113 protein-coding genes (1 of these 113 cut by a window edge) are annotated in these 113,326 nt (G+C 67.3%); 59 read left to right on the forward strand and 54 right to left on the reverse strand.

From position 1 onward, the window contains the following. Nucleotides 1-77 precede the first annotated feature (77 nt). Together ACPXB3_RS09800 and ACPXB3_RS09805 are read right to left on the reverse strand one after the other, a co-directional pair. Complete coding sequence (locus tag ACPXB3_RS09800) at nt 78-1,097, reverse strand: pirin family protein (RefSeq protein WP_425727498.1); 1,020 nt, start codon at nt 1,095-1,097, stop codon at nt 78-80. A gap of 99 nt (nt 1,098-1,196) precedes the next feature. Beyond that, complete coding sequence (locus ACPXB3_RS09805) at nt 1,197-1,967, reverse strand: acetoacetate decarboxylase family protein (RefSeq protein ID WP_425704473.1); 771 nt, start codon at nt 1,965-1,967, stop codon at nt 1,197-1,199. A 296-nt stretch (nt 1,968-2,263) separates the two neighbouring features. Between ACPXB3_RS09805 and ACPXB3_RS09810 the strand changes: the two genes are divergently transcribed. The 5 genes from ACPXB3_RS09810 (at nt 2,264) to ACPXB3_RS09830 (ending at nt 4,426) form a co-directional block, all read left to right on the forward strand. Beyond that, complete coding sequence (locus ACPXB3_RS09810; RefSeq protein ID WP_425727564.1) at nt 2,264-2,659, forward strand: response regulator transcription factor; 396 nt, start codon at nt 2,264-2,266, stop codon at nt 2,657-2,659. A gap of 312 nt (nt 2,660-2,971) precedes the next feature. Beyond that, entirely contained in the window at nt 2,972-3,340 is a 369-nt protein-coding gene (gene rplN, locus ACPXB3_RS09815; protein WP_425704474.1) for a 50S ribosomal protein L14, read from the forward strand. A 1-nt stretch (nt 3,341) separates the two neighbouring features. Continuing rightward, complete coding sequence (gene rplX / locus ACPXB3_RS09820) at nt 3,342-3,659, forward strand: 50S ribosomal protein L24 (protein ID WP_425704475.1); 318 nt, start codon at nt 3,342-3,344, stop codon at nt 3,657-3,659. Nucleotide 3,660: 1 nt separating this feature from the next. Continuing rightward, complete coding sequence (rplE, locus tag ACPXB3_RS09825; RefSeq protein ID WP_425704476.1) at nt 3,661-4,239, forward strand: 50S ribosomal protein L5; 579 nt, start codon at nt 3,661-3,663, stop codon at nt 4,237-4,239. Between the two features lies 1 nt (nt 4,240). Further along, nucleotides 4,241-4,426, forward strand: coding sequence for a type Z 30S ribosomal protein S14 (locus tag ACPXB3_RS09830; protein WP_425704477.1), 186 nt, complete (start codon nt 4,241-4,243; stop codon nt 4,424-4,426). Nucleotides 4,427-4,581: 155 nt separating this feature from the next. Here ACPXB3_RS09830 and ACPXB3_RS09835 read toward each other — a convergent pair whose 3' ends face one another. From ACPXB3_RS09835 to ACPXB3_RS09895, 13 genes are all read right to left on the reverse strand, one after another. After that, nucleotides 4,582-5,589 (reverse strand): esterase/lipase family protein, encoded by a 1,008-nt coding sequence (locus ACPXB3_RS09835; protein WP_425727499.1) that lies wholly within the window; start codon nt 5,587-5,589, stop codon nt 4,582-4,584. Between the two features lie 277 nt (nt 5,590-5,866). After that, nucleotides 5,867-6,958: an esterase/lipase family protein gene (locus ACPXB3_RS09840; protein ID WP_425727565.1), complete on the reverse strand. Its 1,092-nt coding sequence runs from the start codon at nt 6,956-6,958 to the stop codon at nt 5,867-5,869. A 224-nt stretch (nt 6,959-7,182) separates the two neighbouring features. Then, complete coding sequence (locus ACPXB3_RS09845) at nt 7,183-8,556, reverse strand: AIM24 family protein (RefSeq protein ID WP_425727500.1); 1,374 nt, start codon at nt 8,554-8,556, stop codon at nt 7,183-7,185. Between the two features lie 114 nt (nt 8,557-8,670). Beyond that, nucleotides 8,671-9,279, reverse strand: a complete 609-nt coding sequence (locus tag ACPXB3_RS09850) for a DUF4262 domain-containing protein (RefSeq protein WP_425727501.1) — start codon at nt 9,277-9,279, stop codon at nt 8,671-8,673. A 108-nt stretch (nt 9,280-9,387) separates the two neighbouring features. After that, the gene (locus ACPXB3_RS09855) at nt 9,388-12,636 is read right to left on the reverse strand and encodes a helicase HerA domain-containing protein (RefSeq protein ID WP_425727502.1); all 3,249 of its coding nucleotides are present in this window, start codon (nt 12,634-12,636) and stop codon (nt 9,388-9,390) included. Then, nucleotides 12,636-13,307 (reverse strand): MarR family transcriptional regulator, encoded by a 672-nt coding sequence (locus ACPXB3_RS09860; protein ID WP_425704483.1) that lies wholly within the window; start codon nt 13,305-13,307, stop codon nt 12,636-12,638. The genes ACPXB3_RS09855 and ACPXB3_RS09860 overlap by 1 nt, the downstream gene beginning before the upstream one ends. Then, nucleotides 13,289-14,416, reverse strand: a complete 1,128-nt coding sequence (locus ACPXB3_RS09865; RefSeq protein ID WP_425727503.1) for a DUF559 domain-containing protein — start codon at nt 14,414-14,416, stop codon at nt 13,289-13,291. The genes ACPXB3_RS09860 and ACPXB3_RS09865 overlap by 19 nt, the downstream gene beginning before the upstream one ends. A gap of 68 nt (nt 14,417-14,484) precedes the next feature. Then, complete coding sequence (locus tag ACPXB3_RS09870) at nt 14,485-15,729, reverse strand: MFS transporter (RefSeq protein WP_425704485.1); 1,245 nt, start codon at nt 15,727-15,729, stop codon at nt 14,485-14,487. After that, nucleotides 15,726-16,475, reverse strand: a complete 750-nt coding sequence (narI, locus tag ACPXB3_RS09875; RefSeq protein WP_425704486.1) for a respiratory nitrate reductase subunit gamma — start codon at nt 16,473-16,475, stop codon at nt 15,726-15,728. Before narI ends, ACPXB3_RS09870 begins: the two co-directional genes overlap by 4 nt. Then, nucleotides 16,472-17,137, reverse strand: a complete 666-nt coding sequence (gene narJ / locus ACPXB3_RS09880) for a nitrate reductase molybdenum cofactor assembly chaperone (protein WP_425727504.1) — start codon at nt 17,135-17,137, stop codon at nt 16,472-16,474. The genes narI and narJ overlap by 4 nt, the downstream gene beginning before the upstream one ends. Then, nucleotides 17,134-18,798 carry a nitrate reductase subunit beta gene (gene narH / locus ACPXB3_RS09885; protein ID WP_425727505.1) on the reverse strand — a complete coding sequence of 555 codons (1,665 nt, stop codon included), beginning with the start codon at nt 18,796-18,798 and terminating at the stop codon, nt 17,134-17,136. Before narH ends, narJ begins: the two co-directional genes overlap by 4 nt. Continuing rightward, complete coding sequence (locus tag ACPXB3_RS09890) at nt 18,798-22,571, reverse strand: nitrate reductase subunit alpha (RefSeq protein ID WP_425727506.1); 3,774 nt, start codon at nt 22,569-22,571, stop codon at nt 18,798-18,800. The genes narH and ACPXB3_RS09890 overlap by 1 nt, the downstream gene beginning before the upstream one ends. A gap of 115 nt (nt 22,572-22,686) precedes the next feature. Continuing rightward, nucleotides 22,687-23,049, reverse strand: coding sequence for a LuxR family transcriptional regulator (locus ACPXB3_RS09895; protein ID WP_425704490.1), 363 nt, complete (start codon nt 23,047-23,049; stop codon nt 22,687-22,689). Nucleotides 23,050-23,351: 302 nt separating this feature from the next. On the opposite strand from ACPXB3_RS09895, the gene ACPXB3_RS09900 reads away from it, so the two are divergent. Continuing rightward, nucleotides 23,352-24,413, forward strand: coding sequence for a tellurite resistance/C4-dicarboxylate transporter family protein (locus ACPXB3_RS09900; RefSeq protein ID WP_425727507.1), 1,062 nt, complete (start codon nt 23,352-23,354; stop codon nt 24,411-24,413). 64 nt (nt 24,414-24,477) lie between these two features. Here the strand turns inward: ACPXB3_RS09900 and ACPXB3_RS09905 are convergent, their stop codons facing one another. Both ACPXB3_RS09905 and ACPXB3_RS09910 read right to left on the reverse strand, forming a co-directional pair. Beyond that, nucleotides 24,478-25,224, reverse strand: a complete 747-nt coding sequence (locus ACPXB3_RS09905; RefSeq protein WP_425727566.1) for a DUF2127 domain-containing protein — start codon at nt 25,222-25,224, stop codon at nt 24,478-24,480. A 101-nt stretch (nt 25,225-25,325) separates the two neighbouring features. Then, on the reverse strand, nt 25,326-26,174 hold the full coding sequence (locus ACPXB3_RS09910) for a class I SAM-dependent methyltransferase (protein ID WP_425727508.1): 849 nt from the start codon (nt 26,172-26,174) through the stop codon (nt 25,326-25,328). A gap of 81 nt (nt 26,175-26,255) precedes the next feature. On the opposite strand from ACPXB3_RS09910, the gene ACPXB3_RS09915 reads away from it, so the two are divergent. The 10 genes from ACPXB3_RS09915 to map all read left to right on the forward strand — a co-directional run bounded on the left by ACPXB3_RS09915 (nt 26,256) and on the right by map (nt 32,833). Beyond that, nucleotides 26,256-26,912, forward strand: coding sequence for a TetR family transcriptional regulator (locus tag ACPXB3_RS09915; RefSeq protein ID WP_425727509.1), 657 nt, complete (start codon nt 26,256-26,258; stop codon nt 26,910-26,912). 266 nt (nt 26,913-27,178) lie between these two features. After that, a complete protein-coding gene (rpsH, locus tag ACPXB3_RS09920; RefSeq protein WP_425704495.1) occupies nt 27,179-27,577 on the forward strand; it encodes a 30S ribosomal protein S8 in 399 nt (132 codons plus the stop codon). Nucleotides 27,578-27,592: 15 nt separating this feature from the next. Further along, on the forward strand, nt 27,593-28,129 hold the full coding sequence (gene rplF, locus ACPXB3_RS09925) for a 50S ribosomal protein L6 (protein ID WP_425704496.1): 537 nt from the start codon (nt 27,593-27,595) through the stop codon (nt 28,127-28,129). A 3-nt stretch (nt 28,130-28,132) separates the two neighbouring features. Then, a complete protein-coding gene (gene rplR / locus ACPXB3_RS09930; protein ID WP_425704497.1) occupies nt 28,133-28,543 on the forward strand; it encodes a 50S ribosomal protein L18 in 411 nt (136 codons plus the stop codon). 43 nt (nt 28,544-28,586) lie between these two features. After that, nucleotides 28,587-29,243 (forward strand): 30S ribosomal protein S5, encoded by a 657-nt coding sequence (gene rpsE, locus ACPXB3_RS09935; protein ID WP_425704498.1) that lies wholly within the window; start codon nt 28,587-28,589, stop codon nt 29,241-29,243. A 5-nt stretch (nt 29,244-29,248) separates the two neighbouring features. Then, the gene (rpmD, locus tag ACPXB3_RS09940) at nt 29,249-29,428 is read left to right on the forward strand and encodes a 50S ribosomal protein L30 (protein ID WP_425704499.1); all 180 of its coding nucleotides are present in this window, start codon (nt 29,249-29,251) and stop codon (nt 29,426-29,428) included. Nucleotides 29,429-29,431: 3 nt separating this feature from the next. Then, a complete protein-coding gene (rplO, locus tag ACPXB3_RS09945) occupies nt 29,432-29,872 on the forward strand; it encodes a 50S ribosomal protein L15 (protein ID WP_425704500.1) in 441 nt (146 codons plus the stop codon). Between the two features lie 256 nt (nt 29,873-30,128). Further along, entirely contained in the window at nt 30,129-31,451 is a 1,323-nt protein-coding gene (secY, locus tag ACPXB3_RS09950) for a preprotein translocase subunit SecY (RefSeq protein ID WP_425704501.1), read from the forward strand. Continuing rightward, nucleotides 31,448-32,002, forward strand: coding sequence for an adenylate kinase (locus ACPXB3_RS09955; protein ID WP_425704502.1), 555 nt, complete (start codon nt 31,448-31,450; stop codon nt 32,000-32,002). The genes secY and ACPXB3_RS09955 overlap by 4 nt, the downstream gene beginning before the upstream one ends. Before the next feature lie 36 nt (nt 32,003-32,038). Next, nucleotides 32,039-32,833, forward strand: coding sequence for a type I methionyl aminopeptidase (map, locus tag ACPXB3_RS09960; protein ID WP_425704503.1), 795 nt, complete (start codon nt 32,039-32,041; stop codon nt 32,831-32,833). Between the two features lie 26 nt (nt 32,834-32,859). Here the strand turns inward: map and ACPXB3_RS09965 are convergent, their stop codons facing one another. The 7 genes from ACPXB3_RS09965 to ACPXB3_RS09995 all read right to left on the reverse strand — a co-directional run bounded on the left by ACPXB3_RS09965 (nt 32,860) and on the right by ACPXB3_RS09995 (nt 38,402). Beyond that, nucleotides 32,860-33,522, reverse strand: coding sequence for a TetR/AcrR family transcriptional regulator (locus ACPXB3_RS09965; RefSeq protein WP_425727510.1), 663 nt, complete (start codon nt 33,520-33,522; stop codon nt 32,860-32,862). 258 nt (nt 33,523-33,780) lie between these two features. Further along, nucleotides 33,781-33,996 (reverse strand): ferredoxin, encoded by a 216-nt coding sequence (locus ACPXB3_RS09970; RefSeq protein WP_425704505.1) that lies wholly within the window; start codon nt 33,994-33,996, stop codon nt 33,781-33,783. Beyond that, nucleotides 33,956-35,119: an NADH-ubiquinone oxidoreductase-F iron-sulfur binding region domain-containing protein gene (locus ACPXB3_RS09975; protein ID WP_425727511.1), complete on the reverse strand. Its 1,164-nt coding sequence runs from the start codon at nt 35,117-35,119 to the stop codon at nt 33,956-33,958. Before ACPXB3_RS09975 ends, ACPXB3_RS09970 begins: the two co-directional genes overlap by 41 nt. Then, complete coding sequence (locus ACPXB3_RS09980; RefSeq protein WP_425704507.1) at nt 35,116-35,682, reverse strand: ferric reductase-like transmembrane domain-containing protein; 567 nt, start codon at nt 35,680-35,682, stop codon at nt 35,116-35,118. The genes ACPXB3_RS09975 and ACPXB3_RS09980 overlap by 4 nt, the downstream gene beginning before the upstream one ends. Next, nucleotides 35,679-36,680, reverse strand: a complete 1,002-nt coding sequence (locus ACPXB3_RS09985) for an FAD:protein FMN transferase (protein WP_425727512.1) — start codon at nt 36,678-36,680, stop codon at nt 35,679-35,681. The genes ACPXB3_RS09980 and ACPXB3_RS09985 overlap by 4 nt, the downstream gene beginning before the upstream one ends. Next, nucleotides 36,677-37,159 (reverse strand): hypothetical protein, encoded by a 483-nt coding sequence (locus ACPXB3_RS09990; protein WP_425704509.1) that lies wholly within the window; start codon nt 37,157-37,159, stop codon nt 36,677-36,679. Before ACPXB3_RS09990 ends, ACPXB3_RS09985 begins: the two co-directional genes overlap by 4 nt. A 19-nt stretch (nt 37,160-37,178) precedes the next feature. Next, nucleotides 37,179-38,402: an oxygenase MpaB family protein gene (locus tag ACPXB3_RS09995; protein ID WP_425704510.1), complete on the reverse strand. Its 1,224-nt coding sequence runs from the start codon at nt 38,400-38,402 to the stop codon at nt 37,179-37,181. Between the two features lie 223 nt (nt 38,403-38,625). Here ACPXB3_RS09995 and ACPXB3_RS10000 point away from each other — a divergent pair, with 223 nt between their 5' ends. The 4 genes from ACPXB3_RS10000 (at nt 38,626) to ACPXB3_RS10015 (ending at nt 42,926) form a co-directional block, all read left to right on the forward strand. Beyond that, nucleotides 38,626-39,543: a carbohydrate ABC transporter permease gene (locus ACPXB3_RS10000; protein ID WP_425704511.1), complete on the forward strand. Its 918-nt coding sequence runs from the start codon at nt 38,626-38,628 to the stop codon at nt 39,541-39,543. A 146-nt stretch (nt 39,544-39,689) separates the two neighbouring features. Beyond that, nucleotides 39,690-40,475 carry a carbohydrate ABC transporter permease gene (locus ACPXB3_RS10005; protein ID WP_425727567.1) on the forward strand — a complete coding sequence of 262 codons (786 nt, stop codon included), beginning with the start codon at nt 39,690-39,692 and terminating at the stop codon, nt 40,473-40,475. 73 nt (nt 40,476-40,548) lie between these two features. Beyond that, the gene (locus ACPXB3_RS10010; RefSeq protein ID WP_425727513.1) at nt 40,549-41,859 is read left to right on the forward strand and encodes an ABC transporter substrate-binding protein; all 1,311 of its coding nucleotides are present in this window, start codon (nt 40,549-40,551) and stop codon (nt 41,857-41,859) included. After that, a complete protein-coding gene (locus ACPXB3_RS10015) occupies nt 41,859-42,926 on the forward strand; it encodes an ABC transporter ATP-binding protein (protein ID WP_425704514.1) in 1,068 nt (355 codons plus the stop codon). Before ACPXB3_RS10010 ends, ACPXB3_RS10015 begins: the two co-directional genes overlap by 1 nt. Before the next feature lie 20 nt (nt 42,927-42,946). Here the strand turns inward: ACPXB3_RS10015 and fdhD are convergent, their stop codons facing one another. After that, nucleotides 42,947-43,819 (reverse strand): formate dehydrogenase accessory sulfurtransferase FdhD, encoded by an 873-nt coding sequence (gene fdhD, locus ACPXB3_RS10020; protein ID WP_425704650.1) that lies wholly within the window; start codon nt 43,817-43,819, stop codon nt 42,947-42,949. Nucleotides 43,820-43,976: 157 nt separating this feature from the next. On the opposite strand from fdhD, the gene ACPXB3_RS10025 reads away from it, so the two are divergent. Further along, nucleotides 43,977-44,672, forward strand: coding sequence for a hypothetical protein (locus ACPXB3_RS10025; protein WP_425727514.1), 696 nt, complete (start codon nt 43,977-43,979; stop codon nt 44,670-44,672). Nucleotides 44,673-44,689: 17 nt separating this feature from the next. Here ACPXB3_RS10025 and dtd read toward each other — a convergent pair whose 3' ends face one another. Then, a complete protein-coding gene (gene dtd, locus ACPXB3_RS10030; RefSeq protein WP_425727515.1) occupies nt 44,690-45,142 on the reverse strand; it encodes a D-aminoacyl-tRNA deacylase in 453 nt (150 codons plus the stop codon). Nucleotides 45,143-45,242: 100 nt separating this feature from the next. On the opposite strand from dtd, the gene ACPXB3_RS10035 reads away from it, so the two are divergent. Beyond that, on the forward strand, nt 45,243-46,091 hold the full coding sequence (locus tag ACPXB3_RS10035; protein ID WP_425727516.1) for an LLM class F420-dependent oxidoreductase: 849 nt from the start codon (nt 45,243-45,245) through the stop codon (nt 46,089-46,091). A 2-nt stretch (nt 46,092-46,093) separates the two neighbouring features. Here the strand turns inward: ACPXB3_RS10035 and ACPXB3_RS10040 are convergent, their stop codons facing one another. Beyond that, nucleotides 46,094-46,489, reverse strand: a complete 396-nt coding sequence (locus ACPXB3_RS10040; protein ID WP_425704518.1) for a phage holin family protein — start codon at nt 46,487-46,489, stop codon at nt 46,094-46,096. Between the two features lie 253 nt (nt 46,490-46,742). Between ACPXB3_RS10040 and infA the strand changes: the two genes are divergently transcribed. From infA to truA, 8 genes are all read left to right on the forward strand, one after another. After that, a complete protein-coding gene (gene infA, locus ACPXB3_RS10045; protein ID WP_005187701.1) occupies nt 46,743-46,964 on the forward strand; it encodes a translation initiation factor IF-1 in 222 nt (73 codons plus the stop codon). A gap of 367 nt (nt 46,965-47,331) precedes the next feature. After that, nucleotides 47,332-47,445 (forward strand): 50S ribosomal protein L36, encoded by a 114-nt coding sequence (rpmJ, locus tag ACPXB3_RS10050; protein ID WP_005207978.1) that lies wholly within the window; start codon nt 47,332-47,334, stop codon nt 47,443-47,445. Between the two features lie 224 nt (nt 47,446-47,669). Continuing rightward, on the forward strand, nt 47,670-48,038 hold the full coding sequence (rpsM, locus tag ACPXB3_RS10055; RefSeq protein WP_425704519.1) for a 30S ribosomal protein S13: 369 nt from the start codon (nt 47,670-47,672) through the stop codon (nt 48,036-48,038). Then, on the forward strand, nt 48,038-48,445 hold the full coding sequence (rpsK, locus tag ACPXB3_RS10060; protein ID WP_425727517.1) for a 30S ribosomal protein S11: 408 nt from the start codon (nt 48,038-48,040) through the stop codon (nt 48,443-48,445). The genes rpsM and rpsK overlap by 1 nt, the downstream gene beginning before the upstream one ends. A 23-nt stretch (nt 48,446-48,468) precedes the next feature. After that, the gene (gene rpsD, locus ACPXB3_RS10065) at nt 48,469-49,074 is read left to right on the forward strand and encodes a 30S ribosomal protein S4 (protein ID WP_425704521.1); all 606 of its coding nucleotides are present in this window, start codon (nt 48,469-48,471) and stop codon (nt 49,072-49,074) included. Nucleotides 49,075-49,237: 163 nt separating this feature from the next. Further along, nucleotides 49,238-50,290: a DNA-directed RNA polymerase subunit alpha gene (locus ACPXB3_RS10070; protein WP_425704522.1), complete on the forward strand. Its 1,053-nt coding sequence runs from the start codon at nt 49,238-49,240 to the stop codon at nt 50,288-50,290. Between the two features lie 63 nt (nt 50,291-50,353). Beyond that, complete coding sequence (gene rplQ / locus ACPXB3_RS10075) at nt 50,354-50,983, forward strand: 50S ribosomal protein L17 (protein ID WP_425727518.1); 630 nt, start codon at nt 50,354-50,356, stop codon at nt 50,981-50,983. Beyond that, complete coding sequence (gene truA, locus ACPXB3_RS10080) at nt 50,980-51,891, forward strand: tRNA pseudouridine(38-40) synthase TruA (RefSeq protein WP_425727568.1); 912 nt, start codon at nt 50,980-50,982, stop codon at nt 51,889-51,891. Before rplQ ends, truA begins: the two co-directional genes overlap by 4 nt. 54 nt (nt 51,892-51,945) lie before the next feature. Here truA and ACPXB3_RS10085 read toward each other — a convergent pair whose 3' ends face one another. Together ACPXB3_RS10085 and ACPXB3_RS10090 are read right to left on the reverse strand one after the other, a co-directional pair. Further along, nucleotides 51,946-52,473, reverse strand: a complete 528-nt coding sequence (locus tag ACPXB3_RS10085) for a TM2 domain-containing protein (RefSeq protein WP_425704524.1) — start codon at nt 52,471-52,473, stop codon at nt 51,946-51,948. Nucleotides 52,474-52,658: 185 nt separating this feature from the next. Next, complete coding sequence (locus ACPXB3_RS10090) at nt 52,659-53,750, reverse strand: alpha/beta fold hydrolase (RefSeq protein WP_425727519.1); 1,092 nt, start codon at nt 53,748-53,750, stop codon at nt 52,659-52,661. 217 nt (nt 53,751-53,967) lie between these two features. Here ACPXB3_RS10090 and ACPXB3_RS10095 point away from each other — a divergent pair, with 217 nt between their 5' ends. Then, nucleotides 53,968-54,621 carry a DedA family protein gene (locus ACPXB3_RS10095; RefSeq protein ID WP_425727520.1) on the forward strand — a complete coding sequence of 218 codons (654 nt, stop codon included), beginning with the start codon at nt 53,968-53,970 and terminating at the stop codon, nt 54,619-54,621. 17 nt (nt 54,622-54,638) lie between these two features. Here the strand turns inward: ACPXB3_RS10095 and ACPXB3_RS10100 are convergent, their stop codons facing one another. Continuing rightward, complete coding sequence (locus ACPXB3_RS10100) at nt 54,639-56,087, reverse strand: AAA family ATPase (RefSeq protein WP_425727521.1); 1,449 nt, start codon at nt 56,085-56,087, stop codon at nt 54,639-54,641. A gap of 536 nt (nt 56,088-56,623) precedes the next feature. Here ACPXB3_RS10100 and ACPXB3_RS10105 point away from each other — a divergent pair. From ACPXB3_RS10105 to ahcY, 12 genes are all read left to right on the forward strand, one after another. Beyond that, nucleotides 56,624-56,971 carry a hypothetical protein gene (locus ACPXB3_RS10105; protein ID WP_425704528.1) on the forward strand — a complete coding sequence of 116 codons (348 nt, stop codon included), beginning with the start codon at nt 56,624-56,626 and terminating at the stop codon, nt 56,969-56,971. Nucleotides 56,972-56,978: 7 nt separating this feature from the next. Continuing rightward, complete coding sequence (locus tag ACPXB3_RS10110) at nt 56,979-57,332, forward strand: YbaB/EbfC family DNA-binding protein (protein ID WP_425704529.1); 354 nt, start codon at nt 56,979-56,981, stop codon at nt 57,330-57,332. A gap of 162 nt (nt 57,333-57,494) precedes the next feature. Further along, the gene (locus tag ACPXB3_RS10115) at nt 57,495-57,803 is read left to right on the forward strand and encodes a type VII secretion target (protein ID WP_425704530.1); all 309 of its coding nucleotides are present in this window, start codon (nt 57,495-57,497) and stop codon (nt 57,801-57,803) included. A gap of 47 nt (nt 57,804-57,850) precedes the next feature. Beyond that, entirely contained in the window at nt 57,851-59,140 is a 1,290-nt protein-coding gene (locus tag ACPXB3_RS10120; protein WP_425727569.1) for a hypothetical protein, read from the forward strand. A gap of 64 nt (nt 59,141-59,204) precedes the next feature. After that, on the forward strand, nt 59,205-59,525 hold the full coding sequence (locus ACPXB3_RS10125) for a PE family protein (RefSeq protein WP_425704531.1): 321 nt from the start codon (nt 59,205-59,207) through the stop codon (nt 59,523-59,525). Nucleotides 59,526-59,652: 127 nt separating this feature from the next. Further along, nucleotides 59,653-60,639, forward strand: a complete 987-nt coding sequence (locus ACPXB3_RS10130; protein WP_425704532.1) for a PPE domain-containing protein — start codon at nt 59,653-59,655, stop codon at nt 60,637-60,639. Further along, nucleotides 60,636-61,502 (forward strand): ESX secretion-associated protein EspG, encoded by an 867-nt coding sequence (locus ACPXB3_RS10135; RefSeq protein ID WP_425704533.1) that lies wholly within the window; start codon nt 60,636-60,638, stop codon nt 61,500-61,502. Before ACPXB3_RS10130 ends, ACPXB3_RS10135 begins: the two co-directional genes overlap by 4 nt. A gap of 50 nt (nt 61,503-61,552) precedes the next feature. After that, nucleotides 61,553-61,870 carry a WXG100 family type VII secretion target gene (locus ACPXB3_RS10140; protein WP_425704534.1) on the forward strand — a complete coding sequence of 106 codons (318 nt, stop codon included), beginning with the start codon at nt 61,553-61,555 and terminating at the stop codon, nt 61,868-61,870. Nucleotides 61,871-62,024: 154 nt separating this feature from the next. Further along, on the forward strand, nt 62,025-62,327 hold the full coding sequence (locus tag ACPXB3_RS10145) for a WXG100 family type VII secretion target (protein ID WP_425704535.1): 303 nt from the start codon (nt 62,025-62,027) through the stop codon (nt 62,325-62,327). Between the two features lie 134 nt (nt 62,328-62,461). Next, the gene (locus ACPXB3_RS10150) at nt 62,462-63,409 is read left to right on the forward strand and encodes a cation diffusion facilitator family transporter (RefSeq protein WP_425727522.1); all 948 of its coding nucleotides are present in this window, start codon (nt 62,462-62,464) and stop codon (nt 63,407-63,409) included. A gap of 119 nt (nt 63,410-63,528) precedes the next feature. Then, nucleotides 63,529-65,082 carry an amino acid permease gene (locus ACPXB3_RS10155; protein ID WP_425704537.1) on the forward strand — a complete coding sequence of 518 codons (1,554 nt, stop codon included), beginning with the start codon at nt 63,529-63,531 and terminating at the stop codon, nt 65,080-65,082. A 240-nt stretch (nt 65,083-65,322) separates the two neighbouring features. Beyond that, nucleotides 65,323-66,831: an adenosylhomocysteinase gene (ahcY, locus tag ACPXB3_RS10160; protein WP_425704538.1), complete on the forward strand. Its 1,509-nt coding sequence runs from the start codon at nt 65,323-65,325 to the stop codon at nt 66,829-66,831. A gap of 84 nt (nt 66,832-66,915) precedes the next feature. On the opposite strand, the gene ACPXB3_RS10165 is transcribed toward ahcY, so the two are convergent. After that, on the reverse strand, nt 66,916-67,488 hold the full coding sequence (locus ACPXB3_RS10165; RefSeq protein ID WP_425704539.1) for a hypothetical protein: 573 nt from the start codon (nt 67,486-67,488) through the stop codon (nt 66,916-66,918). 587 nt (nt 67,489-68,075) lie between these two features. Further along, on the reverse strand, nt 68,076-68,714 hold the full coding sequence (locus ACPXB3_RS10170) for a dTMP kinase (protein ID WP_425704540.1): 639 nt from the start codon (nt 68,712-68,714) through the stop codon (nt 68,076-68,078). A 97-nt stretch (nt 68,715-68,811) separates the two neighbouring features. On the opposite strand from ACPXB3_RS10170, the gene mtrA reads away from it, so the two are divergent. The 3 genes from mtrA to lpqB are packed head-to-tail and all read left to right on the forward strand — an operon-like array spanning nt 68,812 to nt 72,909. Continuing rightward, nucleotides 68,812-69,498, forward strand: a complete 687-nt coding sequence (gene mtrA, locus ACPXB3_RS10175) for an MtrAB system response regulator MtrA (protein WP_425704653.1) — start codon at nt 68,812-68,814, stop codon at nt 69,496-69,498. After that, complete coding sequence (mtrB, locus tag ACPXB3_RS10180) at nt 69,495-71,162, forward strand: MtrAB system histidine kinase MtrB (protein WP_425704541.1); 1,668 nt, start codon at nt 69,495-69,497, stop codon at nt 71,160-71,162. Before mtrA ends, mtrB begins: the two co-directional genes overlap by 4 nt. Next, nucleotides 71,152-72,909, forward strand: coding sequence for an MtrAB system accessory lipoprotein LpqB (gene lpqB / locus ACPXB3_RS10185; protein WP_425704542.1), 1,758 nt, complete (start codon nt 71,152-71,154; stop codon nt 72,907-72,909). The genes mtrB and lpqB overlap by 11 nt, the downstream gene beginning before the upstream one ends. Nucleotides 72,910-72,919: 10 nt before the next feature. On the opposite strand, the gene ACPXB3_RS10190 is transcribed toward lpqB, so the two are convergent. After that, nucleotides 72,920-73,636 carry a ComF family protein gene (locus ACPXB3_RS10190; RefSeq protein WP_425704543.1) on the reverse strand — a complete coding sequence of 239 codons (717 nt, stop codon included), beginning with the start codon at nt 73,634-73,636 and terminating at the stop codon, nt 72,920-72,922. A 481-nt stretch (nt 73,637-74,117) separates the two neighbouring features. Here ACPXB3_RS10190 and hpf point away from each other — a divergent pair, with 481 nt between their 5' ends. From hpf to ACPXB3_RS10205, 3 genes are all read left to right on the forward strand, one after another. Then, entirely contained in the window at nt 74,118-74,876 is a 759-nt protein-coding gene (hpf, locus tag ACPXB3_RS10195; RefSeq protein WP_425704544.1) for a ribosome hibernation-promoting factor, HPF/YfiA family, read from the forward strand. Nucleotides 74,877-75,054: 178 nt separating this feature from the next. Continuing rightward, nucleotides 75,055-77,877 carry a preprotein translocase subunit SecA gene (secA, locus tag ACPXB3_RS10200; protein ID WP_425727523.1) on the forward strand — a complete coding sequence of 941 codons (2,823 nt, stop codon included), beginning with the start codon at nt 75,055-75,057 and terminating at the stop codon, nt 77,875-77,877. A gap of 64 nt (nt 77,878-77,941) precedes the next feature. Then, nucleotides 77,942-78,523: an Rv3235 family protein gene (locus ACPXB3_RS10205; protein ID WP_425704546.1), complete on the forward strand. Its 582-nt coding sequence runs from the start codon at nt 77,942-77,944 to the stop codon at nt 78,521-78,523. 15 nt (nt 78,524-78,538) lie between these two features. Here the strand turns inward: ACPXB3_RS10205 and ACPXB3_RS10210 are convergent, their stop codons facing one another. Continuing rightward, a complete protein-coding gene (locus ACPXB3_RS10210) occupies nt 78,539-79,618 on the reverse strand; it encodes a 2,3-butanediol dehydrogenase (protein WP_425727524.1) in 1,080 nt (359 codons plus the stop codon). Between the two features lie 220 nt (nt 79,619-79,838). Here ACPXB3_RS10210 and ACPXB3_RS10215 point away from each other — a divergent pair, with 220 nt between their 5' ends. From ACPXB3_RS10215 to ACPXB3_RS10240, 6 genes are all read left to right on the forward strand, one after another. Continuing rightward, nucleotides 79,839-81,284 (forward strand): wax ester/triacylglycerol synthase domain-containing protein, encoded by a 1,446-nt coding sequence (locus tag ACPXB3_RS10215; RefSeq protein WP_425727525.1) that lies wholly within the window; start codon nt 79,839-79,841, stop codon nt 81,282-81,284. Between the two features lie 77 nt (nt 81,285-81,361). After that, entirely contained in the window at nt 81,362-81,928 is a 567-nt protein-coding gene (locus ACPXB3_RS10220) for a DUF6912 family protein (RefSeq protein WP_425704654.1), read from the forward strand. Between the two features lie 101 nt (nt 81,929-82,029). Beyond that, the gene (locus tag ACPXB3_RS10225) at nt 82,030-83,157 is read left to right on the forward strand and encodes a ferredoxin reductase (protein ID WP_425704549.1); all 1,128 of its coding nucleotides are present in this window, start codon (nt 82,030-82,032) and stop codon (nt 83,155-83,157) included. Between the two features lie 113 nt (nt 83,158-83,270). Continuing rightward, a complete protein-coding gene (locus ACPXB3_RS10230; protein ID WP_425704550.1) occupies nt 83,271-84,374 on the forward strand; it encodes a GNAT family N-acetyltransferase in 1,104 nt (367 codons plus the stop codon). Between the two features lie 111 nt (nt 84,375-84,485). After that, on the forward strand, nt 84,486-85,808 hold the full coding sequence (locus tag ACPXB3_RS10235) for a fatty acid desaturase family protein (protein ID WP_425704551.1): 1,323 nt from the start codon (nt 84,486-84,488) through the stop codon (nt 85,806-85,808). A gap of 45 nt (nt 85,809-85,853) precedes the next feature. Beyond that, on the forward strand, nt 85,854-87,065 hold the full coding sequence (locus tag ACPXB3_RS10240; RefSeq protein ID WP_425704552.1) for a fatty acid desaturase family protein: 1,212 nt from the start codon (nt 85,854-85,856) through the stop codon (nt 87,063-87,065). A 17-nt stretch (nt 87,066-87,082) separates the two neighbouring features. Here the strand turns inward: ACPXB3_RS10240 and ACPXB3_RS10245 are convergent, their stop codons facing one another. From ACPXB3_RS10245 to ACPXB3_RS10300, 12 genes are all read right to left on the reverse strand, one after another. Then, the gene (locus ACPXB3_RS10245) at nt 87,083-88,348 is read right to left on the reverse strand and encodes an MFS transporter (protein WP_425704553.1); all 1,266 of its coding nucleotides are present in this window, start codon (nt 88,346-88,348) and stop codon (nt 87,083-87,085) included. Beyond that, nucleotides 88,345-90,123, reverse strand: a complete 1,779-nt coding sequence (locus ACPXB3_RS10250; RefSeq protein WP_425727526.1) for a dipeptide ABC transporter ATP-binding protein — start codon at nt 90,121-90,123, stop codon at nt 88,345-88,347. Before ACPXB3_RS10250 ends, ACPXB3_RS10245 begins: the two co-directional genes overlap by 4 nt. Next, nucleotides 90,120-91,004: an ABC transporter permease gene (locus ACPXB3_RS10255; RefSeq protein ID WP_425704555.1), complete on the reverse strand. Its 885-nt coding sequence runs from the start codon at nt 91,002-91,004 to the stop codon at nt 90,120-90,122. Before ACPXB3_RS10255 ends, ACPXB3_RS10250 begins: the two co-directional genes overlap by 4 nt. After that, a complete protein-coding gene (locus ACPXB3_RS10260) occupies nt 91,001-91,963 on the reverse strand; it encodes an ABC transporter permease (RefSeq protein WP_425704556.1) in 963 nt (320 codons plus the stop codon). The genes ACPXB3_RS10255 and ACPXB3_RS10260 overlap by 4 nt, the downstream gene beginning before the upstream one ends. 2 nt (nt 91,964-91,965) lie before the next feature. Then, a complete protein-coding gene (locus ACPXB3_RS10265) occupies nt 91,966-93,705 on the reverse strand; it encodes an ABC transporter substrate-binding protein (RefSeq protein ID WP_425727527.1) in 1,740 nt (579 codons plus the stop codon). 179 nt (nt 93,706-93,884) lie between these two features. Beyond that, nucleotides 93,885-95,207, reverse strand: a complete 1,323-nt coding sequence (locus tag ACPXB3_RS10270) for an NtaA/DmoA family FMN-dependent monooxygenase (protein ID WP_425704558.1) — start codon at nt 95,205-95,207, stop codon at nt 93,885-93,887. 50 nt (nt 95,208-95,257) lie between these two features. Next, nucleotides 95,258-96,322, reverse strand: a complete 1,065-nt coding sequence (locus ACPXB3_RS10275) for an LLM class flavin-dependent oxidoreductase (RefSeq protein ID WP_425727528.1) — start codon at nt 96,320-96,322, stop codon at nt 95,258-95,260. Between the two features lie 52 nt (nt 96,323-96,374). Further along, on the reverse strand, nt 96,375-97,406 hold the full coding sequence (locus tag ACPXB3_RS10280) for an aldo/keto reductase (protein WP_425704560.1): 1,032 nt from the start codon (nt 97,404-97,406) through the stop codon (nt 96,375-96,377). 56 nt (nt 97,407-97,462) lie between these two features. Further along, a complete protein-coding gene (locus tag ACPXB3_RS10285; RefSeq protein WP_425704561.1) occupies nt 97,463-98,491 on the reverse strand; it encodes an aldo/keto reductase in 1,029 nt (342 codons plus the stop codon). Nucleotides 98,492-98,525: 34 nt separating this feature from the next. Further along, entirely contained in the window at nt 98,526-99,773 is a 1,248-nt protein-coding gene (locus ACPXB3_RS10290; protein WP_425704562.1) for an acyl-CoA dehydrogenase family protein, read from the reverse strand. After that, nucleotides 99,770-100,684, reverse strand: coding sequence for an LLM class flavin-dependent oxidoreductase (locus tag ACPXB3_RS10295; protein WP_425704563.1), 915 nt, complete (start codon nt 100,682-100,684; stop codon nt 99,770-99,772). Before ACPXB3_RS10295 ends, ACPXB3_RS10290 begins: the two co-directional genes overlap by 4 nt. Next, entirely contained in the window at nt 100,681-101,934 is a 1,254-nt protein-coding gene (locus ACPXB3_RS10300) for an LLM class flavin-dependent oxidoreductase (RefSeq protein ID WP_425704655.1), read from the reverse strand. The genes ACPXB3_RS10295 and ACPXB3_RS10300 overlap by 4 nt, the downstream gene beginning before the upstream one ends. Nucleotides 101,935-102,220: 286 nt before the next feature. Here ACPXB3_RS10300 and ACPXB3_RS10305 point away from each other — a divergent pair, with 286 nt between their 5' ends. Continuing rightward, on the forward strand, nt 102,221-103,312 hold the full coding sequence (locus ACPXB3_RS10305; protein ID WP_425704564.1) for an LLM class flavin-dependent oxidoreductase: 1,092 nt from the start codon (nt 102,221-102,223) through the stop codon (nt 103,310-103,312). 12 nt (nt 103,313-103,324) lie between these two features. Here ACPXB3_RS10305 and rsgA read toward each other — a convergent pair whose 3' ends face one another. The 4 genes from rsgA to ACPXB3_RS10325 form a co-directional block, all read right to left on the reverse strand. Next, nucleotides 103,325-104,371: a ribosome small subunit-dependent GTPase A gene (rsgA, locus tag ACPXB3_RS10310; RefSeq protein WP_425704565.1), complete on the reverse strand. Its 1,047-nt coding sequence runs from the start codon at nt 104,369-104,371 to the stop codon at nt 103,325-103,327. Next, nucleotides 104,368-105,633 (reverse strand): 3-phosphoshikimate 1-carboxyvinyltransferase, encoded by a 1,266-nt coding sequence (gene aroA, locus ACPXB3_RS10315; RefSeq protein WP_425704566.1) that lies wholly within the window; start codon nt 105,631-105,633, stop codon nt 104,368-104,370. The genes rsgA and aroA overlap by 4 nt, the downstream gene beginning before the upstream one ends. 60 nt (nt 105,634-105,693) lie before the next feature. Next, entirely contained in the window at nt 105,694-106,080 is a 387-nt protein-coding gene (locus tag ACPXB3_RS10320; RefSeq protein WP_425704567.1) for a VOC family protein, read from the reverse strand. A gap of 65 nt (nt 106,081-106,145) precedes the next feature. After that, the gene (locus ACPXB3_RS10325) at nt 106,146-106,403 is read right to left on the reverse strand and encodes a hypothetical protein (RefSeq protein WP_425727529.1); all 258 of its coding nucleotides are present in this window, start codon (nt 106,401-106,403) and stop codon (nt 106,146-106,148) included. Nucleotides 106,404-106,595: 192 nt separating this feature from the next. Here ACPXB3_RS10325 and ACPXB3_RS10330 point away from each other — a divergent pair, with 192 nt between their 5' ends. After that, nucleotides 106,596-107,093: an NUDIX domain-containing protein gene (locus tag ACPXB3_RS10330; RefSeq protein WP_425727530.1), complete on the forward strand. Its 498-nt coding sequence runs from the start codon at nt 106,596-106,598 to the stop codon at nt 107,091-107,093. On the opposite strand, the gene ACPXB3_RS10335 is transcribed toward ACPXB3_RS10330, so the two are convergent. The 3 genes from ACPXB3_RS10335 to ACPXB3_RS10345 form a co-directional block, all read right to left on the reverse strand. Continuing rightward, a complete protein-coding gene (locus tag ACPXB3_RS10335) occupies nt 107,094-107,852 on the reverse strand; it encodes an SGNH/GDSL hydrolase family protein (protein WP_425727531.1) in 759 nt (252 codons plus the stop codon). An 80-nt stretch (nt 107,853-107,932) separates the two neighbouring features. After that, on the reverse strand, nt 107,933-108,694 hold the full coding sequence (locus ACPXB3_RS10340; RefSeq protein ID WP_425704571.1) for an SDR family NAD(P)-dependent oxidoreductase: 762 nt from the start codon (nt 108,692-108,694) through the stop codon (nt 107,933-107,935). Between the two features lie 50 nt (nt 108,695-108,744). After that, on the reverse strand, nt 108,745-110,526 hold the full coding sequence (locus ACPXB3_RS10345) for an acyl-CoA dehydrogenase (RefSeq protein ID WP_425727532.1): 1,782 nt from the start codon (nt 110,524-110,526) through the stop codon (nt 108,745-108,747). Nucleotides 110,527-110,661: 135 nt separating this feature from the next. Between ACPXB3_RS10345 and ACPXB3_RS10350 the strand changes: the two genes are divergently transcribed. Next, on the forward strand, nt 110,662-111,252 hold the full coding sequence (locus ACPXB3_RS10350; RefSeq protein WP_425704573.1) for a TetR/AcrR family transcriptional regulator: 591 nt from the start codon (nt 110,662-110,664) through the stop codon (nt 111,250-111,252). Nucleotides 111,253-111,373: 121 nt separating this feature from the next. Then, nucleotides 111,374-112,291: a hypothetical protein gene (locus tag ACPXB3_RS10355; protein WP_425704656.1), complete on the forward strand. Its 918-nt coding sequence runs from the start codon at nt 111,374-111,376 to the stop codon at nt 112,289-112,291. A gap of 99 nt (nt 112,292-112,390) precedes the next feature. Here ACPXB3_RS10355 and ACPXB3_RS10360 read toward each other — a convergent pair whose 3' ends face one another. Next, nucleotides 112,391-113,326: the 3' portion of a serine hydrolase domain-containing protein gene (locus ACPXB3_RS10360; RefSeq protein WP_425727533.1), read on the reverse strand. The gene runs 240 nt beyond the window's last position; the window shows 936 of its 1,176 coding nt (coding positions 241-1,176); its start codon lies off the right edge, out of view — the gene reads right to left on this strand; its stop codon occupies nt 112,391-112,393.

Genomic DNA, 113,326 nt, shown 5'->3' on the forward strand with positions numbered 1-113,326 from the left:
TCGGGGATGATCAACGGTGCAGCTCGCATACACCATTGAATCAAACAACACCGTCCAGAAACTTCAGGCGCGCCGCACTAGGACTCGCGAGCGTGCCCGGGAATGTTCTCCCGGGCACGTAGCCGGGTTCCCGGGAGGGTGGGCGCGGGCAGGTGCTGGGTATCGCCGAGGTATCCATGCACCTGCCCGAATCGTTCGCCGTGGGCCATCCACTGTTCACGGAAGGCGACGATGTCCTCGTGGGTGCGGCCGATGAAGTTCCACCACATGACGATGTCCTCGTCCAGCGGTGCCCCGCCGAGCACGAGAATCCGTGCCCCCTCGTCGCCACGATTGCGCAACGTGATCGTCTGCGCGCCCAGTCCGACGTAGCCGAGTTCGGTGCGTTCGAGGATGCGTGCGGTGGAGTCGGCGATCTCGAGTCGGCCGGTATCGACGAGGAAGCCGTGCTCGAAGTCTGGACGCACGTCGAGGGTGACCTCGGCACCCGCCGGCAGATGCAGCTCCGCACCGAGCAGCGGGGTGAAGGTGTGCACCGGCGAGGTGGCGCCGAGCAGCCCGCCGAGGAATACCCGGACGCTCGCCTCGCCCGCGGAGACCACCGGTGGCACGTGGTGCGCGAAATCCCTTGGGGCGTCGACGGCGTCGGCGGGCAGCGCAATCCACAGTTGCACCCCGTGCAGCACCGTGGTGTCGGGGGTGGACACCTCGGTGTGCGCGATGCCGTGCCCGGCGGTCATCAGATTCAGCTCGCCCGGACGTACCAGTGCATGGGTGCCCATGGTGTCGCGATGCTCGATCTCGCCGGTGAACAGCCAACTGGCCGTTTGTAATCCGGTGTGCGGGTGTGGTGGCACGTCCATTCCGCCGGTGACCGAGACGTCGTCGGGCCCGTAATGGTCGACGAAGCACCACGCACCGATCAGTGATCGGTCGCGCTGGGGGAGGGTGCGGTGGACGGTCATCGCGCGGGGCCCGCCGAGCGGTACGTCGCGCGAGGTCAGTACCTGGACCGCCAATGCACCGTCAGGGGCGGCCGAGTCCTCGGCGACCGTCCGGCATTCGACCTCGGCGGGCCGGACTTCCAGATTGCTCATCGCGATACCGCCTGACGTGAGGATGGACGACGCTTCCGCGAAGTCTAGGCGAGTGCGCGCCGGTCGATCAGCGAAGCGGTCGATCAGACGTGGGGTCGATCAGACGGGCTCGGCGTCGTCGAAGGTCATCGCCAGGCTGCGGATCGAGGTGGTCATGAGGGCGTGGCGCGACAGTCGCAGCGACCGCAGTTCGTCGGCGATCTCGTGATCACCGAGTCGCAGGTGCGCGCCACCGATCCGGGTGCGGGTGCCGGTGATCGACCGCAGGCGCCACGGCGTCATCCGCAGCACGCCATCGAGCTGAGAGTAGGCCTGCATCGTGGTCTCCACCGAGGACGACGGCATCGGCAGGCCACGTTTGACGGTGAGGTCGGCGATCAACCTGCCGTCGGCACTCACGCTCCCGTGCCGCGTCGGGGAGTCGTGGTCGACATCGAAATCGGCGAGGATCTTGGGGAAACCCCAGATGCCGCGGCCGGCGGCGAGCGTGAACTCCCCGTCGACCGGGAGCCGATGGATCAGCGCGCGGGCGTCGCCGGCGAACAGTGAGCGCAGCGGGGAGCGGGCGCCCGCGGCTCGCTCGCCTGCGTCGCCACCGGAGTCCGGTGCGACGAGAAAACACACGCCGAACTCGTTGTATGGACCGAGGTCACCGTCGATGTAGTCGATGAACACCAGCATGCACATGCCGCGACCACGACGGATCCGCAATGGGGTGAGCCGCCGGCCGGCGGCACCCGCGGTGTCCATGGCGGTCTGCATGGCCGCCGCGTCGGCGGTGAACCCGGCCACGAAGCATCGGGCGCGACGGATCTCGACCGGCATGGTCACGCTGGTGCCGAGTACATCGTGTCGGGATGGGCTGGTCATCGGTGATCCTCCTGAGCCGCACACTACTAGAACACGTTCTACTTTGTCCTGTGAGCCTACGTCGCCGGAGGCGTTTGCGGATGCAAGTGGCGTCCCCTTTCCTGGGACTACTGCTTTGCTGAGTAAAGGCTTAACATTCACTGTGAAAGACCGATCAAGCAGTGCGAACGGCAAGCACGAATCGTGCGGGCGCCGTGGTACATGACAGTAGATGAGGACCAACGGTGACCACCGCGCGTTCCGATTTCCCGGACACCCCCCTGCCGACCACCGGCCTGCCGACTCCTGGCGCGCCGATGGCCGGTCCCCGCCTCGCACGTGCGTCGATCTCCCGCATCGATGACTATCGATCGACGTTGCCGCGCAACGGGTTCCATCCGATCGCCCCGGTCGCCCCGGTCGCTCCGGTCCGCCCCGCGATCGGGCCGGCTGGGCCGAGCGCCGCGGCCCTCGCCGAGCCGGTGCGCCGGCCGGTGCTCTCGCCGCGCGAGACCGAGGTACTGCTTGCCTGGCTGGCGGCGGACTCGAAGGAGGAGGCGGCCGAGCACCTCTTCATCGCGGCCTCGACGGTGAGCACGCACCTCGCCCGCATCCGGGCCAAATATGCCGCCATCGGACGCTCCGCCCCGACCAAGACCCATCTGCTCGCCCGCGCGCTCCAGGACGGCATCACCCGTCTCGAGGACTGGTGACTCGGCGCCCCTGACCGGCTCGGCGCCGGATCCGGGCCCCGCCCGACGCCCGGATGGGCGATCTGGCGGACAGATTTGGTGCCGACCTGCGGTTTCCCCTACACTTGACGGGTTGCCTGCGGTGCGTGAGCGCCGCGAATCGGCTCATGAACCCACTGGGACGAACCGTGTGATGCGGAAAAGCCCAGGCAGGCGTGTGTCCGGTGGCAACAGGCCGTGTGCGTCGGGTCGGAAATCCGCCGCACAGATACGTCCGATTCGCCGACAGCGGATCAGGGGTATCGACGACATCCAGGTCAAGGAGAGAATCGAATGATTCAGCAGGAGTCTCGCCTGCGGGTCGCCGACAACACCGGTGCCAAGGAAATCTTGTGCATCCGCGTGCTGGGCGGCTCGTCGCGGCGCTACGCCGGCATTGGTGACACCATCGTTGCCACTGTCAAAGACGCCATCCCCGGTGGCAACATCAAGAAGGGCGAGGTCGTCAAGGCGGTCATCGTGCGCACCGCCAAGGAGCGCCGCCGTCCGGACGGAAGCTACATCCGTTTCGACGAGAACGCCGCCGTCATTCTCCGTGGTGAGAACGATCCTCGCGGTACCCGCATCTTCGGCCCGGTCGGCCGCGAGCTGCGTGAGAAGAAGTTCATGAAAATCGTGTCGCTGGCACCGGAGGTGATCTGACATGAAGGTGCACAAGGGTGACACCGTGATCGTCATTTCGGGCAAGGACAAGGGCGCCAAGGGCAAGGTCATCGAGTCCTACCCGCAGCGTCAGCGAGTTCTCGTCGAGGGCGTCAACCGGATCAAGAAGCACACCGCCGCCTCGGCCAACGAGCGTGGCGCGGCGTCGGGCGGCATCGTGACCCAGGAAGCCCCCATTCACGTCTCGAACGTGATGGTCGTGGACTCCGAGGGCAACCCGTCCCGCGTCGGATACCGCGTCGACGAAGAGACCGGCAAAAAGGTCCGCATCTCGCGCAAGACCGGGAAGGACATCTGAGATGACCACAACTGAGAAGGTTCAGCCCCGGCTGAAGCAGCGCTACCGTGCCGAGATCAAGGACGCGCTCAACAAGGAATTCGACTACGCCAACGTCATGCTGATCCCCGGCGTGGTGAAGGTCGTGGTGAACATGGGTGTCGGTGACGCCGCCCGGGACGCCAAGCTCATCAACGGCGCGGTCACCGACCTCGAGCGGATCACCGGTCAGAAGCCGGAGGTTCGTCGCGCCCGTAAGTCCATCGCACAGTTCAAGCTCCGCGAAGGTATGCCGATCGGTGCGCGCGTGACCCTGCGCGGCGACCGGATGTGGGAGTTCCTCGACCGCCTCGTGTCGATCGCGCTGCCCCGTATCCGCGACTTCCGCGGCCTGAGCGACCGCCAGTTCGACGGCAACGGCAACTACACGTTCGGCCTGAACGAGCAGTCGATGTTCCATGAGATCAACATCGACAACATCGACCGGCCGCGCGGTATGGACATCACCGTCGTCACGTCGGCCACCACGGACGACGAAGGCCGCGCACTGCTCCGCGCGCTGGGCTTCCCGTTCAAGGACAACAACGCGAAGGACAACTGACATGGCAAAGAAGGCTCTGGTCAACAAGGCCAACAAGAAGCCCAAGTTCGCCGTGCGCGGGTACACCCGGTGCAACCGGTGCGGTCGCCCGCACTCGGTGTACCGCAAGTTCGGTCTGTGCCGTATCTGCCTGCGCGAGATGGCACACGCCGGCGAGCTGCCGGGCGTGCAGAAGTCGAGCTGGTGACTTCGCGCCGGTGATGTCACCGGCGCCTCGACAACCCAACGAAAAGTGGGGGAAGACTCGTTCTTCCCCCACTTTTCTGTTCTTTCCCCAGAAGCAACTGGGGGACGAAACCAGAAGTGGGGGAAGAGCTTTCGCGCCTGTGGTGTAACTGGCCGTCAGCCGAACAGCCATGCGTTCGGGGCGCACACGAGGTTCGTCCTGCCGTCGAATGCGCGAAGGACGATGGAGACCGCGCGCGGCGAGTAGCTGAACGCCAGGTGATCCGACTTGTCCTGCTCGCACCCGTCCTGCAACGTGATGTTCGTGGTATTCGGTGTGCCGGGCGGGAAGAACGTCGACTGGTACGGCGTGGTGACCTCGTCGTAGCGGGTACCGACGATGGTGTACTTGACGTCGCCGATGGCGTACTTGCCGCCCGCGTTCAGGTGGTTGATGAACACCGAGTCGTAGACCTGCTGGATGCCCGACGTGCCGACGCCCAGCGCGATCGGACCGAGCACGTCGATCCCGAGGTTGTTGATGGTGCGGCCCAGTGTGCCGATCCCGTTGAGCGAGGTGCCGTTGTTGGTGGCACCGAGCGTGACGAGGTGGTCGACCTTGGCGGCGCCACCGTCGTAGCGCAGGTACTGCCGGGCGGTGATGCCGCCCTGCGAGTGGCCGACCATGTTCACCTTGGTCGCTCCGGTGGAGTGCAGCACCTTGTCGACGAACACACCCAACTGTGTTCCGGACTTCGTGATGTCACCGGTGGCGTAGGCGCCGGGCAGGAGAGCGGCCACTCCGCCGCCCTGCGAGAGCGGCGCGATGCCGTAGTTCAGTGCGTAGACGCAGTAACCTGCTCGCTTCAGGGCCGGGGAGATCATCGCCCAGTTGTTGTAGGCGTTCTCCCAGGTGCCGTGGACGAGGACGACGGGCTTGTGACCTTTGGTTGGCCTGCAGTGCCAGTCGTTGGCGCCGGGAGGTGCGATGTCCGGACTGCTCAGCCCGTAGGTGAAGGCGGGTATGAAGGCCTGCTGCTCGGGGCCGTTGCCGACGGGTGTCCGCCACGTGCTGTCGCCCTTCAGAATGTTCTCGGCGACAACGGGTTTCTTGGCACCGGCGTTGATGTAGTCGGCGAGTTGCTGCTGTTGATCGGCCGCAGCGGCCGGGCCGGCCATCGTCATGGCCACACCGATGCCGGTGGCGGCAGCGGCCAGGGATGTTACGAATTTGCGGGTCCAACCCCGCCGCGCAGTTCCTCCATGCAACACACCAATACCTCTTTCCGGAAGTGACCAAACCCGATAGTTGGTGACCTGAGTGTCTTAAGTCACGAAAGTAGGTAAACGTCAACGTACCGCGCGTTGTGCTTCTCGTTCAAGGCGCGCCACCTTCGAGAAACGACGATGCCGCCTCCCGACGGGGAGGCGGCATCGCGTTGTTGCGGAGCTGGGCTGGTGGTCAGCCGAACAGCCACGCATTCGGTGCGCAGACGATCTTCGTCTTGTGATCGAACGCGTTGAGGACGATCGAGACCGCACGCGGCGAGTAGCTCAATGCCAGGTGGTCCGACGTGTCCTGTTCACACCCGTTCTGGAGCGTGATGTTCTTCGTGTGCGGTGTACCGGCCGGGAAGAACGTCGACTGGTACGGGGTGGTGACCTCGTCGTAGCGGCTTCCGACGATGGTGTAGTTCACGTCGCCGATGGCGTACTTGCCGCCCGCGTTGAGGTGCTTGATGTACACCGAGTCGTACACCTGCTGGATGCCCGACGTGCCGACGGCCAGGGCGATCGGTCCGAGTGTGTCGATCCCCAGGTTGTTGATGGTGCGGCCGAGTGTGCCGATCCCGTCGAGGGAGGTGCCGTTGTTGGTGGCCCCGAGGGTGACGAGGTTGTCGACCTTGGCCGCGCCGCCGTCGTAGCGCAGGTACTCGCGCGCGGTGATGCCGCCCTGCGAGTGGCCGACCATGTTCACCTTGGACGCGCCGGTCGACTTCAGCACCTTGTCGACGAACTGGCCGACCTGCTTGCCGGACTTCGCGATATCGCCCGTGCCGTTGGCGCCGGGCAGAAGGCCGCCAAGGCCACCACCCTGCAGCGGGTTCGAGATGCCGTAGTTGAGTGCGTAGACGCAGTAGCCTTCCTTCTTGAGCGCCGGTGAGATCATCGCCCAGTTGTTGTAGGCGTTCTCCCACGTGCCGTGCACGAGGACGACGGGCTCTTGGCCTTCGGCCGGCTTGCAGGACCAGTCATTGGCGCCGGGAGGCGCCGCATTCGAATTGGTCAGTCCATAAGCGAAGGCGGGCAGGAACGAATCCTGCTGCGGGCCATTGCCGGCAGGTGTCTGCCAAGTGCTGCCGCCCTTCAAAATGTTCTCGGCGACAACGGGTTTCTTGGCACCCGCGTTGATGTAGTCGGCCAGTTGTTGCTGCTGATCGGCAGCAGCTGCCGGACCGGCCAAGGTCGCGGCCACGCCGATGCCGGTCGCGGCAGCAGCGAGCGATGTTACGAGTTTGCGGGTCCATCCCCGCCGTGAAGTATCTCCACGCAGCACACCAATTCCCCTTCCCAAAAGTGACCGCCCCCCAAGGCGGCGACCTGAGTGCCGTAAGTCACGAATTCAGGCGGAAGTGAACTTACCATGCGGTAAGAGTACGTATGTACTCCGGGGCAAAAGTGCCGGTAATTTGCTAAGTCAAATACCGGCTGGAGTGGTACCCGGAAATGCCTGGACCTGCCGGAAATCGCCAGAAAGTGTTCGAGGTGGGTGGGAGGTCAACGCCCGAGGAATCCGCCGAGCATGCCGCCGACACCGGCCTGTCCGCCGTCACCGGTGCCGCCGACGAACCCGCCGGGCGGTAGCTCCGACGGCTGCACGACGACGAAGCCCTGACCGGAGAACGCGAGGGTGAGGCGCTCGCCGGTGCTTCGGCCCATCAGGGTGCCGAGGTTGAAGGAGTCGTTCGTCTTGATAGACGTGCGTAGGCTCGACGACCAGGCGACCGCGGCGTTGGGGTCGGCGTAGGTGGCGGCGTCGACGTCGAGGACCACGGGCGTGCCGTCGGTGGTGATGGCGATTCGGCCACGGCCGGTGAACACGCAGTTGTACATCCCGGCGTTGCCGAGGGCGCCCGCGCCGTGCACCCGGGCGACCTCGTAGGTGAGGCCGGCCTCGAAGGCCAGCACGTTCGCGCCGTTGATGGTCAGGCCGTCGGTGCCGTCGAGGTCGATGAGATGGACGTCGGCGGCGGCATTGGCCAGGAACAGGTCGCCGCGCCCGCTCACCTTCATCAATGGGACGCCCTCACCCGAAAGTGCTTGGCGCATCATGCGTCCGATGCCCCCGGCACCGAGCGCCTCGAACCTCAGATCACCCTGGTAGGCGACCATCGACCCGGCTCGCGCCATGACCTCGCCGGACAGCCCGATCCGGCACATCTTGGCGCCCTGCTTCTGGATGCCCTGCCCGGAGACCTCGGCGTGGTCGCGGTGGAACAGATCGCTGTGCATGGATGCTCCCTGGAGAGGCGGTCGGGCCGATGGCCGGTGGCCGGTGGCCGGTGGGTTCTGGGCTCCGGTGGTGGCTGTGGATGCCGGCGGCCACGGCTGTGGGTCGGCTACCCGCGGTGGCGTGGTCGGGGGTGTCGAATCGCTCTCGATGTCGATGCCGAACGCCGTCGCCAGCCCGGCCAATCCGGCGTCGTATCCCTGGCCGACGGCGCGGACCTTCCAGCCGTCGCCGCGGCGATAGATCTCCAGACAGATCACCGCGGCCTCGCTCGTGAGATCGGTGGGCACGAAGGAGATCGGTTCGCCACCGGCGGCGGGCGTCACGGTTGCCTCGAGTCGGCCGGCCGTGGCGAACGACGCCGGGCCGGCGCCGTCCAGGCTGGCCGCGATCGCAACGGTCACGATGTCCGGCGGCACACGTGTGGTGTCGACGGTGAGGACGTCGGCGGATCCGTCCGACCGGTAGGCGATGCCGGGACCGGTGGGCTGGTTGTAGAACACGAAGTCTGCATCCGAGCGCACCCGACCATCCGAGGTGAGCAACACCGCCGAGGTGTTCACCGGCGTCGCCGAGCGCACCGATACCGTCACCGTCGGTGAGGGCAGCGCGGTGTTCTCTCCCGGTGCGAGGTGCCGCATGAATCCAGTGTGCCCCAGTCGTTCGGCCCCGCCGGCACGCGGGCTCGGTTCGACCGGGCCCGGCGTGGGGCGCGCCATGGACTGCCCGCCCCACACCGGAGTCCGGTCAGGGCCTCACTCGCGGGGTCGGCGCCGCCGGGCCCGCCGAGGCACTGTGCGGTCGGGTCCGTCCGCGGCGCTCACCACGTGCGGACCTGCCAGATGACCCGCGCCGACGTCCGCGATGCCCTTGACCAGCTGGTGCACCGGCTGTAGGCAATAGCCCTCCTGCCACGGATACAGTCCGAGGTCGTCGGCCCAGACGACTTGCAGCGCAGGATGGTTCGGGAAAAGCTCGTTGGTGATGAGCAGATCGGCCTTGTCGACGATCTCGATCACCCGGACCGGCACATCGAGCGCATGCACCTCGACCTCGATCCGGCGATCGACCACCGAACGCCAGTCGGTGCGATGGAAAAGGTCGCCGAGTTCGTTGAGCAACTCGCAACTCGTGCGTGGGTCGAGGCCGTAGACGGCGAGATCGGGGATCGTGTGCAGGGCGAGACCCGTCGTATACGCGAAGGCGCACTCCGGCGGCAGGCATGCGGCGTCGCCGCATGCGCACTCGTCGCTCACCGCGGTGACCGCCCAGCCGAATCGGCGAATGGTCGCCAACGTCTCACGGATGATCGGATCGGGATGCCAGCGTGGGATGCCACGGATTGCAGCGGCGTGATCGGCCATGGGCGCTCCTTTGTTCGAGGTGCGTCCATGGCATCACGGGGGTACGACAGTTCGAGCGGTCGAGCCGCAGTTGTCCACAGGGCCCGGTCATAACCGGGGATTTCCTGGTCAGGGACGCGACAGCGCGATGACCTCGTCCTCGGTGGGCGGGCTCTGCGGGTGATAGCTCAGGCACAACGGGGTGTCCACCTTGATGAACCTGCCCCCGTCGACGGCGGTGTAGAACGTGCCGGTCGACAACCGGCCCACATCCGGAATCGGACTGCCCTTGCTGGCCGCGAGTTCCTTGGCGGCTTCGATCTGGTTGGGGTGGTTCAGCTTCCCGAAGAACTGCGTCGAGGCATTGCCACTGACCCGACCGTGGATACCTTTGGGCGCCTGGGTGGCGAAGATCAGTCCGAGACCGTACTTGCGGGCCTGCGAGGCCAGCGCCAGGGTGCTCTGCATGGCACTGGTGGTGCCCTGCGAGGGTGCGTAGTTCTGGGCCTCGTCCATGACCAGAATCCCGCCGAGCGGCCGGTCGGCGGCCGGATTCTTCTTGATCCAGGCGAACAGCGACATCTGTAGCTGTCCCACGAAGTTGGCGACGCGCTCTTCACCGCCGAGGCCGGCGAGGTTGATGACCGAGACCCGGGCCCGACGGCCGGGCGAGGGCGTCAGCAGGAACCCGGGGTCGGCCGGCGCCGCGTCGCCGTCGAGGAGTGGGTCGTTGGCCATCGACGCCTTGAGGTTCTCGCTGAGATCGATCGCCAGTCGTGGTGCGTCGGCGAGGGTGCTGACCCCGTCCGGGAGTTCGGAGAGCATGGTGACCAGCGATTGCAGACTTCCGCCGCCCGAATGTCCGAAGTGCACCATGGCCTGGCGCAGTACGGCCTCGTAGCGCCCGGCCTTGGCGCCGCGTTCGCTCGGACGCGCGCGGGGCAGAAGTGCGCCGACGGCGGAGTCCACGGCCGCGGTGAACTCGTCGGATTCCTGCTCGAGGGCGGCGAAGTCGGGCAGCGGACGAAAACTCAACGGGCGTCCGGCCTTCCGGCCTGGGGTGAACACGACGACCTCGGTGTCGGCGAAATAGCGGTCGGCCAGTTCGCCCTCGGCGTCGCTCCAGGTGCGGGTCGCCGGCGGCCACGGGGTGCCCAACCGGGACAGATCGTTGTTGATGTCGAGAACGATAGCGGAAACCCCTTGTAGCGCAGCTTCTTCCACGATTCGACGGATGAGGACGGTCTTGCCCGATCCGGTCCCGGCAAAGATCGCGATGTGCTTGCGCAGTGCCACCAACGGCACAGACACCGGCTCGCCTCCGTTGGTGCGGTGACCGAGGGGCAGTTCGTCGGCGGCGCCAGACTGCAGGATGTCGGCGGCGCCAGACTGCAGGGTGCCGACGGCCCCAGACCGATGATGGGCGGCATGCGGCGCTCGGGCGGCATGCGGCGGTTGGGCAGTCGCGGTGACCGGTGCGCTCGCGGCGCTCGCCGGCGACGTCGCCGATCGTGCCGTCCCGGTGCCGAGAATCTCGGTGAACAACTCGATCTCGGCCGCCGGATTGCGGGCGACGATCCAGTCATGTAGGTGTGGTGAATGCTCGTCACCCAACTGGGTGAGGGCCATCAATCGCCGGATGTCCGGCTCCGACCACGCAACGACTTTGCCGCCGCGCGAATGTAATTCGTCTACCATCTGCGCGGTCTTCGGTCCGTTGGGCCACGGCTCGCGCCGCAGTATCACCAGGGTTCTCTCGACCGTCCCCAGACTCAGGCCGGCTGCGGTGGTCGCATTCGCCAGGCGGGTCTGAACGGCTCGCGGATTGGTCGCCGAGATGGCGCGGAAGCTCCACGATTCGTCGAGCTCCCGGTGCGAATCGATGATGTGCCGGATCCGGCCATGAAGGACCGGCTTCGCGCCGGGCTTCGGATCCTGCCGCCATTCGCCGGGATCGGCCGGTACGGCTTCGATCCAGGCGCCGAGTCCGGCCCGCAGCAACCCCGGCACGATGCGATCTTCGCCGTCGGACACGAGCGCGGGGAGTGGATCGGCGCGCGCGATCAGGTCCTCATATCGCCGATCGAGTTCGGCGAGTTCGGGTTTCGGTCCGGTGGCGGTCTGCCCGGGTGTCGCGGCGGCGGTGGTCGCCGGCGCACTTTCCCCATCGACGGTGTCGGTGTGCGTGGCCGCCGGTTCACCGATCGGGGTGGCGTCGGTGTCGGCGAGATCGACGAGTTCGTGGAAGTCGCCGGATCGCAGCATCGCGGCGATCTGCCGGTCCACCGCGATCATGAGCTCGCGCGGGGTGTACTGCGTGGCGCTCGTCAGGGCGGTGAGCGCCACCGGCCACGTCGGATACGGGGGTGTAAAGTCGGCGCGCGCAAAGCCGGGGGCGAATCGCTTGGCGAGCAACTCCCGCCCGAAGTCGGCCGACGCGGGACGCTGCAGCATCGGTGGCTTGCGGAAGCGTTCGGATGCCGACCGCATGGCGCGGCCCTCGAGGTAGTCCCATGCGGCGGTGATGCAGGAGACCACGGTTGACGTGCGACTCATGTTCTCGCGCAGCGCCATCAAGCCGTGGGCCACCTGCTCGACGATCGATTCCTCGCCCGTGAGGGCCGATTTGCCCGCCTCGATCAACGTGTCGATCTGATCGATCGCCAGCACGGCCGCGTTGTCGAAGGCAACGATACGAGAGATGTTCTGGACGATTTCCTGGTAGCCGAGTTTGGCATTCCGGATGCCCCACTCCGCCAACTCGTCGGCGTCGTCGACATCGAGGTGCAGGAAGGCCTCGCCGAGATCCTTGGCATCGTCGTCTTGTGAGGCGGTCAGGACGAGGGCGCGCAGAATGTGTTGCGACCGACGCCGGTGGGCGTGGTGTCGATACACCCCGGCGACGAATTCTTCGAGCGCGGTGCCGGTCAGTGGCGCCGCACCGATGACGGCGAGCCGAGTCGTCTCCGGCACGCCGGACTCGCGCGCCAGATGGTCGAGAAGTTGCGCCAATTGCGTGGGGTGCTCGGCACCCGGGCGGTTGAGGCTTTCCAGGATGGCCACGGTCGTGGACTTCCAGAAGTCGCTGCCGTCAAGCAGTTTCAGCAGAAAGAAGTAGCCGCCGGTGCTCTGGACGCGCTGGCGCACCTGGCCCAGGAGGTGGGTCTTGCCCGAGCCGGCCACGCCGCGGATCACCACTCCGATGGGGCTTGCCGACTCCGAGCGCTGGGCGTCGTCGAAGCTTCGCATGGTCTCCACCACGATCTGGCTGTGCAGTCCGTCGACGTGGTAGGGGTTCGCGGCGCCCCAGACGTCGTCGGGGGTATCGGCCCAGTCGAGCCGAATCGATTCCAACGCTTGGCGCGTCTGGCGTTCCATCAGGCCTCCTCGATGGCGAACAGGTGGCATGGCTGGGTGCCGACCATCACTGCGGCCGCGTGATCGCCTGCGGTCAGTCGTGCGCGGTCGTCCTGCGGTATCAGGCTGACGCCGCGCTGTTGTTCCAGTTCGACGATCGCGGCGTCGAAGGCAGCACGAGAATGGCCGGTGATCGCGGTCCGCAGGCGCGCGACGTCGACGAGCGCACCACGGACCGGGGCAAGGCGGTAGTAGGTCTCGACGATGATGCCCCGGAGGTCGGTGGCCGGGCGATCATCGGTGGCCGGCGCCGGGGTTGCGTGGGTGGACGTGTCCTCGGGCCGCGGCCGGCCGAAGACTTCATGCAGGCGTAGATCCTCGGCGTCGAGGTAACGGCCGAGGCCGGCCAGCACGGCATACATCGCACGGATCGGTGGCTGTGAGCGCGCGGGCGGACCATCCGGCAATTCTGTTGCACACCAAGCCCATCCGCGATCGGTCAGCGAATGGAACAGTGCTCCCCGAGCGCCCTTGACGGATTCGATGAGGCCGTGTCGCGCCAGCAACTCGCGCCCGGGTTTGTCGAGGTTGGGGCCCAATGCCCGCAATTGCGGGGTCGAGAGCGCGCGGGACTCGGCCATCAGGACGAAGAGCACCGCGCTCTGGCTCGGTGTCAGCTTCGGGTGGTCCACGTCGGAGCCTCCTCGGATCGGATCGGTGTGGGTGCGCAGGCCCGGCGCTGCCGTGCGTCCAGGATTTCACGGAGTTCGTCGGCGACGAGATCGGCGTCGGCGAGTACCTGCTCGTTGGTGTAGCGCAGCACGAGGTAGCCGTGTTGTTGCAGCAGGTTGTCGCGGCTGCGGTCGTTTGCGTATTTGTCGGCGCGGCGGTGGTCCGGCCCGTCGATCTCGACGATGACCTGCTCGGTGGCCCACAGGAGGTCGACGACGACAACGGGCGCGAGGGGATGCAGGCCGCCGGGCCGACGATTCCACTGCCGGTCGGCCGCCCAGCCCCGGCGCGAGAGCACTGTTTCGAGTGTTTGCTCGGCCCGGCTGTTCGGGGAGGGGGCGCCGACCGGCCGGGATACCGCGAGTATCGGTGTATCCGCGCCGGGCACGGGGGAGCCCCGATGGTCCTCGGTGTCGTCGGGCCCCGATCCGGCGAGCCCCGATCCGGCGAGCCCCGATCCGGCGAGGCCCAGCCGGACCCGGGGGACGCGAATGATCTGCTCCAGCGCGTCGGCGCTCAACCAGACCGTGCATCGGGCATGCACCGCCAGCCATTCGTAGGCCGCGGCGGCAGTGCGCTGTCCGGCGGGGGAGAGGCCGGCACTCGCGCGTACCGCCAGGATGATCTGCGGTCTCCGGTAGGCGTGCCGGAGTAGGCCGGCCAGGCCGGCGGCGCGCGACTCGGGTGTCTGCCGTCGGCGCGGCACCGTGCGGGCCGCGGCCGAACGGGCAAGATCGATCACCACCGCCGGGCCGGCCAGTCCGGCGTCACGGCACAACGCCCGAGCCGCCGACTCCGCGTCGGCGACGTCGACCAGCTGACCCGGCCGGCCACCGGGCAGCCAGGCCGGAAAGAGGTCGACGAGAATCTTTTCCAGCGCGTCGAGGACCTCGGTGCTCACGTGTGCGGCCGTGCGGTCGTCGGGCCCGCGGTGATCGAGAAACACCGGCAGGTCGTCGGAGATCGTGTCGAGCAGTTCGTCGAGGGTGGCGCCGGTGACGTCATCTGTACGCAGGACATGGCCGGGCCGGACCGCGGCTTCGACCACAGTCGACACACCGATGTTCATCGATCACGAATATAGCCGCGCGCTGCGACGGTCACCGGGTTGTGTCGTGCGGTCCGTCCGCACCGGCCTCACGTGGAGGGTGCGCGTTCACCGGACTCGGTGCGGCTGCGCGCAACCGTGCGGCGAATACCGAACACCGTGAACAGTGCCGCCGCCGCGGCGAAGCCGATGAGCAGACCGAGACCGACGGTGTAGCTGTGCGTTGCTGCGTCGTAGGTGGCGCCCATGACCAACGGCGGGAAGAAGCCGCCGAGACCGCCGGCCGCCCCGACGATGCCGGTCACCGAGCCGACCCGTTCGGACGGCGCGGCCTGCGCGACCCACGTGAACACCGATCCCGAACCGAGTCCCATGCACACGGCCATGAGGACGAAGTCGAGACCCGCGGGCACTTCCAGCGGTGGTTTCGTGATCATCCACACCGCCAGCACCGCCGCACCCGCACATGAGATGAACGTGATCGTCCGCGGACCGAACTTGTCGGCCAGTACGCCACCGAGCGGCCGGGCGATGACGGCGGCGATCGCGAAGCCCGCGGTGCGGGTGCCTGCCGCCTTGATGTCGAGCGAGTACACGTCGTTGAGATAGGTGGGCAGATAGGTGCTGAAGGCGACGAATCCACCGAAGGCGGCAGCGTAGAGGAATCCCATCTGCCACGTGACCGGCAGGCGTACCGCGGCAACGAGTTTGGGGATCACGGGGTCGTGGTTCGGCGACCATCGCGGGGCATCGCGCATCCACGTCCAGCAGATGGCGGCGACGACGACCAGCGCCACCGCGATGATCAGGTGGGTGACGAAGTAACCGAACCAGGTGACAAAGCGAGGCGTGAAGTACGCCGACAGCGCCGTCCCGCCCATTCCGGCGCCGAAGACGCCGGTGGCGAAACCGCGCCGCGACGGGTCGTACCACGCGTTGACGAACGGGATGCCGACGGCGAAGGTGGTGCCGCCGATGCCGAGGAAGAAGCCGGCCACGATCAGCAGCCAATAGCTGTCGAAGTGGCCGCCGACGGCGACGAGCACCACGAAGGGCACGGTTGCGACCATCAGGACCGGGAACATGATCCGGCCACCGAAACGATCGGTCAGCGCGCCGGTGAGGATGCGGCCGAGCGATCCCACGAGGATGGGGATGGCGACGAGCACCGACTTCTGCGCGGCGGAGAGACTCAGATCCTTTGCGTACGTGACGCCCAGCGGGCCGATCAGATTCCATGCCCAGAAGCTGATGGTGAACGCCGCGGTCGCCAGGATCAGGTTGACCGACTGGGCTCGTCGGGTGGCGGCATCGGCGGTCTCGGTGGTGGTCATCGGTGTCGTTCCTTTACTCCCACGGGTGTCCAACCCGGTCGGCTCGCCCGATTTCCCGGTGCGCGCAGGTCATCTCGGCTCCGGTAGACGATGTAGGGACGGAAGAAGTAATGCAGTGGTGCGGTGAAGATGTGCACCAATCGCGTGAACGGGACAAGGCAGAACAGCAGCATGCCGATGAGCACATGCACGTGAAACCCCAACGGCGCAGCGGCCATCGCGTTGATGTCGGGATTGAAATAGAAGGTCGACCGGAACCAGGGCGAGACCGTCTCGCGGTAGTTGACGCCGGGGTCGTGCGGTGCCAGCGCGCCGACGAGTGTGACGTAGGTGCCCGCCACCAACGCCGCAACGAGCACCAGATACATCAGTTTGTCGTTGCGGGTGGTCGCCATGAACACCGGTCCGGTGGTGCGTCGGCGGTAGATGAGCATGGCGACGCCGACGAGGGCCGCCGCTGCGGCCACGAGACCGAGACCGCCTGCGCCCCAGTGATAGAGCGACTCCGACACCCCGATCGCCTCGGTCCACGACTCGGGGATCACCAACCCGATGATGTGCCCGACGATGATGCCCAGGACGGCGTAATGGAACAGCGGCGACGCGATGCGCAGCAATCGTGATTCGTAGAGTTCCGACGAGCGGGTCGTCCACCCGAATTTGTCGTAGCGGTACCGCCAGATCGTTCCGCCGATCACCAGTGCCAGCGTGAGGTAGGGCACCACACCCCAGAGGACGATGTTCATGGCAGCACCGAAGTCCGCGGAGGCCGAACGCGCTGGGTCGGCGACAGCGGGAGCAGTCGCGGATCGTAGGGCTCCAAACCGACCGACTCCACCGGGATGTCGGCCGGCCGCGCCGACGCGCGCGCGACGGGTACCGTCGCGCAGATCGCGGCGAGGATCGGTTCATACCGGCTGCCCCGCTCGGCGAGCGCGGTGCGAATCGATTCCAGGGCCGGCCGGTGCTCGGCGAGGAGTTCGCGTCCCCGCTCCGGATCGGCACGCGCACAGTACTCGAGCACGATCGGCAGGTGGTCGGGCAGTTCACCGTTCAGGTCGACCAGGAACCCGCTGTCGCGGTAGAGCTGCTTGATCGTCGTGAGCGCGGTGCCGCGCCGCCGCGTGTCACCGTCGGACCAATACGTCAGGTACAGCGTCTGTTTGCGCGACAGATCGAAGGTGTCGATGTAGTCGTGGCGTAACTCGTCGGGGTCCGCGGCGGCCAGATCGGCGATCACCGTGCGCACCGCGCGCACCGATTCGTGCTCGTCCTGTTCACCCAATGCCGCGGTCAACAACGGCAGGCATTCGAGGAGACCGTCGTCGGGGTAGCCCAGACACCACGACGCGACCTGGTGGACGACCCGATGGTCGCGTTGCGTACGACGTCGCAGCAGCGGCTTCATGCGCGGTCCCCCCGATCCGGGAACAACCCGGGCGGCGCGCCGTTGCCGTCCCAGTTCAACAGATTGGTGCGGCCGGAGAGCACTCCGGAACCGGCCGGCTCGTCGGTCGTCTGGCGTTGTCGCAGGGCATGGAAGGTCTCCACCGACACCGGTGCCGGCCGGCCGCTGGCCTCGCCGAACGCCGACGAATCGAACATGCCCGGACCGTCGTCGTAGTCGAGGGGGCAGGCCAATTCGTCGAGCTTTTCGGCCTGTTCGAGGTGGGCGGTCGGAATCACGTATCGCTCATCGTATTTCGCGATTGCGAGCAGCCGGTACATCTCATAGATCTGCTCCTCGGTCATCCCGACCGCCCCCGGAATGCCGGCATCGGGTTCGCGGCCCAGGTTCACATCACGCATGTAGGCGCGCATCGCGGCGAGCCGGTGCAGCACCTTGTCGATGACGGCGGTGTCGCCTGCGGTGAACAGTTCGGCGAGGTAGTCGACCGGAATACGCAGCGCGTCGATCGCGCCGAACAGGGTGCCGGGATCTTCGGCATCATGGCCCTGCTCGGACAGCAGGTCGACGATCGGCGACAACGGCGGGACGTACCAGACCATCGGCATCGTGCGATATTCCGGATGCAGCGGCAGCGCCACCCGGTACTTCTTGGCGAGCGCGTACACCGGCGAACGGCGGGCCGCGTCGAGCCAGTCGTCGGGGATGTTCTGTTCGCGCGCGGCGGCGATCACCTTGGGATCGTTCGGGTCGAGCATCAGATCCAGTTGCGCCTCGTAGAGATCTTTCGGATCCGGGGTGGACGCCGCGTCGGTGACGGCGTCGGCGTCGTAGAGGAACAGGCCGAGGTAACGCAGGCGGCCGACGCAGGTTTCCGAGCACACCGTCGGCTGTCCGACCTCGATCCGCGGGTAGCACAGCGTGCACTTCTCGGCCTTGCCGGACTTGTGGTTGAAATAGATCTTCTTGTACGGGCATCCGGTGATGCACTGCCGCCAGCCGCGGCACCGGTCCTGATCGACCAGGACGATCCCGTCCTCGGAGCGCTTGTAGATCGCCCCCGACGGGCAGGAAGCCATGCACGACGGATTGAGGCAGTGCTCGCAGATCCGCGGCAGATAGAACATGAACGTCTGCTCGAAGCTGAACTTGATCGCGTCCTCGGACTCCCGCCGGAGTTTGGCCACGACCGGGTCGAGTGCGCCCATTTCCGGTGCGCCACCGAGGTTGTCGTCCCAGTTCGCCGACCAGGTGATGTTGGTGTCTTTGCCGGTCAGCAGGGATTTGGGGCGGGCGACGGGAAAGTCGTCGCCCAGGGGCGCATCGACCAGGGTCTGATAGTCGTAGGTCCATGGCTCGTAGTAGTCGGCAATGGTGGGCTGGACGGGACTGGCGAAGATCGACAGCAGCTTCTGCAGGCGCCCGCCGGTACGCAGCCGCAACTTCCCGCGGCGATTGAGGTGCCAGCCGCCACGCCAGCGGTCCTGATCTTCGTACTGGCGCGGATAGCCTTGGCCCGGGCGGGTTTCGACGTTGTTGAACCACACGTACTCGGTGCCCGACCGGTTGGTCCAGGCCTGTTTGCAGGTGACCGAACACGTGTGGCAGCCAATGCATTTGTCGAGATTCATCACCATGCCGACCTGTGCCATGACCCGCATCAGAACGTCACCTCCTGGCTGCGCTTGCGAATGGTGCTCACGATGTCGCGCTGATTGCCCGCCGGTCCGAGATAGTTGAACGCATACGACAATTGGGCATAGCCGCCGATCAGATGCGACGGCTTGATCAGCAGTCGGGTGACCGAGTTGTGGATACCGCCGCGCCGGCCGGTGGCCTCGGACTTGGGTACGTCGATGGTGCGTTCCTGCACGTGGTGCACGTAGCACACCCCCGGCGGCATGCGATGGCTCACGATGGCCCGGCACACGAGAACACCGTTGGCGTTGGTGCATTCGATCCAGTCGTTGTCGTGCACATCGATCTGGTCGGCGTCATCGGGGCTCAGCCAGGCGGTCGGACCGCCGCGCGAGAGCGAGAGCATGAACAGATTGTCCTGATACTCCGAATGGATCGACCACTTCGAATGTGGGGTCAGATAACGGACGGTGATCTGCTTGGCGCCGTCCGGGCCGAGCTTGGGTTCACCGAAGAGCCGGTGCATGTCCAGCGGCGGACGATAGATGGGCAACGCCTCGCCGATGTCGATCATCCAGTCGTGATCGAGATAGAAGTGCATGCGGCCGGTGAGGGTGTGAAAGGGCTTGAGCCGCTCGATGTTCACCGTGAACGGAGCGTAGCGGCGGCCGCCGGTCTCCGATCCCGACCACTCCGGTGAGGTGATCACCGGCACCGGTCCCTGCTGGGTGTCGGTGAATCGGATGCGTTTCTCCGCCGAGCCGCTCGCAAGATCCTCGAGGCCGACTCCGACGCGCTGCTGCAGTTTCTGGAAACCGTTGACGGCGAGTTCGCCGTTGGTGGTGCCCGACAACGTCAGGATCGCCTCGGCGAGTTTGGAATCGGTGTCGATGGCCGGTCGCCCGGCGCCGACCCCGTGCGACATCACCCCGTTGGACTCGGCCAGCTTCGCCGTCTGTTCCTCGAGGTCGTACGTGACGTTCTTGACGGTGAAACCGAGGGAGTCGGCCAGTGGCCCGACGGTGGCGAGCTTGTCGGCGATGGCGGTGTAATCACGTTCCACGACCGTGAAGGTCGGCATGTTGGCGCCGGGCACGCCCCGCGCCGGTGCGGTGCGCGGCGAACCATCCCCGGACCCCGGCCACCAGTCGGTCGCACGGCCGTGCGGCGTGGCGGTCTCACCAGGGGTGTCGTGCTGCATCGGTGCGCTGACCAGGTCACGGCGCACCCCGAGATGGTCGCGGGACAACTCCGAAAGACGTTGCGCCAGCCGGTGGAACAAGTCGAAGTCGGTCTTGGCCTCCCACGGCGGGTCGATAGCGGGGGAGAAGGCGTGCACGAAGGGATGCATGTCGGTCGACGACAGATCGTGCTTCTCGTACCAGGTGGCCGCAGGCAGCACGATGTCGGAGAGCAGCGTCGTCGAGGTCATCCGGAAATCGGCCGACAACAACAGGTCGAGCTTGCCCTCCGGCGCCTGCTCGTGCCAGACGACGTCGCGTGGCCGTGGCGCATCGGGATTCTCGCTGCCGAGCACGTTGTGGTGGGTGCCGAGCAGGTGGCGCAAGAAGTACTCGTTGCCCTTGGCCGAGGAGCCCATCAGATTCGACCGCCACAGCACCAACGTGCGCGGCCAGTTCTCCGGGGCGTCGACGTCGGAGATCGCCGACGTCAACCGGCCGTCGACGAGGCGCTGGGCCACCTCGCCGGCGACGGTGGCCTCCGGGTTGTCGGCGACCGCGGCGCTGACCTCGTCGGCGACGTCGAGCGGATTGACCGAGAACTGCGGATAGAACGGCATCCAGCCCAGCCGCGCCGACTGGGCGATGGCGTCGGCGGTGTGCGCATGGTCCATCGTGCCGCGGGACAACGGGGAGGCCAGCGACGCCGCCGAATACCCGTCGTTGCGCCACTGATCGGTGTGCATGTACCAGTACGACGTACCTGCCATGGTGCGTGGCGGCCGCGACCAGTCCAGCGCGTTGGCCAGCGAGATCCAGCCGGTGATCGGCCGGCACTTCTCCTGCCCGACGTAATGCGCCCAGCCGCCGCCGTTGCGGCCCATGCACCCGGTGAGGATCAGCAGCGACAGGATCGCCCGGTAGGTGGCGTCACCGTGGAACCACTGGCAGATGCCCGCGCCCATGATGATCATCGACCGGCCGCCGGATTCTTCTGCGTTGCGGGCGAATTCGCGGGCGACCCGGATGGCGGCCACGGCCGGCACGCCGGTGATCTCGGCCTGCCAGGCCGGGGTGTAGGGTGTTTCGACGTCGTCGTAACCCGTCGGCCAGTCGCCGGGGAGCCCGTCCCGGGCGACTCCGTACTGCGCGAGCATCAGATCGAAGACCGTGGTGACGAGATGCCCGTTCACCCGCCGCGCCGGGACACCGCGCCGCAGGACCGACCCACTGCCGTCGGGTGCGTCGAAGGCGGGCAGCGAGATCTCGACCGGTTCGGCATCCGCGCCGAGCAGCGTGAGCATCGGGCGGACGCCGTCGAGATCCAGATTCCACTTGCCCACACCGGAATCGGCGTAGCGGAAACCCAGCGAGCCGTTGGGCACCACGGGGCGGCCCGTGGCCTCGTCGAGCACCACCGTCTTCCAGGCGTCCTCGTCGGCGGTGGCGTCTGTGCCCGATCCCGCTGTGCCCGATCCCGCTGTACCCAATTCCTCTGTACCCAATTCCTCTGCGGTGACGAACTTTCCGGGCACCAACGTCGACTCGTGCTCGTCGAGGTGGATGAGGAAGGGCAGGTCACTGTAGGTGCGCACGTACTCGTCGAAGAAGTCGGTGCGCCTGCGCACGAAGAACTCGGTGAGGATCACGTGGCCCATCGCCATCGCGAGAGCCGCGTCGGTGCCGGCCTGGGCGGGCAGCCACTCGTCGGCGAACTTGGTGTTGTCGGCGTAGTCGGGACTCACCGCGACCACCTTGGTTCCGCGATAGCGGACCTCGGTCATCCAGTGGGCGTCGGGTGTGCGGGTGACCGGAACATTGGAGCCCCACATCACCAGGTAGCTCGCATCCCACCAGTCACCCGATTCGGGGACGTCGGTCTGATCGCCGAACACCTGCGGGCTGGCGACCGGAAGATCGGCGTACCAGTCGTAGAAGGAGGTCATCACCCCGCCGATGAGCTGGATGAAGCGGTTGCCCGCAGCATGCGAGACCATCGACATCGCCGGGATGGGCGAGAAGCCGGCGCACCGGTCCGGGCCGTGGGTCTTGATGGTGTGAACGTGTGCGGCCGCAGCCATTTCGACGGCCTCGTCCCAGGAAACGCGGATGAGGCCGCCCTTGCCGCGGGCCTGCTGATACGCCCGGCGTCGCACCGGATCGCCGACGATGTCACCCCACGCGAGGACGGGGTCGCCGAGTTTCGCCTTCGCCGCGCGGTACATCTCGACGAGGACTCCGCGCGCATAGGGATGCCGGACCCGCGTCGGGGAGTAGGTGTACCAGGAGAATGCCGCGCCGCGCGGACATCCGCGGGGCTCGTATTCGGGTCGGTCGGCACCCACCGACGGATAGTCGGTCTCCTGGGTTTCCCAGGTGATCACGCCGTCTTTGACATAGACCTTCCACGAACACGATCCCGTGCAGTTGACGCCGTGGGTGGATCGCACGATCTTGTCGTGACTCCAACGGTCACGATAGAACACATCGCCGCGCCGGCCGCCCTCACGGAAAACCGCGCGGGCGTCCTGAGTCTCGTCCCATCGGGTGAAAAATCTGCCGATGTTCAACAGGGCGGTGGCTGCAGAGCCCTGCACATCCGGGGACCGGGCCATGCGGTCACCATACGGCCGGTCGACATCGGACGCAGTCCGAATCGAAGATTCGTGTTCAGCCGTCGGTGAGTTGCCCCGATTCCGGGAATATCAAGTACAGCAAGAAGTTAGGGTGTCATTGGTCGGCAGTGTCATCGTTGCCTCGGGTTCGCGCGATGTACACCGTGAGCAGCACCGCCGAATCCTGTTGGGCCGACAGGTTGTGGCGCGCGTCGGGAAGGGTCACCAGGTCTCCGTCGGTACCCTCCCAGCTGTCGGTGCCGACGGCCATGGTGACGTGGCCGCGCAACACCTGCACGGTGCCCTCGTCGGGGCTTTCGTGTTCGGCCAGTTCGCGTCCGGCGACCAGGGCGATCACGGTCTGGCGCAACCGATGTGACGAACTGCCGTGCAGCGTGTGTGATGCGCGGCCACTGCGGCTGCGATGGGCTGTGGCGATGAGCTCGTCGACGAGGGAGGTCAGATTGGTCGTGTCCATGCCTCTACTCTGGCACTTCGTGACCGCTTCGGGGCGTATGAGCCGCGTTCGCGCGGTCCGAGTTGGTTCGCGCGGCTGGTCGACAGCCCGCGCGAGCACCTCGGCCCACGGGAATCGGGGGAGTGGAGTTGTTGTGTCCCAACGAGGTTCGGTTACCAAACGGGTGTCGAGGAAGTGGACCTCGCGGGGGATCGGTGCTCACCGGCGCCGAGTGGACCCGCAGAGCCGGTGGTCTGTGCACAATTCAAAGCACGGATCTCCTGATCGAGAGCGCACGTCGACCGGCGGCGGAGAGGACCACTATGGCGGTGGAGGGCGGAATACGGCGCTGGTGGTCGGCGCTCGCGGCGGCCCGGCTGGATCAGTTCACGTATGTGATGGCCACCGGCATCGTTTCCACGGCGCTACGCAACACCGGCGCCGATCTGGCATCGCTGATCCTGTTCTGGCTCGCGGTCGTCGGCTATGTGGGACTGCTGGCCGGGGTGCTCGCCGGACTGGGGCGATCCGGACCGGGGCGAGCCAGGCGGCTTCTCGCGCAGATCCGGGATCGCAGGTTCGCGACACTGGCCTTCACCGCCGCCGCCGGAGTGCTGGCGACTCGGCTCGCCGCGATCGGCCAGAACACGTGGGCGCTGGTGCTGATCATCGTGGCGACGGTCTCCTGGGTGCTTCTCGAATACACGGTGATCTCGGGGATCCTGCTCAGCCTGAGCCGTGGCGGTGAGACCGGACTCGCCCGGGTCGACGGCACCTGGCTTCTGTGGGTGGTCGCCACCCAGTCGATCGGGGTGTCGGCGGCGGCCTACGCGCATGCGGTGGGAAGTCCCGGGATGGCGAATTTCGCGACCGTCTGCTGGGGAATCGGCATCCTGCAGCTGGTGATCGTCGCCGTGCTTGTCGGCGCCCGTCTGCTGTTGGTGCCGATGCGGGCCGACGACGAGGTGGCCCCGTACTGGGTGCTCATGGGGGCCGGCGCCATCTCGGTGCTCGCCGCCGCGGAGGTTCTGGGCACCGGTACCGAACAGGCGGTCATGTCCGAAGCCGTGGTCGGTGCGGTGGCGATGGCGATCTGGTCGTTCATCACCTGGCTGGTGCCGATGCTGATCGCGTTGACCCACTGGCAGACCTTCCGGCCCGGCGGCAACCGGCGCTTTCGGGCCGCCCTGTGGGCCATGGTGTTCCCCATCGGCATGTACGGCGAGGCCACCCGCCAGCTCGGCCATGTCCGCGATACCGGCTGGATGGTGACCGTCGGGCTCTGGGAGAGCTGGGTGGCGCTGGCGGTATGGGTGCTGGTGGCGCTGGGGATGCTCGGCGCGTTCGCCCGCTGGGTGTCGGCCGGGCCCGCGGGCGCGGACTGATCCGCGAGCAGCTCGGCGCCGCTATGCCCGCGGCCCGAACTGGTCGTGTCCGGCCGACGCCGGCTCATCGCCCTTCGGCGACCGCCGCGCGTTCGACCGTCAGCAGACTCTCGGCGCTGTGTTGGGCGTGGTAGGCCGCTCCGCCGCCGCGCAGGCCGAAGAGCCGTTTGCTCCAGATCAGCCAGACGACGGCGGCGACGTTGACGAGCAACAGCAGCACCTTGAACACCGTCACCCGTTCGACGAGTTCATAGACCTCGAGCGGGATGAAGATGCTGGTGACGATCACCGCGAAGTATTCGCCCCAGCGTTTGGCGAACCACAATCCGAACGCCTCGACGAACTGGCTGACGCCGTAGGCCAGCAACGCGCACCCGACGAGCACGATCGTCGTACTCGACAGTGTCGTCGCCTTCTCGATCCAGCTGACGACCTTGGAATCGTCGATGTTCCAGCCGATCTGGTCGGCGATCGGCCGCAGCAGCGGCAGTTCGGTGTCGAACTTCTCGTGCAGGGTCATCTGACTGTGGCGCAGTTCGATCACGAACGCACCGCCCAGCAGCAGGAACAGTCCGCGGATCAGACGTTCGACGGCCAGCACACGCATGATGATCAGGTCGCGCAGCAGTGCGCCGCGCGGCACCTCGGGTGCGTGATCGGCCGGGCCGCCCCGGCGGGGATCGCCGACGACGAAGTCGCCACAGCGCAGACACCGCCAGGCCGCTCCGGCGGCGCTGCGCACGTGCAGGCGGTCGGCGAGTTCGGCCTCGTCGGGTCGGTACGTCTCGTGGCCGCGGAGTCCGCACGACATCACTTCCCAGTTCACCCGGGCAGACTAACGCCGGACGGCGCCTGCGGTGGCGGACCGTCGGACAAGTGGCCGACGCCAGAGGTCCGCGTGCGCGGCCGGTCTCATCCCGGGGCGACCCCACTTGCCAGATGGGCGCACATCGGGATGTCGTAGGAGCCATCGGTGTTGCGGCACCCGGCGGTCAGGGCTATGACGGTGCCACGCAGTGCGGCGGACTGCTCGGCCGATATCGTCCGGGCCGCCGCGGCCAGTGGTGGCGCCAATGCCAACGCCATGTCCACGTGGGTATGCGCATCGGGGTAGTGGCGGGTCCCGCGGTGTGTGGTGACCGAGACGTCACCGAAGCCGGCCACGCCGAAGCGGCGACGCAGGTCGTCGGGGTCGGGCAGGGAGAACGGCTCGCCGGGAGCGACGGGCGGGCCGCCGGACACGAGTCCCTGACTCATCGCGGCCATCCCGACCGAGGTGAGCCACGGGTTCTCGATGGCCGGGCCCCAGACGGTGGTGACGAAGCGGCCGCCGGGCCGCAACACGCGCCGGATGCTCTGCAGGGCATCATCGGGCCGCGCTGTCATCATCAGACCCATGCGAAACACGACCGCGTCTGCGGTGCCGTCGTCGAAATGCAGGTCGGCGGCGTCGACTCCGCCGAGGACAGACACGTTGGATACGCCGGCGAGCAGCGCGGTCTGGATCTCGGTCATCCCTGGTGCGATGTCGGTGGCCAGCACCCGGCCATCGGGGCCGACGTCGACAGCCAGTTGGGCTGCCAATTCGCCACTGCCCGAACCGAGTTCGATGATCGTCCGCCCGTTCATCGGGCCGAGCCCGGCGCGGATGAGGGCTGTCAGGTCGGCTTCTCCCCGTTCCACGGCCGGGCCCCAGCGCGCCCAGCCGTCGGCGACGGAGTTCCAGCGGGCGGCCGCATCGGTGGTGGTATTCGTGTCCATGGCGATACCTCGATACACTCGGACTGTATTGAATACACTGCGAGTGTATTACTCATGAACGGCGATGTCGAGGGAGGTCGCGTGTACCGCTCGTCCCGACGTTCCGAGCAGGCGCGCGAGACCCGCATGCGGATTCTGAACTCAGCTCACGATCTGTTCGTCACGCAGGGCTATGGCCGGACCACGATCGTCGACATCGCCGCCGCGGCGGGGGTGTCCAAGGAGAGCGTCTACGCGATCTTCACGAACAAGGCGACGCTGCTGGCACGGGTATGGGACATCACGATCGGCGGGGACGACGACGACGTCGTGTTCCACGAGCGGCCGCTGATCGCGGCGATCCGGCGGGAACCGGATTTGGGTCGCCGACTCGACATGCAGGCCCGGATGGCCACCGCGGTGGCGCGGCGCATCACGCCGTTCGTCCTCGCGGTACGTGGTGCCGCGGCCACCGAGCCGGCTGCGGTCGAGATGCTCGCCACCATGGACCGGCAGCGATACGAGGGGCTCGGTCACATGTCGCGTGACGCCGCCGCCACCGGCCGACTCGCCATCAGTGAATCGGAATGCCACGATCTGATATGGGCGACCAGTGATGGAACGCTCTGGCAGCGGCTCGTCGTGGAGCGCGGCTGGTCCGATGAGCGGTACGCCCGGTACCTGGCCCGGATGTGGCGGGCGGCATTGCTCGATGATCCCGCCGACGGTGTGCCGGATGCGCAACCGCCCGGCCGGTGACGGGTCGTCCGGCGGCGATTTGGGTCTGGCCAGCGAATTCTCTACACTAGACCGGTTGCCTGTGCACCTCAGGTGCCAGGGACATGCGATGCACGTGCGTGCAGGACACAACTGAATAGTCTCCGGTGCTGGTGAAAAGCCAGGGGCATCGGCGACGAGAACAGATAACAACTATCCACTTCGTGGAAGGCCCACCGCAGGTCAGAGGAGAAATCCTCGGATCGGTGCTGCATGGGAACCGCTACGAGAAAGGTTGACGGTCAACCATGACCATGACTGACCCGATCGCAGACTTCTTGACACGTCTGCGTAACGCCAATTCGGCGTTCCATGACGAGGTGACGCTTCCCTCGTCGAAGATCAAGGTGAACATCGCCGAGATCCTCAAGCGCGAGGGCTACATCACCGACTACCGCACCGAAGACGCGGAGGTCGGGAAGAACCTCGTCGTCGCCCTCAAGTACGGCCCCTCGCGGGAGCGCAGCATCGCTGGTCTGCGGCGCGTGTCCAAGCCGGGTTTGCGGGTGTATGCCAAGTCCACCAACTTGCCCAAGGTTCTGGGCGGCCTCGGCGTGGCCATCATCTCCACGTCGTCGGGCCTGCTCACCGAACGCCAGGCAGCCAACCAGGGCGTGGGCGGCGAAGTCCTCGCCTACGTCTGGTAAGGGGAGGTATCAACTATGTCGCGTATCGGTAAGAACCCGATCGAGATCCCTGCGGGTGTCACCGTCGCCATCGACGGCCAGACTGTCACCGTGAAGGGCCCCAAGGGCGAACTCTCCCACACCGTCACCGCGCCGATCGTCGTCGCTCAGGAGGACGCCACCATCGTGGTGACCCGTCCCAACGACGAGCGCCGCAACCGTGCGCTGCACGGCCTGAACCGATCGCTGGTGGCCAACCTGGTCACCGGTGTCACGCAGGGCTACACCACCAAGATGGAGATCTTCGGGGTCGGCTACCGCGTGCAGGCCAAGGGCAGCGACCTCGAGTTCGCGCTCGGTTACAGCCACCCCGTGCCGATCGAGGCTCCCGATGGCATCACCTTTGCCATCGAGTCGCCCACCAAGTTCTCGGTCTCGGGTATCGACAAGCAGCAAGTCGGCCAGATCTCGGCGAACATCCGCCGCCTGCGTCGCCCGGACCCGTACAAGGGCAAGGGCATTCGCTACGAAGGTGAGCAGATCCGTCGCAAGGTCGGAAAGACGGGTAAGTAAGCCATGAGTAATACAGCAACGCAGCAGAAGACCGTCCGCAAGCCCATCGGCAAGGATGTCTCGACCCGTCGTCGTACCGCGACCGCGCGTCGTCACTTCCGCCTTCGCAAGAACGTGTCGGGTACCCCGGAGCGTCCGCGTCTGGCCGTCAAGCGCAGCAGCCGGCACATCCACGTGCAGTTGATCGACGACCTGGCAGGCAAGACGCTGGCCGCGGCGTCGACCATCGAGGCCGATGTGCGTGCCGACGGCGGCGACAAGTCCGCGCAGGCCCGCAAGGTCGGCGAGCTGATCGCCGCCCGCGCCAAGGCCGCCGGAGTCGAGACCGTCGTGTTCGATCGTGGTGGCAAGGACTACCACGGCCGGATCGCCGCGCTCGCCGACGCCGCCCGCGAGGGAGGCCTGAGCTTCTGATGATCAACCACAGCTACACCACCAAGACCGGAGGGAACCTCTGATGCCCGGACGTCAGCGTGACGGCGGAAACGGACCCGCCGGAAACACCAACAGCAACGCCACCGCCGGTGGCGATCAGCGCAACGACCGTCGTGGCGGCGGCCGTGATCGCCGTGGCGGCGATCGCGGAGGCCGCGACAACGACCGCAACCAGCTCGAGCGCGTTGTCGCGATCAACCGTGTCTCGAAGGTCGTCAAGGGCGGCCGCCGCTTCTCCTTCACCGCCCTCGTGGTGGTCGGCGACGGCCAGGGCCTGGTCGGCGTCGGCTACGGCAAGGCCAAGGAAGTCCCGGCGGCGATCCAGAAGGGTGTCGAAGAAGCTCGCAAGAACTTCTTCCGCGTCCCGCTGATCGGGAGCACGGTGACCCACCCGGTTCAGGGTGAGGCCGCTGCCGGCGTCGTGATGCTCCGCCCGGCCAGCCCCGGTACCGGTGTGATCGCCGGTGGCGCGGTGCGTGCCGTGCTCGAGTGCGCGGGCGTCCACGACGTGCTCGCCAAGAGCCTCGGCTCGGACAACGCCATCAACGTGGTCCACGCGACCGTCGCGGCTCTGAAGATGCTGCAGCGTCCCGAAGAGGTCGCGGCCCGCCGCGGTCTGCCGATCGAAGACGTGGCGCCGGCCGGCATGCTCCGTGCCCGCGCCGGCCAAGGAGTGTGACGAAGATGGCACAGCTGAAGATCACCCAGGTCAAGGGCACCATCGGTACCAAGAAGAATCAGCGTGACAGTCTGCGGACGCTCGGCCTCAAGGGCATCCGCAAGACGGTCACCCGCGAGGACACCCCGATCAACCGCGGTCTGATCAACGTGGTCCGGCACCTCGTGACAGTCGAAGAGGTTTAAGCAATGACCATCAAGCTCCATCACCTTCGCCCCGCACCGGGTTCGAAGACCGACAAGACCCGCGTGGGTCGCGGCGAGGGCTCCAAGGGCAAGACCGCCGGCCGTGGCACCAAGGGCACCAAGGCACGTAAGAACGTGCCCGCCGCCTTCGAAGGCGGCCAGATGCCGATCCACATGCGGCTGCCGAAGCTCAAGGGCTTCACCAACCGCAACCGGATCGAGTATCAGGTCGTCAACGTCGGCGACATCGCGCGGCTGTTCCCGCAGGGCGGCACGATCGGCGTCGACGAACTCGTCGCCGCCGGTGCCGTGCGCAAGAACAACCTCGTGAAGGTCCTCGGCGATGGCGAACTCGGCGTGACGGTCAACGTCACCGCCGACAAGTTCACCGCCTCGGCAAAAGAGAAGATCGCCGCTGCCGGAGGCAGCACGACCGAACTCTGAGCGCCGGTCAGCCGGGTCCGCAGCGGGCGCGACGTCTCGTCGCAACCGTTGCGGACCTCGGCGTCGGGCGCCCGCCCGGGCCGACCGTCTAGTGTGGTCGGCGTGCGGTGGCCGGGTCGTCGGACGGGCCACGCATGAGCTGCTGTTAGAGTTTCAACGTTGTTGCCCCGCAACCACAGATCAATGTCGATTGCCGAGCACGTGTGCCGGGGGATTCCCGGTCAGAGATGAAGCGTGGTCGTTCTAGGAGGAATTAGTGCTCTCCCCCCTCATCGCGGCCTTCAGGACGCCCGATCTGAGGAAGAAGATCCTCTTCGTCGTCGGCATCGTCGTCCTTTATCGCCTGGGGGCGACTGTTCCCTCGCCGGGCGTGAACTACGTCGAGGTGCACAAGTGCATCGACACCATCAACAGTGGTGGCGGCAACCAGGTCTACTCGCTGATCAACCTGTTCTCCGGCGGCGCATTGCTGCAGCTGTCGGTGTTCGCGATCGGCATCATGCCCTACATCACGGCCAGCATCATCGTGCAGCTGTTGACGGTGGTCATCCCGCGGTTCGAGCAACTCCGCAAGGAGGGTCAGTCCGGCCAGGCCAAGATGACGCAGTACACCCGCTACCTCACGGTGGCGCTGGCGTTGCTGCAGTCCACGGGCATCGTCGCCCTCGCGGTCCGCGGCAATCTGCTGCCGTCGAGCTGTGGCGACAACATCCTCAACAACAAGTCGATCCTCGGTCTGACGATCATCGTGCTGGTGATGACCGCGGGCGCCTGCCTGGTGATGTGGTTCGGTGAGCTGATCACCGAACGCGGAATCGGCAACGGTATGTCGCTGCTGATCTTCGCCGGCATCGCCGCCCGCCTGCCCTCCGAGGGCCGCACGATCCTCACCAGCCGCGGTGGCCTGGTCTTCGGGCTCGTCATCGTCGCGGTGCTCATCATCATCGCCGGCGTGGTCTTCATCGAACAGGGCCAGCGGCGCATCCCGGTGCAGTACGCCAAACGGATGGTGGGCCGAAAGATGTACGGCGGGTCGTCGACCTATCTGCCGCTCAAGGTCAACCAGGCCGGCGTCATCCCGGTCATCTTCGCGTCGTCGCTGCTGTATCTGCCGCAGCTGATCGTCCAGTTGACGCAGAGCTCGTCACAAGCCCCGTCGGGCTGGCAGCACTGGGTGAGCACATATCTGGCCGATCCGAGCAATTACGTCTACATCATCATCTACTTCCTGATGATCATGTTCTTCACGTACTTCTATGTCGCGGTGACGTTCAATCCGGAGGAACGTGCCGATGACATGAAGAAATACGGCGGATTCATCCCCGGTATCCGACCGGGTCAGCCGACGGCGGACTATCTCGGATATGTGCTGAGCCGCATCACTCTGCCGGGGTCGATCTACCTCGGTATCATCGCGGTGCTGCCGAACCTGTTCCTCGAGATCGGCAACAGCGGCGGCGTCCAGAACCTGCCATTCGGTGGTACGGCAGTGTTGATCATGGTCGGCGTCGGACTTGACACGATGAAGCAGATCAACAGTCAACTGATGCAACGCAAGTACGAAGGATTCCTGAAGTGAGACTTGTTATTCTCGGCCCGCCCGGAGCAGGCAAGGGCACCCAGGCGGAGCTGCTGAGCGAATCGCTGGGCATCCCGCACATCTCCACCGGTGACCTCTTCCGGGCCAACATCTCACAGGGAACCGCCGTCGGCATCGAGGCCAAGCGCTATCTCGACGCCGGAGATCTGGTTCCGTCCGAGATCACCGTCGACATGGTGCGCGCCCGCGTCGGTGAACCGGATGCCTCAAAGGGCTTCATCCTCGACGGATTCCCGCGTTCGACCGAGCAGGCCGACGCGCTCAAGGACATCCTGGCCGGGCTCAACACGTCGCTCGACGCGGTGCTGTCGTTTGTGGTGGACCCCGACGTCGTCGTCGCCCGCATGCTCGCCCGCGGCCGCGCCGACGACACCGAAGAGGTCATCCGCAACCGGATGGCGGTGTACGACACCGAGACCGCGCCACTACTCGACTACTACGGCGATCAGGTCAAGACGATCGACGCCGTCGGCGACATCCAGGACGTGCACCAGCGTGTGCTGAGCGCACTGGGCGCCGGCGTCTCCTGAGCGCCATCCTCACGAGCACCGATCACGGTCACCGGTATGGGAATTCGTAAACGCAAGCGCGTGCCGTTCCGTAGTTCGGGCGAGCTCGATGCGATGGCAGCAGCCGGCGCCGTGGTGGGTGCGGCGCTCGTCGCGGTACGGGATGCGGCCGCGCCCGGGGTGAGCACCCTGGAACTCGATGAGGTTGCCGAAACGGTCATCCGCACGGCCGGGGCCGTTCCGTCGTTCAAGGGCTACCACGGCTTTCCGGGCTCCATCTGCTCGTCGATCAATGATGTCGTCGTCCACGGAATCCCCTCGGACACAGTCATTCTCGCCGAAGGCGACCTGGTGTCGATTGATTGCGGTGCGATCCTCGACGGGTGGCACGGTGATTCGGCATGGTCATTCGGGGTCGGTGAACTCGCACCCGCCGACGCCGAGCTGTCGGAGGCGACCCGCCTGTCGATGGAGGCCGGTATCGCGGCCATGATCGACGGGGCCCGGCTCACCGACATCTCGCACGCCATCGAGACCGGGACGCGCGCGGCCGAGCGAAAGTTCTCGCGCCCCTTCGGAATCGTCGACGGCTACGGCGGTCATGGCATCGGCCGCGAGATGCATATGGAACCGTTCCTGGCCAACGAGGGTGCACCTGGACGTGGGCCGCTGCTGGTCGTCGGGTCGACGCTCGCCATCGAACCGATGCTCACCCTGGGCACCACCGAGACCACTGTTCTCGACGACGACTGGACCGTCATCACCGACGACGGAACGCGGGCCGCGCATTGGGAACACACGGTCGCGGTGACCGAGGACGGTCCCCGGATTCTGACAACCCGGCCGAGCTGAGCGCCAAGCTCCTGTCCGATGCCCGGTCAGGCCGGCCCGTCGAGCAAGGGCACCAGTAGCCAACGCGCCAGGTTCGCCATCTGCCCCTCGTCATCGACGTCGACGATCGAGCTCGGGATGGCCAGAAACGACGCCGACATGCGGACCATCACTTCGGCGACCAGGTCGACGTCCACGCCGGTTCCGACATGGCCTGCGGTCTGTTCCCGACGGAGCTGGTCGGCAACGAACTGCCGGACCACCGACACCATCTGGCCGCCGTCGCCGATCATCGAGCTGGCAAGGATGTGTGGATCGGCGAGAAGCAGGCCGCCGAGCACCGGATTGTTTCGCATGGCCCGCAACGAGCTGGTGAATCCGAGGACCACGCGATCAGAAACCGTCGGTGCGGCCTTGATGTCGACGAGGAATTGATCGAAGTACTTCCGGAATTCCAGCAGCGTGACCGCTTCGACGAGAGCGTCCTTGTTGGGGAATCGCCGGTAGATGGTCACGCGTGCGACGTTGGCCCGCCGTGCCACGTCTTCCATCGAGGACAGCCGGATCCCGAAGCTGCTGAACTGCTCTCGAGCGGCATCGAGTATCCGATTGCGGATATCGTCTTCGCTGTTGCCCTGATCCACGGGATCGGTGAGGACCCGCTTGAGCAGGGCGGCTGCGCGCGGATCGTGTTCATCGATGTACGTCACGTGAATCTGGTCCTTTCTCCGTCGGCAGTTCGCACTATATGCGCATATGGGGTATATCGGCGCTGGCCCGTCAGCGGTGTGTTGGCCGGCCGGCCGACGTCGCCGGCCGGCCGGTCTCGGCGTCAGAACAAGGAGATCAGATCGAGCTGGTTCAGGAAGTTCTGTATCAGAACCCAGATGTCCATTGCGTTCCTTTCTTCTGGTGGTGAATTCTACTGACGGTGAATCGCGCATGCGGACGCATGACTCGTGACCGGGTCATCGCAGCGCCCCGGTGGGACATAGCCGGATCGCGGCGCGGACCGCTCGGGCATCGGCGGGTGCGTTGCCGATGATCGGGTATCCCCAGTCGTCGAGCCGGATCGAATCCGGGAGGAGTTGTGCGCAAATTCCTTTTCCGGTGCATGCGATCCGATCGACGACAACCGCCTGATCAGACGCGTGCGTGTCGGCGTGCGGGGTCCTTCGCGACATGGGGTGTTCTCCGTTCTTCCGGTAGATTGCCGAATCCGGGCTCCGGCGAGGGGGTTTCGGGCAGTGGCCGATGATGGCGTCCCGCAGGTGGGGACGGTCGCCCGAATACCGTGAGGGCCGAGGCGAGAAGGTCGGCGACGCCGTCGGGAAAGCGGCACGCGCCGCGGCCCGGCAATTCGGCGACTCGGCGGGTCATCCGCGCCATGACGTCCGGACCGGCTCCGGCCCGCAGCCCGGCGACGTCGGCGGCGAGTGCGGGCACCCCGAACATGCATGGGCCGCACTGGCCCGCGGTCTCGCCGGCCGCATAGTCGAGGGCGATGCTCACGTCGTCCCAGGGGTCGGTCCGCGCGTCGATCAGCCGCACGGTTCCCGCTCCGGGGCGAATTCCGTGAACTGCCAGTCCATTACGCGACCACACCGTCTCCGGTGCGGTCCGGCCGGCCACGAACCCGCCGCTCAGCCCGCCGAACCAGAGTGCTTGTACCGCAATGGTGGAACCACCACCGAGTGCAAGAATCTCGGTCGTCGCCAGCCCCGCCTCCGCGGTGTGGACACCGGGGTGGGCCACCCCGTTGACCAGCGTGACCAACCGGGGCCCCGGCTCGGCATGCGTTCCATACGAGCGGAACCAGCGCACGCCGTGGTCTGCGATCTGGGCTATCCGCCACACGGTTTCGGCGTTGAGAACCAGTGTGGGACGCAGGCGGCGGCCGGTCTGGGTGCGGGCGCCCGCCGTGACGGGTACCGAGCGCATGAGCGGTCGGGCGCGGCCACCGTGCGCCAGCGCCACCAGTGCCGACTCCTCGGAGGCGACGTAGCGGTTCGGGACCTCCATGGAGTCGGCTCCCGCACGATCGAGAAGTCTCGACGTGGCCGAATCCCGGTGAGCTGCTATCCGAATCCGACGGCAGTCCAGCAGTTCGGCGCCGGCGAGAACATCGTCGAGGTGGTGGGCGATGACCCAACCGTCCTTGCGCGCATCCAGCTCGCCGTCGCATGCGTTGATGATGAGGTCCGCGCGATGATGTTCGGCGAGCTCGACCTTGCGTCCGGTGGGGAAGTCGGCGCCACCGCGGCCGGTGAGGCCGGCCGCGGTCAGAAGATCTGCCAGGGCGCTCACGTCCACTCCCCGGATGCGATCTCGGCGCGTCGCCGGCGGTCGGGATCGCGGACACACAATCGGCACCCGGCAGCGATGCCCATCACCGCAGCGCAGACCACGGTGACGATACGGAATGCGGGTTGGTCGTCGGCCGACATCATGAATCCGTGGACCGCCGCACAGGCCGCGAGCGCATAGGACAACCAGTGCACGGCGCGCCAGGTCCGATGCGACATGTGCAGGCGCAGAACCGATGTGACGAGGACGAGCACGAACAGGTCGAAGGTCACGGTGCCCACGCCCACCCAGATCCGGTGGTAGCCGGCGAGGAAGGGCACCAGCATCGTCAGCCGGCCGAGGTTCACATATGTGTCGAGGACGGCGAGAAGAATGTGGGTCAGGACGAACACGACGGTGCCGATCCCGACTATGCGATGCAGCCCCACCGTGACCGTGGGTACGGCCGTATCCGGCCGGACGCCGATGGCGGCGACGACTCCCAGTACGACGACCACGGTCAGCAGTACCAGCGCAACGACTCCGCACGCACGCGAGGCGAACCACATCCACGGGGAGCTCATGGCATCGCGCTCCCGGTGAGGTCCGGGGCCGACACGCGATCGGGCATGTCCGGCCACCCGGGGGTGGTGATGATGCGTCGGTCGGTGGATATCAGACAGGCCGGAATCTCGCGCTCGCACAACCACTGTGGCGCCCCGGCGTCGTGGATGATCGCGGCCGTCGACGCCGCGTTGGCCTGCACCGCGGTCGGCGCGGCGCACGTGATCTGGGCCCATCGCGTCGCCGCCGGCCCTCCGGTACGCGGATCGATGATGTGGTGTTGGCGGCTGCCGTGGTGGTGCCACGTGCGCAACAGGGTGGACGAGGTCGCGAACGCCTGCCCGGTACCGCGGACCGCCCCGACGTCGATGTCGTCCGGGCCGCGCACCCCGATCGCCCATCCGCCCATCGGCACATCGCCCGCGACCGCGATGTCGCCACCCAGATTCACCAGAAAGCCGCCCTTGCCGTGGCGGGCGAGTTCGGCGGCGATCGTGTCGGCCGCCCAGGCCTTGGCACTCGCACCGAGGTCCAGGGCGACACCTGCGGTGATGGTCAACCGGCGCCGTTGCTCGTCGAAGGTCAGGCGGTGGGGAACCGGCGGCCCGGCCGCGACGGGGCTCCGGTTCTCGGTGTCGGCGGCCGGGCGGGCGCGCACGACGGCGAGGTCGTCGTCGTAGCCGCAGGCGGCGAGGTCGGCACCCAGCGATGCGCAGACGAGGCCGTCGGTAAGTCGTTCGGTGTGCACCGCGGCCGAAAGGCACGCCGCCAGAACGCGTCCGACGGCAACGCTGAGGTGCGCGTGCGGGTCGGTGTGGGCGAGTGCGGCGCTGATGGAATTGATTTGTGCCAGTTCGGAATCGGCCCGAAACCGTGAGGCGGCACGGTCGAGTTCGGTGAGTCGGCGTCGGGTCAGCGCGGTCGCCTCGGCGAGTGCGTCGGCCACGGTGGCGACCACGGTGACCGAGGTGCCGATCGCCGGGAACGTCGTCGACGAGCCCACGTGGTGTCTGCTCATGATCCGGAGGTGTGCGCCTGCGGCGGCTCGACGGTTGCGGTCACCGTCGGTGTCGGCGCCCAACCGCCATTGTCGGCGGTGGCGGGCGCCTGTTGCGTGGGGTGGGGGACGGGGGCGGGCTGTGGTGCCACGTCGGTGTCGACCGGTGGTGGCGGTTCGGCCTCTGTCGGAATATCCGGTGGCACTGCAGAAGTCGTCGGATCCTGAGGGTTTGCCGCAGGGGTGGTCGGTGCGGTGCTCGTCGATGGGCGGCCCGCCGCTCGCCGGGGCGGGGTGGTCGCGGGAGCCGACGCGGACCGGCCGTCGGGGGCGGTGTGCGTCGGCGCCGGCGTCTCGATCTCCTGCGGTGCCGGCACCGGATCGGCCTGCGCGTATTGCGCGGCCAGTTCGGTCACCAACCCGCCGACGGCGATCGTCGCAGCGCCGAGAACGCCGACGGCCAGAAGTCTGGTCCGCGTGATCGGGTCGGTCTGCCTCATGTCGCTGCCTCGGTTGCGGTCAGAAGTGCCGGTTCGCGGTGGGGATCTCGATGCTGATCGGCATCCGCAGTTCGGAGATGTACCAGAGGACGAACTGGCGCAGGAACTCGTCGAAGAGCCAGTAGGCGTTCTCGGCCGGCGGTACGACACCCAGGACGCCGGAACGGATCTGGACGAACGGGGACCAGGCGGCCTCCAGCAGCGGACTCCACACCGGCTCGCGTGGCACCTGAATCCAGTCGGCGAGTTTGTCTCCCATGATGAATCGGGTGAACGCTCCGAGGATGGGCTTCGACAACAGGCTCAGGTCGAGGTCGTGGCCGAGTTCCAGCAATTGTTCGGCCAGCACGGTGCCCTCGGGTGTCGGCCCGAGGACCGGGGTGAGAGCCTGCGCGGCCTGCGAATCGGCCTGGTGCCAACTGGCCGGAAGGTACTCGTCACCGATCCCGAGGAAGTGTCCACACAACTGCCAGCTGTGCAGGTAGCCGTCGGACTCGTTCTTCGGGATCGGGATCTTCCACTCGACCATCTTCTGCATGATGGTGGTCGGCAGGCTGTGCCAGGTGACCATGAGGTCCTCCTGACTGATCGGCGTGACGTGCGCGGGCCAGTGGGGGGCCTGGGGCAGCAGATGCCGCACGGCGGAATGGATCATGCGCGTCTTGACGCAGGTCACGATCATCTCGCCGCCGGGATCGTAGGCATTGACCGTCCCGATGTCGTAGCCGAGTTTCGCGGTCTTGGCGATGCGATCCTTGAAGTACAGGGGGCTGCCGCCGCGCGAGTAGTACACCGCGCGCGCCTCGTTCGGGATGACGGTCGCCATCATCCCGCTCGCGAACGCGTAGAGCACCGAGATGAGGGTGTCCTGCTTCTTGACGAAGGTGAACGAGGCGGCGAGCTTGCGCTTGTCGGTCCAGGCAGGCAGCGTGCGCGCGTCTTCGAGGAAGTCCCGGAGATTCGACGGCAGCGATCTCGGAACCGGCTGATCGTTGAAGACCCAGCCCTTCAGCGCCTTGTTGATCGCGGGCACGTCGTGATGCTCGATCATATCGGCGATCACCGCATCCGCCTCCGGATCCCACAGGTTCCGGGGATCGGCACCGCTGCCGGAACCGACGACCGATCCCGCCGGGGACCACGACCACGGCTGAGCTCTGGCCGGCTTCGCGCCGAAGGCCGCCGCCCCCGCGACGCCCAATGCCCCCGTGGCGCCCACCCGCAGGGCGTTGCGTCTGCTCACTCCACCACTCACCCGAGACCCCTCTTCGACGATTCAGAGATGGAGATACAACTCACGTCTCTATGTATCTCCGATCGAAGCACAGGTGCCGCGTCGGCACACCGGGTTTTGAGACATTTTCGGGGAAATAACGCCGAAGCCCGCTCCTGCTGGACGCCTGGCGATCACCTGCGCACAACCCGGCCGTCCGGTTCCGGCCAGATTCCGGGTGAATGATCGCGGAGTGCAATCGGTCGATGAACATGTGCTGCCCGACACCGGCCGACGCCGGCCATGGAAGTCCTATGGTCTGTTCGTCGCCATCGTCGGGCCGAACCTCGCGTTGCTGGCGGTGTTCACCTACCGTCCGCTGATCGAGAACATCCGGATGTCGTTCTACGACTGGAACATCTCGTCGCCGGGTGCAACGTTCGTGGGGATCGCCAACTATCGCGAATGGTTCACCCGTGCCGACACCTGGACGATCGTGGGCAACACCGTGGTATTCACCGTGGTGGCCGTCGGCGGGAGCATGGTTCTCGGTCTGGGCCTGGCGCTGCTGCTCGACCGCCGGCTCAAGGGCCGCAACCTCGTGCGGTCGGTGGTGTTCGCGCCCTTCGTGCTGTCCGGGGCCGCGGTCGGCATCGCCTTTCAGTTCGTGTTCGACCCCAGCTTCGGCATGATCAACGACCTGATGCACCGGTTGGGGCTCGGCTCGGCCCCGGACTTCTATCAGCAGCCCCACTGGGCACTGTTCATGATCACCGTGACCTACGTATGGAAGAACCTGGGCTACGCGTTCGTGATCTATCTCGCTGCGCTGCAAGGCAAACGGGCCGACCTCGACGAGGCCGCCGCCGTCGACGGTGCGTCGGGCTGGACGCATTTCCGCAAGGTGCTCCTGCCGCAACTGCGGCCGACCACGTTCTTCTTGTCGATCACCGTGCTGCTCAACTCATTACAGGTGTTCGACATCATCAACGTGATGACGCGCGGCGGGCCGCTCGGCAACGGCACCACCACCATGGTCTATCAGGTCTATGAGGAGACCTTCCGCAACTTCCGCGCCGGATACGGTGCGACCGTCGCGACGATCATGTTCCTGGTGCTGCTGGTCATCACCGTGGCGCAGGTCCGTCTCATGGATCGGACCGGGCGATGATCACCGTGTCGCCGGCACGGCGCAGCAAACCGGACCGCACCGGAGCGGGTCACCGCGATCGGGCCGCGCCGCGATCACCACGATCTCCGACGGCGGTGACGCAACGGCGTCGACTCATCGCGGGCCGAACGTTCGGCTACCTTGCGATGCTGGTGGCACTGGCGGTCGTGGCGGTGCCACTCGTGTGGATTCTGCTGGCTTCGTTCAAGGACCGCTCGGAGATCTATGTGCAGCCCGCGGTGTGGTGGCCCTCGACATGGCATCCCGAGAACTATCGCGAGGCGACCACGTCGGTGCCGTTCTGGCTGTTCCTGCGCAACTCCCTGATCGTCACCGCGGTGCTGGGTGCGATCAAATTCGTGCTGGGCGTCCTCAGTGCCTACGGCCTCGTCTTCCTGCGATTCCCGGGTAAGAACATCGTGTTCCTGGTGATCATCGCGGCGCTGATGGTTCCCAACCAGATCACCGTCATCACCAACTATTCGCTGGTCGCCCAACTCGGACTGCGTAACACCTTCGCCGGCATCATCGTGCCGTTGGCGGGGGTGGCATTCGGAACGTTCTTGATGCGCAACCACTTTCTGTCGATTCCGCCGGAAATCATCGAAGCCGCCCGCCTCGACGGGGCCGGGCACATCCGGTTGCTCACCCGCGTGGTGTTGCCGGTGTCGATCCCCACGATGGTGGCGTTTGCGCTCATCACACTCGTCAACGAGTGGAACGAGTACCTGTGGCCGTTCCTGATGTCCGACGACTACAGCGTCGCCACCCTCCCGGTGGGGCTGACCCAGTTGCAGAACAACGACGGCGTCACCAACTGGGGCCCGGTCATGGCCGCCACCGTCCTGGTGATGCTGCCGATGCTGATCGTGTTCCTGGTGCTACAACGCCACATGATCAAGGGCCTGACCTCGGGCGCTGTCAAGGGCTGACCCACCACACCAGACGGTGGACACCGCACCCGTGGTGTCCATGAAAGCTGTTCGGAAAACAAGGAGAACTGAAATGGTCGAAATCTCGCGACGCGGCTTTCTCGCCGCCGGGGTGACGCTGGCTGCCGGAATGGCGGTGGCCGCGTGTGCGGGAACGGGGAGTTCCGACAGTGGGGGCGGCGACCCCAAGAACCTGACGTTCTGGTCGAGCCATCCAGGCAAGTCGACCGAGGTCGAACGTGAGCTCATCAAGCGCTTCGAGGCCGCCAATCCCGACATCAAGGTGCAGCTGATCGATGCGGGCAAGAACTACGAGGAGGCGGCGCAGAAGTTCAATGCCGCACTGTCGGGCGGCGCGTTGCCCGACATCATCATTCTCAGCGACGTCTGGTGGTTCAATTTCGCGCTGATCGGTGCGATCGCCCCCCTCGACGATCTCTTCGGTGCGGCCGGGGTCAATCCGTCGGGTTACGTCGATTCCCTTGTCGGGGACTACAAGTGGAACAACAAGACGTGGGCGCTGCCGTACGCCCGGTCCACGCCGCTGTTCTACTACAACAAGGATGCGTGGTCGCGGGCCGGTCTGCCCGATCGCGGTCCCGCATCGTGGCAGGAGTTCGGTGAGTGGGGACCGCGCATCCAGTCCGCGGTGGGCTCCGGCAAGTCCGCGCACGGTTGGGGCAACGCCGTCGACTACCTCGGCTGGACGTTCCAGGGACCCACCTGGACCTTCGGCGGTGCCTATTCCGATGCGTGGGACCTGAAGTTCACCGACCCGAAAACCGTTGCTGCTGCGCAGTATCTGAGCGACTCGATCAACAAGGACCACTACGCGAAAATCTCCAACGACATCGCGGGCGACTTCAGTGCAGGACTCATCGCCTCCACCGTTGCCTCGACCGGCGACCTGTCCGGCATCACCAAGGACGCCAAGTTCGGCTTCGGAACAGCCTTTCTGCCCGCGCCGGGCGGGATCGCCGGATGTCCCACCGGTGGTGCGGGACTCGCGATTCCGGCTCGGAACTCACAGGAGCGCAAGGTCAATGCGCTGAAGTTCATCGACTTCATCACGAATACGGCGAACACCTCGTACTTCTCGCAGAATGTGGGCTACATGCCGGTGCGCAAGGCGGCGCTGACCGATCCGTCGATGGTGTCGTTCCTGACGACGAACCCGAACTTCCGAACCGCCATCGAGCAACTGCCGAAGACCAAGCCGCAGAACTACGCCCGGGTGTTCGTACCCGGCGGCGACAAGGTCATCGGCACGGCGTATGAGAAGATCGGTCTGCAGAATGCCGATGTAGCCGCGACCATGGCCGACACCCAGAAGCAGATCCAGCAGATCTACACCACCCAGATCCAGCCGAAGCTCCCGAAGTAATGGCGTCGGTCACCTATGCCAAGGCCACCAAGCGATTCGGCGACGGCGGGCCGGCGGTCGATGCGCTGGAACTCGAGATCGGCGACGGCGAGTTCATGGTGCTGGTGGGCCCCTCGGGCTGTGGCAAGTCGACGAGCCTGCGGATGGTGGCCGGACTCGAATCAGTGGAGTCCGGTGCCATTCTCATCGACGGCACCGACGTCGTCGGGTTGCCGCCCAAGTCGCGCGACGTTGCGATGGTGTTCCAGAACTACGCGCTCTATCCGAACATGACCGTCGCGGACAACATGGGCTTCGCGTTGCGTAACGCCGGGATGAGCAAGGCCGACACCGCGGCTCGCGTGGCCGAGGTCGCGACCATGCTGGAACTCGATGCCCTTCTGGACCGCAAGCCGGCCAAGCTCTCGGGTGGTCAGCGTCAGCGCGTGGCGATGGGCCGGGCGATCGTGCGGCAGCCCAAGGTGTTCTGTATGGACGAGCCGTTGTCGAATCTGGATGCCAAGCTGCGCGTGAGCACCCGGGCCCAGATCGCGGCGCTGCAGCGCGAACTCGGCACCACCACCCTTTACGTCACCCACGATCAGGTGGAGGCGATGACCATGGGCAGTCGGGTGGCGGTGCTCGATCACGGTGTGCTGCAGCAGGTCGCGACGCCGCGCGAGATCTACCGGCGCCCGGCCAACGTGTTCGTTGCCGGATTCATGGGGACACCACAGATGTGTCTGGCCGATCTCGAACCGCACGGCGGGTTCGCCGAGTTCGGTGGAGCGCGGCTGCGGGTGCCCCACGGGGCGGGCCGGGGGGTCGTCGCGGGGTTGCGCGCCGAGGCGTGGGAACTCACGACACCGGGCACGCCCGGATCGGTCACCGCCCGGGTGGAGTTGATCGAGGAGCTCGGTGCCGAGCAATTCGTCTATGGCGCAGTCGATGTACCGCTACGCGACGGGCGGGTGGTGGTTCGCGCCGGTCACCGGCAGAGCTTCGTCGTCGGCGAGCAGATCGGCCTGGTGCCGGTGCCCGAGGAGATCCACTGGTTCGACGGCGACACCGGGTTGCGGCTCGACTGACGGCGCCGGTATCGGGGCCCTCAGCGGCCGCGCGCAACGGTGGGCGCGGCCGCTGATCGGCTCTGCTGCAGGCGCACCCGATCATCGCGGGTGTAGAGGACCATCGAGTCGCCCCGGACGAAGCCGACCAGGGTCATGCCCTGCGCTTCGGCGAGGTCGGCGGCCAGTGACGACGGCGCCGATACCGCGCAGAGCATCGGGATACCCGCCATCGCGGCCTTCTGGACGAGTTCGAAACTTGCCCGGCCCGATACCTGGAGTATGCTGCCGCGCAACGGAAGTCGGTCCTGCGCCAGAGCCCAGCCGACGACCTTGTCGACCGCGTTGTGGCGTCCTACGTCCTCCCGGATCACCAGCGCATCGCCGGTGTGGCCGTCGAACAGTCCGGCCGCGTGCAGGCCTCCGGTCTTGGCGAACGCCTGCTGCCCGGCGCGCAGGCGTTCGGGAAGCCCGAGCAGCGTGTCGGCGTCCACGCACAGCGGATCGTCGGCGACGCCGAACCGGGAGATCGTTGTCACCGACTCGATGCTCTCCTTGCCGCAGACGCCGCATGCGCTGGTGGTGGCGAAATGCCGGGTGAGCGACGGGGCCGGAGCCGCCACTCCCGCGCCGAGGGTGACGTCGAGGACGTTGTAGCTGTTGGTGCCCTCCTCGGTGGCACCCGCGCAATACCGCGCCACCGCGATGTCGTGCGCACCGGCGATCACGCCCTCCGACACGAGGAAACCGGCGGCCAATTCGACGTCATGGCCGGGGGTGCGCATGGTCACCACGAGCGGCCGGCCACCGACCCGGATCTCCAAGGGTTCTTCGACCGCCAGCATGTCGGCCCGGGCGTCGGACTCACCGTGGCGCACGCGTATCACGCGCCGTCGTGCGGTGATACGTCCCATGGCCGCCAACTTACCGGCAATCCGGCGCTCGGCGTCGCCGGCCATCCACCGCGAGGCCGCGCCCAATATCTGTGGTGGCACCTGCTGTGGATGGACTGACGCGCGTCAGCGGTATGTCGGTTTATGGTGAATCGCACCAATTATGCGGGGGGCTGACATGACCTATCGGGGGACCGAGATGACGCCAACGGGTCCGGCTGCGGCCCGAAGCCGGTATGGGCCGGACCAGTACGGGCCGGACCAGTACGGGCAGGACCAGTACTGGCAGCCGGTGGGCGGTGCGCCCATGGCACCGCAGCCGGCGCCGTACTTGCCGCAGTCCTATCGCCCTCGACATCCGGCTCCGCAGCCGTACCCAACGGGTGGGTTCCCGGAGGCCGGTGGAGCCGGCGACGGCGCGCAGCCCGGGCGGATGCCGTTGCGCATGACGGCGGTGCCGTGGATCGTTGCCGTCGGCGCGCTGATGACCGCGATGGCTGCGCTCGCGGCAATTCTGGTGGTGCTCAACGACTCCGGTGCTGCGAGCGGAAAGCCGTCGCCGGCCACCGACGAGCGCGCGGTGCGCACGACGATCGAGGACTACGCGGCCGCCCTCAACGCGCGCGACGTGCCCAGGGCCAAGGCCCTGGTCTGTCCGGAATCCGAAGGACTTCGTGATCTGCTCGATCGCGCCGAGCAGTACTCCGTTGGCCGCTCGGGCGGAAATCTGCAGTTGACGGTCGACGTCGCCTCGGTTCACATCGCAGGCGACCGCGCCACTGCGGCGGTGGTGATCACCTCGGCCGGCCGCGATCGGCAGACCTCCATCGGGCATGCTCGCCGCGCCGGTCGCTCCTGGTGCCTGCTCGACTAGGACACCGGCCCACCTGGTTACACCTCCAGGCTGATCGTCACCGGCCCGTCGTTGACCAGCTGCACCTGCATGTGTGCCCCGAATCGTCCGGTGGCGACCGTTGCGCCGGCTGTGCGGAGGGCGTCGACGACGGCCTCGACGAGCGGTTCGGCGACCGGGCCCGGGGCGGCGGCATTCCACGAGGGGCGGCGGCCCTTGGCGGTGTTGGCGTACAGCGTGAACTGGCTGATCACGAGGATCGGTGCATCGACGTCGGCGGCTGCGACCTCCCGCGTGTCGCCGGCACCATCGAAGATGCGTAATCGCCAGATCTTGTCGGCGAGCGCGTTCGCCTGCGTGCGGGAGTCGTCATGGGTGACGCCGATCAGTGCGACGATGCCCTGGCGGCCGTCGGCGAGTCCGAGTTCGCCGACCGTCTCGCCGCCGACGACCACCTTCGCCGCCGACACCCGCTGGATCACTGCACGCATGGACACCACGCTATCCGGTCGCGCGGCTGAGTTCGCCGTCGGCCAGGGACGCGTGCGCCACCCGGAATAGGGAAGGGGTCCGTGGAGGTTGGCCAGCAACATGACTGATTCGGACAAGACCGCGCACATCGAGCGATTCGGGCGCCACGGGGTGTGGGGATGGTTCGGCCGGTTCTCCGCCGACGAGGCCCGCGAGATCGAGCGGCTCGGCTACGGCACCATCTGGCTGGGCGGTTCGCCCACCGATCTACGGCCGGTCCGCAAGGTTCTCGAGGCCACCGAGAACATCACCGTCGCCACCGGCATCGTCAACATCTGGAATACCGACCCGCGGGCGATCGCCGGTGAATTCCACGAGCTCGAGCAGGACTTTCCCGGCCGCTTCTACCTCGGGGTCGGGGCCGGTCACCCGGAGGCCACCGCGGAGTACACGACCCCGTTCGAGGCCGTCGGAAACTACCTCGACGCCCTCGACGACGCCCGCGTACCGGTCAACCGCCGACTGCTCGCGGCGCTCGGGCCGCGGATGCTGCGGTGCTCGGCCGAGCGCAGTCTGGGCGCGCATCCGTATCTGGTCCCGGTCGCCCACACCGCCGAGGCGCGGAAGGTGCTGGGGGAGGGCGTGTTACTCGCGCCGGAGCACAAGGTCGTGCTCGACACCGATCCCGCTGCGGCTCGTGCGGTGGGCCGCCCGCCGGTCGACGACCCGTACCTGCATCTGCGCAACTACACCTCGAATCTCAAGCGCCTGGGCTACTCCGACACCGACATCGCTGACGGCGGAAGCGACCGGCTCATCGACGCATTGGTCGCCCACGGGGATGCCGCACGGATTCGGGCACAGGTCGACGAGCATCTGGCAGCCGGCGCCGATCACGTGGCCATCCAGGTTCTGGGCTCGAACAGTCCGACCGAGCAACTGGCGGCGATCATCGCGGCCGGCTCCTGACGCTACTGCACCGGCTCCTTGAGGATCATCGAGATGAGCCAGCTGACCACCGAGATCACCAGCGCCCCGAGGATCGCCGACCAGAAGAAGTGATCGACCTGTAGCCCCCAACCGGTGGTGTTGTGGGTGATCCACGAGGTGAGCTCGAGCATCAAGGCATTGATCACGATGTGGATCAGGCCGAGCGTCAGGATGTAGAGGGGGATGGCGAAGATCTGCACGATCGGTTTGATGAATGCGTTGATGACCCCGAAGATCAGCGCGACCAGGACCACGATCCCGAGTTTGATCCCGAAACCCGCGTCGTCGGGAAACAAGAAGTCGAGGCCGGGCACGATCAGTGTCGCGATCCAGAGGGCGAAACCGCTCAGGGCGCTCTGGATCAGAAAGGCGCGCATGTCTCAATACTGTGGCAGCGGGGTGCGAGCAGGCAACCGTGGCAGGTCCTCGTTTGGAGCGTTCTCGCAGTTCGCGTAACATCGATAAGCGGTGCACTTCATGCGTCGGCCTCACCAACGTCTCCACCCGCTCCTTGCGGCGTGATGATCGTGGTGAGCCGGTAGTGCAGTCTCCGGTCGGAGACGCCCAGAGAGAACAACGAATTCAACCGGGTAACGCGCCCATCGGGCGCGACCTAGGATCGCGGAGGACATGGCGAAGAAAGACGGGGCCATCGAGGTCGAGGGCCGAGTGGTCGAACCCCTGCCGAATGCGATGTTTCGCATCGAGCTGGAGAACGGCCACAAGGTGCTCGCCCACATCAGCGGCAAGATGCGGCAGCACTACATCCGCATCCTCCCCGAGGACCGAGTTGTCGTGGAGCTCTCGCCCTACGACCTCGGTCGCGGACGGATCGTTTACCGCTACAAGTAAACTCGACAACTCCCGACTCACCTCGGACTCGTGCTCTCGGGCGCGGGCCGGGGTGTTTTTGGATCCGGCTCGTCCACGTCCCGACGCCGGCCGAGCGGGTGCACATTCGCGCCCGCGACGCGCGGTTTTGGAGCTGACCGGCACGAACGGTACTATGGACCGTCGGTGCGTGTAGCGCCGAGCGTCTCTGTGTCCTGTTCCGGATTTGTTCCGGGCGCGGGCGTCCGAACTCGATCGCGGTGCCGATGTCGAATGATGTCACCGTAACGCGACTGCTACACCCACGCACTCCCTGGCGACCGCCAGGGAGCCGGCGAAGGCGACTCCTCACGGTAAGCCGCCTTCGATCAACGCAGGAGAGATTGACGTGAAGGTTCAGCCGAGCGTCAAGCCGATCTGTGAGAAGTGCAAGGTGATCCGCCGTAACGGACGGGTCATGGTGATCTGCGAGAACCTGCGCCACAAGCAGCGCCAGGGCTGATCTGCGCTCACATCGGATCGCTTGAGAACACAGTCGCTTGAGAACACAACTGAATACGACAGACCGCAGAGCTGAACAGGTGTTGTTCCGACAACACAGTTGAAGCCCTCCCGGCACCAGCACCGACAAACGGGTCGGTGCCCACCTCCGGTTCAGAGGCCGGAGCCCGAAAGCAAACGGGACGGACCGGGAGAAGACCTCTGAGAAGTAAAGGAAACCGCCACATGGCACGTGTTGCTGGTGTGGATCTCCCCCGCGAGAAGCGGCTGGAGATCGCACTGACCTACATCTATGGAGTTGGTCGCACCACCTCCAAAGAGATTCTTGACGGCACCGGGCTCAGCCCCGACCTGCGCGCCAAGGATCTCACCGACGCAGACGTCGCGAAACTGCGTGAGTACATCGAAGCCTCGGTGAGGGTCGAGGGTGACCTGCGCCGCGAGGTGCAGGCCGACATCCGTCGCAAGATCGAGATCGGCTGCTACCAGGGCCTGCGCCACCGTCGTGGCCTGCCCGTCCGTGGACAGCGCACCAAGACCAATGCCCGCACTCGCAAGGGCCCGAAGAAGACCATCGCCGGGAAGAAGAAGTAATGCCTCCGAAGTCACGTAGCGCAGGCCCCAAGAAGGGCACTCGCCGTCGCGATAAGAAGAACGTCCCGCACGGCAACGCACACATCAAGTCGACGTTCAACAACACCATCGTCTCCATCACCGACCCCAGCGGCAATGTCATCAGCTGGGCATCGTCGGGACACGTCGGGTTCAAGGGCTCGCGCAAGAGCACCCCGTTCGCAGCCCAGCTCGCGGCCGAGAACGCCGCGCGCAAGGCCGCCGAGCACGGCGTCAAGAAGGTCGATGTATTCGTCAAGGGACCGGGCTCGGGTCGTGAGACCGCGATCCGGTCGCTGCAGGCCGCCGGCCTCGAGGTCGGCACCATCTCCGATGTCACCCCGCAGCCGCACAACGGTTGCCGTCCGCCCAAGCGGCGTCGGGTCTAGCGGGAAAGGGAGGAACTAGAAAAATGGCACGTTATACCGGCCCCGCCACAAAGAAGTCCCGTCGTCTGCGCGTCGACCTCGTCGGAGGCGACCAGGCGTTCGAGCGTCGCCCCTATCCGCCCGGCCAGCACGGTCGCGCGCGGATCAAGGAGAGCGAATACCTGCTGCAGCTCCAGGAGAAGCAGAAGGCCCGTTTCAGCTACGGCGTGCTCGAGAAGCAGTTCCGTCGCTACTACGAGGAAGCCAACCGCCGCAGCGGCAAGACCGGTGACGAGTTGCTGCGCATCCTCGAGACGCGTCTGGACAACGTCGTCTATCGCGCAGGCATCGCCCGCACGCGTCGTCAGGCACGCCAGATGGTCAACCACGGCCACTTCACCGTCAACGGTGTGAAGGTCGATGTGCCCAGCTACCGCGTCGGCCAGTACGACATCATCGATGTCCGGCCGAAGTCGCTGCAGACCACTCCGTTCCAGATCGCCAAGGAGCTCGTCGGCGATCGTCCGGTCCCGGGCTGGTTGCAGGTGGTTCCGTCGACGCTGCGCATCCTCGTGCACAACGTGCCCGAGCGCGCGCAGATCGATGTTCCGCTCACCGAGCAGCTCATCGTCGAGTTCTACTCGAAGTAGTCCTCGCACGGGGGCTCCGCCCCCCGTGTCCCCCGGAAGGCCCGCGTTGTTGCGTTTGGGCGGACCGGGGGATCGGGAAACCAGCAAAGCCAAGCAGCACCACTGCTGCTCGGTCCACTTCTAGGCCGTCATATAGCGGTCGGCCATAGGGAGAAATCCAAGAATGCTCATCTCACAGCGACCCACACTGACCGAGGAGATCATTGCCGAGGACCGGTCGAAGTTCGTCATCGAACCGCTCGAGCCCGGCTTCGGCTACACCCTCGGCAACTCGTTGCGCCGTACCCTGCTCAGCTCGATCCCGGGTGCTGCGATCACCAGCATCCGCATCGACGGAGTGCTCCACGAGTTCACCACCGTCCCGGGAGTCAAGGAAGACGTCACCGACATCATCCTGAACCTCAAGGGCCTCGTGGTCGGCTCCGAAGAGGACGAGCCGGTCACCATGTACGTGCGTAAGCAGGGTCCGGGCACCGTCACCGGCGCCGACATCGTGCCCCCCGCCGGTGTCACCGTGCACAATCCGGATCTGCACATCGCCACCCTGAACGACAAGGGCAAGCTCGAGATCGAGCTCGTCGTCGAGCGGGGCCGCGGCTATGTGCCTGCCGTGCAGAACAAGGCGTCGGGAGCCGAGATCGGCCGCATCCCCGTCGACTCGATCTACTCGCCGGTGCTCAAGGTGACCTACAAGGTCGAGGCCACCCGTGTCGAGCAGCGCACCGACTTCGATCGGCTCGTGCTCGATGTGGAGACCAAGAATTCGATCAGTGCGCGTGACGCGCTGGCGTCGGCGGGCAAGACCCTGGTCGAGCTGTTCGGGCTGGCCCGGGAGCTCAACGTCGAGGCCGAGGGCATCGAGATCGGGCCCAGCCCGGCCGAGGCCGATCACATCGCGTCGTTCAGCCTGCCGATCGAGGATCTCGACCTGACGGTTCGGTCCTACAACTGCCTCAAGCGCGAGGGCGTGCACACCGTCGGCGAGCTGGTGGCGCGGACGGAGTCGGATCTGCTCGACATCCGTAACTTCGGGCAGAAGTCGATCGACGAGGTGAAGGTCAAGCTGCACGCTCTGGGCCTGGCCCTCAAGGACAGCCCGGCGAGCTTTGACCCGTCGCAGGTGGCCGGATATGACCCGGCGACCGGAACGTGGTCGGACGACGTGTCGTTCGACGGTGATACCGGTGAGGATTTCGCAGAGACCGAGCAGCTGTAGTCGCTGCGCGCCAACCCTGACTTCTTCCATCGTGCGATGGGAGAGTCCTTCTAGGAGAAGACAATGCCCAAGCCCACAAAGGGTACCCGCCTCGGCGGGTCGGCGAGCCACCAGAAGGCGATCCTGGCGAACCTCGCCACCTCGCTCTTCGAGCACCGCCGCATCACCACCACGGAGGCCAAGGCCAAGCGCCTGCGTCCGTACGCCGAGAAACTGATCACCCACGCCAAGACCGGCAAGCTGGCCAACCGCCGTGAGGTGCTCAAGGTCATCCGCGACAAGGACATCGTGCATGTCCTGTTCGAGGAGATCGGCCCTAGCTTCGCCGATCGCGATGGTGGCTACACCCGCATCATCAAGACGCTGCCGCGTAAGGGCGACAATGCCCCGATGGCCGTGATCGAACTCGTCACCGGGTCGACTGCGTCCACCGAGGCCGATCGCGCCACCCGCGTCGCCGCGTCGCGCAAGGCCGCCGATGACCAGCTCGCCGGCACCGAGGCCGCCGTTACCGAGCCCGCCGACGGGAACGTCGTCGAGGCGGTCGAGGCCGGCGCCGACGACACCGAGAAGGCCAACGCCGAGGCCGTGGCCGAGGCCGTCGACGAGGAGTCGACGGCTGCGACCGTCGCCGACGCCGAAGCCGAAGGTGCCGACGTGGACAGCTCGACCGAGAAGAAGTCGGACGACTGAGCCGCACATCGCCGCACGAACCCGCCGCCACCGATACCGGTGACGGCGGGTTCGTTCGTCTCCGATTCGACGTCGGTTACGACGGAACGGGTTTCGCGGGCTGGGCGCGCCAGGTCGATCAGCGCAGCGTCTGCGGAACCATCGAGGACGCGCTCGCCACGGTGCTGCGGGTGCCGGTCCGGCTGACCGTTGCCGGGCGTACCGATGCCGGTGTGCATGCGACCGGACAGGTCTGCCATGCCGACATCCCACGATCGGCACTGGCCACCCGCAGCCTCGGTGGCGACCCCGATCCGCTGGTCGGCAGGCTCGCGAAGATGTTGCCGGACGATGTCCGGATCAAGACGGCCACGCCGGTCAGTGCGCACTTCGATGCACGCTTCTCGGCGCTGCGCCGCCACTACCGCTACCGGCTCGCCGACGCGCGCTTCGGGGCCGAGCCGACGCTGGCGCGCATCACCGCGACGTGGCGGCGTCCGCTCGACGTCGGCGCGATGAATGCGGCATCGCAGAAGTTGGTGGGGCTCAACGACTTCGCGGCGTTTTGCCGCCGCCGCGAGGGTGCGACCACCATTCGCGATCTCCAGTGCTTGCACTGGGATCGCGATGCCGATGGGGTGCTGATCGGTGAGGTGAGCGCGGATGCTTTCTGCTGGTCGATGGTGCGCTCGCTGGTCGGCGCGGTGGCTTGCGTCGGTGACGGCCGCCGCGACGTCGACTGGTGTGCGGCGCTGTTGACCGAGCGCGCACGCAGCAGTCAGGTGCCGGTCGCGCAGGCCCGCGGACTGTGCCTCGTCGGGGTCGACTATCCCGCCGACGACGAACTCGCGGCCCGCAACACCGTCACGCGCGACGTGCGGCGTGGCGTGGAGTCGGGACCGGTGGGCGAGGGCTGTTGCGGCGACTGACCCTCGCGCGCCGGCCGGCACGAATCACCGGCCGGCGCATCGGGGTCGGCGGGATCAGTCGCGCAGTTTGCGGCCCTGCGGGTCGCGGACGCTGCCGGTGAACATCCGGATGGCGTCGACGAGGATCCAGATGCCGACGCCGAGGGCCACCAGCCAGCCGAGGAGCATGATGAGCACGCCGAAGGCGGCACCGCCCCCGGAGTTGCCGCCGGCGGACACGCCGATGACGATGAAGCCCACGATGATCAGCAGCCAGGCACCGATATTGGCGCACAACTGAATTGCGGCGGTCTTGGTGTCGCCGAGATAGAAACGGCCGGCCGCGAAGCCGCCGAGGAACAGTTGCAGGAGACCGGCGGTCATCTTGCTCTTGTCCGACAACGGTTCGCCGGTGACCGGGTCGACGTTGAAACTGCCGTAGCCGGGTGCGCTGCCGTAGCCCGGGTACGGGGCCGGGACGGGCTGGGCGCCGTAGGGTTGTGAACCGTAGCCGGGCTGGGAGCCGAAGCCGGGTGCCTGCGCCGCGCCATAGGGCTGCTGACCTGGGGTGCCGTTGTTGCCTGGGTATTGCGGGTAGCTCATGCCGAACATGCTCTCACGGTTGTGTGCAGCGCGGGTAGCGACGTCGTCCCCTCGACCGACCCCGCGGTCCGACCCCCGCGGTCCGCCCCCGCGGTCCGAACCCCGCGGTCCGAACCCCGCAGTCCGCCCCCGCAGTCCGCCCCCGCGGCGGTCCGGGCCCGCAGCCGCTTCAGTCGGGCATTACCTCAGGTGGCGCTGCGCTCGTTCTCCATCGCTTCGAGCACCGCTCCGACGGTCTGCTCGTCACCGACGAACTCCTCGGCTCGGGCACCGCCGGTGGACATCAGGTACCGCCAGTTCTGTGGATCGAACACCACTGGTGTGGTGCGCTCCAGGAAGCCGGTCACCACCTGGACGAATCGCTCGGGATCGTCGTGGAACGGGAAGTGACCTGCCCCGTCGAAGGTGGCCAGCTCCGAATGCGGAATCGCGGCATGCCCGATCAGCGCATGGTCGTAGGGGATGACGGTGTCGAACTCGCCCCACACGAACAGGATCGGTAGCCGCTCGGTCAGATAACAGCGATCGAGCATCGTCACCGCCTGCCCGCGCCAGTCCACCACTGCGCGCAGCGTTCGGACGAACGCCGCCGAGGCGTGCGGGTCGGTCAGGTCGCCGAGTACGCGCAGCAGATCCTCATGGTCGTTGAGCGCTCGCCGCGGCGAGATGCCCGTCGGGACACCGGGGACATGGGGCAGGGAGACCAGCGTCCGGGCGATCCCATTGAGTGTGGGCATCACGCCGGGGATGCGCAGCAATGTGAGCGCATCGCTGACCCCAGGCAGGGTGACGAGGCGTAGCGCGGGATTGACCTCACGTGTCACGCCGCCGGCAGCGACCAGGACGAGTCGTTCGACGAATCGCGGGAACTGATAGCAGAACTGCATCGCGACACCGCCACCGAGCGAATGCCCGACGACCGTCACCTTGGTGATGCCGAGGACGACGAGCAGATCACGCATGCCGTTGGCGAAGGCGGGCACCGAGTAGTCCGCGCGTGGTTTGTCCGAGCGACCGTGCCCGAGCAGATCGGGTGCGATCACGGTGTAGCGCTGGGCGAGCATCGGGATGATCTCCTTCCACGTGGAGGAGTTGTCGCCGATGCCATGGATCAGCAGCAATGCCGGTCCGTGGCCGGCGATCCGATAGGCGCGGCGGTAGCCGTGAATCGTGTGGTACTCGATGCGGACGTCGGTGTCGGAGACCGGACGCAGCTTGGGCGTGGCCGAACCGGACGTCGGCCGGCCGGGAGTGGAGGGAGGCTGGGTTGCGGACACGGTCGACTCCTTGCGATCACGCCACAGTGAGATCTGGGCTGCGGTGGGGTGGTGCGGTGCCCGGTCCGGGCCTCGTGGGGCGCACCGCCCGCATGTTTACCTCCGAGTAAACCCCACCGGGACGCAATTCGTCCGGCATGTTGCATCGAGTTAACCTTGCGCCGGCACCGCTGCCGGCCGACGACCACCGCTCGCGAAGCCCCTAGGGTGGACGGCGATGAACCCCTTCCACGTCGACTCATTTCTCGCCACCGGCGGCCTTGTCGGTCTGTGCGTGCTCATGTTCATCGAGACCGGCCTTTTGATCGGATTCGTCTTTCCCGGTGATTCGCTGTTGTTCACCGCCGGAGTGCTTGCTGCGCAGCCGAATCCGTTCGCCGACGTGTGGTGGTTGTGCGTGGTGGTGCCGTTGGCGGCCGCGTTGGGGGACCAAAGCGGCTACTTCATCGGTCGTCGCGTGGGCCGCTCGGTCATCGAGGGGCGGATGATGCGCGCGGTCGGCCCGGAATACGTCGATCGCACGCATCGCTTCTTCCGGCGCTACGGCGCACTGACCGTGTTCTTCGGCCGGTTCATCGGCGTGGTCCGGACTCTGACGCCCCTGGTCGCCGGCTTCAGCGGGATGGGCCACCGGGTGTTCACGCTGTGCTCGCTGCTCGGCAGTGTCCTGTGGGCGTCGGGGCTGATCCTGGCCGGCTACTTTCTCGGGCACGTGCCCCTGATCCGCGACCACCTGGAGGTGTTCGTCATCGCTTCGATGCTCACGATCATCATCCCGATGGCCGTCGGGATCACCCGTCGGTGGCTGGCGAATCGTGGCAACCGCGCCCGGGAGGCCGACCGCCCGCCGGGTGGCGGGGAGGTCGAGTGAGCCCGGGACGGGGAACCTCAGCTGTAGAACGGCTCCTCACGACGCCCGGGTGTCGTCGCGAACTCGTCGGCGATGGCCGCGGCCAATTCGACGAAAGCATGTCGGGTCGGTTTGCTCACGAGTTCGAGGTCGACGTCGGCGCCCTCGGCGAGATGATCGTCGAACGGAATCGTCTGCACCGCACGGCATCGCGTGAGGAAGTGCTGGCCGAGTTGATCGGTGTCGATGGTCGACGATCCGGGCCGTGACGAACTGAGCACCACGACGGCCCGCGACACAAGGTGCGCGTGACCGTGGGCCTCGAGCCAATCCAGGGTGGCTGCCGCGCTGCGGGCGCCGTCGAGTGCGGGGGAGGACACGAGGATGATCGCGTTCGCGAGATCGAGCACTCCGTTCATCGCCGAGTGGCTTAGGCCGGTGCCGCAGTCGGTGATGATGATGTTGTAGAACCGCTGGAGAATGGTGATGACACCGCGGTACTCCTCCTCGCTGAATGCCTCGGCCATCGCCGGATCACGTTCGGAGGCAAGGACCTCCAGGCGTGACGGCGCTTGAGAGGTATGGGCGCGGACATCGCTGTAGCGGTACACGTTGTCGTCGGCGAGCAGATTGCGGACGGTGGACGCCGTCTGTTGCGGGATACGCTGGGACAACGTACCGAGATCAGGATTCGCGTCGACCGCGATCACCCGGTCGCCGCGCAGAGAGGCGAAGGTCGATCCCAAACCCACTGTCGTGGTGGTCTTTCCGACGCCGCCCTTCAAGGACAGCACCGCGATGCGGTAGTCGCCGCGGACCGGCCGGCGTAGTCGCTCGAGTAACTGCTGATACCGGACCTCGGTCGCCGAGTCGCCAGGGTTGATGGTTCCCGCCGAGATCGTGTGCACTGCACGGCGCCAACCGCGATTGGGTGGCCGACGTGCCTTGCGCAGCAACGCGACCTCGTCGAGGGCGGGTCCGGACTGATGCTCGGGTGGCCCGAAGCCGGTGGGCTGACCGAAACCGGCGGGCGGACCGAAGTCGGCGGCCTGCCCGAAACCGGACTGGGCCGCGGGAGGCGCGTATCCGTTCGGCGGCTGATGGTCGAACTCATTGGGGGCGTATCCATTTGGTGGATACGGTGGCGCCTGCGGGTCCGATGTCGGCGGGGCCGGCGGGTACGGACCGGGGTGCTGAACCGGTTCGTGCGCCCGAGGTTGCGGGACCGGAAATGGAGCAGCCGGATCGGGTGCTCCCGGAACCGATGGATACCCATGCGTCGGTGGATGCAGTGCTGGGCCCCTGAACTCAGGAGTGGCGAACTCGGGAGTGGCGAACTCGGGAGTGGCGAACTCGGGAGTGGCCTGCTCGGGAGTGACCTGCGGCGGCGTGGGCGCGGCTGCGGTGGCGGACGGAAAAGCCGCGTCGGCGTCTGGCGCCGACCCGGCCTGCGGCGCGAACTGCAACCACGGTGGGGTCGGCGGCATCTCGGAACCCTCCTGATTGCCGGCACCCGGTTGGTATCCGGGACCCTGTTGGTCCGCGGGGCCCTGTTGGTCCGCGGGGCCCTGACTCCCGGTGGTCGAGTCCCCGGTGTTGTCGTACATCATCGCTCTACTCCCCGTACGTATGGTCCCATCGTGGCCTGCGCCTCTGCGCTGTGGCACCGCGCGTCCGCCGGTTCGGCAGTCTACCCATGAGCGACCGATCGTGACCGGTCACCTCGGGTTCCGCCACCGCTCGCGCGCCGCCGGGGAACGTGATGGGCAGCTCGTCGCCGACACCGCGGATGGCCGCAATCGATGCACGACCGGATTCCCTGCTCGACGGACCTGTGCGGACAAACCGGACAATTGGTGTGATATGTGGCATCATCTGATCTCACGATCGGCGGGGTCACCGGTGACGGCGTCAAGACAATTTTTCCCTTTTTGGTGGAACCAGGGCGGGACCCACTGCGTCAAACAAGGCATCGGTCACACAAGAGCATCGGTCACATACGGGCACGGGTGGGGGAAACGAAATGAACAGTGGACATCTCGGTATCACAGTCGAGGAGAGCTCGTCGGCCCGCTCGCGCGACGCGGGGGTATCGGTGGTCACCACGTCCACCGGACTGCCGTTGGCGATCAGCATCGATGACGCACGGTTGCGCAAGCATCCGCAGGCCTTGGCCGACGAGGTCTTGCGGCTGTGCAGGCAATCGGCCATGGCATCCGGGATCAGGCTCCGTGCGCGACTTCTGGATGCAGGTACTCCGCCCGAAGTGGTGGAGTCGCTCGGTCTGCCGCGGCCCGATGAGCTGGCAGCAGAGGAACTCCGCGACGATCACGGGTCCGACGCTCCGGTGTCCTGGCTGCGATCGGTGTGAGGACGCGATGAACCCGGCCATGGACGAACTGGAATCACGAGCGGCCACCCAGTTGGGAAGGCTGCACGACTTCGCCGATGGGCTCGCGCGGATACGGGTACGCGAGACCTCTGCCGATGATCTGATCACCGTCGAGGTGGACGGGTCCGGTGCGATGACAGGACTGTGGTTCGCCGACGGGGCCAACGAACTCGGTGGCGCGCGGCTCGGATCGGCGACCGTTGCGACCGCCATGCTCGCCGCGCAGCGGGCGTTCGCCGGGCGAGCGGCACTGACCGAGGACTTCACTGCGTCGTTCGCCGAGCTGGTGGAGTCGCCGGCCGCCGACGGTGGCAGCGCGGTGAGGACAGCACCGCTGTGAGGGCAGCAGCGCCGTGAGGGGCAACCCCCGCGGTGAGGACAACAGCGTGCTCACCGACCCTTACGCCGGGTTTCAGGACGCCGGGTTCGTAGGCCGCCGGGGATGTAGGACGCGGGGATGTAAGACGAACAGCACTCGATTTTTCATGATGAGGGGGAGGCCATGAATCACGTGACGGTGACGCCGGAGGTCCTGGAGGGCTTCGCTGCGACCAACGCCGCGATCGGCACGGCGGTTGCTGCCGCCGGATCGGTCGACGCCGCCGCGAACACGGCGGTGATGATTCCGGTGTTCGGTCTGATCGGCCAGGAATTCCTGGCGGCGTTCATCACCGCCCAGGCCAACCATCTGCTGGCGGTGGGCAATCTGGCGGCCGTTCATGCGGCGACCGCGGCAAGCGCGCTCGGCGGGCTGGCCGAGTTCGAGTCCGTCGACGCCGCGGCGGCCGCGAGACTGCGGTCGGTCCGGTGACCGCACAGTCGTCCTCCGCGCCACCCGACGTCCCGGCGCTGACCGAGATGTCGGTCAACGATCTGATCGCGGCGACTCCGCTGGGGCCGATACTCGATCGGCCGGTCGGCGAGGTCCTGGCCGGACTGGGTCTCGGGCCACTGCCGGAATTTCCGCCGCTACCACCGCTTCCGGGGCTGCCACCGCTTCCGGTCATCGACGTCGGACTGCTGGTGAAGCCGATCACCGACCTGCTCGGTGGATTCGGCACGGGCGAATTGTCCACGGCGGACTTCGACCCCACCATGATCTTCCAGGGCTTGTCCACGGTGCTCGATACCTCGATGTCGATGGCTCAGGGGGCGATGCAGATCGCCGATGAACTGTGGAGCGGGCAGAGTACCGTGTCGGCGGTCGCCAAGACCGGAGCGGCGAGTGTCAACAGCGGACAGCTCGCGGTACAGGGCAGTGGCATGTCCTTCGACATCCAGGCAGCCGCCGGCATCGTTGCCGCCGGACTGGCGGTCCTGCAGGCGATCCTTGCCGCGACGATCGCCAAGATCACCGCGGCGATCACCTTGACCGGACCGGCAGCGCTCCCGCTCACGGTCAGCCTCGCCGGTCTCGGGCTTTCCGAGGCGACCGCGGCCGTCGCGGCCACCCGTGCCCAATTGCTTGCGCCCACAACACACATGGCGATCAACGGCGCTCCGGTTCCGGTCACGAATGCGCCTACGGGCACTGCCGGCGCCGGCCCGTCCCCGTTCGCTCTGGCCGGCACGATCCTCGAGGCCATGGCGCCGGTGGTATCGGCGGCCACCGAGGTCCCGTCAATGCTCACCGCGCCACTGCAAGAGATGCTCGCGGCTGACGGCGCCGCCGTCCGTCCGGCCGCCTACGTCGCACCCGATACCGGCGGATCCGGCCCAGCGGGTCCCGGTGGTGGTCCGGCCGGGCTCGGCATGGTGGGAGTGGGCGCCGGCGTTCGCGGGGGCGGTGGTGGACTCGGTGCGGTCGCCGCACCGCTCGGCTCGGCGCGACCATCGGTGCCGGTCTCCGGCGCGACCGAACCGGCCGGCTTCACCCCTGGTACGAGCCCGCGTACGGCCACCGCCGCGGCGGCCCCGATGCCGGCCTCGATGGCCCCGGTGGCGGCGGCCGGGGCCGCGCGGGGTGCCGGGACCGCCGATGAGGCATACGAGGTACCCGACTATCTCGTGACCGAGGGCAACGGACATCACATGGTCGGTGTCGTCTCGGGTGTGGCGCCGGCGGTATTCGGTGCCGACCCGGTCGCCGAGGTCGGCCCCCACACCGACATCGAGTTACGGCTCGCTCCGCCCGGACCCACACCATGATCGGCGATCGCCGGCCTCGTCGCCGCCAGTTCGCGCAACCACTCACCCACCATCGGAGACAGCGATGACACAGCCGCACCCGGCACCCCGGAATCTCGATGTGGACACCGATGAATTGGCCAGGGCCGCAGCCGATCTCGAACGTCTGGCGCTCTCGCTCGAGGGGACGCTCGCCCGGCTGGTTTCGGCCACCCGCGTGGTGGCGTCGGGCCGCGACGAGGTGTCGGCGGCGGTCGCGACCTCGGCGACCGAGGGAGCCGCCCGGTTCGGGGGCGATGCGTATTCGGGCGTATCCCGATTACGCAACGTCGCGGCGACATTGCGAGCCCAGGCGGGCGGCTTCGATGCCGCAGACGAGCACGCCGCGACGCGCCTGCGCGACTGATTCGGATCGCGCCGCGACCCGGCCGGAACCACCTATCGCGGCCGTCGGCATCACAACCACCGGTCACAACCACCACCGGGTCATGAGCACGGAATAGGCGAACACGACAGAGATGGGAGGAGCATCGATGACGGGATTCACCGCGGTCAGGTGGGAGGCACGTACCAGCCGCCGCCTTGCCGGCGATCTGTACGCGGGACCGGGCGCGGCGCCCCTCGCGGATGCGGCGATGGCGTGGACTTCGCTGGCCGGCGAGTTCGCCGGCGCGGCAATCGAATACGCATCGGCTCTGGCCCGGTTGCGGGTCCATTGGCGCTCCGAGGCTTCGTCGATCGCCTTGGATCGACTCGCCGGCCTGGTCGGGTGGCTCACCGAGATGGCGGCGCAGGCGACGGCCGCCGCGGCGATGACCGAAGCGCAGTCGCTCGCCGTGACGGTGGCGCGCCTGGCGATGCCCGATCCGGCCGAGGTCGACCTCGTCGACGGTCTGGCCCACGCGGCGTCGGTGACTGCCTCGGTGATCCCGATCGCCGGCGGCGCGGCCGCATATGCCGAGCGTGCTGTCCACGACCAGCGGCTGCGCGCCGCACAGGTGATGGCGGCCTACGAGAGCGCCTCCGAACCGGTCGCTCGGCCCTGGCATACCGTCGGCCACGCGCCGGAGCTGATCCCCGAACAGTTCCCGGCGACGTCGAAACATGGCCCAGGACAAGTAGAGACGGTCGCCGAGTCGCCATCGCCGCAGCCCGGTGCCGGGATCGCGGTGCCGACCGTGCTGACCGCATCGGCCGGTCCGCGCGGCTCGTATACGCCGACGATGCCGGCATCGGCACCTGCGGCCACGACCCCGGCGCCACCGAACGCGCCCGCCCCCTCGGTGTCGCCGGTTTCCCCGACGGTGCCGCCACCGATGTCGTCGATGATCCCTGCCGGCGATCGAGGAATGCAGCGGGTCGACGCACCGGCCGGCGACGCAGAGGCCGTCGAGGCGCAGTCGCTTCCGGAGAACTGGGCCGAGGTGGCCGTCCACGCCACCGGGCTGGTCGATGCCACCGCACTCGACACCAGGTACGTGCACCAGCGCCTGACGCTCGACGGCGGGGGAATGCCATGATCGCCACCACCACCGCACCCCGGCATCTCGAGCCCGCGGCGCTGCGCAGACTCGGTGAGCTGTGCGGCATCACCACCTGGCCCGTGGTCCTCGACCTCTGGCCGGTCGACGACGACGAAACCGCTCATGCCCATTCCGCGGCCGCCCTGGACCGAGTGCTCGATCAGTGCGGCGTGCTCACCGCCGGAGCACCCACGGTCTGGACCGACACCGTCCTGTCCGTACTCGCCCGTCCCGATCACGAGCTCGAGATACGCAGGTTCGCAAGCGGTTCGGTGGTACGCGCCACTCTCGCGCGGCGCGGGCACGACCACGTGCTCGCGGTCCGCGATGGCGAGGTGATCGAGTTGCAGGTCCTCGACGTCGTCGACGCCGGCACACTCGGCGCGGTCGTCCGGCGGTTGTGCGGGCCGCACCCACCCATGGACTTCGGCGAGGTGAGCGTCCCCACCCGCGAACTCGGTGAACGCTTCGGAACCTGTACCGACGCCGCGGCGGTGACCGCGGCCTTGCGTTCGTGGGGTGCCACCCCGTCCGACGCCGTCCGCGTGGCCGACGCGTTCTACTCGGCCGGCGCGCGATGGGAGATCGTCGCGGCCACGCGAACCGGCGGAACACTCATCCAGACTTCTGGGGCCATCGGCATCATCGATTCAGGCGCAGGCCGGATCCTGATGGGCCTCAGCGCATCTCCCGATGCTCGACTCTGGACCACCATCACCCCGGGCAGCGGATACCGGATCGGTCAGGCCGTCATCCGGCTGATCGAGACGCTGCCCGGGCAGCGGTGGTTCGGCATGAGTGGCGGGATTCCCCGACAACAGCGTCACCGGGGGGAGATCAGCGCCTATCCAGCCGGATAGCGCTTCGGGGGCATCGCCACGTCGGTGCCGAATCTATGAGGAGAAGCACCATGAATCTCGATGGAGCAGTCGATGTCGATATCGCGTCGGGTCAGGCGACGGCGCAATCGGTCTCGCAGATCGTCGACGACATGCAGGCGGTGATCCGTCAGATCGCCAGTGCCGCATCGACTGGGGTCTCCAGTTGGAACGGGCGGGCGTCGAATGCGTTCGACAACACCCATTCCGATTGGAATTCGTCGGCGAGGGCACTCAACACCGCGCTCGACGACATCCGCAATCAGCTGACCGCTGGTTTCGGCGGCTACGAGGACAACGACTCGCAGGCCGCGGGTGGGTTCGGCGGCGCGGGTCCGTTGCGCCTGTAGGTCCGATGCGGGTGGCGGAATCGGCCGCGTCCCGCGACCGCACCGACCGCCGACGTTCGACACATCACCGAAGCGGCACATCACCGTCAATCGACACATCACCGTCAATCGACATATCACCGGCAAATCGACACATCACCGAAAGGAATTCCCCATGTCCGGGAGAATCAAGTACGACTTCGCCGCCCTCGGCGACCTCGAAGGCGGACTGAGCGCGCAGTTCGGCCGTCTCGAAGACCTGGCAGGCCAACTGAAGACGCAGGTGGCCGCGCTCGACGGCAACTGGCGCTCACCCGGGGCCAAACAGGCCTACGATGCCGCCCAACAGAACTGGGACCGCGTGTTCGCGCAGTCGCGGGAACAGCTGCTCGGCATCCAGCGGGGCGTCACGAATGCACGCACCGTCATGAACGAGACCGACTCCTCGATCGCGCGCGGCTTCGGAGGAATGGTCTAGCGTTTTCGTGTTCGGCCTCCGGCGGTCCTGCCGTGGCATCGCCGCCACGGCAGGGCCCGCCACGGGCAGGTTGTCGCTAGAGTTCGGTGTGTTCACCAGCGTGCCGGATTTCCGGCGAATGAGAGGGTCAGCACTTGTCCGCCGAAGGTTCCAAGAAAGCGATCGTCGCCGCGTTATGCGCCAACGGCGGGATCGCCATCGCCAAGTTCGTCGGGTTCGCCATCACCGGCTCCTCGTCGATGCTCGCCGAGGGCGTGCACTCTGTCGCCGACACCGCCAATCAGGGCTTGCTGCTCATCGGCCAGCAACGTGCCGGGCGGCGAGCCGACCGGCTACATCCTTTCGGATATGGGCGTGACCGCTACTTCTACTCGTTCGTCGTCGCGCTCGTCATCTTCGCGCTCGGCTCGCTTTTCGCGCTCTACGAGGGTGTCGAGAAGATGATCCACGCCCACGACCACGGCCTGGAGTCGCCACTTGTCGCAGTGGTCATCCTGCTCGTCGCGATCTGCCTGGAGGGCTACAGCTTCTCGACCGCGGTCCGCGAATCGCGACCTCTCAAGGGTCCGGCGAGTTGGTGGCGATTCATCCGCAACTCACGTAATCCGGAACTGCCGGTCGTCCTGCTCGAGGACTCGGGGGCACTGATCGGTCTGGTCCTCGCGCTCGGCGGCGTCGGCCTGACCATGGCGACCGGTGACCCGATCTGGGACGGCATCGGCACCGTCTGCATCGGCGTGCTGCTCGGCATCATCGCGATCGTGCTCATCGTGGAGATGAAGAGCCTCTTGATCGGTGAGGGCGCCACCGAGAGCGAGCAAGCCGCGATCATGACCGCGCTCACCGCCGACGGCGTCGAGCGCGTCATCCACATCAAGACCCAGTACCTCGGGCCGGAGGAGATGCTCGTCGCGGCGAAGATCGCGATGCCCGCACACGCCGATCTGGCGACCGTCGCCCGAACCATCGACTCCGCCGAGTCGCGGGTGCGCGCCGCGGTGCCGCAGGCCCGGGTGATCTACCTCGAGCCCGACCTGGACCGCGCGGCCGCGGCACCCGTATCCGCGCCGAAAGCCCCGTGAGCCCCGGTCGCGTCGGCTAGCGTCGAGAACACCGCACCTGTCGGCAAACATGCTCGCCGGGACCGCCGTTCGACTCGGCGTCCCGGCGTGTGAGCCCACGAGGAGAGAGGCCGAGGCTGATGGCGAATCCGTTGACCCGGGTCAAATCGGTGGAACAATCGATGGCCGACGCCGATGAGCCCGGACATCGATTGCGCAAGAACCTGACCGCGCTGGATCTGATCGTCTTCGGGGTGTCGGTGGTGATCGGCGCCGGCATCTTCACCGTGACCGCCTCCCAAGCCGGCAACAATGCCGGCCCGGCGATTTCGCTGGCATTCGTCATGGCGGCGATCGCATGCGGCCTCGCCGCGGTCTGTTATGCCGAGTTCGCCTCGGCGGTGCCGGTCGCCGGTTCGGCATACACGTTCGGCTACGCGACCTTCGGGGAGCTCCTGGCGTGGATTCTCGGCTGGGATCTCGTCCTCGAGTTCGCCGTCGGCGCGGCCGTGGTCTCCAAGAGCTGGTCGAGCTATCTGGGAAACTTCCTGCACTCCTTCTTCCCGTCGGTGGACAAGGACGTGCACGCGGTGTCGCTGGGTGGTGGGTGGAGTTTCGACTGGGGTGCGGTCCTCGTCGTCGCCGTCGTCACCGTCCTGCTCGTGATGGGAACCAAGCTGTCGTCCCGGTTCTCGGCCGTCATCACCGCGATCAAGGTGTCGGTGGTGTTGCTGGTGATCATCGTCGGCTTCTTCTACGTCAAGTCGAGCAACTACACACCGTTCGTCCCGCCGTCGGAGGGTGGCGGTGACGCGGCGAAATCCGTTGACTCGTCACTGTTCTCATTGGTCAGCGGCGCCGGTGACACCTCCTACGGCTGGTATGGCGTGCTGGCTGCGGCCTCGATCGTGTTCTTCGCGTTCATCGGTTTCGACGTGGTCGCCACCACCGCCGAGGAGACGCGCAACCCGCGCAAGGACGTGCCGCGCGGCATCTTCGGGTCGCTCGTCATCGTGACGGTGCTCTATGTGCTCGTCACCGTCGTGGTGACCGGCATGGTCAACTACAAACAACTCGCCGGTACCGGCACGGACTCCAAGAACCTCGCCGATGCCTTCGCCCTCAACGGGGTGACCTGGGCGGAGAAGGTGATCGCGATCGGCGCGCTCGCGGGCCTGACGACGGTGGTGATGGTCCTGATCCTGGGCCAGTCCCGGGTGTTGTTCGCGATGTGCCGCGACGGGTTGCTGCCGCGGCCGATGGCCAAGACGAATCCACGATTCGGGACACCGGCCCGGCTGACCATCCTCATCGGAATCGTGGTGGGTGTGGTCGCCGGCTTCTTCCCGATCGACAAGCTCGAGGAGATGGTGAACGTCGGTACGCTGTTCGCGTTCATCGTCGTCGCCGGCGGGGTGATCATCCTGCGGCACACCCGACCTGATCTCCAGCGCGGCTTCACCGTGCCCGGCGGACCGATCATCCCGGTACTCGCGATCGTCGCCTGTTTGTGGCTGATGCTGAATCTGTCGGCGCTGACCTGGATCCGGTTCGTCGTCTGGATGGTGATCGGGGTGGCTGTGTACTTCCTCTACGGCATGCGGCATTCGATGGTCGGCAAACGCGAGCGTGGTGAGGTGCCCGGCGCGGACAACGCCGTGGCCGCCGGTCCGGCGGGCGATCGGGAACTCTGAGCGCATCGACCGGCCGGGAAAGGCCGCACCGGGCAGCGCGCCGGTGACGTCCGATAGCCTGTTCGTCAGGTCTCTTCGTGGTGCCGTCGGTGCGCTGAAGCTTGTGCGTGAAGCCCTGCTCGCCGGCGTGCGACGCGACGAGCCACACCGATTCACCGAGCCACACCGATTCACCGAGCCACACCGATTCACCGAGCCACACCGATTCACCGAGCCACACCGATTCACAAAGGGGACCAGATGACCATGGTGCAGAACGACGCACCGCACGCAGACTCCGTCAACGGCATCGACTTCAAGGTTGCCGATCTGACGTTGGCCGACTTCGGACGCAAGGAGATCGGACTCGCCGAACACGAGATGCCCGGTCTGATGTCGCTGCGGCGTGAATACGCCGAGGTCGCGCCGCTCAAGGGAGCGCGGATTTCGGGTTCGCTGCACATGACGATCCAGACCGCCGTGCTCATCGAGACGCTCGTGGCGCTCGGCGCCGAGGTTCGCTGGGCATCCTGCAACATCTTCTCCACGCAGGATCATGCTGCCGCGGCGGTCGTGGTGGGGCCGCACGGCACCCCCGACGATCCCAAGGGTGTGCCGGTGTTCGCCTGGAAGGGCGAAACCCTCGAAGAGTACTGGTGGGCCGCCGAGCAGATGCTCACCTGGCCCGCCGGCGCCGGGAGCGAAGCGAACGGGTCGGATGAACCGCGCCCCGCCAACATGATCCTCGATGACGGCGGCGACGCCACCATGCTGGTGTTGCGCGGTGCCGAGTTCGAGAAGGCCGGTGTCGTTCCGCCCGCCGACGACAACGATCCCGCCGAATACAAGGTGTTCCTCGAGTTGCTGCGCAACAGCTTCGAGGCCGACAAGAGCAAGTGGTCGACGATCGCCGAGTCGGTTCAGGGCGTCACCGAGGAGACGACGACCGGCGTGCTGCGGCTCTACCAGTTCGCCGCAGCCGGTGAGTTGGTGTTCCCGGCGATCAACGTCAACGATTCGGTCACCAAGAGCAAGTTCGACAACAAGTACGGCACTCGGCACTCGCTGATCGACGGCATCAACCGGGGCACCGACGTCCTGATCGGCGGCAAGAAGGTGCTGATCTGCGGCTACGGTGACGTCGGCAAGGGCTGCGCGGAGTCGCTGTCGGGCCAGGGCGCGCGCGTGCAGGTCACCGAGGTCGACCCGATCAACGCCCTGCAGGCACTGATGGACGGCTTCGACGTGGTCACTGTCGAGGACGCGATCGGCGATGCCGACATCGTCGTCACCTCGACCGGCAACAAGGACATCATCCTGCTCGAACACATGAAGCGGATGAAGAACCAGGCCATCCTCGGCAACATCGGCCACTTCGACAACGAGATCGACATGGCAGGCCTCGAGCGGTCGGGTGCCAAGCGCATCAACATCAAACCGCAGGTCGACCAGTGGGTCTTCGACGACGGCCACTCGATCATCGTGCTCAGCGAAGGCCGTCTGCTCAACCTCGGCAATGCGACCGGGCACCCGTCGTTCGTGATGAGCAACAGCTTCTCCAACCAGGTGATCGCGCAGATCGAGCTGTGGACCAAGAGCGACGAATACGACAACGAGGTGTACCGGCTGCCCAAACACCTCGACGAGAAGGTTGCACGTATTCACGTGGAAGCGCTCGGCGGCACACTGACCAAGCTCACCAAGGAGCAGGCCGAGTACATCAACGTCGACGTCGAGGGACCGTACAAGCCGGAGCATTACCGGTACTGATCTCCGCCGATGTCAAACGTTGCTGCCCCGCTCGCAATCGAGCGGGGCAGCAACGTTTTTCATCCGTGGACGGTGACCCGCCGATCAGGCGGTGACCGCCGGTTCGGCGCCCGGGCAGTAGTACCAGGTGGAGTTCTCGCGCTCGAAGCTCACCGCGTCCTGCTTGCTGCTCGACCGCTGCGGCCCCACCTCGAGGTGGGTCTCGATGGTGGATTGCGCCACGTCGCCGTTGACCGAGGTGACGGCCAATCGTTCGAGGACGAGATTGCCCTGTTCGGTCGGCGCCTGCACCGCCGGGCGGGCCGCGCTGCACACGGCGGCCTGCATCTGGCCGACGTTGCGGGCATTGGCCGCTTCGATGTAGCGCTGCATCGCCGTGGCCAGCGCATATGCGGTCGCCGAACCACCGTCGGGTGCGCCGCCGGCATCCGGCGAGGTGGGCACGCTGGGCGTGCCGGGGTCGGGCGAGGTGGCGATGCCGCCGCCAGGAGTCGGCGTCGTGACGGGATTGCCGTCGGCGACGGTGTTGTCGGCGCTTCCGGTGTTCACCACGATCAGGGTCACGGCCAGTGCCACGATGGCGATCACCGCGAGCACCCCGGCGCCGATCGCGGCCAGCGCACCGTTGTTGCGTGGGCCCTTTTTCGGCGGCGGCATCCCCACATTCGGGGGTGCGCCGAACGGTGGGCCCGCGGCGTACGGCCCCGGTCCGTGGGTCGGGGGGCCGGGCGGTACGAACGGCGCGCGCGGTGGCTGCGACGGGTAAGGCTGTGGTGCGAACGGCTGAACTGAATATGGTTGCGCAGGTACCGGATTCGGGCGCGGTGGCGCCTGGTACGGATGTGCTGCCGGGGCCTGTGTTGGTGCTTGTGACGAGAACTGCTGCACCGCAAGGCTGTTGGGCGAGGATACCGGCGGGATCGGATATGCCGTCGTCGGCGCGTCCGCGCCCGCCGTCATCGTTCGAGTCGGCATCTGACCCGGATCCGGTGTCGGCGCGGCCGGTGCCGGCCCGGACGGTGTCGGATCAGGTGCCGACGGAGTGACGTCCGCAGCGGCCGCGTCCGGTGACTCCGGGGCCGACTCCTGCGGGGGAACGCCACCGCGGGGCGGCGGATAGGTCATATGTTTTCCTCGCGACGTGGGTGCAGCCCAGGCTATCGGACGTTGCTGCACGCCGTCACGAGAGTCATTCAGGCTGTGGATCAATACGGTGGGCGCTGTCGGCGGAGAGGTCGGCGCCCTCAGCGATGCTCGACGAGCAGATCGCCCAGTTCGGCGGGATCGGCGCCGGCCACCTCGCTCCACGGCGATGCCCACCCCGACCGGGCGAGGTCGCGGTACACGGCGTCGACGCTGCGTTGCAGATCGGAATCGCGCTCGTAATGGTCGCGGGGGCGCGACGGATCGTCGGCCGAGCGGGCGCGCGCACGGCGCATCGCGACCTCTGCGGGAACGCCAAGCAACAAGGTGTGGTCGGGGCGGGGCAGACCGAAGCGCCCGAACTCGAGGTCGCGTACCCAGGCGACGACCTCGCCGTCGGCGCCCTGATCGAGGCGGGCGGCGCTATAGGCGGCGTTGGATGCGACGTATCGGTCGGCGACGACGATGTCGTTGGCGTCGAGAGCGGACCGGATCTCCGGTGCCGCGGCTTGACGATCGAGGGCGAACAACAGGGCCATCGCGTAGACGCTGTCACGCAGATCGCCGTGCTCGCCGTGCAGCGATTCGGCGGCGATGTCGGCGAACACCGAACGGTGATAGCGGGGAAAGGCGAACGCGGCCACTGTGAGACCGCCTTCGCGCCAACGCCGCACCAAGCCCGTGACCAGCGTGTTCTTGCCGGCGCCGTCGAGTCCTTCGACGGCGATGAGACGACCCACGATGCGCTCCTGCAATTGCTCGGGCCCGGTGGCAAAGGCGCCCCGGCGCAGACGTCCGGCGCGTCGATCACGCCCGGATGGTCACAACAGTGTCACCATTGTGACCATGAAGCCACGGATCCTCGTCGTCGATGATGACGCGGCGCTCGCCGAAATGCTGACGATCGTGCTGCGCGGCGAGGGGTTCGAGCCGTTCGTGGTGGGTGACGGCACGCAGGCGCTGACCGCGGTCCGCGAGATCCGGCCGGATCTGGTGCTTCTCGATCTCATGCTCCCGGGGATGAACGGTATCGACGTCTGCCGGGTGCTGCGCGCCGATTCGGGTGTCCCGATCGTCATGCTGACCGCCAAGACCGACACCGTCGATGTGGTGCTCGGCCTGGAGTCCGGCGCCGACGACTACATGGTCAAGCCATTCAAGCCGAAGGAACTCGTCGCGCGGGTGCGGGCCCGGTTGCGCCGCACCGACGAGGAGCCCGCCGAACTGTTGTCGATCGGTCCGGTGGAGATCGACGTGCCGGCACACAAGGTCACCCGCGACGGCGTCCCGATCTCGCTGACCCCGCTCGAATTCGACCTGCTCGTCGCGCTGGCCCGCAAGCCGCGGCAGGTGTTCACCCGGGACGTGTTGCTCGAGCAGGTGTGGGGCTACCGGCATCCGGCCGACACTAGACTCGTCAACGTGCATGTTCAGCGATTGCGCGCAAAGGTCGAGACCGATCCGGAGAACCCCGAGATCGTGCTGACGGTGAGGGGGGTCGGCTACAAAGCCGGACCGCCGTGATCGGCCGTAACAGACGACGCGTCAACAGCACCTTCGGACGTCTGTCCCGCACCGCGAGCCGTATCGGTTCGGGCTTTGCCCGGGTCTGGCGGCGCTCGCTGCAGTTGCGGGTCGTGATGTCGACGTTGGTGCTGTCTTTTGTGGTGCTCTTGATTCTCGGGTTCGTGCTGATGAGTCAGATCACCGACCGGTTGCTCGACGTCAAATTGACCGCGGCGACCGAGGAGATCGAGCGGGCCCGGTCGTCGGTGGAGCGCGATCTCGCCGGCGGCGACGGCAACATGTCGATACAGAATCGGCTGCGCCAGACCCGATCGCTGCTGACCGACCGCGACATCGACAGCGGCCAGGCGTCGGGCAACGTCGGCACCTTCGATACGGTGCTCATCGTTCCGGGCCGGGGCGCCGACGGTGCGATAACCGGGGTGGGTCCGGTCTCGGAGATCCCACAGAACCTGCGTGACATGGTGCAGGGCGGTCAGATCGCCTACCAATACTCGTCGGTGGCCAATTCCTCGGGTGGCACCGAGCCCGCACTGATCATCGGCTCGCCGACCAACGCGTCGGTGCCGGGCCTGGAGTTGTACCTCGTGTTCCCGCTGACCACCGAGAACAGCACCGTCGATCTGGTGCGCGGCACGCTGCTGACCGGTGGCGTCGTACTACTGGGATTGCTGGCCGCCATCGCCTGGCTGGTGTCGCGGCAGGTGGTGATCCCGGTGCGGTCGGCCTCGCGCATCGCGGTCCGGTTCGCCGACGGACGGCTCAAGGAACGCATGCCGGTACGTGGCGAGGACGATATGGCGCGGTTGGCGATGTCGTTCAACGACATGGCCGAGAGCCTGTCCAAACAGATCACCCACCTCGAGGAGTTCGGCGGTCTGCAACGACAGTTCACCTCCGATGTCAGCCACGAGTTGCGCACCCCGCTCACCACGGTCCGCATGGCCAGCGACGTCCTCTATGAAGGCCGCGACGAACTCGATCCGGTGCGCCGGCGGTCGGTGGAATTGCTGGACAAAGAACTCGATCGCTTCGAGACACTGCTCAACGAGCTGCTCGAGATCTCCCGCCACGATGCGGGGATGGCCGAACTGGCCGCAGAGCGGATGGACATGGCGATCCCGATCGACGCGGCGTTGTCGACGGTGTCGCATCTGGCGGAGGAGACCGGCACCGAGCTGGTCCTCGATCTGCCGGCCGAGCCGGTTCTCGCCGAGATCGATCCGCGCCGCGTCGAACGCATTCTGCGCAACCTGCTGGCCAACGCGATCGACCACGGCGAACGCAAGCCGGTGACGCTCACCATGCGCTCCGACGGGGATGCGGTCGCGATCACGGTTCGCGACCAGGGCATCGGCCTGCGACCGGGGGAGGAGAAGCTGGTCTTCAACCGGTTCTGGCGTTCGGATCCGTCGCGATTCCGGCGCTCCGGGGGTACCGGGCTGGGGCTGGCGATCAGCATCGAGGACGCGCGGCTGCACCAGGGACGTCTGGAGGCGTGGGGCGAACCCGGCCAGGGAGCCTGTTTCCGGCTGACGTTGCCGCTGATACGCGGCCACAAGGTATTGGGCAGCCCGCTGCCACTGAAGGCGGCGGGGTCGACCAAGGTCAAGACCCTCCCCAAGCCGGTACGTGTGGAAGGGGCAGCCGGTGGTGAGTGATCTCGGACGGACCGGGGCGAGCCGACGTCTGCTGTTGCCGATCCTGTGCGTCATCGCAGCGCTGCTCGCCGCGTGCGGCGGCATCCCCGACGACTCGTTGCCGCAGCCCATCAGTTCCTTTGCGCGGGAGGGCCCGACCAACGCCGTCCCGGCGCCGCAGCCCGACATGGATCCGGAGGCGCTGGTCCGGGCGTACCTCAAGTCCACTGCCGCACCGACCGACGCACATGCGGCCGCCCGCAAATTTCTCACGCCGTCGACCGCGGCACAGTGGGACGAGCGTGGCGACGCCATCATCCTCGATGACATCAACACCTACGTCGATCAACGCAGCCAGACCGCGGTCCGGATGCGACTCGTCGGTGACAACGTCGGCGTCCTGAAGGCCGACGGGCAACTGCTGCCGGCGACCGGGCAGGTCGAGGCGACCCTGACCCTGACCCGGGTCGGCAATCAGTGGCGCATCGACGGCACCCTGCCGGACCGCACGATGATCGACCGCAACCAGTTCGAGGTGAGCTATCGGTCGGCGTCGATGTACTACAGCGACCCCGCCCGCACACATCTGGTACCCGATCCGCGGTGGCTCTACGGCGGCTCGGATTCGGATGCGACGACATTGATGAATACGCTGATCGGCGGACCGGCCGGTGATCTGTCGGCCGGGGTGGATTCGGCACTGCCGACCGGCGCTGCGCTGCATGGTCCGGTGTCCGCCCTGCCCGGTGGTGGGGTGCGCATCGGATTCACCGGCATCGGCAATCTATCCAGCAGGGACCGCAATCTGCTTGCAGCACAGGTCATCTGGACCCTCAACGGGGCTGACATCGGCGGTCCGTACGTCATCGATGCCGACGGCGCACCCCTGGTGGCCGAGCGCGCCGACGGCTGGCAGACCACCGATGTGCGCACCTTCGATCCGAGCGTGCAGCCCACCACCGACGTGGGGCTCAACCTCATCCGCGACGGCGCGTTGCTCAAGGTGATCGACAACGGCACGGCACCGGTGGCCGGTCCGCTGGGTTCGGGTCGGTCGCTGCGGTCGGCGTCGATCTCGGCCGACGGCCGGCGGGTCGCGGCGGTGCTCGCCGGGGACGGGCCGGGCGCACGGCTGAATCTGGCCGTCGGCGACTACGGGGAGGCGCCGGCGACGATCGCATCGGGAGCGTCGGTGACCCGGCCGTCGTTCGGCCCCGACGGCGACACCGTGTGGGCGGTCGTCGACGGCCGCCCCATCGAGTGGCGCCGCGACGATGCCGGCGGGGCCCGGGTCCTCGACGTCGACGCCGGGCAGGTCGGCGCGCTGGTCCGGGGACCGATCACCGAACTGCAGATCGCGCCGGACGGGGTGCGCGCGGCGATGATCGTGGCCGGGCAGGTGGTGTTCGCGGTACTCGCCGCCAACGCCGAAGGGCAGTTGACGCTGGACCAGCCGAAGATGGCGGCATACAACATCGGCAACCGTGCGGTCTCGCTGGATTGGGCCTCGCCGACCACCGTGATGATCGCCCGGGATGCCACCGACTCGCCGGTGGTGCAGGTGTCGATCAGCGGTACGCCGGCGGTCGGCCTGCTCAGCGGCAACGTCTCGCCGCCGGTGACCGCCGTCGTCGCCAACCCGACCACGGTCTACATCGCCGACCAGCGTGGCGTGCTGCGGCTCGGCAGTACGAACGGACAGGCCGACGAGTACTGGACCGAGGTGGAGCCCGCGATGCGGCCGGGCACGATTCCCGTCATCCCCTGAGGCGCGGAACTCACGCTCCGGCCAGCACGACCACGGCACCGATCTCGACGCCGTGCGCTCGGCAGGTGCGGACGGACTCGGCTGCGGTGGCGCCGGTGGTCAGCACATCGTCGACGAGGATCACCGCGCCGCGCGGGAGCCGGCGTCCGGTGCGCATCCGGATGCTGCCACGCAGGTTGGCGCGCCGATCCCGGGCGCCGAGACCGGCCGAATCCCGCGTGGTCATCGAGGTGACGAGCAGCGGTTGCACCCGGGCCCGCGGGCCGATGCGTGCGGCCGCGGCCGCCGCCACCGCGGTCACCGGGTCACCCCCGCGTCGCCGCGCCGCGAGTCGGCGCGTCGGCGCGGGGACCAGATGCAATCGCGTGGCATCGGGCATCTCACCCCACCGGGCCAGGGTGATCACCGCCTCGGCCAGGGCCGCGCCCAGCGGTGTGGCGAGGTCACGGCGTCCGTGTTCCTTCATCGCGATGATCGATGCGCGCAGCGGGCCGCGGTAACGGCCCACCGACCACACCGGCACGGGCAGCGCCACCCGCGGGTGCAACTCGACGGGGGCGTCGGCCACCCGGGCCGCGCAGTCGGCACACCAGTCGACACCCGCACATCCGCAGCCGCCGCAGACGCGTGGCAGCACGAGGTCAGCGCCCTCGATGCTCACCCTGGTCGCCGCGGAGGCGAAGGCAGACCACCGTGACGGGTTCGCGCGTGCCGGGCCGGTCGTCATCGGATGAGCGTCGCATCCGCCGACGGTGCCGCGGGCGCGGTGGCACGTGATGCGTCACCCCGGGTGTGGACGGCGGTGGATCGGTGGATGACGTGGGTGGCGAGGGTGCGCGAGCACCGGCGTTGTCGGCCATTGCTCCCTCGCCTCGCGCGACGCACCGCGGGCGAAACGTGGCCGGAGCGCGAACATCCGACTACGGTCAGAGGTACAAGAGGTTGATTGGTCACCGCGGACCGCTCAGCGGCGCTCCGCGCCGGGAGGTGAGGCCACTGCAAATGGGTGCCGACCGTCGGTCGGCACTGATTCGGTTCCTGCTCCCCATCCTCATGCCCATATCTGCCGGACTGGTCGAAGCCACCAGGCGTTCATTCGAAACTGTTGGGCGCCAGCACTTCTCGTAACCTCTTGAGTGCGCGTGGGTCGTCGTATCCGATATCGGCATCGCGAGGCAGGGATGCACTTTCCACCGAGGAGGTAGCTCATGTCATCTGTGATCCACCGCAAGGGCCAGCGCGAATCCAAGGTCGCCGCCGTCGACGACATCGACAACCGATCCGCGTTCGTCGTACCACCGGGCACGGTGGAACCCGACGAACCCGCCGAACCCACCGCCACGGTCATGTTCAGTGGCCGCAACGTCGAAATCCCCGACCACTACCGGGTCTTTGCCGGCGACAAGCTCGCCCGGCTCGAACGGTACGACCCCACCATCTTCCGCTTCGACGTCGAACTGAACCACGAGCGCAACCGCCGCCAGTCCAAGGCATGTCAACTGGTGGAACTCACCGCGACGGGCAAGGGGCCGGTGGTCCGCGCCCAGGCCTGCACCGAGAACTTCTACTCGGCACTCGAGTCCGCACTGGACAAGCTCGAGTCGCGGCTGCGCCGGGTCAAGGATCGCCGCAAGGTGCACTACGGCAACCGTCGCCCACTCTCCGTGGCGCAGGCCACCGAGGTCGGTGCTCCGCCGCTGCGCGACAACCAGTTGTCGGTCGATGCGGCCCCGTCCCGTGACGGGGCGCCCGAACGGCAATGGGACGACGGAGTCGCCGAGCGCAGTCCCGGCCAGATCGTGCGCGTCAAGGAACATCCGGCCGTGCCGATGACCGTCGATGACGCGCTCTATGAGATGGAACTCGTCGGACACGACTTCTTCCTGTTCCACGACAAAGAGGCCGACAGGCCGTCGGTCGTCTATCGACGTCACGCCTTCGACTACGGGTTGATCCGGCTCGCCTGACGCCCCGATGTCTCCGGGGTGGTGCGGCCCGCTCGGGCGGCACCACCCCGGGACCGCGGTGATATCCGGCGCAGCCGATCAGACCATGCTCAGCCGTCCTCGCTACGATGGAGGGCGGTCTGTGCGCTGCGCAGGCCGTGGTGGGTGACGTCAACATGAGTAAGGGACTCGATCAACGGTGCTGAACAAGCTGCTGCGCGTCGGCGAGGGCCGGATGGTGAAGCGACTCGATGCCGTCGCATCGCACGTCGAGACATTGTCCGATGAGATCGAGGCGCTCGGCGACGACGATCTCAAGGCCAAGACCGACGAGTTCAAAGAACGTCACGCCGACGGCGAGTCACTCGACGAGCTGCTGCCCGAGGCGTTCGCGGTGGCCCGCGAGGCCGCCTGGCGCGTGCTCGACCAAAAGCACTTCCATGTGCAGATCATGGGTGGCGCGGCGCTGCACTACGGCAACATCGCCGAGATGAAGACCGGTGAGGGCAAGACCCTGACCTGTGTGCTGCCCGCCTACCTCAATGCCATTGCAGGCAACGGCGTCCACGTCGTCACCGTCAACGACTACCTCGCCAAGCGCGACTCCGAGTGGATGGGACGCGTGCACCGCTTCCTCGGGCTCGAGACCGCGGTCATCCTCACCGGAATGTCGCCCGATCAGCGCCGCGTCGCCTACGCCGCCGACATCACCTACGGCACCAACAACGAGTTCGGCTTCGACTATCTGCGCGACAACATGGCGCACTCGCTCGACGAACTCGTGCAACGCGGCCACGCCTTTGCGATCGTCGACGAGGTCGACTCGATCCTGGTCGACGAGGCACGTACCCCGCTGATCATCTCCGGCCCGACCGAGGGATCGAGTAAGTGGTACGTCGAATTCGCCCGCATCGCACCGCAACTCGAACGTGACGAGCACTACGAGATCGACATCAAGAAGAAGACCGTCGGCGTGCACGAGGCCGGGGTGGAGTTCGTCGAGGATCAGCTCGGTATCGACAACCTCTACGAGGCCGCCAACTCGCCGCTGGTGAGCTACCTCAACAACGCCATCAAGGTGAAGGAGTTGTTCCACCGCGACAAGGACTACATCGTCCGCAACGGTGATGTCCTCATCGTCGACGAGTTCACCGGCCGCGTACTCGACGGACGCCGCTTCAACGAAGGCCTGCACCAGGCCATCGAGGCGAAGGAAGGCGTCGAGATCAAGGCCGAGAACCAGACGCTGGCCACGATCACGCTGCAGAACTACTTCCGGATGTACGACAAGCTCGCCGGGATGACCGGTACCGCCGAGACCGAGGCCGCCGAGTTCGATCAGATCTACAAGCTCGGCGTGCTGCCGATCCCGACCAACAAGCCGATGATCCGCAAGGATGAGTCCGATCTCATCTACAAGACCGAAGAGGCGAAGTTCGCCGCGGTCGTCGACGACATCACCGAACGGCATGAGGCCGGTCAGCCGGTGCTGATCGGTACCACCAGCGTCGAGCGATCGGAGTATCTGTCGCGTCAGCTGGCCAAACGCGACATCCCGCACACCGTGCTGAACGCCAAGTTCCACGAGCAGGAAGCGCAGATCGTGGCCGAGGCAGGCCGGATCGGCGCGGTCACCGTGGCCACCAACATGGCCGGTCGCGGTACCGACGTCGTGCTCGGCGGCAACCCCGACATCATCGCCGACACCCGGCTGCGCAAGGCGGGACTCGATCCGGTGTCAACCCCCGACGAGTACGAGGCCGCGTGGGACGAGGCCATCGACACCGCGCGCACCAACGCCGCCGACGAGGCCGAGCAGGTCCGCGAGGCCGGTGGCCTCTACGTGCTGGGCACCGAACGCCACGAGTCCCGCCGGATCGACAACCAGCTTCGTGGCCGGTCGGGTCGTCAGGGCGATCCGGGCGAATCGCGGTTCTATCTGTCGCTCGGTGACGAGCTGATGCGCCGCTTCAACGGCGCGGCCCTCGAGGCGATCATGAACCGGGTGAACCTGCCCGATGACGTGCCGATCGAGGCGAAGATGGTCACCAAGGCCATCCGCAGCGCGCAGACGCAGGTCGAGCAGCAGAACTTCGAGGTCCGCAAGAACGTCCTCAAGTACGACGAGGTGATGAACGAACAGCGCAAGGTCATCTACGCCGAGCGCCGCACCATCCTCGAGGGCACCGATCATCGCGAACAGATCCTCGAGATGATCGCCGAGGTCGTCGGCGCCTATGTCGACGGCGCCACCGCCGAGGGCTATGCGGAGGACTGGGATCTCGACGAACTGTGGACGGCATGCAAGGCGCTCTACCCGATCGATCTCGATCCCAAGGAGGTCGTCGGCGAGAACGAGTACGGCGAACGCGACGACATCTCCGCCGATGAGCTCAAGGCGATTCTGGTCGCCGACGCGCAGGCCGCCTATGAGAAGCGCGAAGACGAGATCACCGAGGTCGCCGGCGAGGGCGCGATGCGTCAACTCGAACGCACCATCCTGCTCAGCGTGCTCGACCGCAAGTGGCGCGATCACCTCTACGAGATGGACTATCTGCGCGAGGGCATCCACCTGCGGTCGATGGCGCAGCGCGATCCGGTGGTCGAGTATCAGCGCGAGGGCTTCGACATGTTCTCCGGCATGCTCGAGGGCCTGAAGGAAGAGACCCTGCAGTTCCTGTTCAACGTGCAGGTGCAGACCGAGGCGCCGCCGGTTGCGGCGCCCGCGGCCGCCTCTCTGCGCGAGCCGGCGCCCGCGCTGGCCGGTGCCGCCACCGGCGCGACGAGTCAGGCCCCGCCTGCGTTGCGCGCGTCCGGCCTCGGTGTCGGGGCCTCGGACGATTCGGAGATGACGTTCTCCGGTCCGGACGAGGACGGCAGCAAGGTGGTCCACAGCGAGACCGAGGAATTCGAGGATCCGGCGTCGGTGTCGGCGTCCCGGCGTGAGCGGCGTGCGGCTGCCCGGACGCAGGCGAAGTCGTCGCGTCCGAAGTCCCCGAAGGCCAAGAAGAAGCGTCGCTGAGGCGTCGGAAGAAGTTTTCGCCGTAGAAATGGAACCGGAGCGCCCACGGGTGCGTCCGACTTCCATGACCACAACGATCACCGCCCCGGACAGCGGCGCCTGCGCCGCCCCAGAAATCTCGGCCGAGCACCTGCGGTTCGTCCCGGCACCGGTCTACGAGCCGGTCGGCGAGCCCAGCAGATCCACCGACACCGCGGTGGTGACCCTGCCCGCAGGCGTCCCGCGGGTGCGGCGCAAGCCACCGGTGACGGTACCGGCGGCGACGCTCGAGGCGCGTCGTGTCGCCATCCGCACCGTCACGGCACTCTTCGAGGTTCTCGACCGTCGACGCGCGTTGGCCCACCTCGAGACGCTGGTGTCGCCGAAGCTGTATCAGCACGTCGAGACACTGCTACGGCCTGACCTCGTGCGTCCGGACGGGCGGGGCCCCGGTGAGACGGCGCACGTCCGGCGCGTGCACATCCAGATGCGCGATTCGACGACCGCGGAGATCTTCGGCAGTTACGAACGCGGACGACGGGTACGTGCATTCGCCGGACGCATCGAACGGGTGCCGGTCCGGGTACGCCAGGCGTCGCGCAGTCACCAGAGCATTCCGGTACGCGTCGAATATCGTTGGCGCCTGGCATCTTTGGATCTGGGCTGACAGATCGGCCGATGCTCAGCCGAGGCCGGCGCCCGAGGGGGATACGAGGATCTTCACCGCGGTCTCGTTGTGGTGCAGTAGCGTCTCGAAGCCCTGGTGGATCAGGTCGTCGAGCCCGATGCGTCCGGTGATGAACGGCGCGAGATCGACTTTGCCCTCCTCGACGAGCCGGATCGTCGCCGGATGGCTGTTGACGTAGGCGATGGTGCCGCGCATGTCGATTTCCTTGAGCACCAACTTCTGCATGTCGAGTTGGCCGGGATGGCCCCAGATCGACACCACCACAAGCACTCCCGTGGGTTTGAGGGCGTCGAAGAGGGTGTCGAGGGCCGGCTGCACCGAGGTGCATTCGAATCCGACGTCGGCGCCGCGTCCGTCGGTGAGGTCGCCGACGATCTGCGTCACATCCTGCGCCGAGGGGTCGACGGTGTGGTCGGCGACCCCGGTGTCGCGTGCCTTCTCCCGACGCAGCCGGCTCGGTTCGCTGACGATGGTGGTGATGCCCTGCGCCTTGCACACCGCGGCGGTGAGCAGGCCGATCGGACCGGCGCCGGTGATCAGTGCGACATCTCCGGCACTCGCGCCGCTGCGCTGCACCGCGTGATAGCCCACCGACAGCGGCTCGATCAACGCCGCCTGATCGAGCGGAACGTCCTTGGAGATCTTGTGCACCCAGCGTCGCGCCACGACGATCTTCTCGGCGAGTCCGCCGCCCCGCCCACCGAGTCCGATGAAGTTCATATCCGCCGACAGGTGATAGTCGTGGCTGTCGGGCCCGGTGTCGACGCCGTCGGCGATGATGTACGGCTCGACGACGACGTGATCGCCGGGCGCGAGATCATCGACTCCGTCGCCCACAGCCGACACCACCCCGGACATCTCATGTCCCAGGGTGACCGGAGCGCTCTCGCCGCTGATGGGCTGCGGGTGGCCCGACGGTGGAATGAAGATCGGTCCGTCGGCGTACTCGTGCAGGTCGGTGCCGCAGATCCCGCACCATGCCACGTCGATGGCGACGCTGCCGGGCGTGAGCACGGGTTCGTCGATGTCCTCGATCCGGATATCTCCCCGGTCGTAGTAGCGTGCTGCGCGCATGACAATCGCTCCGTTCGTCGAGCGCCGGTGGGCCCGTCGCCGTCGTCGGGTCCGCTCGCACCGCACTGTGTTCACCGACTCAACGTTCACCGACTCAACGTTCACCGACTCAACGTTCACCGACTCAACGTTCACCGACTCGAACGTTGTTCACCGAGTCAACCGGCTGCGTTCGGGCCGATCAAGGGTTGCCGGGAGGTTGCAACACTAGGATCACACCGTGGCCAATCGGTTGTCCCCGCGCGAGGCGATGTATTACTTCCTGGATCCGGCCGGCGCGACCAGCCATCTCGGGGCGCTGCTGATCTTTGCCGACCCGGCGGCGTCGAGCGCCGGAACCACGTCGCCGGGTGCCGGTGGCGCCCTCGACTATCCGTCGCTGGTGTCGCTCGTCGAGAACCGTCTGCAACTGGCCCCGCGGTACCGGCAGGTCGTGCGCGCGGTGACGATGGGACTGGCGCGCCCGGTCTGGGCCGACGACCCCGACTTCGACATCAACTTTCACGTCCGCCGCTCCGGGTTACCGCGGCCGGGCAGTCTCGGCGACCTGGCCGACCTCGTCGCGCGGGTGATGTCGCGGCCGTTGGACAGGTCGCGACCGCTGTGGGAGATGTATCTGATCGAAGGCCTGGGTGATGGCGGCTACGCGTTGCTGACCAAGACCCACCGCTGCGTCGTCGACGACTTCGCCTGCCCCGAGATCAGCCAGATCATCGCCGACGAGACCGCCGAGGCCGTCGAATACGAACCGGACCTGTGGATGCCGGGACGTCCGCCGGGATCGGGGGCGTTGGCGGTGGGCGCCCTCGCCGAGGCGGTGTCGCGACCGGGCGAGTTCATCGATTCGGTCATCACCGGCAACGGTGTCGTCGGCGGAGTCCGCACCGTCGTCGACTCGACGGTGCGACGCATCGGTGGTCTATTGGCCGATGTGACCGATGCGGCGCCGCCGAGTCCGTTGAACGCCTCCGGCAGTTCGTCGCAGATGGTCGCGGTGACCGGTGTGCCGCGACGGGAGTGCGCCAAGATCGCCGAACGCCACGGGTGCACGGTCAACGACGTCGTCTTGGCGATCATCAGTGGAGTCATGCGACGGTGGCTGTTGGGCTTCGACGTGGCCGCCGCGATCACCGACACCGTGCGCGTCGAGGTGCCCCTGGCCACACGTGTCTCCGGCGTGACGCCGTCGGTCGAACGCGAGGTCACGTGGATCGATGTGGGCAGCCCGGGGTTCGTGACCGACCTCCCGGTGGGGGAGGACAACCCCACTGTGCGGCTGGCGCAGGTCGCGGGCCTGGCCGATCGAAACGCGCAGTCCTCGCGCCGGGTCACCCTGGGGCCGCGGCCGCTGCTTGCCGAACTGGGCATGGTGCCCTTCGCCGAGTTCAGTTCGTGGGCGTTCCGGTCGTTGGGCACCCGCGGATACAACGTCCCGCTGTCCATCTCGACCATTCCGATCGCCGATCGGTATGTGTTGGGGCGCAAGGTAGAAAGTCTTTATCCGGTTCCCGGGCTGCTCGCCGGGCGCGCCTTGGCCATCGGTGTCGTCGAATACCGGGATCGGCTGCACTTCGGGTTCACCGCCGATCGCGGTGTGATCGGGGATCTGTCGGCACTTGCCGACTACGTCACCGAGTCCTTCGAGGAACTGCGCGAGGCCGACTGAGCCAACAGAGAATTGCCGGCGCGTCGCGGTGACACCCCGGCCAGTAGGGTGAGCCCGTGAGTGCGAAGGGGCAAGCGATGAGGGTCTACTTTCCGGCGACGCTGACGATGCTGATGGAGCTCGACGAGTCCGGCGAGTTCCGTCCCGTGGGCGGAACCGGTTTCGCGCTGACCCCCGCGCTGCGGGAATCGTTCCGGTCCGGCGACGACGAGGAACTCGCCGAGGTGGCGATGCGTGAAGCCGCACGTGCCGCGTTGCGGCTGCTCGCCGGTGAGGCGCCGGAGCCAGGTGACCAGGCGGCCGATGCCGACCTCGCTGCCGACGAGACCGAGACCAGGCCGGGGGACACCCCGAAGCTGCCGCCGCGGCGTGCGGTGGTCGCCGCCGACGTCGAGACGGTGACGCTGCATCCCGAACTCGACGACGCCGTCGTCCGGGTGGCCGGCCCGATTCCGCGCTCGGCGGTGGCGTCGGTCCACGTCGACGGTGCCGACGCCGAGGCGGCGGTGCGCAACGCGGTGGTCGTCATCGATGCCGCCGACCTCGGTGACGAGGACGCCGAACTGGCTGTCGGGGACGTCGAGGACTTCGACCTGGGGTGGTATGCCACCCAGGAGCTGCCGTTCCTGCTCGAACTTCTCTGAGCGCGGGGACCGGGTCGCGATGCCGTAACCTACGGTTGCGTAGGTCAGGGTGCGGGCCTCATGTGAGAACTGAGCGGTCCGCGAGTTCGAGGAGGATGTCGATGGGTTTCCGCGAACGTTTCGAGCAGCCGGTGGCGGGGATCGCCACCCGCTCGCGCGGCGGCCGATGGGTGCGCGCCGCGGTGGCGCGGGTGACCACTCCGCTGCTTCCCGACGACTATCTGCACCTGGCCAATCCGCTGTGGTCGGCCCGTGAACTGCGCGGCAAGATCGTCTCGGTGACCGCCGAGACCGAGGATTCGGCGACGATCCGCATCCGTCCGGGGTGGGGCTTCTCCTTCGACTACGTGCCCGGCCAGTACATCGGCATCGGCGTCCTCGTCGGTGGCCGCTGGACGTGGCGTTCCTATTCGCTGACCTCGGTGCCGCTGCTCACCGGCTCGAGGGGCACCCGCGACGACAAGACCATCGCCATCACCGTCAAGGCGATGCCCGAGGGGTTCCTCTCCTCGCACCTGGTCAGCGGACTGCGCCCGGGTACGGTGGTCCGGCTCGCGGCGCCCCGGGGAGAATTCGTTCTGCCCGAACCACTTCCGCGCAAGATCTTGTTCGCGACCGCGGGCAGCGGCATCACCCCGATCATCTCGATGCTGCGCACCATGGCCCACCGTGGGCAGCGCACCGACATCCGGCTCATCCACTGCACCCCGACCCCGGCGGATCTGCTCTTCGGTGATGAACTCGCGGCGTTGGCTGCCGACGGTGCCGTCGACCTCCACATCCGGTACACCCGTACCGAGGGCAAGGTGACCGGGGACTCGTTGCGAGAGCTGTGCCCGGATTGGGCGCAGCGCCAGACATGGGCCTGTGGGCCCGCCGGCTTCCTCGACATGGTCGGCGGCGTCTTCGCGGGCGGTCACGAGGATCTGCTGCACATCGAACGTTTCGCCCTCGAACGAGGCGCCGTCGGTGCCGTCGGCGGGACCGTCACCTTCGGCCGCTCCGGGCGCACCGAGGAGGTCGACGGCGCGACCACGCTGCTCGAGGCCGGCGAGGCGGCCGGGGTCCTCATGCCATTCGGTTGCCGCATGGGAATCTGTCAGAGCTGCGTGGTGACACTGGACCGCGGGTGCGTCCGTGATCTGCGGTCGGGGGCCGAGCACGTCGAAGGCGAACGCATCCAGACATGCATCAGCGCGGCGGCCGGGGACTGCACGCTGGACGTCTGAATCGGCTGTTCGGTGCGCTCGCGGGCGGGCACAGTCGCGCGCAGACATCGCGACGCCGACCGATAGCCGTTAGGCTCGGGATACGGCAGCCCTCGACCACGGAGGAGATCCGCGTGCGAGCCGAAGTGTCCCGATTGTCCGACGCGACCGAGGTTCCGGTGCGCTCCGACGGGGTGGTCACCCTGCGGGCACACCGAGGTGACGACATCGACCGCGTGATCGAGTACGCCACCGACCCACTGACGATGCGCTGGGCGCGTATGCCCTCGCCCTACGGCCGATCCGACGCCGAACGGTTCATCGACGACGCGCGGCGCGGGTGGGATGACGGCAGTGCGATGACGTGGGCGATCGAGTACGAGGGCAGGTTCGTGGGCAGCGTCGAGCTGCAGGGGCCGGGGCGGATCGTCGAGGTGGGCTTCGTGCTCCATCCCGACGGGCGCGGTGGGGGACTCGCACGCCGCGCGGTGGTGCTCGCGATCACCTACGCGGTGGCGCACCGCGACGTCGAGGTGGTGCGCTATCACGCCGCAGAGGGCAATCTGGCGAGTCTGCGAGTGGCACACGCCGCCGGGTTCACTCTGCTCGCCCGGCTGCCCGAGTGCCTCGAGATGAACAGCCGCGTCGTCGACGCCTGGTGTGCCAAGTGGCACGCCGGCGAGGACTTCGAACCTAAAACACAGTGGCGAGCAACGTCTTTCGATACCAAGCGATTCCGTCTGCGGCCGCTGGCGGAGAAGGACGACGAGCGTATCCGGGAAACCCTCGACGACCCGATCTCACGCAAGTACCTGTTCGAGCGGCCGAACCCGCTGACCGTCGAACATGCCGCGGCCGAACGCACCCGCAAATGGTGGACCGCCGCATGCGGGGACACCTGCACCTGGGTGGTCGCCGACAAGGAGACCGACGAGTACCTGGGAGACATCTCGATCTTCGAGATCGATGACGTGACCGGTGCCGAGATCGGTTTCTATACCCATCCGGCCGCACGGGGTAACGGTGTCCTGGGTGAGGCGTTCCCGGCGGCGGTGCGCCACATCTTCGATGTCCTCGGGATCCGGCGACTCACCATGTTCGCGGCCGCGTCCAACGAGGGCAGCCGCGCACTGGCCGGCAACGCCGGATTCAACGAATTCGGCACCCAGCCCCTGGCCGCGAGCTCCGACGGGCACATCGAGGACCTCGTGGGCTACGAGCTGCTGGCCGCCGACTGACGCACGCGGACTGGACAGGCGCCCTCAGCTAACCTACGCTATCGTAAGTTACGGAAACGTAGCCGTAGGTACGGGACCCGATTCCGCTGCGGCCCGAGGCGAGAGGAACGCATGGCGATCACCGACATCCCCGAATACGCCCACCTGTCCGACTCCGACGTCGAGGCGCTCGGCGCCGAACTCGACGCCATCCGCGCCGACATCGAGGCCGTGCGCGGCGAGCGCGATGCGCGCTACATCCGCAACACCATCCGTTTTCAGCGCGGGCTCGAACTCGCCGGCCGCACGATGATCGCCGGGTCGCGCCACCGCGGTCTCTGGTGGGCGGGGGCCGGCACCCTCGGGGTGGCGAAGATCGTCGAGAACATGGAACTCGGGCACAACGTGATGCACGGGCAGTGGGACTGGATGAACGATCCCGAGGTGCACTCGACGACCTGGGAGTGGGACAACACCGACCCCTCGGCGCATTGGAAGCACACCCACAACTACATCCACCACAAGTACACCAACGTGCTGGGGATGGACGACGACGTCGGCTACGGGCTGCTGCGCGTCACCCGGGATCAGCGGTGGCAACCGTTCTATCTCGGCAACCTCGTCTACAACACGATTCTGGCGCTTCTCTTCGAATATGGTGTTGCCGCACAGCATCTCGAACTCGCCAAGAAGCGTCGCACCCCGGAGGCCAAGGAGCAGTTCCGCCGCGACCTCGCCGATGTCGGGGCGAAGGTCGGCAAACAGCTCGCCAAGGACTACGTCGTCCAGCCGACGCTGGTGGCCGCCGCGGCGCTGGTGCTCGGCGGGGACAAGCGTTCGGCGGCAACAGCTTTCCGGAAGGCTGCGACCGCCGATGCGCTCGCCAACGTGATCCGCAATGTGTGGAGCAATGCGGTGATCTTCTGCGGGCATTTCCCCGACGGTGCCGAGAAGTTCACCAAGCAGGATGTCGACTCCGAGACCCAGGCGCAGTGGTATCTGCGACAGATGTTGGGCAGCGCCAACTTTCGCTGCGGCCCGGTCCTGGCATTCCTGAGCGGCAACCTCTCCTACCAGATCGAGCATCACATCTTCCCGGACCTGCCGAGCAACCGGCTCGCCGAGATCTCGGTACGGGTGCGCGCCCTGTGCGAGAAGTACGACCTGCCCTACACCACCGGCTCCTTTGCCCTGCAGTACGCCAAGTCGTGGCGCACCATCGCCAAGCTGTCGCTGCCGGACAAATACCTCAAGGCGACCGCCGACGATGCGCCGGAGACCGCCTCGGAGCGCCGCTTCAAGTCCGACGCGCTCGCCGGTACGCGGCTGCACGCTATCGTCGATCCGTCGACCGGGCGGCGTCGGGGGCTGCTTTCGGCGATCCGGGCGCTGCGCGATCGCCGCCGGCCCCAAGTGGGTCGATCGTCCCAGGTCATCGAGCGCCGCGCTGCGTGAGGCGCCATCGCACCCCCGCGCGCGACGGGGGCATACTGGTTACCGATGGCAATCACCGACATCAATGAATACGCCCACCTGACCGACGCCGACGTAGAGGCGCTCGGTGCCGAACTCGATGCGCTGCGCCGGGAGATCGAGGCCGATCGGGGACCGCGCGACGTCCGTTACCTGCGCCGGACCATCGCCGCCCAGCGTCTGCTCGAGGTGGCCGGTCGGGTCGCCCTGTTCGGCAGTCACCGGCGTTCGCTGTGGCTTGTGGGCACCGGGGCGCTCTCGCTGGCCAAGATCATCGAGAACATGGAACTCGGCCACAACGTGATGCACGGGCAATGGGATTGGATGAACGATCCCGAAGTCCATTCGACCACGTGGGAATGGGACATGGTGTGCGCGTCGCCGCACTGGAAGCATTCCCACAACTACATCCATCACAAGTACACCAACATCGTCGGCATGGATCATGACGTGGGCTACAAGATCCTGCGCGTGACCCGCGACGAGCCGTGGGAGCCGCGCCGGGCGTTGCAGCCGCTGTTCAACATCATGCTGGCCGCCACCTTCGAGTGGGGGATCGGTCTGCACGACCTGGCCCTCAAGGAAGTCATCGCCGGCGACAAGCCCCGCGAGGTCGCGATCCCGCAGATCAAGGAATTCCTGCGCAAGATCGGCAAGCAGGTCGCGAAGGATTACGTGCTGTTCCCAGCGCTGACCGGACGTAATTTCCGGCACACGCTCACGGCGAATCTGACGGCGAATCTGGTGCGCAATGTGTGGGCCTACGTCGTCATCTTCTGTGGTCACTTTCCCGACGGGGCCGAGAAATTCACGGTGGAGAGTCTCGAGGACGAGACCCCCGGGCAGTGGTATCTACGTCAGATGCTCGGCAGCGCCAACTTCCGTGCCGGCCCGGCGATGGCCTTGATGTCGGGCAACCTCTGCTATCAGATCGAGCACCATCTGTATCCCGACCTGCCCAGCAACCGGCTCGCCGAGATCTCGGTGCGGGTACGCGAACTGTGCGACAAATACGACCTGCCCTACACCACGGGCTCACTGTCGATGCAGTATCTGAAGACGCTGCGCACCATCAACAAGCTCGCACTGCCGGATCGGTTTTTGCGCGACACCGCCGACGACGCGCCGGAGACCGCGTCGGAGCACCGCTTCGCCGGAATGGATCAGGGCCTCGGCCTCAAATCCGCGATATCCGAGGCACGACGCCGTCGTCGGCTGCGTCGCCGCGCGGGCCACTGACCGGTCGGCGACAACTCTCAGGCACCGACCCGCGTGGCCGTGCGCAACCGGTCCGCGGCGGCGATCCCCGCGACGGCGTGGAGGCGTTCGGTGAAGGCAAACCAGGCCCACAATCCGATCCCGAGCACCGCGGTGCCCGCACCGGCCGCGCAGAGCAGGGTCCAGCCGCCGGTCTGATACGCCCATCCGCCGAACGCCGAGCCGACGACGCCCCCGGCGAAGTAGGCCACCATGTAGGCGGTCGTCAGGCGCGACCGCGCCTCGTCGTTGAGTGAATACACCGCCGACTGGTTCGCGATCTGCAGACCCTGCACGCCGAAGTCGTAGACGAGCAGGGCGATGATTAGCACCAGGACCTGATGTGCACCCGCCCACAACAGAGCCCAACTCGCCAGCTGCACCGACCAGACGCCGTACTGGGTGTGCCGTAGGTAGCCGCGGTCGGCGAGCCGGCCGATCCGTGGTGCGGCCAGCGCCCCGGCCACCCCGGCGAGTCCGAACAGCCCGATCGCCGCGTCGGAGTAGTGATAGGACGATCCGTGCGCACCGGCGAGCAGGAACGCGATCGCGGTCCACATCGCCGAGAACGCGGCCATGTTGAGTCCGCCGAGCAGCATGCGATGCCGCAGCACGTTCTCCGAGCGGATCAGGGTCCAGATCGAGGCGAGCACCTGCGGGTAGGAGGCACGCGGTGCGCGCTCGGCGGGCGTGTGCGGGGCGCGCCACCACACGGCGATGGCCATCACGGCCTGCATCAGCGCAGCGACGACGAGTACGGTGCGCCATCCGCCGGCCTGTGCGATGAGCCCGGCGAGCACGCGGGAGAACAAGATGCCCACGAGCAGACCGCTCATCACCGTGCCGACGACCGCGCCGCGTTCACCCGGGCCGGCGACGGCCGCGGCCCACGGGATCACGACCTGAGCTGCCGACGCCGACACCCCGACCGCGAAGACCAAGACCATCAGGACCGCATAGTTCGGGGAGGCCGCAGCGATGCCCAAGGCGACGCATGAGATCACCAGCAGTCCACAGATCAGGCGCCGTCGGTCGAGGAAGTCGCCCAGCGGCACCACCAGCGCCAGCCCGATCAGATATCCCACCTGGGTGAGCGACACGATGAGACCGGCCGCGGTGGTGGACACCTTCAGGTCACTGCCGACCTCCTGCAGCAGGGGCTGGAGGTAGTACAGGCACCCGGCCGACGAGCCGGCGGTCACCGCGAACAGGAGAACCACGACGCGGCTCAGGCGTGCGGAGGCAGGGGGATTCGCCGAAGTCATGCCCTCCATGGTGCGTGCGCTGGGCCCGTCGATGATGGTGGGCGACGGGTTGCGATGGTCACACCTGTGACATTGGCGGGTATCGCGGCGAGCAGTTCACGTGTGTACGGGTCGCCGGGTGAGTCGAACACCTCCTCGACGGAGCCATGCTCGACCACGGCGCCGTCCTTCATCACCGAGACATCCCCGCCGAGAAGACGGACGACTCCGAGATCGTGCGTGACGAAGACATAGCTGAGGCCGAACTCGGCCTGGAGGTCGATCAGCAACTGCAGGATCTGTGCCTGCACGGAGACGTCGAGTGCGCTGACCGCCTCGTCGAGTACCACGATCTCGGGATTGAGTGCCAGCGCGCGCGCGATCGCCACGCGCTGCCGCTGGCCTCCGGACAACTCCCGCGGCAGCCGTCGTGCGAATTCGCGGTCGAGTGCGACGGCGTCGAGCAACTCGTGGACCCGTTCGGTCCGTTCGGCACGGCTGTCGTGGATATCGAAGGCCGCCAACGGTTCGGCGATGAGGCGTTCGACCGTGAACCGCGGGTCGAGCGAGGTGTACGGATTCTGGAACACGAACTGGAGGTTGCGCCGCAGATCCCGCAGTTCCCGGCGGCCGGCGGAGGTGACCTCGACGTCGCCGACCGCGACGGTACCGGAGTCCGGGGCGATGAACCCGGCGATGATGGCGGCGAGGGTCGACTTACCGGCGCCGGACTCGCCGACGATCGCATGCGTCGTCCCGCGCAGCACGGTGAGGTCGACGCCGTCGAGCGCGCGTAGTTCGTGTCCGCGACCGCGACCCGGGGCGCGGTAGGACTTCGTGAGGTTCTCGGCCACCAGTACCGGCCGCGGCGGTGACACCGAGCCTGCCTGCTTCCGAACCACGGTGGGGGTGAGCCGCTTGCGGTGGCGACCGGGAGCGGCAGCGAGCAGGCGTCGGGTGTAGTCGTCGGTCGCATGCTCGGTGATGTCGGACGGCGTTCCGCCGTCGACGATCCCGCCGTTGCGCATCACCAGGATCCGGTGTGAGCGTTCCACCGCCACCCCGAGATCGTGGGTGACGAGCAGAACCCCGAGGTTCAGCTCTTTCCCCAGCGTCGCAAGGTGATCCAGAATCTTCTTCTGCACCGTGACGTCGAGGGCGCTCGTCGGTTCATCGGCGACGATGATCTTCGGTTCGCCCGCCAGCGCGATCGCGATCAATGCGCGTTGTTTCATCCCGCCGCTGAGTTCGTGCGGGTACTGCTCATAGACCCGCTCCGCGTCGGCGAGCCCCGCGGTGCGCAGACTCTCCAAAGCCGCGGTGCGCCACCGGGCCCCATGCAGACGAGCGCTGCCCTTGCGGGTGCCCTTCGGCTCGTTGAACCGCACGGCATCGGCGACCTGTTGCCCGACCTTCTTGACCGGATTCAGCGAGGTGTTCGGATCCTGTGGGATGAAGCCGACAAAGTTGCCGCGTACCAAGCCCATTCGACGATCGGTCCAGCCGGTCACGTCGACATCGGAATAGCTGATCCGGCCGTGTGTCACGCGGGCATTCGCCGGCAAGAGCCCGAGCGCGCCGAGCACCACCGACGTCTTGCCCGACCCCGATTCGCCGACGAGGGAGACGAATTCGCCCGCTTCCACGGTCAGTGACACATCCTGGACCGCCGGAGTCCACCGACGGCCGGTCTGGTACTCGATGCCGAGCCCGGTGATCGTCAGGAGTGGATGTGCTTCGGGTGCAGGCGCTTCGGTGGTCTCGAGTTCTTCGGCCGGCGCCGAGGTCTGGGTCATACCGCCTGTCCTTTCCGGAACGACACACTGATTCGATGGGTCGCGATGACGACGACCGCCAAGGCGATGCCGGGCATGATCGACACCCACGGATACTGCGAGATGTAGTCGCGTCCCTCGGAAACCAGTAGTCCCCACTCCGGTTGGGGTGGCGGGGCGCCGTAGCCGAGGAATCCGAGTCCGGCGACGGCGAGGATTGCGGTGCCGATCTCGAGGGCGGCGAGCGCGAGAACCGAATTCATCGAGTTCGGCACGACGTGGCGCACGACGATGGCCATCCGTCCGACACCGAGACCTGCTGCGGCACGGACATAGTCGCGCGACGCGACGCCCAACACCTCGGCGCGCATCACGCGGGCGAAAGCGGCGATCGACGAGATACCCACGGCCAGTGCGATGTTGTAGGTCGAGTAGCCGAGCACCGAGACCATCACCATGGCGAGCAGCAGATTCGGGATCGCCAGCGAGACATCGGTCAGGCGCATGACCGCCGTGTCGATCCAGCCGCCACGGAATCCGGCCGCGAGGCCGATCGCCGTGCCGGCGCCGAACGCGATCACCACGGCCAGCAGCGTCGCCATGATCGTCGTACGGGCGCCGAACACGGTACGCGCGTAGAGGTCCCGGCCGAGGCGGTCGGTCCCGAACAAGTGGTCGGCGCTCGGGCCGAGGAAACTCGCGTCCGGATTGCCGTCGTAGGGACTGTAGTGGGTGAACAGGTCGGGGACCAGCGCCCAGCCGAGTGCGATCACGACGATGATCCAGGCGAGCACGAGGACCGGTTTGCGGAGCAGATCACCGGCGCGACTTCGGACACGCGCGGCGGCGACGTGGCCCCCGGCCCGAAACCGCAGGGCACCGGGCAGATCGACAGAGGTCATACCGTCACGCCCCGTCCGGTCGTCGGAACCGCTGTGCGCAGCCGCGGATCGAGGATCGGGTACACGAGGTCGACCACGAGGTTGATGACGGCGAACGACACGGCGACGAACATGACCAGGCCCTGGACGAGCGGAACGTCGAGTGTGCTGATCGCCGACTGGGTCAGCCGGCCCACGCCGGTCCGCGCGAACACCGTCTCGGTGATGACCGATCCCGCGATCAGGTTGCCGAAGGTGACGCCGGCGATGGTCAGCGCGGGCAGTGCGGCATTGCGGAACACCTCGCGGGAGAGGATGTGGGCGCGGTCGGCGCCCTTGGCCCGGCTGGTGGTGACATAGCCTGCGTGGAGTTCCGTACCGAAACTGCGCACCAGGAGTTGCGCGATCGGGCCGGAGACGGGGATGGCGAGCGAGACCAGCGGCAGGACGAGGCTTCGCCATCCGTCGTCGCCGAAGGCCGGGAACCAACCGAGCCGGAACGCGAAGACCTGCAGAAGCAGGATGCCCGAGAGGAAGACCGGGACCGACACCGCGGCGGTGGGCAGCGCCTCGATGAGCCCGCGGAGCCATAGGTGTCGGGTGGAGGTCGCGACGACCGCGATCACGAATGCGATCACCACGGCGAGCAGCAGCGCGCTCAGTGCCAGCACCAAGGTCTGCGGAACCACCTCGGCGATCGAGGTGGTCACCGATTTACCGGATTGCACCGAGTTCCCGAAGTCCCCTCGCAACGCATGGCCCAACCGGGACAGATACTGCAGCAGCACCGGCTGATTGAACCCGTAGTTGTCGCGGACCTGTTCTTTCACCTCCGGCGGCACGGTGTTGATCGTCGCCGGGTCGAACAACAGATCCACCGGATCGGCGGGGATCACGAACAGCAGGATGAAGGTGACGGTGAAGGCAGCCCAGGCGACGAAGACGGCCCGGCCGACCTTCTCCAGGATGTATCTCGTCATACTCAGCCTCCGGCCCGGGTGTCGTTGCCGCTGCCCTTCCAGGCACCGACGAAAGTGTTGCGGGATTGCGCGTCGAAGAGGATGCCGTGGACCCCGGGAGAGTGGGCGATCACCTGCGAGGGGTTGTACACCGGATTCACCAGCGCATACTTCTGCAGGAGCAGATCCTGTGCGGCCCTGGTGTATTGGGCCCGCTGCTGCGGGTCGAGGGTGGTCTCGATCCGGCCGAGCGTGCTGGTCAACTCGGCCGGGTCGATTCCCGGTGCCCCGGAGCCCACGTAGGAGCCGTCGCCGAGTTCGGGGCTGTACTGCAGGTTGAGGACCGAGGGGTCGTTCCGGGACCGGTTGGCCGCCACGATGTTCCAGTCGGTCTTGGCCTTCGCCTGTTGGGCGGTGTAGTCGGGAATCGGCACCACGGTGAGCTTCAGGTCCACGCCGATCTTCTTCAGATCCTGCTGGATCGACTCATACGCCGGTGTGTTCACCACGAGATTGTTGATGCCCAGCAGCTTCACTTCGAGGCGCTTGCCATCCTTGACCCGGATGCCGTCGGGTCCCGGATGCCACCCGGCGTCGTCGAGGATCTTCTGTGCCGCCTGCGGATCATGGCGCAAGACCGACGAACTGTAGTCGGCGTAGCCGGGCACCGAGGGCAGCAGTACCGAGGTCGCCACCGAATACGACGGCGTCAGGACGGTCTTCTTCAGCGATTCCCGGTTCCAGCCGAGTTGGATCGCCTTGCGGACGGCGATGTCGTTGGTCGGGAACAGCTGTGAGTTGAAGTTGAAGAAGATCGCGGTTCCCGACACCGGTCGCGAGGTGATCGAGAAACCTTGTGACGACAGCGCCTTCTCATCGGTGGTACCGATATCGAGACTCGCATCGATGGCTCCGGAGGTCAGAGATCCGGTGCGCACGCTCGCCTCGGGAATGGATCGGAAGACGATCTTGTCGAGGTAGGCCTCACCCTGGTGTTTGAGTGCAGGCGGAGCCCAGTCGTAGCCGGCGCGGCGCACCAGCACCGTCTCCACCTGGGGCTTCCAGCTCTGGTACACGAACGGTCCGGTGCCGACGACCTTGGTGGCGTCGGCCGACCGCTGTGTTGCGCTCAGCCGCAAGGTGTTCGGCGAGAGGAAGCCGGGACCGGCGTTCGCGGTGAACGACACCGCCTGCAATGCGCTGGCCAGGGGGTGGGCGAAGCGCAGTCGCACGGTGTGGCTGTCGATGACGTCGGTGCCGAGGTAGCCGGGGAACAGGGTGGCGCCGTTGGGGGTGATGCCCAGCGCCGGGTCGCCCTTGATGTACTGGTCGTAGTTCGCCTTGACCGCCTGCGCGTCGAACGGGAGACCGTCGCTGAAGGTCACTCCCGGACGCAGCGTGAACGTGAATTCGGTGAGCTGCGGGTTGTACGTCCACGACTGCGCCAGCCACGGTGTGACCTTGCCGGTGTCCGGGTCCTGCCACAGCAGTTTGTCGGTGATGTTGCCGGCGATGAGCGACTCCGCGTAATTGGTGCCCCACTGGGGATCCGGGCTGCGCTGGTAGTCGATGAGCGCGAAGTTCAGGGTTCCGCCCCGCACGGGGCGGCCGTCGCCCCCGGACGCCGTGTTGTCCGATCCGCCCCGGGTCACGACGACGCCGACGACCACCGCGATCACCACCGCGAGGGCACCGACGACCCACGGCCATCGTCGGCGTCGTGCGGACTCGGACTGCTCGATCGAACTTCGGAGGTCTGACATCGTTCACTTTCGGAGAATGAGGTTGGTTCGGTGCCGCCGACGTGGTCGGGGAGAACGCCGGCGAAAACCGTTGTCCGGCAGCACGATGATGGTCGCCGAGGGCGTCGCGGAACACCTTTGCGCCCACCGTGATCGCAGCGCGGTCACCTCGACGCCGGTCGGGTGACCCGGGGGCTCGGCTACGCGCTGTGGGCGGACGCCAGGGTATCGGTCACCTGCCCGGCGGGTGCGGCGAAGAGCCGTTCACGCAGGGTGCGGTACGGATAGGACTGCTGGAACAGGTTGCGCGCCTGCAGGATCGGTACGACGAGCGTGGCGAAGTTCTCGAAGTCGACCGCGGTGTCGGCCGGCATGATGGTGAATCCGTCGGCGGCGCCGGCGGCGAACCAGGCCTCGAGATCGTCGGCGACCTGCTCTGGTGAACCGACGAGCAGGCGGTGCCCCGAACCACCAGCCCCGCTCTCCACGATTCGCCGCGGCGTCGTGGGTCCCTGCGCGATCAGCGCCCGGGTCGACGCGCCGAACCCGGTGGAGAAGGCCGCCGCGGGAAGCGTGTCCGGCAGGTCGGCCGCGGAGAGCGGGTCGTCGGGACCGAAGGAATCCGGCGGCAGGCCGAGATTGCCCAGCAGGGCACGGGTCAGCCGCTCGATGGGCAGGGTCGCGAACAGCTCCGCCGCCCGCTCCTGCGCGCGCTCCGGCGTTTCGGCGACCAGGACGACCACTCCGAGGGAGACCTTGACGTCGTCGGGCCGGCGTCCCGCCAGGGCGGCGCGCCGGCGGATGTCGTCGCGGAACCCGACCGCGGTGGCCGTGGTCTGCGCGACCGTGAACACCATGTCGGCGTACTCGCCGGCGAGTACGCGTCCGCCCTCTGAGCCACCGGCCTGTACCACGATGGGGCGTCCTTGGGGTCCGGCGGGAACCGGGAGCGGGCCGGCCACCGAGAAGAACTCCCCGTCGTGGTCGATGGCGTGGATTCTCGCCGGGTCCGCATAGCGGCCGGTCGACTTGTCGGCGACCAGCCATTCCGGCTCCCACCCGTCCCACAGCCCGGTGACGACTTCGAGGAATTCGGCGGCCCGGCGATATCGCGTCTCCTTGTCCGGATGTGCGCTGAGTCCGAAATTCGCTGCGGCGTGGGGTGTTCCGGTGGTGACGAGGTTGACGGCGGCCCGGCCCTTCGTCACGTGGTCGAGCGCCTGGAACCGGCGGGCGAGATTGTAGGGAGAGTTGTAGGTCGTCGAGCTCGTGATGACGACACCGAGGTTCTCGGTGACCGCGGCCAGGTTGCCGAGCAGGACCAGCGGATCGATCCCGGTGCCCGGTGCTTCCTCGATCTCTCCGCGCAACGCCGGCCCGTCGCCGAGGAACACCGCATCGATCGCGGCGGCCTCGGCGATCCCGGCCAGCCGCTGGAAATGATCGATGTCGAGATATGCCGTCGGGTCCGCGTGCGGCAGTCGCCAGGCCTGTCGGAAGTGGCCCGGTGTCATCAATGACATCGTGAGATGGAAGGGCATCGTGGTCTCCGGATTGCCGAATGTCGAGATGGTCAGGATGAAAGCGCCGCGGACACTGCTGGTCTCGCCTGGTTGGCGGCCGGCGACCACCCGAGTCGCGGTGCGAGTTCGCGTGCGGTGGTCTCCAGGAGTCGCAGGTGTTCGTCGTGATCGGGAACACCGGGGACGAAACTGACGAGCAGATCGGTGGCGCGGCGCAGCGCGGGATCGGCCGCGAGTTGCGCGGCCAGCGACTCACTCGGCCCGAGGAGGGCGTGATCCGAGCGCAGATAGTCCTCGACCGTCTCGGTGTGCCGCGTACCGCCGGTGGTGCTCCAACTCTGCCAACGACGCACGCCGGGCGCGACGAGCCGGCGGGCCTCGTCCGGATCGGGGTGCGGATACACCGCTCGTGACACCTGGACCCGGGGCGGGCGGTCGGCGTCGCGCCAGGCCGCACGGTAGGCGTCGACGATGCCGGCCTGCCGGTGCTGGGCGTCGGTGATCGTGCCGCCCTGCCAGGCGGTCGCCCGGGACAACTGCAGGCCGTCGCCGGCGCGGGCGGCCCGCACCGCCGCGTGCTCCGCGTGCTCGGGGCTGCTCGTGGTGGCCTGCCAGAGTCGTGTGCGCACAGCGTCTCCCGGCGGATGGAGGACCTCGCCGAGCTCGTTGACCGGTCGGCCCGCCAGGACATCGTGCAGGCGTGCCACCGACTCGTCGAACAAGGCGTGGCGGTTGTCGATGTCCTTGCCGAACGCTTCCCACGCGCCCGGGAATGGTCCGGAACCCACCCCGAGTTCCAGCCGCCCGCCACTGATCTCGTCGAGCGACGCGGCATCCTCGGCGACCTTCAGCGGATCCTCCAGCGGCAGCACGAGTACGCCCGTGCCCAGCCGTATCCGGGTGGTGTGTTCGGCGATCGCCGCCAGTAGCACCAGCGGCGCCGAGACATGTTCACGGCCCTGCCGGAAATGCCGCTGGATGACCCAGCCGGAGTCGTAGCCGAGCCGTTCGGCGGCGACGAAGAGTTCGATCGCCTCGCGGTAGGACCGGGCCGGGGGAAGATCGCGGTCGAGGTGGAGCAGGAAGCCGAGGCGGAACGGGCGCCCGTCGGGCACGCCCGCCCCGATCCCCGGGTGGTGCGGGTGCGAGGTGTGATCTGGCGGCATGTCAGAGCTTCAGGCCGGTGCCGTGCACACCGTGTTCGTCGATCACAGCCAGGTCGTCGTCGGTCAGCTCGGGGAATTGCAGGGCCGCCAGATTGTGGTCGAGCTGCCAGCTGGAGCTCGCACCGATCAGCGCGCTGGTGACCTCCGGGCGGCGCAGCACCCATTGCAGCGCAAGCTGTGCCAGCGACTGCCCCCGCGACTCGGCGAGCTTGTTGAGCCCGGCGGCGCGCTGCCGGTAGGTGTCGTCGATGACGTCGGGGGACAGGAAGGTGCTGTTGGTGGCGCGGGCGCCCTCCGGGATGGCCTCGAGGTACTTGTTGGTGAGCAGACCTTGGGCCAGGGGCGAATAGACCACGAGACCGAAACCGTCGTCGCCGGCGACGTCGAGGAGGTCGTTCTGCTCGATCCGGCGGTCGAAGATCGAATAGCGCGGCTGATGCACCAGCAGCGGCACCCCGGCCTCCCGCAGCAGACCGGCCGCCTCGTGCGCCCGATCGGGAAGGTAGTTCGAGAGGCCGACGTAGAGGGCCTTGCCCTGCTCGACGGCCGACACCAGCGCGCCGACGGTCTCCTCGAGTGGTGTGGACAGGTCGGGGCTGTGGCTGTAGAAGATGTCGACGTAATCGGTCCCCAGGTCCCGCAGACTGTGCTCGAGCGATGTCAGCAACGACTTGCGGGAACCGCCCTTGAGGTAGGGGCTCGCCCCGATCGGGTTGCCGGCCTTGGTCGACAGGATGATCTCGTCGCGATACGCCGCCAGGTCCGTGGCCAGTACGCGCCCGAAATTGTGCTGGGCGGCCCGGTGCGGCGGACCGTAGCGGTCGGCGTTGTCGAAGTGGGTGATGCCGAGATCGAAAGCGTGCAGGATGATCTCGCGCTGCGTCTCGAACGGGTAGTCGGTGCCGAACTTCTGCCACAGTCCGAACGAGAAGGCGGGCAGGTCGAGTCCGGAGCGCCCGGCACGGCGATAGGGGATCGATTCATAACGTGAGTCGCGGGCGATGTAGGGGGTGTTGACGGGGTCATGAGTCATGGGAGAACGTTCCTTTTCGGCAGAGGTTGGGTGGGTTCAGTGTGTTCGGCCGTGGTTCACTCTGTTCGACGCAGTGCCGCGGGCTGTAGCGACGGGGTGTCGCGCCCGGTGTCTCGTTCCAGGAATTGTGTTCCGGGATCTACGATCTCGTCGACGCGGTCGAGGATGTCGCCGGACAGCGACACCGTCGTCGCCTTCACATACGCCTCGAGGTGTTCCTGGGTGCGGGGGCCGATGATCACGCTGCTGATCGCCGGATGGTTGAGCGCGAATGCCACCGCGAGCTCGATGAGGGTGAGGCCGTTGTCGGCGGCGAGTTGCCCGAGTGCGTCGGCTGCCGCGAGTTTGCGTTGATTGTGTGCGGCGGTGATGTCGAATCGGCCGGGGATGAGTTCTGCCCGCGCCGACTCGGGTTGGTCGCCGCCGACCCGGTACCTGCCGGAGAGCCATCCCGCGGCGAGCGGGCCGTAGGACAGAACGCCGACCCCGAATCGCCGGGTGACCGGCAGTACCTCGCGTTCGACCCCGCGGACCAGCAGCGAGTAGGGCAACTGCTCGGTGTGCGGAGCGATCAGCCCGTATTTCTCGGCGAGCCAGTGCGCCTCGACCTGCAGATGTGCCGGGAAGACCGAGGTCCCGTAGTAGCGGATCTTGCCCTGGGTGATGAGCCCGTTCAGCGTCTGCAGCGTCTCGAGCAGGCTGGTGTTCTCGTCGGGCCGGTGCGCCTGGTAGAGGTCGATGTGATCGGTGCCCAGGCGCCGCAGACTGTCCTCCACGGCCTGGATGATCCACCGGCGCGAGTTGCCTGCGTGCCGGGGATCGTCACCGATCTGATTATGGAATTTCGTCGCCAGAAAGATGTCGTCGCGACGGTCTTTGATCGCTTTGCCGACGATCTCCTCGGAGATGCCCTGGGCGTACACGTCGGCGGTGTCGATCGAGGTGATCCCGGCCCCGATCGCCGCGTCGATGATGCGCAGGCTCTCGGCCTCGGACTGCCACCGGCCGAAGTTCATGGCGCCCAGGGTCAACGGGGTGATCGGCACACCGGTGCGGCCCAGGGTGCGGGTGGTCTCGATGGTCATCGATTGCCTCTCGGAGGTGATGTCGGGGACGAGGTCAGAACAGACCCGTCGTCGGGGGTTCGGCGCCGGTCAGGTGGTAGGCGCCGGCGACCGCGGACTTCCACTGGCGCGGATTGTGGTTGGCGGCGGTTCGTGCGTTGCGCCAGTGGCGATCGAATCCGTATTCGCGGTCGGTGATCGAACCGCCACCCACGTCGAAGACGAGTTGTGTTGCCTGCAAGGCGGATTCGATCGCGACCACACCGGCCTGCGCCACGGTGACCGCGGCGGCGGCCCCAGCGGTACGGGCCTGCGCGCCCGACCGGCCCCGGACCCCCTGCAGGGATTCGGCGCCGAGCAGGACGACGGCCCGCGCGGCCTGCGCGCGGGACGCGATCTCGCCGACGGTCTCCCGGACATAGGGGTCGTCGGTGCTGTCGGTGGCGCTGCTGTGCTTGATGGGACGGGCGCGTTCGCGGACGAACCAGACCGCGTCGTCGAGTGCCCGGGCGGCGATGCCCGCCTGCACTGCGGCGAGATAGAGCTGGGCGAACGACCCGAGCCACGGGTTGTCCGGCTGGGCGTCGTCGATGATCACGACCTCGTCGTCGCCGACGTGCACGTCGTCGAGGCGGGTCGAGCCGCTTTGTGTCAATCGCTGTCCGACGGCATCGAAATCGTCGAGCCGGTTCACGCCGCGGCGATCGGTGGGGATGGTGAACCGCAGGGTGGTGCCGTCGTCGGTGACCGCCGATGTGGAAAAATACGAGGCGTAGAGTCCGCCGGTCGAGTAATACTTGCGGCCGTTGACGACGTATCCGCCGTCGACGCGGCGGGCGGTTGTCGTGACGCTGCCGCCGGCACCGCCGTTGCGCTCGTTGCCGGTGGCGGAGAACAGCGCGCGGGCTCGCAGCCGGCCGAGGTTGACCGACCGCAACGGCAGGTCCGGGCGGCCGGCAATCTGATTGGCCAGCAAAAAGGTGCCCCGTAGTGCTTGTGCCACATTGGAATCCGCGCGGGCGATCTCGATGACGAGATCGGCGACGTCGCGGATGGTGCCGCCGGCACCGCCGTCGTCTCGCGCGATCCCGGTCAGGGCGATGCCGGCGTCGGCCAGCGCGCGGACATCGTCGAAGGAGTAGTCGCGGGTGCGTTCGCGGCTCCCGGCGGTGGCGCCGATGCGTTCCAGGATCGGTGCGATGGCCTCCCGGATGCCCTCGACGGTGAGAGGATCGCCGGCTTCGTCGATTTCGGGGGATTCGGCCCGAGGCGTCGGCCGCGTTGCGGGGTCGGTGGCCGTCATCGGTGCGCCGCCACGATCTCGCGGTGGTGCAGGGCCGTCCGCAGGGTGGTGTCGGGTGCTTGTGCGAACAGCGGCACGATCTCCTGAATCCGATCGATCGTCGCCGCCACGTCGGCGCTCGCGACGAGGACGGCGCCGTCGGCGGCGCCGGTGTCTGCCCAGCCGGCCACCGTGGCGACCGGCGTCGTGGCGTCGAGCCGGGCCGACAACGCAATGTCCGAGCGGCGGCGATGATGCCGACCGGCCGCGTCGGCGAGTTCGGCGGCGGCGTCGGCGAGTCGGCCGGCCGGCACGATCACCGCGTCGGCGATCGCGGCGACCCGATCCCAGCCGAGGAGGCCCGGGTCGGCGGCGAAGAGCGGCGGTCTGCCCTGCGGCGAGGACGGACCGTCCAGCGGGCCGGCCACCCGATAGAACGCACCCTCGTGATCGATCGGCCGGATCAGGGTGTCGTCGGCGACGATCCCGGCCCGCTGATCACCGCGTAATGCGTTCGCCGGAAACGACTCCCACAGTTCCGTGAGAATCTCGGCGTACTCACTCCAGCGATCCTCGGGCGAGGCCGCGGGCCCGGGCGCCACCGCGTCGCTGACCTCGTCCCCGCCACCGGGACGCAGGAGCAGCCCGGTCCGGCCACCGGTGGCGCGGTCGAGTGAGAGGATGCGCCGCGCCAGATTGTAGGGGGCGTTGCCGGTCGTCGGTGCCTCGATCACGTAGTGCAGCCGTTCGTGGCGGGCCGCGAGGTGGGCGCCGACGACGGACGGATCGATCCCGTGGCGACCCGCGGTGGCGTCGGCGATCAGGAGTCCGGTGGCACCGAGATCGTGGGCCGCCGCGGCAATCGACTCGGCGTCCTCGAGAGACAGCTGCCCGGGCGACTCGCCGACCGAGATCTCGATGATCACCCTCATACTGCGCTCTCCTGTCGGTTGTCGGCCACCGGATGCGCGCTCGCCCGCGGTGCCGCCGGAAGACCGAGCCCCAGGTGGTCGCGCAAGGTCGTGCCGGTGTATTCGGTGCGGAACAGCCCGCGCCGCTGTAGTTCTGGGACCAGGTGATCGGCGAAGTCGTCGAATCCGGATGGCAGCACATCGGGCATGACATTGAAGCCGTCGGCCGCGCCGTGGACGAACCAGCGTTCGATGTCGTCGGCGACCTGTTCGGGGGTGCCGACGACGATCCGGTGGCCGCCACCGCCGGACAAGATCTTCAACAGTTGCCGCAGGGTCGGATTCTGCCGCTGGATGATGTCACGCACGACGCGGTAGAACGTCTGCGATCCGCCCGCGTCGTCGGGTTCGGGCAGCAGGTCGCCGGGGATGGGCTCGTCGTCGGCGAGTCCGTCGAGAGAGAACCCGAGCTGACCGGCGAGCCGGGCGCGCGCATAGGCGTCGGGCAGCAGGTCATCGAGTTGTTCGCGGCGTGCCCGGGCTTCGGCCTCGGTGCTGCCGAGAACCGTCGAGAGTCCCGGCAGGACCACGACCTCGTCCGGATTGCGTCCGAAAGCTGCGGCGCCGCTGCGCAATTCCGACCGGAAGGTGCTGGCTTTGTCGATGTCCTGCTCGGCCGAGAAGATCACCTCGCCGACCTGTGCCGCGAGCCTCTTGCCGTCGCTCGACCCGCCGGCCTGCACGATGACGGGCCGGCCCTGCGGCGATACCGATCGGGCGCGCGCGTCCCACGTCGCGACGACCTGCTCGACCACCCGCGCGGCGCGTCGGTAGCGAAGTGCGTGGTCGGGTTCGTCGCGGTGACCGAAGTTACGTGCGGCTGCGGCGCCGGCGGTGGTGACGACGTTCCACCCGAATCGCCCGCCGCTGAGGTGATCGAGATCGCCGAGCCGGCGGGCCAACTCGGCGGGGTCGTTGTACGACGACGACAACGTCCCGATCAGTCCGATCCGCTCGGTGCGGGCCGCGATCCGGGCCAGCACGGTCGTCGGTTCGAGGTTGTTGCCCGGTCGGTGCCGCACGCTCGGATCGAGCACGGGGCCGTCGGCGAGGAACACGGCATCGAGGGCGGCGCGTTCGGCCTTCGCCGCGATCGACGTGTAGTGGTCGATCGAATAGCTCGCCAGTCCGTCGGTTCCGGGAAGCCGCCAGGACCCACCGAACACACCGGCATTGAGGATGTTGACGTTGAGATGCAACTGTCGGGTCACCAAAAAGTCCTCGTCATCATGGGAGGTCGTCGCCGTACGCGGCCAGATCGGGTCCGCCGCGTCGGGGCCGCGAACACCTCGAGCAGTCAACCAGCCGGACACCGGCGCGTCACCCATTCGGTTCATGGTGAACACAAGCAGCGCAACGGCTTTGTCTCTCCGTAGCTTTACCTCGGTGCCGGGCGGCGTCGGGCACCCACGGTGACCGCGGCCGGAGTGCCGGCCTCCCCGCACGGCGGACATCGGTGATGGTCCACTGACACGGAAAGGATGACACGGAAGGCGTATGAGTTCCGAATTCCTTTGGTACATACCGAATCAGCTCGACCCCGGGCATCGGGGTGATGATCGCGTCGACGGACACAACAGTCTGGACACGCTCACCTGGCACGCCACCGCCCTCGAGAGGTACGGGTGGAAGGGTGCACTGATCGGTACCGGCTGGGGGCGGCCGGACACCTTCACCGTCGCCACCGCGCTGGCGGCCCGCACGACGACGTTCGAACCGTTGATCGCGGTCCGGCCGGGTTACTGGCGGCCGGCGAACTTTGCGGCATCGGCGGCCGCACTCGATCACCTGACCGGCGGCCGGGTGCGGGTCAACATCGTCTCGGGCAAGGACGACCTCGGTGCCTACGGCGACACCGATGGCGAACAGGCCGACCGGTACGCCCGTACCCGGGAATTCCTCCAGCTCGTTCGGCGACTGTGGACCGAGGAGAACGTCACCTACCGGGGTGAGTACTTCCGCGTCGAGGACTCGACCGTGGTGCCGCGGATCGAGGTCCGGGACGGGCGTACGCATCCGGCCCTGTACTTCGGTGGCGCCTCGGCGGCCGCGGAGCGGGTGGCCGCCGCCGAGGCCGACGTCCAGTTGTTCTGGGGCGAACCGCGCGACGGGGTCGCCGAGCGCATCGACCGCCTCAAGGCGTTGAGTGACGAGGTGGGGCGCGTGCACCGGCCCCTCGAATTCGGCCTGCGGATCACCACTCTCGTGCGGGACACGACGGCGCAGGCATGGCACGACGCCGAAGCCCGGGTGGCGCAGATGGCGGCCCGGTATGCCGATTCCGGCGGGGTCGACGAGCACGGTCCGCTACCGCACAACCGGCACCGGCGGGCCGCGGTCGGGCAACAACGCCTCTATGACCTCGCGGCGCGTGGGGAGGTGCTCGACGACAACCTCTACACCACGCCGGGCCGATACGGCGGCGGTGGCGCCGGATCGACCTGGCTCGTCGGCTCGGCGCAGGACGTCGCCAAGTCGCTGCAGAGCTATCGCGACCTCGGCATCACGCATTTCGTGCTGTCGGACACGCCGTATCTGCGTGAGATCGAGCGGCAGGGCACCGCGCTGCTCCCACTCCTGCAGGACTGATTCGCGCCGGGGCTACTCGCGTGGTGGATCGTCGACGGGCGGGGTGCCGGTCTCCCCGCCGCCGACGGCGATCAGCAACCGGCGCACGGCCATGGCACGGCGATGCGATGCGCCGGTGAGGTCGTCGAGTGCGCACTCCGGGTCGGCCGGCGGACCGAGATGAGTACAGCCGCGCGGACAGTGCTCGATGGCCGTACGCAGATCATCGAAGGCGTCGACGATGTCGTCGGCGCTGACGTGGGCCAGCCCGAACGACCGGATTCCGGGGGTGTCGACGACCCAGGACCGCCCGTCGTGATCACCGGGCTGTTCGGGGAGGGCCAGCGCCACCGACTGGGTGGAGGTGTGACGTCCCTTGCCCACCCCGGAGACCACGCCGATCGCCCGATCCGCTTCGGGCACAAGCCGATTGACCAGGGTGGACTTACCGACGCCGGAATGTCCGATCAGGGCGGTGAGATGTCCGGTGAGCAGCGCGCGGACGTCGTCGAGCCGATCGTCGCGCCCGGCGCGCACGATAGTGAGGTCGAGTCCGTCGAATGCCCCGGTGAACTCGGTGGGATCGGCGAGATCGGACTTCGTCAGGCAGAGAACGGGTTCGAGCCCGCCCACATACGCCGCGGCCAGCGCTCGCTCGACGAAGCCGGTGCGTGGGGGCGGGTCGGCCATCGCGGTGACGATGAGCAGCCGGTCGGCGTTGGCGACCACGATCCGTTCGTAAGGATCGGTGTCGTCTGCGGTGCGCCGCAACACCGTCCGGCGTTCGTCGACCCGAACGATGCGCGTCAGGGTGTCGGGCCGGCCGCTCAGATCGCCGACCACCCCGACGTTGTCACCGACGACGACGGGGGTGCGCCCGAGTTCGCGGGCGCGCATCGCGACCAGCAGGCGGTCCGGGTCGCCGGCCAATGCGCAACCCCAGCGGCCACGGTCGACCGAGACCACCATGGCGGTTTCTGCATCATCATGTGCCGGACGGGTTTTGGTGCGCGGACGGGTGCCCTTGCCCGGGCGGACCCGGACGTCGGATTCGTCGTAGCTGTCCGTGCGACGACTCACAGGTGGCCGATCATCCTCTGCCACATGCCCGGAAAGTCCGGCAACGTCTTCGCGGTCGTCTCGATGTCGTCGACCTCGACCGCCGGCACCCGCAGACCGATGATGGCACCGGCGGTGGCCATCCGATGGTCGGCATAGGACTGCCAGGTCCCCCCGTGCAGAGCCGCCGGCCGGATGATCAGGCCGTCGTCGATCTCGGTGACATCGCCACCGAGGCGCCCGATCTCGGTCGCGAGCGCCGCGAGCCGATCGGTCTCGTGCCCGCGCAGGTGCGCGATCCCGGTCAGCCGTGACTCGCCGTCGGCGAGCGCGGCGAGTGCGGCGACCGTCGGGGTGAGTTCGCCGACCGCACGCAGATCCCGGTCGATGCCGGACAGTCGCAGCGGCCCCCGGACGGTGAGCGTGCCATCCAGAAGTTCAGTGGTGCAACCCATTTCGGCAAGGATGTCGGCGATCTGGGCGCCCGGCTGGGTGGTGAGAGCGGGCCAGCGCGGCACGCTCACCGCGCCGCCGGTCGCGGCGGCGGCCGCGAGAAACGCGGCGGCGTTGGACAGATCGGGTTCGATCGCCCAGTCGACGGCGCGGATGACCGACGGGCCGATCGTCCAGGTGTCGGGCACGGTGGTGTCGACCTTCACCCCGGCGGTGTCGAGCATCGCGACGGTCATCTCGATATGCGGCATGGACGGTACCGGGCCGCCGACGTGTGAGACGGTCAGGCCCTCGTCGAATCGGGCCCCGGTGAGCAGGAGCCCGGAGATGAACTGCGACGAGCCGGAGGCGTCGATGGTGACCTGGCCGCCGCGGACCGATCCCGTGCCGGCCACGGTGAAGGGCAGCGAATCGCCGTCGATGGTGACACCGAGGGATCGCAGCGCGGCGAGGATGGTGGCCAGCGGCCGCACCCGGGCCTGCGGATCGCCGTCGAAGGCCACCGGTCCCGTGGCCAGCGCCGCCATCGGGGGCAGGAACCGCATGACGGTGCCGGCCAGCCCGCAGTAGATGTCGGTGCGGTGCATGGGACGCGGCTCGATCGAGACCGTCGTCGGGTCGGCGGCGTCGACCCGGATCCCGATGCCCAGGCCCGTCAGCGCCGCCAGCATGAGATTGGTGTCGCGGCTGCGTAAGGTACCCGTGATCGTCGACGGTCCGTCGGCGAGCGCTGCCAACAGCAGTGCGCGGTTGGTGATGGACTTCGAACCGGGCAGCTCCACCACGGCATCCACCGGCCCGGAAACGGTGGGTGCCTTCCAGGTGCTCATGGGCTCCAGTCTGTCATGGCCCGGCGCGATCACCGCGGTGGTGGTCAGCGGCGGTTGTGGTCAGCGATTGTCCAGGCGGAGCGGGTGCGCCTCGGGGACCTCGACGACGATCACCAAGCGGCCGTCGGTGTCACGGACGTGCATCTCGACCAGGCCCCACGGCTCGGTCAGCGGTTCGCGTTCGATCTCGACATGGGCGGCGCGCAATTCCCGCGCGGCGGCGGTCGCGTCGCGCACCTGCAACCAGAGCACACCCGAGGGTTCGATGGTCGCCTCGAGATCCGAACTCATGTGCCCGGGCACCTCGATCAACCCGTTGCCTGCGTAGAAGACGATGCCGCCCGGGTACTCGCGGGCGATCGCGAGGCGCAGCTGGTGGCGATAGAAGTGTTGCAGCGCCTCCGGGTCACGTGAGCGGAGCAACACCCGACTACTGAGGACCTCCATGATTCGTGTCTACACCGCTACTCGGCGGTCAGCCCGCGCTCTGCGTGCCCGGCGCGTCGCGGCTGTCACTGGCCTTCGGTTGTGCCGTCCGTGCCGCCGAGCGCGTGCCCCCGATAGGGATCGTTGCCGTGGCGTCCGGCCTCGTAGATCGCCCTCTCTCGGGCGATCCGGTCGGTCTCACCGATCGGTGTGGCATCGCCGAAGGCGAACGCGGACTCGTGCCGATACTCGTGCGGGATGTCGGGATCGTCGGCGGGTGAATCGTCGACCGGGGAATCGTCGACCGGGGTATCGGGCTCCTCCGGCTGCGGGCTGTGCGGCATGTGTCAACGATACGGCGGCCGGCAACACGGCGGGATGGCAACACGACGACATGGCAACGCGGCAACATGGCAACGCGGCAACATGGCACCGCGGCGGCATGGCAACACGGCGGCATGGCAACACGGCGGCGAGCCGACGGTGATCGACGTCCTTCTGCGGCCTCGTTGCCGGGCCCGGGGGAGAATGTCGGGGTGACGCCGCGAACTCCCCTCATCAGTGCCGGACTCCTCGTCTACCGATATGTCGATTGCGCCGAGCCGCGTGACGTCGAGGTGCTGATCGTCCATCCGGGCGGTCCGTTGTGGGCCCGTAAGGACGATGGCGCATGGTCGATCCCGAAGGGGCTCGTCGAACCGGACGAGGACCACCTGCCCGCCGCGCGGCGCGAATTCGCCGAGGAGCTCGGGCAGAACCCGCCCGACGGTGCGGTCATCGCACTCGGCGAGGTGCGGCTCAAGAGCGGAAAGCGGGTCGTCGCCTTCGCGGTCGAGGGCACGCTCGACGTCTCCGACGTGGTGAGCAACACCTTCGAGATGCCGTGGCCACCACGGTCGGGGCGGTTGCAGAGGTTCCCGGAAGTCGATCGGGCGCAGTGGTCTACGCCCGACGATGCCCGCCGCAAGCTGAACCCGGCGCAGGCGGGGTTGGTGGACCGGCTGGTGGATGCGCTGCGGGCGGAGACCCGCTGATCAGCGAATTCCGGCCGGCGCCACCGATATCCAGTTCGGATACTTGGCGACGCGCTCATCGCCGGACGATCGTTTGCGGAGTCGTCGCATCACCCACGGCAGCAGGTGTTCGGTGGTGAACCGCAGATTGCCGACGAATCCGTCGGCATCGGCGCCGGCCGTGGGACGTTCGGGACTCTGTGCGGGGACGCCGAGCCCGCGCAGGATCAGCGACGCCGCACGCCGGTGCCCGACCGAATTGAGGTGCAGCCGGTCGGCCGACCAGTATCCGGCGCGCCGGATCTCGGTGTCGTGGAACAGATCGATGAACTCGACGTCCTCGGATTGGGCGATGGTGGCGATCTCGTTGGTGAGGTACTCGCCCCGGTGGCGCAAGGTGTCGCCGAAGGGCAGCCGGTCGGACGGATCGGCGCCGGCGAGCAGCACCACGCGGATTCCGGCGTCGCGGCAACGGCGCACCGCGGCGCGGGTCAGCTCCACCAGCGCGGTGAGATCTCCGGTGCGCAGCATGTCGTTGCCGCCCCCGTTGAGGGTGACCATCGTGGGCAGCGGATCGAGGGCGAGTGCGGCGTCGATCTGATCGGTGACGATCGGTTGGAGAAGCCGCCCGCGCACCGCGAGATTCGCGTAGTCGATCCCGTCGTGCGCGGCGGCGAGGCCTTCGGCGACGAGGTCCGCCCACCCGCGCGGGATGTCGGGACCGGTGGGTTCATCCCCTACACCTTCGGTGAAACTGTCGCCGATTGCCACGTATCGCACTGCCTGATTTTGCCTTTCGCTATCGGAGATATGCTTTGCGCCTCCGGCCGGCGGGTCTCGATGTGCCGGCCTGCGGGCTGCTATGTGATGGTGATGCCGCCGTCGACGGCCAGTGTCTGGCCGGTGACGTAGCCGCCCGCCGCCGACGCCAGCCACACTGCGGTCGCCGCCAGTTCGGCGGGGTCACCGGTGCGCCCCAACAACATTCGCGGCTTCTGTGACTCGAGGTAGCCGTCCTGGTAGCCGTCGGTCATCTCGGATTTGAAGAATCCGGGGGCCAGGGAGTTGACGCGGATGCCCTTGCGTGATCCCCACTGCTGCGCCAGGTCCCGGGTGAGGCCGATGACGCCGGCCTTGCTCGCGGCGTAGGCGGCCTGCGGCAGGTATGCGGTGGTGATGCCGAGGATCGAGGAGATGTTGACGATCGAACTGCCGGGCGCCATTACGCGCGCGACGGCCTGTGCCATCCAGTACGACCCATAGAGGTTGATGTCGATGACCTTGCGGAACTCCTCGGGTGTTTCGCGGGTGGCCGGGACGGCGGTGCCGACCCCGGCGTTGTTGACGAGGACGTCGACGCGGCCGAAGGTCTCCATGGCGGCGGCGACGACCCGCTCGCAGGACTCCGGGTCGGAGACGTCGGCCGTCACCGACAGCGCCTTGCGTCCGGTCGCCTCCACCTTGGCCGCGGTGTCGGCGAGGCGGTCGGTGCGCCGGGCGGCCAGAACGACGTCGGCGCCGGCCTCGGCGAAGGCGATGGCGAACGACACGCCCAGACCGGACGAGGCCCCGGTCACGATGACGACCTTGTCGGTCAGGGAGAACATGTCGAGCACGGTCACAGCGGGAGCTCCTTCGTCGGGTGGCAGATCATGATGGTCGCGGGGGTGGGCTACAGCCAGGACGGGTCGGTGTCGAGGGTGGTGCGGTCCAGTGCTGCCAGCAGCTCGAACTGCGGCCCGGTCTTGGGGAGCTCGTAGCGGTAGAAGTACTGTGCCGCAGCGCGTTTGCCGTCATAGAAGTCGCCGGTCTGCGTGCCGACGGCGAGGAGTTGCTCGAGCCACATCCACGCGATCACCAGGTGGCCGGTGGCCTCGAGGTAGGCGGTCGCATTGGCCAGCGATACCGCTGCGTCGCCGGCCGACCACACCGCCGCAGTCGTGGTGACCAAGGTGTCGACGGCGGCGCGGAGCGTCTGTGCGTACTCCGTCAGCGCGGGGATCGCCGCGGCCGCCTCGATCGTCTCGCCGATGGTCTGCGCCAACAGGGTGAGTCCCGCGCCGTCGCGCATGATCACCTTGCGGCCCAACAGATCCAGTCCGTGGATGCCGTGCGCGCCCTCGTGGATCGGGTTCAGCCGGTTGTCGCGGTAATACTGCTCGACGGGGAATTCTCGGGTGTAGCCGTAGCCGCCGAGTACCTGGATCGCGAGGTCGTTGGCCGCCAGACACCATTGCGACGGCCAGGATTTGGCGATAGGGGTGAGTACATCGAGCAGCAGGCCCGTCCGGGCCTGCTCGGCGTCGTCACCGGTTTGCTGGAGATCGACCAGCTTGGAGCAGTACAGGCCCAACGCCAGCGCGCCCTCGACATACGACTTCTGTGCCAACAGCATTCGCTTCACATCGGGATGCTCGATGATCGGCACGGGTTTGCTTGTGGGGTCCTTGTGGCCGGCCGGGCGGCCCTGAGTGCGGACCTTGGCGTACTCCAGCGATGCCAGGTAACCGGCGTAACCCAGTGAGGTGGCAAGGAATCCGACGCCGATGCGTGCTTCGTTCATCATGTGGAACATGTACGAGAGGCCCTTGTGCTCCTCGCCGACCAGGTAGCCGATCGCTCCGGCAGGTCCCTCGCCGTCGGCGGGGAACGTGCCGTCGCCGAAGTTGAGCAGGCAGTTGGTGGTCGCGCGGTTGCCCATCTTGTGGTTGAGGCCGACGAGCGCGACGTCGTTGCGGGTGCCGTCGGGCAGGAATTTCGGCACGATGAACAGTGAGATGCCCTTGACGCCCGGGCCGCCGCCCGGCGCCTTGGCCAGCACGAGGTGCACGATGTTCTCGCCGAGTTCGTGGTCGCCGCCGGAGATCCACATCTTGGTCCCGGTGACCCGGTAGGTGCCGTCGTCGGCGGGGACGGCCTTGGTGGTGATGTCGGCCAGCGACGACCCGGCCTGCGGTTCCGAGAGACACATGGTGCCGAAGTAGCGGCCCTCGACGACCGGACGCACCCAGGTGTCGAGCTGCTCGGGAGTGCCGTACTCGACGAGCAGGTTGGCGTTGCCGACACTGAGGAACGTGTAGGACGACATGGCGGCGTTGGCGGCCTGGAACCAGGCGGCACTGGCGCGGTTCACGACGGTCGGCAACGCCATGCCGCCGAGGGATTCGTCGAAGGAGCCGGCGACGAGGCCCGCCTTCAGGTACTCGTTGATCCCCGAGGTGATCTCCTCGGGCAGAACCACCTTGCCGTCGTCGCCGACGTAGGGCTCCTGGGTGTCGCCGAGCCGGTTGACCGGGGCGTAACGGCTGGTCGCGATGTCGGCGGAGAGCTCCAGGACCGCGTCGAAGGTCTGGCGGGAGTGCTCGGCGAAGCGCGGCCGCTCGGTCAGCGATTCGACGTCGAGCCACTCGTAGAGCAGGAACTCCAGGTCGCGGCGGGACAACGGTTCGGCCATGACACTCCATTTCGTCCAGCGTGTGCATTCGGCGGGCGCACAGCGTTCGCTCAACTTGTGAGCACTTGCTTATAATGCCTCTCGGGGCGGTTGGCCGTCAACATCTTCGGACTGCACAGAGGGCAGGTGAGAGCGGTGGCTTCGACGCGTGCGACGGAATCGGCTGCCGCGCAGCGTATCCGGGAGGCGGCGATCGCGTCCTTTGCCGAGTTCGGCTACGCCGGCACGTCCACGCGGCAGATCACCGCGCGGCTGGGCATGAGCGCGGCCGCGATGTATCCGCACTTCAGCTCCAAAGAAGAGTTGCTGTATTCGATCGCCCTGGTGGGCCACCAGTTGGTCAACGAGGCGATCGATGCCGCCGACGACGTGTCCGCACCGTATCCGGAGCGCCTCGGTGCCGTGGTCGCGGCGTTTGCCGGATGGCAGGCCCGCCACCATCAGCTGGCCAAGGTCGTCCAATACGAGCTGGCCGCGTTGAGCGCCGCACATTTCCGCACGATCGCCGCCCTGCGTCACCAGACCACGTCGATCCTGGCGTCGATCATCGACGGTGGGGTGGGCGCCGGCGCGTTCGCCATCGATGACGCCGACGACGTGGTCCTCGCGATCTCGTCGCTCTGCGTCGACGTGTGCCGCTGGTTTCCCAGCCGCACCCATCGGGATCCGGACGAACTCGGCGCCGCCTACGCCCGGATGGCGCTGCGGATGGTGCGCGCCGTCTGATCTGTGGGCTGACTCCGGCGATGTGTGTCCTGCAGGACGCACAAACGCTGAGTGGACTCCGAAACGGGGGAATATGCCCAGTGACGGAACCGGCGGGGGTCGGCGCCGCGTCCAACTCGGCATGGACAGACTCCCCGCGGATGCGCACGGACTCATCTATCGTGCGGCGGCGACTGCCGTCGGCTTCACCGACGACGATCTCGCCCGCGCCGTGCGCCGTAAACAGATCGTGCGGGTCGTTCGCGGCGTGTATGCCGCGGCGGCGGAGCGTACCCCCGACCAATGGCATCGTCTCGCCGCGCTCGCGAGCGTGCGGTCGGGGACGTCGGATGCGCCGCTGAGTCACCAGAGTGCGGCGGTGATGCACGGCCTCGAGATGCTGGAGCCGAATCTCCGGCGCGTCCACCGAACGGCGTCGGGCGGCGGTTTCCGGTCGTCGTCGGTGCATTGCCATGTCGACGAGGTGCCCGACGAGCACATCGACGAGGTCGACGGCGTGGCGGTCACGTCGATCGAATACACCGCGGTCGACGTCGCCTGCAGTGCAGGTGATTTCGCGAAAGCCCTGGCTGTCTTCGACTCGGCGTTACGACGCGGCGCCGACCGCGACACGTTGACGTTGCTGCTGGTCCGACCACGACGCGGCGTCGGTCGGGCTCGGCACGCCCTACATTTCGCGGACGGCAGCGCGGAGAACCCGGGCGAGTCGTGGAGCCGGGCTCAAATGATCGAGGCCGGGTTGCGCCCGCCGCAACTGCAGCACAAGTTCTATGACGACCACGGAAACTTCGTGGCACGTACGGACTTCGACTGGGATGGCTTGCTCGTCGGTGAATTCGATGGCTACATCAAATATCAGAAGTTGCTGAGGCCGGGCGAGGACGTCACCACGGTCGTCTTGCGCGAGAAGGCCCGGGAGGACGCGCTGCGCGCCATGGGCATCATGGTGATTCGCTGGATCTGGGACGATCTCCGCACGGGCCGCGTCGTCGCGAAGGTCCGTCACTGGCTGGTCCACCTGAAGTTGATGGCCGCCTGAAGGCCGGCGAACCTGTGTCGACTCGGGGAATGTGTGTCCTGCAGAGCACACAAGACCCGAATTCGCGCACGGATGGCGTGGCGGTCGGCGCGGCGCGGCTCAGCCCGGCAGCGCCCGGTACACCGCGGTCTCGAAGTCGAGCGCGGCAGCCATCGCGGACGGGTCGGCGAACGGAAACACCTGGGTGGCCCAGGCGCCGGCGACGCCGACGGCCGGATCGATCCAGAAGTACACGTTCGCCAATCCCGCCCAGCCGTAGGACCCGGCGCGGCGGCCCGTCGGGGCATCGCGCTCGTTGGTCATCGCGAGAAGGTTCCAGCCCTTGGTGATACCGGGAAAGAACTCGGCGTCGAGGGTGCGGCGCGGATCGACGCCGGGCAGTGCGGTGACCCGCAGGGTGCCGAGCTGATTGCGGGTGGCCGCCCGCGCGGTCTCCGGACGCAACAGCGGCTCACCGTCATCGGTGCGTCCGTCGCGCAGCCACATCCGCAGGAACCGAAGCAGATCCCCGACGGTGGAATAGAGCCCTTGCCCACCCATGTCGACCGGCGGTGTATCCGGTGCCGTCGGGATGCGCAGGGCCTTCAATGCGCCGTCGGGCATGCGTGCGTGCAGCGGTGCGACCCGCGCGAGGGCGTCGGCATCGCGCGCAAAAGCCGTGTCGGACATGCCCAATGGCGCCAGCAGGCGCTCGGTCATGACATCACCGAGCCGCCGCCCGGTGACGCCCTCGACGACGAGGCCGACCCAGTCGAGGTTCGTCCCGTACTCCCAGCGGGTGCCGGGGTCGGACATCAGTGTCGTGCCGAGCGATTCGACGGTGCCGGTCGCGACGTCGGGCAGGCCGAGTGCGCGGGCCACGCGGGTGAAGTCGGCGTCGAAGAAGGTGTAGGCGAAACCGGCTGTGTGGGTGAGTAATTGGCGGGTCGTGGGTGCGCTCAGCGGAGCACGTAGGTGCGGGGTGCCGTCGTCATCGAACCCGTCGAGGACCGCCACGCCGGCCAGGCGCGGCTCGTAGCGCGCAGCCGGCGCGTC

Origin of the sequence: Gordonia sp. DT219 (assembly GCF_049847065.1) — a bacterium.
GTDB lineage: Bacteria > Actinomycetota > Actinomycetes > Mycobacteriales > Mycobacteriaceae > Gordonia.

Coding starts and splice junctions, on each gene's coding strand:
- ACPXB3_RS09800 (WP_425727498.1), bottom strand. CDS start 1,097: ATGAGCAATCTGGAAGTCCGGCCCGCCGAGGTCGAATGCCGGACGGTC.
- ACPXB3_RS09805 (WP_425704473.1), bottom strand. CDS start 1,967: ATGACCAGCCCATCCCGACACGATGTACTCGGCACCAGCGTGACCATG.
- ACPXB3_RS09810 (WP_425727564.1), top strand. CDS start 2,264: ATGGCCGGTCCCCGCCTCGCACGTGCGTCGATCTCCCGCATCGATGAC.
- rplN (WP_425704474.1), top strand. CDS start 2,972: ATGATTCAGCAGGAGTCTCGCCTGCGGGTCGCCGACAACACCGGTGCC.
- rplX (WP_425704475.1), top strand. CDS start 3,342: ATGAAGGTGCACAAGGGTGACACCGTGATCGTCATTTCGGGCAAGGAC.
- rplE (WP_425704476.1), top strand. CDS start 3,661: ATGACCACAACTGAGAAGGTTCAGCCCCGGCTGAAGCAGCGCTACCGT.
- ACPXB3_RS09830 (WP_425704477.1), top strand. CDS start 4,241: ATGGCAAAGAAGGCTCTGGTCAACAAGGCCAACAAGAAGCCCAAGTTC.
- ACPXB3_RS09835 (WP_425727499.1), bottom strand. CDS start 5,589: ATGACGATGGCCGGCCCGGCCGCTGCGGCCGATCAACAGCAGCAACTC.
- ACPXB3_RS09845 (WP_425727500.1), bottom strand. CDS start 8,556: ATGCGGCACCTCGCACCGGGAGAGAACACCGCGCTGCCCTCACCGACG.
- ACPXB3_RS09850 (WP_425727501.1), bottom strand. CDS start 9,279: ATGGCCGATCACGCCGCTGCAATCCGTGGCATCCCACGCTGGCATCCC.
- ACPXB3_RS09855 (WP_425727502.1), bottom strand. CDS start 12,636: ATGGAACGCCAGACGCGCCAAGCGTTGGAATCGATTCGGCTCGACTGG.
- ACPXB3_RS09865 (WP_425727503.1), bottom strand. CDS start 14,416: ATGAACATCGGTGTGTCGACTGTGGTCGAAGCCGCGGTCCGGCCCGGC.
- ACPXB3_RS09870 (WP_425704485.1), bottom strand. CDS start 15,729: ATGACCACCACCGAGACCGCCGATGCCGCCACCCGACGAGCCCAGTCG.
- narI (WP_425704486.1), bottom strand. CDS start 16,475: ATGAACATCGTCCTCTGGGGTGTGGTGCCCTACCTCACGCTGGCACTG.
- narJ (WP_425727504.1), bottom strand. CDS start 17,137: ATGAAGCCGCTGCTGCGACGTCGTACGCAACGCGACCATCGGGTCGTC.
- narH (WP_425727505.1), bottom strand. CDS start 18,798: ATGCGGGTCATGGCACAGGTCGGCATGGTGATGAATCTCGACAAATGC.
- ACPXB3_RS09890 (WP_425727506.1), bottom strand. CDS start 22,571: ATGGCCCGGTCCCCGGATGTGCAGGGCTCTGCAGCCACCGCCCTGTTG.
- ACPXB3_RS09895 (WP_425704490.1), bottom strand. CDS start 23,049: ATGGACACGACCAATCTGACCTCCCTCGTCGACGAGCTCATCGCCACA.
- ACPXB3_RS09900 (WP_425727507.1), top strand. CDS start 23,352: ATGGCGGTGGAGGGCGGAATACGGCGCTGGTGGTCGGCGCTCGCGGCG.
- ACPXB3_RS09905 (WP_425727566.1), bottom strand. CDS start 25,224: ATGTCGTGCGGACTCCGCGGCCACGAGACGTACCGACCCGACGAGGCC.
- ACPXB3_RS09910 (WP_425727508.1), bottom strand. CDS start 26,174: ATGGACACGAATACCACCACCGATGCGGCCGCCCGCTGGAACTCCGTC.
- rpsH (WP_425704495.1), top strand. CDS start 27,179: ATGACCATGACTGACCCGATCGCAGACTTCTTGACACGTCTGCGTAAC.
- rplF (WP_425704496.1), top strand. CDS start 27,593: ATGTCGCGTATCGGTAAGAACCCGATCGAGATCCCTGCGGGTGTCACC.
- rplR (WP_425704497.1), top strand. CDS start 28,133: ATGAGTAATACAGCAACGCAGCAGAAGACCGTCCGCAAGCCCATCGGC.
- rpsE (WP_425704498.1), top strand. CDS start 28,587: ATGCCCGGACGTCAGCGTGACGGCGGAAACGGACCCGCCGGAAACACC.
- rpmD (WP_425704499.1), top strand. CDS start 29,249: ATGGCACAGCTGAAGATCACCCAGGTCAAGGGCACCATCGGTACCAAG.
- rplO (WP_425704500.1), top strand. CDS start 29,432: ATGACCATCAAGCTCCATCACCTTCGCCCCGCACCGGGTTCGAAGACC.
- map (WP_425704503.1), top strand. CDS start 32,039: ATGGGAATTCGTAAACGCAAGCGCGTGCCGTTCCGTAGTTCGGGCGAG.
- ACPXB3_RS09970 (WP_425704505.1), bottom strand. CDS start 33,996: ATGTCGCGAAGGACCCCGCACGCCGACACGCACGCGTCTGATCAGGCG.
- ACPXB3_RS09980 (WP_425704507.1), bottom strand. CDS start 35,682: ATGAGCTCCCCGTGGATGTGGTTCGCCTCGCGTGCGTGCGGAGTCGTT.
- ACPXB3_RS09985 (WP_425727512.1), bottom strand. CDS start 36,680: ATGAGCAGACACCACGTGGGCTCGTCGACGACGTTCCCGGCGATCGGC.
- ACPXB3_RS09990 (WP_425704509.1), bottom strand. CDS start 37,159: ATGAGGCAGACCGACCCGATCACGCGGACCAGACTTCTGGCCGTCGGC.
- ACPXB3_RS10005 (WP_425727567.1), top strand. CDS start 39,690: ATGCTGGTGGCACTGGCGGTCGTGGCGGTGCCACTCGTGTGGATTCTG.
- ACPXB3_RS10010 (WP_425727513.1), top strand. CDS start 40,549: ATGGTCGAAATCTCGCGACGCGGCTTTCTCGCCGCCGGGGTGACGCTG.
- ACPXB3_RS10015 (WP_425704514.1), top strand. CDS start 41,859: ATGGCGTCGGTCACCTATGCCAAGGCCACCAAGCGATTCGGCGACGGC.
- fdhD (WP_425704650.1), bottom strand. CDS start 43,819: ATGGGACGTATCACCGCACGACGGCGCGTGATACGCGTGCGCCACGGT.
- ACPXB3_RS10025 (WP_425727514.1), top strand. CDS start 43,977: ATGACCTATCGGGGGACCGAGATGACGCCAACGGGTCCGGCTGCGGCC.
- dtd (WP_425727515.1), bottom strand. CDS start 45,142: ATGCGTGCAGTGATCCAGCGGGTGTCGGCGGCGAAGGTGGTCGTCGGC.
- ACPXB3_RS10035 (WP_425727516.1), top strand. CDS start 45,243: ATGACTGATTCGGACAAGACCGCGCACATCGAGCGATTCGGGCGCCAC.
- ACPXB3_RS10040 (WP_425704518.1), bottom strand. CDS start 46,489: ATGCGCGCCTTTCTGATCCAGAGCGCCCTGAGCGGTTTCGCCCTCTGG.
- infA (WP_005187701.1), top strand. CDS start 46,743: ATGGCGAAGAAAGACGGGGCCATCGAGGTCGAGGGCCGAGTGGTCGAA.
- rpsM (WP_425704519.1), top strand. CDS start 47,670: ATGGCACGTGTTGCTGGTGTGGATCTCCCCCGCGAGAAGCGGCTGGAG.
- rpsK (WP_425727517.1), top strand. CDS start 48,038: ATGCCTCCGAAGTCACGTAGCGCAGGCCCCAAGAAGGGCACTCGCCGT.
- rpsD (WP_425704521.1), top strand. CDS start 48,469: ATGGCACGTTATACCGGCCCCGCCACAAAGAAGTCCCGTCGTCTGCGC.
- ACPXB3_RS10070 (WP_425704522.1), top strand. CDS start 49,238: ATGCTCATCTCACAGCGACCCACACTGACCGAGGAGATCATTGCCGAG.
- rplQ (WP_425727518.1), top strand. CDS start 50,354: ATGCCCAAGCCCACAAAGGGTACCCGCCTCGGCGGGTCGGCGAGCCAC.
- ACPXB3_RS10085 (WP_425704524.1), bottom strand. CDS start 52,473: ATGAGCTACCCGCAATACCCAGGCAACAACGGCACCCCAGGTCAGCAG.
- ACPXB3_RS10095 (WP_425727520.1), top strand. CDS start 53,968: ATGAACCCCTTCCACGTCGACTCATTTCTCGCCACCGGCGGCCTTGTC.
- ACPXB3_RS10100 (WP_425727521.1), bottom strand. CDS start 56,087: ATGCCGCCGACCCCACCGTGGTTGCAGTTCGCGCCGCAGGCCGGGTCG.
- ACPXB3_RS10105 (WP_425704528.1), top strand. CDS start 56,624: ATGAACAGTGGACATCTCGGTATCACAGTCGAGGAGAGCTCGTCGGCC.
- ACPXB3_RS10110 (WP_425704529.1), top strand. CDS start 56,979: ATGAACCCGGCCATGGACGAACTGGAATCACGAGCGGCCACCCAGTTG.
- ACPXB3_RS10115 (WP_425704530.1), top strand. CDS start 57,495: ATGAATCACGTGACGGTGACGCCGGAGGTCCTGGAGGGCTTCGCTGCG.
- ACPXB3_RS10120 (WP_425727569.1), top strand. CDS start 57,851: ATGTCGGTCAACGATCTGATCGCGGCGACTCCGCTGGGGCCGATACTC.
- ACPXB3_RS10125 (WP_425704531.1), top strand. CDS start 59,205: ATGACACAGCCGCACCCGGCACCCCGGAATCTCGATGTGGACACCGAT.
- ACPXB3_RS10130 (WP_425704532.1), top strand. CDS start 59,653: ATGACGGGATTCACCGCGGTCAGGTGGGAGGCACGTACCAGCCGCCGC.
- ACPXB3_RS10135 (WP_425704533.1), top strand. CDS start 60,636: ATGATCGCCACCACCACCGCACCCCGGCATCTCGAGCCCGCGGCGCTG.
- ACPXB3_RS10140 (WP_425704534.1), top strand. CDS start 61,553: ATGAATCTCGATGGAGCAGTCGATGTCGATATCGCGTCGGGTCAGGCG.
- ACPXB3_RS10145 (WP_425704535.1), top strand. CDS start 62,025: ATGTCCGGGAGAATCAAGTACGACTTCGCCGCCCTCGGCGACCTCGAA.
- ACPXB3_RS10155 (WP_425704537.1), top strand. CDS start 63,529: ATGGCGAATCCGTTGACCCGGGTCAAATCGGTGGAACAATCGATGGCC.
- ahcY (WP_425704538.1), top strand. CDS start 65,323: ATGACCATGGTGCAGAACGACGCACCGCACGCAGACTCCGTCAACGGC.
- ACPXB3_RS10165 (WP_425704539.1), bottom strand. CDS start 67,488: ATGCCGCCGCCGAAAAAGGGCCCACGCAACAACGGTGCGCTGGCCGCG.
- ACPXB3_RS10190 (WP_425704543.1), bottom strand. CDS start 73,636: ATGACGACCGGCCCGGCACGCGCGAACCCGTCACGGTGGTCTGCCTTC.
- hpf (WP_425704544.1), top strand. CDS start 74,118: ATGTCATCTGTGATCCACCGCAAGGGCCAGCGCGAATCCAAGGTCGCC.
- ACPXB3_RS10205 (WP_425704546.1), top strand. CDS start 77,942: ATGACCACAACGATCACCGCCCCGGACAGCGGCGCCTGCGCCGCCCCA.
- ACPXB3_RS10210 (WP_425727524.1), bottom strand. CDS start 79,618: ATGCGCGCAGCACGCTACTACGACCGGGGAGATATCCGGATCGAGGAC.
- ACPXB3_RS10220 (WP_425704654.1), top strand. CDS start 81,362: ATGAGGGTCTACTTTCCGGCGACGCTGACGATGCTGATGGAGCTCGAC.
- ACPXB3_RS10225 (WP_425704549.1), top strand. CDS start 82,030: ATGGGTTTCCGCGAACGTTTCGAGCAGCCGGTGGCGGGGATCGCCACC.
- ACPXB3_RS10235 (WP_425704551.1), top strand. CDS start 84,486: ATGGCGATCACCGACATCCCCGAATACGCCCACCTGTCCGACTCCGAC.
- ACPXB3_RS10240 (WP_425704552.1), top strand. CDS start 85,854: ATGGCAATCACCGACATCAATGAATACGCCCACCTGACCGACGCCGAC.
- ACPXB3_RS10245 (WP_425704553.1), bottom strand. CDS start 88,348: ATGACTTCGGCGAATCCCCCTGCCTCCGCACGCCTGAGCCGCGTCGTG.
- ACPXB3_RS10250 (WP_425727526.1), bottom strand. CDS start 90,123: ATGACCCAGACCTCGGCGCCGGCCGAAGAACTCGAGACCACCGAAGCG.
- ACPXB3_RS10255 (WP_425704555.1), bottom strand. CDS start 91,004: ATGACCTCTGTCGATCTGCCCGGTGCCCTGCGGTTTCGGGCCGGGGGC.
- ACPXB3_RS10260 (WP_425704556.1), bottom strand. CDS start 91,963: ATGACGAGATACATCCTGGAGAAGGTCGGCCGGGCCGTCTTCGTCGCC.
- ACPXB3_RS10265 (WP_425727527.1), bottom strand. CDS start 93,705: ATGTCAGACCTCCGAAGTTCGATCGAGCAGTCCGAGTCCGCACGACGC.
- ACPXB3_RS10270 (WP_425704558.1), bottom strand. CDS start 95,207: ATGTCATTGATGACACCGGGCCACTTCCGACAGGCCTGGCGACTGCCG.
- ACPXB3_RS10280 (WP_425704560.1), bottom strand. CDS start 97,406: ATGACTCATGACCCCGTCAACACCCCCTACATCGCCCGCGACTCACGT.
- ACPXB3_RS10285 (WP_425704561.1), bottom strand. CDS start 98,491: ATGACCATCGAGACCACCCGCACCCTGGGCCGCACCGGTGTGCCGATC.
- ACPXB3_RS10290 (WP_425704562.1), bottom strand. CDS start 99,773: ATGACGGCCACCGACCCCGCAACGCGGCCGACGCCTCGGGCCGAATCC.
- ACPXB3_RS10295 (WP_425704563.1), bottom strand. CDS start 100,684: ATGAGGGTGATCATCGAGATCTCGGTCGGCGAGTCGCCCGGGCAGCTG.
- ACPXB3_RS10305 (WP_425704564.1), top strand. CDS start 102,221: ATGAGTTCCGAATTCCTTTGGTACATACCGAATCAGCTCGACCCCGGG.
- aroA (WP_425704566.1), bottom strand. CDS start 105,633: ATGAGCACCTGGAAGGCACCCACCGTTTCCGGGCCGGTGGATGCCGTG.
- ACPXB3_RS10320 (WP_425704567.1), bottom strand. CDS start 106,080: ATGGAGGTCCTCAGTAGTCGGGTGTTGCTCCGCTCACGTGACCCGGAG.
- ACPXB3_RS10325 (WP_425727529.1), bottom strand. CDS start 106,403: ATGCCGCACAGCCCGCAGCCGGAGGAGCCCGATACCCCGGTCGACGAT.
- ACPXB3_RS10345 (WP_425727532.1), bottom strand. CDS start 110,526: ATGGCCGAACCGTTGTCCCGCCGCGACCTGGAGTTCCTGCTCTACGAG.
- ACPXB3_RS10355 (WP_425704656.1), top strand. CDS start 111,374: ATGGACAGACTCCCCGCGGATGCGCACGGACTCATCTATCGTGCGGCG.